The organism is Caulobacter sp. GW821-FHT12A07 (assembly GCF_058807655.1).
The window spans coordinates 57672-167010 of record NZ_JBXAQX010000010.1; the positions used below are offsets into that span (position 1 = coordinate 57672).

Genomic DNA, 109339 nt, shown 5'->3' on the forward strand with positions numbered 1-109339 from the left:
CCGAAAGCGTCATCGGCCTGCACTTCTTCTCGCCGGCCAACGTCATGCGCCTGCTCGAGATCGTGCGCGGCGAGAAGACCGACAAGTCGGTGATCGCCACCGCCATGCAGACCGGCAAGAAGATCGGCAAGGTCGCCGTCCTGGTCGGCAACTGCTTCGGTTTCGTCGGCAACCGCATGCTGGCCCAGCGCCAGCGCGAGGCCCAGAAGCTGATCCTCGAAGGCGCCATGCCCTGGGACGTCGACCGCGTGCTCTACGACTTCGGCCTGCCGATGGGGCCGTTCGCCATGAGCGACCTGGCCGGCCTCGACATCGGCTGGGACCCGGCCAAGACCAGCTCCTCGACCGTGCGCGAAGTGCTGTGCGAGATGGACCGCCGCGGCCAGAAGAACGGCAAGGGCTTCTACGACTACGATGAGAACCGCGTGGCCAAACCGTCGGCCGAAGTGGAGAAGGTGATCCTCGACTTCGCCGAGAAGCGCCAGATCCAGCGGCGCGAGATCAGCGACGAAGAGATCCTCGAACGCTGCCTCTATCCGATGGTCAACGAGGGCGCGAAGATCCTCGAAGAGGGCAAGGCCATCCGCGCCTCCGACATCGATATCGTCTGGATCAACGGCTACGGCTGGCCGGTCTATCGCGGCGGCCCGATGTTCTGGGGAGAACTGGTCGGGCTCGACAAGGTCCTGGCCAAGATGAAGGAATTCCAGGCCAAACACGGCGACGACTTCAAGCCGTCGGCCCTGCTGGAACGGCTGGTCGCCGAGGGCAAGGGCTTCAAGGACGCGTAGCCGCCGCTGCGCGGCGCCCCCTCAGTCGCTCCGCGACAGCTCCCCCAGAAGGGGAGCATCTACGCCGCAAGATCCTCCCCCTCTGGGGGAGGTGGCCCGGAGGGCCGGAGGGGGCCAGCGCAGGCGCCCGCAAAGTGCAAGGAGTCCCCATGAGCATCCCCTCCATGATCACCGCCGACTACGGCGTGATGGACGACATCCTCCGCGAGCGCGCCCTTGAGGCCCCAGGCCGCCCCGCCGTGATCATGGAGACCGGCGAGGCCGCCACTTACCGCCAGTTCGACGCCCTGGCCGACCGCGTCGCCGCCGCCCTGCAGCGCGACGGCGTCCAGCCCGGCGAGGCCGTCGCCGTCTGCGCCCTGTCGTCGATCCCCTATGCGGCCGTGTTCCTCGGCGGCCTGCGGGCCGGGGTGGCGGTCGCGCCGCTGGCGCCGTCCTCCACGCCGCAGGCCATCGCCGGCATGGTCGCCGACTGCGGGGCCAGGCTGTTCTTCGTCGACGCCGGCGTGGCCGAGGCCCAGACACCCGCCCCGATCGCTGCCCGCACCATCGCCCTGGACGGCTCGGCCGCCGGCGAGGCCTTCGAGGCCTGGCTGGCGCCTGAAGGCGCCGCGCCGGCGCCGGTCGAGATCGGCCCCGAGCATCCGTTCAACATCATCTATTCCAGCGGCACCACCGGCGCGCCCAAGGGCATCGTCCAGTCGCACGGCATGCGCTGGAAGCACGTCTTCCGCGGCGACGCCGTCGGCTATGGGGCGGACGCGGTCACCCTGCTGTCGACCCCGCTCTATTCCAACACCACCCTGGTCTGCTTCTTCCCCACCCTGGCCGGCGGCGGGACCGTGGTGCTGATGAGGAAGTTCGACGCCGGCCGCTTCCTGGAGCTCGCCCAGCAGCACCGCATGACCCACGCCATGCTGGTGCCGGTGCAGTACCGCCGCCTGCTGGCCCATCCGGACTTCGACGCCTTCGACCTGTCGACCACCCGGCTGAAGTTCTGCACCAGCGCCCCGTTCGCCCCCGAACTGAAGGCCGAGGTCCTGCGCCGCTGGCCCGGCGGCCTCGTCGAATATTTCGGCATGACCGAGGGCGGCGGCACCTGCATCCTCATGGCCCACGAGCACCCGGACAAGCTGCACACGGTGGGTCGTCCCGCCCCCGGCCACGACATCCGCCTGATCGACGAGGACGGCGTGCAGGTCGGTCCCGGCGTGGTCGGCGAGATCGTCGGCCGCTCGGCCGGCATGATGAACGGCTATCACGGCCAGCCCGGCAAGACGGCGGAAGCCACCTGGACCAGCCCCGAAGGCCTGTCCTTCATCCGCACCGGCGACGTCGGCCGCTTCGACGACGAGGGCTTCCTCACCCTGATGGATCGCAAGAAGGACATGATCATCAGCGGCGGCTTCAACATCTATCCCAGCGACCTGGAGGCGGTGATCGCCACCCACCCCGACGTGCTGGAGGCCGCCGTGGTCGGCGTGCCGTCCGAGGCCTGGGGCGAGACCCCGATCGCCTTCGTCGCCCTGCGGCCCGGCGCCGCGGCCGACGCGCAGACCGTCCGCGCCTTCGCCAACGAGCGCCTGGGCAAGACCCAGCGCCTGACCGACCTCGTCCTCGTCGACGCCCTGCCCCGCAGCCACATCGGCAAGGTGCTCAAGCGCGAACTGCGGGACGGGTGGAACGCCAAGACCCCTCTCTCATAGAGAGAGGGATCACGGTGCAAAACCCGCAAAAGCCGGAATCTACACCGCGACGGCGCGCCGCATCGGGCGGCCCCGAGTCACTCGATACCTTCAGTTAACCATGATGGCGTCGTCGGGGCGCCTTTGTTGCGGAAGCGTCGATCGCATGTCCTCTCTCACAGCCGCCGTTCTGGCGTCGCAGCCGAAAGTCCAGGGTCCCGCTTCCGACGCGCCGATCGATTTCGACGCCGTCTCCCGCGCCCTGGTCCCGGCCGACGACCTGAACGGGCGGCTGGCCCAGCGCTTCTCCCGTCCCACCGCCGTGCGCGCCGCCGCCGACCGCGCCGCCGCCACCGCCGACCTGCTGGCCGCCCAGGGCGCCCGCCCCGGCGGGGTCTGCATCGTCTCGGCCCTGGCCGGCCGCGAAACCCTCGAAGGCGTCGCCGCCGCCGGCCTGACGCCGTGGCTGGTCGACGTCGATCCGTTCACCTGGATGGTCGACACCGCCCACCTGCGCGAGCGCCTGACCGAAGCCCCCTGCCCGCTCGAGGCCATCGTCACCACCTGCGCCTTCGGCCGAGCCCCCGACCTCGCCGCGCTGGCCGCCTTCCAGGCCGAGACCGGCCTGCCGATCGTGGTCGACGCCACCTTCGGCTACGACGTGATCATGGACGCCCCGGTCCCGGTGGTCGTCGGCCTGCCGGGCGGCCAGGGCGTGTTCGTCGCCGCCGAGGACGCCGACCTGATCGCCCGCCTGTCGGCCCCCGCCTTCGAAGGCGAGGCCGGCCTCGACGGCTGGACCCTCAAGCGCCAGCAGCTGGCCACCAACGCCCAGCGCCTGCGCATGCTGCTGCTCGGCTCGCCGATCCAGTTCCAGCCCGGCTGGGGCCTGTCGTGGGTGTCCAGCGCCTGCGTGGTCAGCGTCGCCGAGGGCTGCGCCCCGGCCGTCGCCGCCCTGCTGGCCGTCGAGGGCCGCTTCGTCACCTGCGTGGGCGTGCGCGATCCCGAAGCTCCCGCCGACGCCGTTCCCGTCGTTGACCACCTGGCCGGCAAGATGCTCGGCCTGCCCTTCGCCGCCGACCTCGACATCGCCGACCTCGACGACCTGGCCGAAGCGGTTCGGCGAGCGGTGGCTCAGGTTTGAGAAGACCCCCTCCGGCCCTCCGGGCCACCTCCCCCAGAGGGGGAGGATCTACGCAGCAGATGCTCCCCCTCTGGGGGAGCTGTCGCGGAGCGACTGAGGGGGCTGCCCGCAGGGCGAAGCAACAGAAAGGCCGGAGACTTTCGTCCCCGGCCCAGGGAGATCGACGGAGGAAGTCGATCGCCAGTTCCCCGAGGCGGGGATCTCAAAACTTCTTGCGCAGGCTCAGCTTGTAGGTCCGCCCCAGCGGGTCGCCGGTGAACGGGTCGTAGCCGAGGTCGAGCCTCGCGTAGGACGGGTCCTTGTCGAACAGGTTGGTGATCGCGATGCTCGCGGTAGCATCCCGCGGCAGGAGCACGCGATAGGCCAGGTCGGTCAGCACCTGGGCGTCGATGGTCTTGCCGTTGGCCACCGTCACGGCCGCCCCGGTCGTGTCCTTGTAGGCTCCGGTGGCGAACGGCGCGGTGCGCTGGTCGGTGTACTCGCCGATGTAGTGCACCGTCAGGCGCAGGTTGTGCGGCCCCCGGCTCCATTCGGCGAAGACGTCGCCCTTCCACTGCGGGATCGGCACGACGGTGGTCTGGTAGTTCAGCAGACCCACCGCGTCGAAGGCCTTTTCGACCACCACGCCCTCGACGCTGGTCGCCCCCACCTCGTACTTCTGAATGTAAGTCGCGCTGCCGCCGACGGCCAGCTCCCCGCCCAGCACGCCCTGGAAGGCGTAATCGGCCGAGAAGTCGAAGCCCGAATTCTCGATCGGCGCGCCGTTGATGTAGAAGGTCTTCAGCCGCGCGATGCTGGTGGTCGGCGTGCCGCACGCGCCGTTGAAGGTGAAGCGCGCCTGCAAGGCCGCGTAGGCGCTGTTCCCGCAGTTGTTGGTCCCCGCCGCCCCGTTCGGATAAAGCGCGCTGGTGATGCCGGCCACCGGCTCGGCCACGATCGGGTTTTTGAAGTCGAACCGGAAGTAGTCGACGCTGGCCTTGAAGGCGCCGGCCTTGAACAGCAGGCCGAAATTGTAGGTGTTTGCCTTCTCGGGCTTCAGGTCCGGATTGCCGAAGATGTCGACCGCCCGGAAGACGCCCAGGATCCCCTGCAGCGAGGTCACCGAGGTCGTGGTGGTCAGCGGATCCGGCGGCCCGCGGAAGGTCGAGCCGGCCGAGGCCCGCACCGCCATCCACGGCGTCGCCTGCCAGCGCACAGAGGCCTTGGGGTTGAAGGTCGAACCGACCCCACCGCCGTAGTCCTCATAACGCGCCGCCAGCTGGGCCTGCACCGTCTGCGTGATCGGCAGGCTGAGCTCGCCGAAGGTCGCCACCACGTCGCTCTGATTGTCGGCCGGCGTGTTGACGCCCAGGAACATGAACGGCCCGTTCCGCGCCGAGCCCGTGCAGGTGGTCACGCCATAGTCCGGCGTGTTGACGCACGGATTGATCAGGGCGTTGGAGATGTCGTTGAAGGTCGAGGTGAAATAGGTCCGGCGGTACTGCACCCCGGCCGCCCAGGCGATGTCGCCGCCCGGCAGGGTGATGGCCGTCTTGCCGTTCAGCACCGCCTCGGCCACGAACAATCGCGAGGTCTGCTTGGTCGACAGCTTCTTGAAGAACCAGTCGGTCAGTTCCTTGCTGTTGGCCAGGCTGGAGACGTAGCCGGGATTGGCGACGCCGGTGATGGCGTTGCCCGGGATCGCGCTGGCGAAGGGGTTGTAATACTGGCACCCGCCGACGCCCGGCGTGCCCTGGATCCCCGCCGTGTTCGGGTCGGTGTCGCAGTTGGGCCCGCCCAGCCCGCGCAGCGCCAGGGCGAAGCGGTTGACCAGGGTGTCGTAGCCCGTGCGGATGCCGACCTCCTGGGAATAGGTCAGCGCCGCCTCCCAGCCGATCCCGTTGTCGAACTCGCCCTTCAGGTCGGCCGAGACGCGATAGGCGTCGAACGAGCGCGAGCCGATCGACGGGCCGTAGCCGAACTTGGGATTGCCGCCGATGCCGTAGGGCCGGTTGGCGGCGTTGATGGCCCCGAAGGCGAACACCGTCGCCGTCGGCACGGTGATCTGGGCGCCGGTGCCCAGGCCCGTCAGGGTCACGGTCGGGTTGGCGGCGATGAAGGCGGCCAGGCCCGGATTGGTCGCCGGCACGTAGTAGCGCCCGATCAGGCCGGCCGAGGCCGCCACCTCGGCGGTCGGCACGGCCAGGGCGGCGTAGGACGGCGAGGTGTTCCAGTCGGGCACGTCGGTATGCGACCACAGGGCCTCGACGTGCAGCTTGGTGGTGTCGGAAAGCCTGGCGTTGATCTCGCCATAGACCTGCACGGCGTTGGACTTTTCCACCAGGTTGTCGAACGGCGTGTAGTGCCAGTAGCAGACCGGCGTCAGGCCGCTGAAGCCGGGAAAGCCGCCCAGGCTGGCGCAGGCCGGATCGCGCATGCCGTTGGTCGGGCTGGCCGCCGGGATGAAGGTCGAGGGATTTCCCGCCGCCGACCAGCCGGCCTCCGGATTGTCGAGATAGCCGCGATTGGCCCAGTCGCGCTCGGCGACACTGAGCTTGGAGCGGTGCTGCCAGCCGGCGCTCAGCAGCATGTCGCCGTTCTCCCACCGCTTGCCGTAGGTCAGGCTGAGGCCGTAGTCGCCGTCCGAGCCGTCGATGGCGCGGTAGTCGGCGGCCATCTCCAGCCCGTCGACGTTCTTCTTGGTGATGAAGTTGACCACCCCGGCGATGGCGTCCGAGCCATAGGTCGCCGCCGCCCCGTCCTTCAGCACCTCCACCCGGCCGATGGCGGCGGCGGGAATGATGTTGGTGTCGACGATGCCCGCCCCGGCCGCGGCCAGCGGATTGATCGCCAGGCGCCGGCCGTTCAGCAAGACGAGCGTGCGCTGCGAGCCCAGCCCCCGCAGGTTCACCGAGCCCGAGCCTTCCGAGCCCTGGGCGCGGCTGTCGAACTGGTTGGTGTCGCCCAGCACCCCGTTCGACACCGACAGGGCCTTGATCATCTCGACGGTCGAGGGCGAGCCGCGCTTCTGCAGTTCCTCGGCCCCGATCACGTCCACCGGCAGGGCCGCGTCCTCGGGCGTGCCGCGGATGAACGAGCCGGTGACCACCACCTCCTCGACCTGCGTCGCCTCCTGCCCCCACGCCGCGCCCGCCGTCGCGGCGAGCGCCATCGCCAGCGCGCCGGCCGAGCCCGCGCGCAGATAGGTCTTCCTGGTCATCTTCCCTCTCCCGGTCTGTCTCTTCTTTTTCGGAGCGCTTGGGCGAGGACGGATCTCTCTCTAGGGGTCGACGGTATCCTCCACGCGCCAACGCCTCGGACGGCCGCCCGCCGTCGCGAAATCGCGCGTTTCGAAAATGGAAGATGCGAACTTAGACGCCGACACCTTGGGATCCCCCTCTCGCCGGATACTTTGTACGCAAAGCTTTCTTGGCCGCTCGACCGCAGGACGAGCGGGCTCGACATCGAGAGTCGAACGACTGTTTCGATGATTGAGTATGTTTTCCCAAGCGTCAACCGCCGTAATTTTCCGGCAAGCTGAGCCGCCTTGAATTCCGGGTATCGAGATGCGGCGACCACCCCGGGCGTCCGCCGCGCAGGCGCCAAGCCGGGACGAGGTCATCTACGTAGTGACCGCAATCGCGGACAATTCCCGTCGCACAGCGGCGAGACGGGCTTTTTTCCTGTGAGTTGTCGCCCTAATTGAGCGAACGACGGTCCTGTCTATCCGTTATGGGTCGGTCGTCCGACAGTGTGGGGTGAAATCTCGATGAGTTCCGACGCGATCGCGGATCGCCGGCCGACGGCTGCGCGCCTCTCCGCCCTGGCGGGCGCGAGCCTGGCCGCCCTGCTGCTGGCCGGCTGCAACACCGCCGCCCCGCGCACGCCCGACACCCGCCTGCCGACGGCCTTCGAGGCCCCGGCCGGCGCGCCCCTGCCCGCCGCCGCCCTCGACCAGTGGTGGACCCAGTTCGGCGATCCCCAGCTCGACGCCCTGATCGCCACCGCCCTTGAGCGCAGCCCCGACGCCCGCAGCGCCGCTGCCGTGCTGGAAGAGGCCCGCGCCGTCCGCAAGAGCAACATCCGCCAGCTCTACATCCCGTCGGGCCAGGTGAAGGGCGCGGCCAGCCGCAAGCACACCGAGATCCTCGACCAGAGCGGCGGGACCAGCTTCACCCTCGGCGGCGACACCGACAGCTACAGCGCCAATTTCGACGTCTCGTGGGAGCTCGACTATCTGGGCCGTCGCAAGGCCGGCCTGCAGGTGGTGAACAACGACCTGGCCGCCGCCCGCTTCGCCTATGAGGGCGCCCGCGCGGCCCTGGCCGCCAACGTCGCCCAGTCCTATTTCGAGGCCAAGGGCCTGGCCGTGCAACTGGCCGACGCCCGCGAGAGCGCCCGCATCAGCCAGTCGCTGGGCGAGCTGGCGACCAGGAAGGCCAGGCTTGGCCTGTCGGCCGGTTCGGAAGCCGACAGCGCCGCCGCCACCCTGGCTCAATCCGAGGCCCAGGCGGCCGACTACGAAGCCCAGCTCCAGGCCGCCCGCCGCAGCCTGCTGATCCTGGTCGGACGCGGGATCGCCCCGCTGGCCAGCCTGAACGTCGAGGCCGCCCTCGACGCCCCGCCGCCGGTTCCGGCCACCGTGCCGGGCGCCCTGCTGGAGCGCCGTCCCGACGTGCGCGAGGCCCAGGCCCGCCTGGCCTCGGCCGCCGGCAATCTCAAGGTCAACCAGCTGGCCCTGTTCCCGACCTTCAACCTGACCCCGGGTCTGGGCTGGGCCAAGAGCGTCTCGCCGGCCTTCGACTTCACCGGCAGCGGCGCCAGCGGCGGCACGACCTCGACCACCACCGGCTCCTGGACCCTCGGCGGCGGCCTCACCATCCCGCTGCTCAACATCCCCCAGCTGCTGGCCGACATCGACGCCCAGGACGCCCGCACCGAGCAGGCCGCCGTCGCCTACGAGAAGGCCGTGCAGACGGCCTATGGCGAGGCCGAGAACGCCATCACCCAGCTGGCCGCCGACAACCGCCGCGTCGCCCTCTTGAAGGCCGGCGAGGCCCGCGCCGCCAGCGCCTACGCCGCCAGCCGCAAGGGCTACGGCCTGGGGCTCGTCGACCAGACGACCAACCTGCAGAACGAGCAGACCTGGCGCAGCGCCCGCAGCGCCCTGACCGGCGCCCAGACCCAGGCCCTGCAACGCGCCGTCCAGACCTACAAGGCGCTCGGCGGCGGCTGGTCGCCGAACGCCCCCGCCCCGCTTCCGCCCCGGGCGTCCGCCCAGGCAGCCGACACCGCCTCCGAACGCGCTCCGCGATGAGAACCCCGCCCATGACGATGAAAACCGCCCGCGCGCTCGCCCTGCTGACCGCGTCCGCCCTGGTCCTGACGGCTTGCGGCGGCAAGGACGAGAAGAAGGCCGCGCCCGCCAGCCAGGCCCGCGCCGTCAGCGTCGGCGAGGTCCAGACCCGCCCCCTGGGCGGCGGGATCGAGGCCTCGGGCGTGCTGATCGCCCGCGACGAGGCCGCCGTCGGCTCCGAGCTCTCCGGCTACCGCGTCGCCCGCATCTACGCCGACGAAGGCGACTGGGTGCGCGCCGGCCAGCCGCTGGTGCAGCTCGACGCCACCCTGCTGAGCGCCCAGATCGGCCAGCAGGCCGCCGTCGCCGCCCAGGCCCAGGCCGAAGCCGCCCGCGTCTCGGGCCTCGACGGCCAGGGCGTGCTCAGCCAGGAGCAGATCGAAAGCCGCCGCTACAACGCCAAGGCCCAGGCCGCGGCGCTGGCCGAACTCCAGACCCGCCAGAGCCGCCTGACCATCGTCGCCCCGGTCGGCGGCCGGGTCATCGAACGCGGCGTCAAGCCGGGCGAGATCGCCGGCAGCGGCACGACGGCCTGGTTCCGCATCGTCCGCGACGGCCTCGTCGAACTGGAAGCCGACGTCAACGAAAGCGACCTGGCGGGCCTGTCGGTCGGCCAGCCGGCCACCGTCACCCTGCCGGGCGGCGCGCAGGTCTCGGGCGCGATCCGCCTGATCAGCCCGCGCGTCAATTCCGACACCCGCCTGGGCAAGGTGCGCATCCGCCTGCCCGTGCGCGAGGACCTGCGCGCCGGCGGCTTCGGCAAGGCGATCTTCGGCGCCTCGGGCGCGGCGGTCGTCGCCGTGCCCGAAGCGGCCATCCGCTACGACGCCTCGGGCCTGTCGGTGGTCGTCATCGACGCCCAGAACCGCGCCAAGCAGGTTCCGGTCCGCACCGGCCGCCGCGGCGGCGGCTGGGTCGAGCTGGTCCAGGGCCCCGCCCCCGGCGCGCGCGTCGTCATCGGCTCGGGCGCCTTCATCGGCGACGGCGACGTCGTCAAGCCGATCCCGGTGGCCGCCAACGGGCAGAAGGCCGCCAACTGATGGCCGACCTCCGCATCTCAGCCTGGTCGATCAGGAACCCGATCCCGGTCGCGGTCGTCTTCATCGCCCTGATCATCGCCGGCGTCGGGGCCTACCTGTCGCTGCCGGTCAAGCAGTTCCCGAACGTCACCTTCCCGGCCGTGACCGTCTCGGTCACCCAGAGCGGCGCGGCCCCGGGCGAACTGGAGACCCAGGTCACCCGCGTCGTCGAGGACGCGGTCTCGGGCATCTCCAACGTCAAGACGATCCGCTCCTCGGTGACGCAGGGCGCCTCGACCACCACCATCGAGTTCGAGCTCGGCGAAGACCTGCAGAAGGTCACCGACGAGGTCCGCTCCAAGGTCGATCAGGCCCGCGCCAGCCTGCCCAAGGAGGTCGACGAGCCGATCGTCCAGCGGCTCGAGATCGACAGCGCCCCGATCATCACCTACGCGGTCTCGGCCCCGTCGATGAGCACGGCCGACCTGTCGTGGTTCGTCGACGACACCATCACCCGCGCCCTCCAGGGCGAAAAGGGCGTGGCCCAGGTGGCCCGCGTCGGCGGCGCCGAGCGCGAGATCAACGTCGTCCTCGATCCGGCCCGCATGGCCGCCTTCGGCGTGACCGCGCCCCAGCTCAACCAGGCCCTGGCCAATTTCAGCCTCGACGCCCCCGGCGGCCGGGCCAGCGTCGGCGGTCGCGAGCAGACCCTGCGGGTGCTCGGCGCGGCCAACACCCTGGAGCAGCTGCAGCAGATCACCATCCCGGTCGGCTCGCGCTACGTGAAGCTGACCGACGTCGCCGACGTCGGCCAGGGCGCCGGCGAGGAACGCGGCTTCGCCCGCCTCGACGGCAAGCCCGTCGTCGCCTTCCAGGTGATGAAGACCCGCGAGTCCAGCGACGTCGAGGTCGAGGACCGCGTCAAGCAGGCCGTCGAGACCCTGGGCCAGAAGAACCAGGGCGTCGCCTTCACCAAGATCTACTCCACCGTCGACGAGACCCGCGCCAGCTTCGAGGCCACCAAGCACACCCTGCTGGAAGGCATGCTGCTGGCCTCGCTGGTGGTGTTCCTGTTCCTGCGCGAGTGGCGCGCCACCCTGATCACCGCCATCGCCATGCCGGTGTCGCTGATCCCGACCTTCGCCTTCATGGGCATGGTCGGCTTCTCGCTGAACGTCGTCACCCTGCTGGCCCTGACCCTGGTCATCGGCATCCTCGTCGACGACGCCATCGTCGAGATCGAGAACATCGAAAAACGCGTCGCCAAGGGCCAGCGGCCCTATCACGCGGCGATGGAGGGGGCCGACGCCATCGGCCTGGCGGTCGTGGCCACCACCTTCACCATCGTCGCGGTGTTCGTGCCGGTGTCGTACATGCCCGGCATCCCCGGCCAGTTCTTCAAGGAATTCGGCCTGACGGTCGCCGTCGCGGTGCTGTTCTCGCTGGTCGTGGCCCGCCTGCTGACGCCGCTGCTGGCCGCCTACTTCCTCAAGCCCGTCCTGCGCCCGCACGAGCGCAAGCCGTTCGAGGGCCTCTATCGCAAGAGCCTCGACTGGGCGCTCGACCACCGGATCATCGCCTTCATCATCGGCGGCGTCCTGACCCTGGGCTCGATCGCCGGCGCCGGCTTCCTGGCCTCGATCGGCGTCCTGGCCGTCGGCTTCCAGCCGGCCGGCAACGCCAACTACTACTACATCAAGCTGCAAGGCCCGCCCGGCGCGACCATCGCCGACATGGACCGCACGGCCCAGGCGGCGACGAAGATGTTCGCGGCCCGGCCCGAGACCGCCCACGTCTTCGTCCAGGTCGGCTCCAACATCGCCAGCGGCTTCAGCGGCCAGAGCGGCGCCGACGTCCGCGACGGCACCGTCACCGTGGTGCTCAAGGGCGACCGCAAGCTGACCGTGACGGAGATCAAGCAGGAGATCCGCGCCGGCCTGCGCGACATCCCCGACGCCCGCGTCAACCTCCAGGGCGACTGGGGCTCGTCCGACATCCAGAACATCATCACCTCGGACGACGGCGCGGCCCTCGACAAGGCCGCTCTCCAGATCGAGCGCGAGATGCGCGGCCTGAAGACCGTCGCCGACCCGCGTCCGTCCTCGCCGCCCAGCGGTCCGGAGATCGTCATCCGGCCCCGCGCCGACGAGGCCGCGCGCCTCGGCGTCTCGGTCACCGACATCGCCTCCATCGCCCGCGTGGCCACGGTGGGCGACATCGACGCCAACGTCGCCAAGATGACCCAGGGCGAGCGCCGGATCCCGATCCGCATCCGCCTGCCGGAAGGCGCGCGGTCGGATCTGGCGGCCATCGGCGCCTTGCAGGTGCCCACCGCCGCCGGCGGGATCACCCGCCTCGACAGCGTCGCCGACATCAGCTTCCAGGCCGGTCCCGCCAAGATCGACCGCTTCGGCCGCAAGCGGCAGCTGACCATCGAGGCAGACCTCAACGGCGGCGCCCAGCTGGGTCAGGCCCTGGCCGAGATCAACGCCCTACCGACCATGAAGAACATGCCCGCCGGCGTGGCCCCAGCCTCGGCCGGCGACCAGGAGGCCTTCACCGAGCTCTTCACGGGCTTCGCGGTGGCCTTGCTGTCGGCCGTGGGCCTGGTGTTCGGCGTGCTGGTGCTGCTGTTCCGCAGCTTCTTCAAGCCGATCACCATCCTCTCGGCGCTGCCGCTGGCGATCAGCGGCGCCCTGGTGGCGCTGGTGGTCTGCGGCCAGCCGCTGTCGATGCCCTCGCTGATCGGCTTCCTGATGCTGATGGGCCTGGCGGCCAAGAACTCGATCCTGCTGGTCGAGTACGCCATCGAACAGGAGCGGGCCGGCATGAGCCAGCGCGAGGCCCTGATCGACGCCTGCCACGAACGGGCCCGCCCGATCGTCATGACCACCCTGGCCATGATGGCCGGCATGCTGCCCACCGCCCTGGGCCTCGGCCAAGGCTCGGAGTTCCGCCAGCCCATGGCCGTGGCCGTGATCGGCGGCCTGATCACCTCGACCATCCTGTCGCTGGTGCTGGTGCCGGTGGTCTACGAGGTCATCGACGACTTCGAACGCTGGATCACCCCCAAGATGGCCCGCTGGACCACGCCGCGGGAAGCCTCGGGCGAGGCCGCGACGCCGGTGGATCGGCTCTGATCAAAAGGGGCCGGAGAAGACCCCCTCCGGCCCTCCGGGCCACCTCCCCCAGAGGGGGAGGATCTCGTTCGACGCTGCGCCAGGAAGATGCTCCCCCTCTGGGGGAGCTGTCGCGGAGCGACTGAGGGGGTCTCACCCCGCCTCCGCGACCGCCGTCGTCTCCGGCCCCACCATCCCGCCGCAGGCCGCGCAGATCACCACCGCCTCCAGCCGCTGGCCGCACGGAACATGCGTCAGCACCTCCGGCGGACCTTCCGGCCCCGCCAGCCAGCGGTCGCCCCAGGCCATCAGCGCCACGATCAGCGGAAAGAGCTCGCGCCCCACCCCGGTCAGCCGATACTCCCAGCGCTCGGGCCGTTCCTGGTAGCGGACCTTCTCCAGCACCCCCAGCGAAACGAGCCGACCCAGGCGGTCCGACAGGATGTTGCTGGCCACGTTCAACTCGGCCTGGAAATCGCCGAACCGGCGCAGGCCATAGAACGCCGCCGCCGCCAGGTACGAGGTCCAGCGGTCGCCGAGCACGGCCACGGCCCGCTCCACCGCCGGGTCGCCCCGGCCCTCCCCTTCGGCGATCGAGCGGCGCTGGGCGCGCGGCGGCGGGGCGGGATCGAAACCCGCGCCCGGTCCCGGCGCCACCGTCACCGCGCGCGCGCTCACCACCCCGCCGCAGGCCTTGCAGGCCATCTCGGTCTTCAGCACGCAGCCGCAGGGCTTGTGGATCACCCGCTGGGCCGGCTCGCCGCTGCGCCTTTCCTCCCAGCGCAGGATCATCAGGGCCGCGTCGAACAGCCCCCGGCCCTTCTCGGTCAGATGGTAGCCATGCCGCGCCGGCCGTTCCTGGTAGAGCCGCTTCTCCAGCACCCCGGCCGCCTCCAGCCGCGCCAGGCGGTCGGTCAGCAGCGAGCGGGCCATGCCGGTCTGCGCCACGAAGCCGTCGAACCGGTTCACGCCCCGGAACGCCGCGTACAGCACCAGCAGCGTCCAGCGGTCACCGATCAGATTCAGAGCCCGCGCCGCCGAACTCGCGCGCACCGTGCGAAAACTGTTGTTTTCAGGCGACATCGTTCTGTCGTGATGGCGTTCGCCCATCCCTGTCAATTGCCTCGCCGCACCGTCGCTTTTATAACGAGACTAACAAGAGCGGGGGACGGGAAACTCGCCTGCCGGTGCGGAGAAGTGCGATGGCCTACATCCTGGGGGGATGGCAGAGCGACTTTTCCGCCAACTGGTCGCGCCAGGGTTGGGGCCTGGCCGACGCTTTCAGCGAGGCGGTGGCGCAGGGACTTGCCGCCACCGACCTCGCGCCTTCCGACATCGACACCGGCCACGTCGGCAACTTCGCCGGCGAGCTGTTCGCGGGCCAGGGCCTGCTGGGCGGCTTCTTCGGCCTGGTCCATCCCGACCTCGACGGCCTGCCGACCATGCGCCACGAGGCCGCCTGCGCCTCGGGCAGCGTCGCCATCCTGTCGGCCGCCGCCGAGCTCGAGGCCGGCCGCTACGACCTGGCCTGCGTGGTCGGCATCGAGCAGATGCGCAACGTCTCCGGCCAGACCGCCGCCGAGCACCTGGGCGCGGCCGCCTGGGCCGGCCACGAGCACCAGGACGCCCGCTTCCTGTGGCCAGCCGCCTTCTCCGACCTGGCCGAGGTCTACGACCAGCGCTTCGGCCTGCGTTACGAACACCTGATGGCGATCTCGGAAAACAACTTCGCCAACGCCCGTCGCAATCCCAACGCCCAGACCCGCGACTGGCGCTTTCCGCCCGAGGCCTTCACCGCCGACGACGTCGCCAACCCGATCGTCGAGGGCCGCACCCGCAAGCAGGACTGCGGCCAGGTGACCGACGGGACGGCGGTGATCTTCCTGGCCTCGCCCGAACGCGCCCGGTCCTATGCCGAAGCCCGCGGGATCCCGCTCGACAGCCTGCCCCGCATCAAGGGCTGGGGCCATCGCTCCGCGCCCATCCCGCTCGACCGCAAGCTGGCCAAGAGCCAGGAGGGCGGTCACGTCTTCCCGCAGGTGCGCCGCGCCATCGACGACGCCCGCGCCCGGGCCGGGATCGGCCACCTGTCGGAGATCCACGCCGTCGAGACCCACGACTGCTTCGCCATCACCGAATACATGGCCATCGACCATCTGGGCCTCACCGCGCCGGGCGAAGCCTGGAAGGCGATCGAGGCCGGCGACATCGCCATGGGTGGACGCCTGCCGGTCAATCCGTCCGGCGGACTGATCGGCGCCGGCCATCCGGTCGGGGCCACGGGGGTGCGCATGGCGCTGGACGCCTTCAAGCAGACCACGGGAACGGCCGGCGACGGCCAGGTCGAGGGCGCCCACACGGTCCAGACCCTCAATATCGGCGGCTCGACCACCACCACGGTCAGCCTGGTGATCGGAACCTGAGATGCTGCAGATCCTGCTCGTCGACGCCGCCGTCTCGGCGCTGGCCTTCCTGGTCCTGTGGGGCGTCTCGCTCAAGATCCGCGACGTCAGCTTCATCGACGCCTGGTGGGGCGTCGGCATGGCCCTGGTCGCCTGGACCGCCTTCCTGCAAGGCCCGCCCACCCCGCGCGGCCTGCTGCTGACCGCGCTCTGCACCGTCTGGGCCGCGCGCCTGGGCGGCTATCTCTTCTGGCGCTGGCGCAAGCACGGGGCCGACCGCCGCTACGTCGCCATGCTGGGCCACGCCGAGAAGGCCCGCGGCTGGAGCTTCGCCAAGGCCTCGCTGCTGCTCGTTTTCGCCCTGCAATACGTCATGCAGTACGTCGTCGCCCTGCCCGTCCAGCTGGGCCAGGTGGCCGGACCGCTCGGCCCGCTGGCCGCGATCGGCGCGGCCCTGTCCGCGTTCGGTATCGCCTTCGAGACGATCGGCGACGCCCAGCTCGTGCGCTTCAAGGCCGATCCGGCCAACGCCGGCAAGGTGATGGACCAAGGTCTGTGGCGCTACACCCGCCACCCCAACTATTTCGGCGACGCCTGCGTCTGGTGGGGCCTCTTCCTGATCGCCGCCGAAGCCCTGCCCTGGGGCCTGGCCTCGATCGTCGGCCCGATCCTGCTGACCATCACCCTCACCCGCTGGAGCGGCGTGCCGACGACGGAGGGGCGACTGAAGAAGACCCGGCCGGACTACGCCGCGTACGTGGCGCGGACCTCGGGGTTCGTGCCGTGGTTTCCTCAGAAAACCCCTCTCCCATAGGGAGAGGGAGGGGCCCATGGCGAAGCCATGGGAGGGTGAGGGGTTAGGAACCCTGGCCGCTTCCACCCAAACTTCCCGTCATTCCCGCCCTTGTGGCGGGAAACCCTGGTTCCGCTCGCATGTGAGGCGCAAGCGGATCGCCTGCGATCCGCCCCACTCGCCCTTGCGCCCGACAGAGGGGTTCCCGCCACAAGGGCGGGAATGACGGGAGGTTGGGGGACGCGGAACTAGCCGCGCAGTTCTTCGCGCCCCGCCCAGACGCTGTGCGTCCCGCTGCTGATCTTGTGCGGCAACGCCACCCGGCACACCGGCTCCATGCTCCGCGCATCGACAATCAAACACTCCGACGTGCCGGCAGTCTCGTCGATGACGAAGCTCACCAGCCAGCCGTCGTCCTCCTCCACCGCCCCCGGCCGCGCCGCGAACGGCGCCTCGCTGGCGTAGCGGCCTTCCGGCAGCTTCAGTTCGAGGCTCTCGCCGGTGACAAGGTCGTGCTTGACGAAGCCGTCGAACAGGAACCACCCCGGCTTGGCCGTCGTCGAATAGGCGTAGCGATAGGGCTTGCCCGCCCAGGCCTGGTTGAACATGCCAAACTCCAGCACCCGGTCGTCCAGCCGCTGCTCGACCGTCTGCCCGGTCGCCAGGTTGAACCGCCAGCGATGGAGCTTGGGCCGGAAGCTGTGTTCGTCCAGATAGGCCATCAGGTGGGCGTACTGCTCGGGCGCGCCGGCCAGGGGCCTGGGCGTCGGGTTCTCCTGGAAATAGCCGTCGACCACCACCTCGTCGCCCTCTTCGTAGGCGTTGAGGAAGTGCAGCACATAGGTCGGCGCGGCCTCGAACCAGCGCGACTCGCCGCCCTGGCGCGGCACCAAAGCAAAGCGCGACGGCACGCCCTTGTGCAGCCGCACGGCGTGGATCCCCCGCTCCAGCAGCCCCGCGTCCCAGAACACCGGCAGGTCGTTGAAGATCGCCCAGTTGGCGCTGAACGCCATGTCGTGCGGCAGGCGCGGCCCCGGCAGCGGCACGGGCTGGTACAGCGTCCGCCGCCCCGTCCGATCGACCACCCCGTAATGCATGTAGGGCGCGTGCTTGGAGTAGTTGAAGAACAACAGCTCCCCGGTCGCCGGATCGACCTTGGTGTGGGCCGAGACCCCGTCGATCGGCGCCCAGGGCGCGGGGCCGAGGGTCTCCAGCGTCAGGGGGTCCAGCCGATAGGCCTCGCCGCATTGGTAGAAGGTGGCGATCGCCTCGCCGGCGTGGACGACGATGTCGGTGCTGGCGCTGTCCTTCAGCCCCCCATGCGCGCCGAAGCCCGGCCGCAGAGACGTGCCCGGACCGTCGGCCAGGCCTCCCCACAGGCTCTGGCCCGCCTCCTGCTCGGCCTCGAAACCGCGCGTGCGCACGAACCGGTTGCGATACCGCGCCTTGCCGCCCTGGAAGTCGATCTGGTGCACCATGCCGTCGCCGTCGAACGGGTGGTAGCGGCCCAGCGGGTCGTGCACCGGGTTCTCGGTGTTGCGCAGATAGACCCCGTCCAGCTCGGCCGGGATCGCGCCCTCCAGCACCACCAGGTCCTCGGCGTCGAGCTCCTCGTGCTGAGGCGTCCAGGCGCCGGTCATGTACGGATGGTCGGTAGGCCGCAGCGATGTGCGGACCGATGGTTGGCGCGCGACTTTCATGCCGTCCTCCCCAGGCTGGCCCAGGAAGCTTAGACCCTAAGTCTCGTTATGCAAGCTTCATCATTCGACGGCCGACTTGCTGCATCGCAAACAAAAGAAAGGCCCGCGTGCCGGAGCGCGCGGGCCATTTCCTAGGACGCCTGCAAAAGGCGCTTAAGCCGCCGAAATCAGAGGACGGCGCGGTTCTTGTAGGCCGAAACGGCCAGAGCGATCAGGCTCAGCATGGAATATCCAGTCATCTTCGTCGCCAGGGCCGAATTGCCCCGACGCCCGCCATATATGCTGACAACGTTGTCATTTCAAGGCTGAATGCTGCGACGCAACAACGCATCCTCCCGCGTGAAGCGGGGGAGACGGACCACGAAGTTGTGGAAGGGGCGAGACTGGGCGCTGTGCTCGATCCCCTTCCTCCGTAAAATCCCCGCGAAAGCGGAACAACTGATCCCTCTCCCCTTGCGGGAGAGGGTGGCCTGCGAAGCAGGTCGGGTGAGGGGTCTCTCAGAAATCAAACGCTGCGTGCGGCGGTCAGGCCGGGTGATGCGTCTCAAGTTTGAGAGACCCCTCATCCGACGGCCTTCGGCCGCCACCTTCTCCCGCAAGGGGAGAAGGATCGCGGACGGGGACAGACGAAGCTGGATCCCCGGCGACCGCGTCAAAGACCCCAACCAATCCAGCCGCTTACAACTTTCTCACCGCCCTGGATCAGACGCGCTCAGAACCGCCGCATAATCACTGGGTCTCGCCGCACCGAAGGAGCGCGCGGCCAGCGACCATGCGGCGGCGGGATGCGATCGAGCGGGACTGGGGCGGATTGGGAAGATCCGTCGTGTCCGGGACCTGGCGCTGGCCAGGCCCGCCCGCCGTCGGCTTGGGCGAGGATTACAGAGCACCCCTCTCCTCGTCGCCGTCCAAACGGGAAACCCGGCGGATGGTCCTGGTAAGGCGTTAAGAGCGCCGCCGCCCGGGAAGCCGGCAGTCCAACGACCGCGCGGAGCGTCTAGGCTTCGTCGAAACGGTATCTGTCTACACACCTCCGGGCGTCGCCCGGGCGCTCCGTTCCCCTTCATCAGCTCAGCGGTTCACCGCGTGAGATCGAGAAGTCATGCGCTCAAGGAACCTCCCCCTGTGGGGGAGGCGGCCGAAGGCCGGTGGGGGGCCGTTTTCAGCTTTCGAGGCCGTGGTCGATAGCCCACCAACTCCCCCCTCCGATCGCTACGCGATCGCCTCCCCCAGAGGGGGAGGTTCCTCGCGAGCGACCCCACCTTCTCCCGCAAGGGGAGAAGGGCCCCTACTCCCCCCTCGCCTCCTCGCCCAGGAACCGCACCTTGGCTCCCTTCTCCACCGCAGCCCCCAGTTGCTGCGCGTCCCAGTTGGTCAGGCGCACGCAGCCGTGCGAGGCGCGCTTGTTGACCAGTTTCGGATCGGGCGTGCCGTGAATGCCGTAGGTGTCCCTGGTCAGGTCGATCCAGGTCGAGCCGACCGGATTGTTCGGCCCGGCCTTGATGGTCAGCTTGCCCTTGGGCTTGCCAAAGGTCAGGCGCGAGGGGTCGTAGGTGTAGGTCGGGCGCGGCGCCACGGTGCGCACCGCCCACTCGCCGCTGGGGGCCGGACGCTCGGTGCTGCCCACCGTGGCCGGATAGACCGCCAGCAGGTTGTCCTGACCGTCATAGGCCCGCACCTGGCCGACGCCCTTGTCGATGTCGATCCGCGTCACCTTGGCCGGCAGCTCGCGCGGACCCAGGGCCGCCACGGCGATGCGTGTCCCGGCCTTGCCGAAGTCGGCGCCGGGATTGAGGGCCTGCAGCAGCGCCTCGTCCATGTGGAAGCGCTCGGCCAGGGCCTCCAGCGGGCTGGTGTAGGAAAGCGCCGGCAGCCTGGCCATCGCCTCGTAGTCGTCCTTGGGGATCATCTTGGCGTACGGCCCGTCGGCGTCCTCCTGGGTGATCACGTAGTCGGTCAGCACCTGGCCGCCGTCGGCCTCGATCAGCGCCTTCCACAGGTCGGGCGTCACCTCGCCGTCGACGCTCAGGCCCTGCGCCTGCTGGAAGGCCTCGATGGCCAGCCTCAGGTTCGTGCCGGTGACCCCGTCGATGGACCCCGGCGAGAAGCGGGCGCGGTCGAGCAGCACCTGCACCCGCACCAGGGAAGGCGCGATCATCGACGGATCGGCCGGCGGCGCGGTCTGCGGGCCGGCCGCCTCGACGGCCTGGGCCAGGGGCGAGCGGTCGGCCGAAGCGACCTTCGACGACTGTGGGGCCTGAGCCGCCGCGGGCGGCGGCGGCGCCTCGGCCTTCCGCTCCCCGCGCGAGCAGGCCGCCGCCAGGACGCATCCGGCCAGCAGGGCCGCGAGACGAAGGGTCGAAGGCATCGCATACTCCACGCACGAGGAACGTCTTGCAGGTCTCAAGCCTTGAGCCATGGCGAAGTTCCGGAGGCGGTGCGCTTGGCGGCTCGATGGCGAAGGGGGACGAGGGAACGGCGGCGCGGCCGGCGGCTGGGCTCGATCCTGCTCGTCCTGCTGCTGGCGGGCTGCGTCGGGACGGGCGCCTGGCTGCTCTGGCCGAGCAACGCCCCGCCGGCCCCGGAGACCCCGACCGGCGACGGCGCCGACGAGCCGGTCGCGGCCGCCCCGCAGTACGTGCCGTCCAACGATCCGCCGGCCGCGCCCCTGGCGCCCCTGCCGCTGGACGAGACCTGCGAGGGCTCCGCCCCGCCCGGCGCGGCCCAGGCCAACGCCGACAGCCTCAACACCCTCTCCTGGGCGCCGTTCGGCCGGCAGGAGGTCGGCTGGACCATCTACGCCCCGCGCATCGGCGCCGAGCTGGCCACCGCCTGCGGCCCCGGCACGACCCGCTTCGCCGGCGCCCTGGCCGGCTGGCAGGCGGCCCATCGCCTGGCGCCCACCGGCGTGCTCGATGCGGCCACCTTCGACGTCATGAAGACCCGCTGGACCCTGGCCCGCCCCTTCGCGGCCATCAACGCCCGCGGCGAATGCCCCAACGCGCCCGCACAGTCAGGCCTCTCGGCCGCCCGTTCCGACGAGGTCTATGGGAGCAAGCCGGCCTATCTGCGGCCCGGCGCGCTGGACGCCTATCGCCGGCTGGTCGAGGCTGCCCGCAAGGACGGCGTGGTCTCGGCCCGCGACCCGCGCGTGCTGACCATCTTCTCCAGCTTCCGCGACCCGGCCGCCGACGCCGCCCGCTGCGCCCGCGACAACAACTGCCAGGGCGTCAGCCGCACCATCTGCTCGGCCCACCGCACGGGCCTCGCCGTCGACCTCTTCGTCGCCGCCGCCCCGGGCTACGGCCCCGACTCCAGCGCCGACGACAACCGCCGCTTCATGGCCCGGTCGGACGTCTATCGCTGGCTGGTGGTCAACGCCGGCCGCTTCGGCTTCGTCAACTACGTGTTCGAGCCCTGGCACTGGGAATGGACGGGCGAGCCGCCCCTGCCCGGCGTGCCGATCTCAAGCCTGCCTCAAGAAGGATCACAACCTCTCGATCAGGGGGCGCCTGCGCCTCAACCCGGCCAGAAAGCCTCCCCAAGTAAGACGCATGAAGTTCGCTGACGCTCACATGCCCGGCCGGCGCGAGATCTTGGCCGGCCTCTTCGCCCTCCCCGCCAGTTCGGTCCTGGCGGCGCCGCGCGTGGCCGCGCCGCCGCGCCCGCCGATCGTCACCGTGCTGGGCGACTCGATCACCGCCGGCCTGGGCGTGCGTCCCGGCGAGGCGATGCCGGCCCGCTTGCAGGCGGCCCTGGCGGCGCGGGGCGTCAGCGTCCAGGTGCGCGCCGCCGGCCGCAACGGCGACACCAGCGCCGGCGGTCTCTCCCGCCTCGAAGGGGCGTTGGGCGCCGACACCACCCTCTGCGTCGTGGCCCTGGGCGGCAACGACCTGCTGCAAGGCCTGCGCCCCGAGGCGACGCGGGCCAATCTCCGCGCCATCCTCACCCGCCTGCGCGAGCGGCGCATCCCCGCCGTCCTGGCCGGCGTCAACGCCCCGGCCCTGCTCGGCGCCGACTACGCCCGCCGCTTCAACGCCGTCTACACCGATCTCGCCCGCGACTTCGCCGTCCCCCTGCTGCCCAACCTCCTGGCCGGCATCGGCGGCTCGCGCCGCTACATGCAAAACGACGGCATCCACCCCAATGCCGAGGGCGCGCGGGTGATCGCGGCCAACCTCGCGCCGGTCGTGGCCCAGGCCCTGGCGCGGGGGACGGTGGTGGCGATCAAATAATCCCTCTCCCCTTGCGGGAGAGGGTGGCCTCCCGAAGGGAGGTCGGGTGAGGGGTCAAAAATCCTGTCCGTCGCGACTAGCGGATCGACCGGGCGCGGCGTCCGAAGTTTGAGAGACCCCTCATCCGTCGGCTATCGCCGACACCTTCTCCCGCAAGGGGAGAAGGACCTCAAAGGAAGAACTCCACCGCCACCAGCACCACCCCGGCGATCCAGGCCGTCTCCACGACCATCAGCGCCACGGGCCTCCAGCCGGCGGTCATCACGTCCTTGAACGAGGTCTTCATGCCCAGGCCCGCGATCGCCGTGACCAGGCACCAGCGGCTGATCTCGGCCGCGCCGTCGACCGCGATCTTCGGCAGCCAGCCCAGGCTGTTCACCACCACCAGGGCCGCGAAGGCCACCAGGAACAGCGGCAGCTGCGGCCTGGCCCCCGCCCCGCCGCCCGGCAGCATCCGCGCCGCCAGGAAGGCGATGGCGAACACCACCGGCAGCAGCATCGAGACGCGCAGCAGCTTCACATAGGTCGCCACGTCGCCGGTGTGGGGCGAGATCATGTAGCCGGCCCCGACCACCTGGGCGACGTCGTGGATCGTGCCGCCCAGGAACACCCCGGCCTTGGTCTGGTCCAGATGCAGGGCCGCCGTCAGCAGCGGATAGGTGATCATCGCGATGGTCGACAGGGTGGTGACCACCACCACGGTCAGGATCGTGTCGCGCTCGCCGTCCTTGTCGCGCGGCAAGACGGACGCGATGGCCAGGGCCGCCGAGGCGCCGCAGATGCCCACCGCCCCGCCCGACAGCACGCCGAAGCCCTGCCGCAACCCCATCCGCTTCGACAGGAACGCCCCCAGCAGGATCGTCGAGACCACCGCCACGATCACCGTCACGATCGGGGTCAGGCCCAGGCTCAGGATCTGCCCCGCCGTGATCCGGGCGCCCAGCAGGGCGACGCCGAACCGCAGTATGGCCTTGGACGAGAACTCGATGCCCGGAACGCAGCGCCCTTCCTGGTGCAGAAAGTGGAACGTCATGCCCAGCAGCAGCGAGAACAGCATCACCGGCGCGCCGTAGTGCTGGGCCAGCCAGGTCGAGGCCAGGGCGATGGTCCCGGCCACCAGCACGCCGGGATAGAGCTTGATCAACGCCGCCTGGCCGGGGAACCGCGCCTTGGCGGCGGTCGCGGGCTCGGGGCGCGACAGGCCCTCCATGCCTTCCAGCGATTGGAACAGCGCCCGCGCGGCGGCCGCGTCGGTGTCGAGATCGGAATTCATCGCCAGGCCCTTTGACGAGTCGCCATGCCGACGACGCCTTTCGTCTGGGCTCTGATGGCCGGGATGGCAAGATCACCCTCCAGCCCTTCTCCCCTTGCGGGAGAAGGTGTCGCCGAAAGGCGACGGATGAGGGGTCTCTCAAACGGCTGTCGCCTCGCCCAGCCTATCCGCCGTACGCGCTTTGAGTTTGGAGAGACCCCTCACCCGACCTCCCTCCGGGAGGCCACCCTCTCCCGCAAGGGGAGAGGGATCAGCTGCGCTTCACCGCCACCAGCGCCGAGATATAGGCCTCCATCAACCGCACCAGTTCGTCCTCCAGGGCCTGCGGATCCAGCGCCAGGCCCGGCTCGGCCGCCGCCGCGCGCAGCAGGCCGACGGCGGCGTGGGTCAGGACGAAGGCCGACTCCGGGGTCAGGTCGATCTGCAGCCGGGCCTTGCCGGCGATCGAGGCCAGGAAGGCCTGGTGATGCTGCTCCAGCACCGCGTCGCCACGATGGAACATGGCCCCCAGCAGCGCCTGGCGCGTGGCCGGCGAGCCCTCGAAGCCGTTCATCAGCGCCCGCACGATCGGCCGCACGCTGCCCAGGTCCGGCCGATCGATCAGGGTCTGGGCGATCGCGTCGCGCACCGCGCTGGTCCGCCGCTGGGCCAGGGCCGCCAGTATGTCCTGCTTGTCGGCGAAGTACTGATAGACCGTGCCGACGCTCACCCCCGCCCGTTCGGCCACGTGATTGGTGGTCAGGCGCTCGGGTCCGCCGCTCTCCAGAAGCTGAAAGGCCGCGTCGAGAATGGCGTCCACCGTGGCCTGGGCGCGCCCCTGGCTCGGCGCTCTGCGTTGCTTTTCAGCCACTTGCGGACCCTCTTCACGCGCTCACCCTGCCTGAAGACAAGGCGAGTAGGAACATGAGCAATGCTTACATACGCTTGAGGCCGAGAACAGGTTCGCCTTCGCCGGCGGACCGGAAGGAGCCCTGATGATCCGCCCCATCGAAGACGTCCGCGCCCGCGTCGCCTCGCAGAAGACCCGCCTGCCGGGCTTCTACGGCCAGATCGATTTCGACCGCACGCCCGAGCGCTTCACCGAGGATCCGAGCTTCGCCGTCGCCCGCGACCGCAACCCGCTGGGCGTCAGCGTCACCCAGGACGACCTCGACCGCGTCCGCGCCTACACCATGCTGGGCGACATCGTCGCCGACGCCTACGCCGCCCTGATCCCGCAGTACGGCTTTCGCCGGCTGATCGACATGCTGACCACCGCCTGCGACCAGGGGATCGAGGCCGTGCCCGAGGCGCCGCCGGAACTGGCCGCCTTCGTCGCCGAAATGGCGGCTGCGCCCGACTGGATCGACATGGACCTGGTGCGCGAGGGCCAGCGGCTGGAGCGCAACGCCGCCGCGTTCCTCGCCCCCTTCGCCATCCGCGGGGCGTTCGTGGCGACCTTCCTCAACAAGTACTCGGCCCTGCCCATGGCCCTGACCGGAACCCTGGGGGCCGAGACCGCCGCCAAGCGGGTCAACGAGACGGCCGCCTTCTTCGCCACCACCATCCTGCCCGGCGCGCTGGAGCCGCACGGCGAGGGCTTCAAGGCCGCCGCCATGGTGCGGCTGATGCACTCGATGGTGCGCTTCAACGCCCTGCGCTCGGGCCGCTGGGACTCGGAGGTCTACGGCGTGCCGATCCCGCAGGTCGACCAGATGCCGGCCGGCCTGATCCCGGTGTTCCTGATGTCGTTCCAGATGCTGCGCAAGGGCCGCCGCCACTTCACGCCGGCCGAGCGGGCCAAGGTCGAGCTCAGCCGCTATCGCTGCTTCCTGCTGGGCCTGCCGGAAGACCTGCTGGCCGATACGCCCGAGGGCGTGGTGCGGATGATGACAGCCCGCGACAGCACCCTGCGCCGGGGCTTCGACGACGAGACTTGCGGCGCGCTGATCCGCGCCACCCTGGGCGCCTACCTGCCGCCCGACGAAAGCCCGGCCAACCGCCTGCACGACCGCATCGAGCGCCGCTTCGCCAAGGCCTTCTTCCTGCGCCACTTCCTGCGCGGCGACCGCAAGCGCGCGGCGAGCATGGGGATCGAGGTGGGACCGGCCGACGAGGTCGTTTTCGTCATCGTGGCCCTGCTGGTCACCCTGCAGATGAAGGCCTTCGAGTTGGCGGATCATGTGCCGGGGGTGAGGGAATTGGCCGACGCGGCCCTGGTGCGGCGGATGCGCAGCCTGCTCAAGCGCTACGGCCACGCCGAGTTCACCACCGATGCGGCCAACTACCGGCCGACCAATGCGAGGGCGGCGGCGGCCTGACCGCTACGCGGCCCCCTCAGTCGCTCCGCGACAGCTCCCCCAAAGGGGGAGCATCTGCTCGGACTAGATCCTCGCCCTCTGGGGGAGGTGGCCCGAAGGGCCGGAGGGGGCTCGCCGTCGGGCGAGCTAGTCCGCGTCGTCGAAGTCGCCTTCGCCCGCCGTCTCCTCGTCGCCGGTCAGGGCCGTGTCCAGGCTGTCGATGATCTCGTCCATCTGCTCGGAGGTGATCGAGACGTAGATGGCGTCGCCGCCGACGGCCGAGACCAGCAGGCGGTAGCCGTCTTCGGTTTCCTGCAGGGAGAAGGTTTCCAGGGGCTGCAGCTTGGCCATCGAGGCGTCTTTCGTCGGGAGAGATCGGGAGCCCGCCGATGTAGGCTCGCACCCGCCTCAGTTCAACGGACGTCTTTCAAGGTTCCCCGCCGCAGCAGGGCGATGTGGCAGGCGATCAGCACCTCCCGCTCGACCCACGGGAAATCGGCGCGGGCGATCAGCAGGGAAACGAGGCCGTGCAGACCCGCCCACAGGGTCTGGGTCATGCGCTGGACGTCGTCGTCGTGGGTCAGGCCCGCGTCGCGCATTTCGCCCACGATCTCGGCGAAGCGCTGGAAGGCGCCGATCCCGGCCATCATCGGCCGGTCGCCGACCCGCTCCTTGTAGGACCCGTCCAGGCCCTTCTCGACCATGAAGGCCACGCGATAGGCGTCGGGCTCCTCCAGGCCGAAATCGACATAGACCCGCAACGCCCGCTCGAAGCATTCGGCCGTGGGCTTGAAGCTGGCCCGCGCCTCCTCCATCCGCGACACCAGGGTGGCGAAGGCCCGCACGCACAGTTCGGCGGTGATGTCGTCCTTGGTGGCGAAATAGGCGTAGAGGGCCGGCTGCGAGACGCCGGTGGCCTCGGCGATCTGGCGGGTCGAGACCGCGTGCAGGCCCTTCTCGCTGAACAGCCGCAGGGCCGCGTCCAGGATCTCCTCGCGTCGTTCGGCGCCCTGTCCCTTGGGTTTGCGGGGGGAACGGATCTTCGGCGCGGTCATCGTCCCTCCTTTCCGCAGCGGGGCCGGCTTGACAACCCACAATAATCGATCAGTGATTACTTATCACCGATCGATGATAGGGGCGAGGGCATGGACGGGGCGCGTGCTGGATATGGAGGCGTCGTCCTGCTCACGGCGCTGGCGACCGCCTCGGCCCTCGCCCTGGCGGCCTGCGGCGGCAAGGCGGCCGCACCCGAAGCCGCCCCGCCCCCGGCGGTCGAGGCCGTCAGCGTCGGCGCGCCCGGCGCGGCGTCGGACCTGACCGCCTCCGGAACCCTGGAACGCCGCCGCGAGATGGCGCTGTCGTTCCGCATCCCCGGCGTCCTGACCCGCATGGCGGTCGAGGCCGGCGACAGCATCGCCGCCGGCCAGACCCTGGCCAGCATCGATCCGGCCGGGGTCGACGCCCGCCAGACCCAGGCCGGCGCCGACCTGGAACGCGTCCGCCGCGACGCCGATCGGGCCCGCAAGCTCTACGCCTCCGGCTTCGTCGCCAAGGCCCGGCTGGACGACGCCGAAAGCGCGCTGAAGGCGGCCCAGGCGGCCAACGCCGGCGCGGCCTTCGACCGGCGCTGGGCGCGGCTGGTCTCGCCGGTCTCGGGCGTCGTCCTGGCCCGCACGGCCCAGGCCGGCGAGGTGGTGGCGGCCGGCCAGACGGTGCTGACCGTCGCCGATCTCTCCAGCCCGCTGGTCCTGCGCCTTCCCCTGCCCGCCCGCGACGCCGCGCGAGTCAGGGTCGGCTCCAGCGCCGCCATCACCGCCGACGCCCTGCCCGGCCAGACCCTCAACGGTGTGGTCACCCGCCTGGGCCAGGCCGCCGACGCCCGCACCGGCGCGGTCACGGTCGAGATCGAGGTCCAGGCCCGCCCCGAACTGAAGAGCGGCCAGATCGCCTCGGCCCGCCTCAGCGCGCCGGCCGCCGACGCCTCGGCCCGCGCCGAATTCGCCCGCATCCCGGCCGAGGCCCTGCTGGAGGCCTCGGGCGACAAGGCCGCCGTGCTGCGCCTCGACGGAACCACCGCCCGCCGCACGCCCGTGCGCTTCGGCGGCTTCGACGGCGACGACGCCCTGGTCGCCGGCCTGCCTCCCGGCAGCCGGGTGATCACCGCCGGCGCCGGCTTCGTCTCCGACGGCGAAAAGGTCAGCGTGGTGGATCCGCGCGCCCTGGCGGCCCCGACCCGCAAGGTCGCCGCCCCCCAGAGCGCTGCACGATGAACCTCAACCTCGCCGCCTTCGCCGTCCGGCGCTGGCAGTTCACCATCGTGGTCTTCGGCCTGCTGGTGATGCTGGGCGTCAACGCCCTGATGACCGTGCCCCGGTCGGAGGACCCGCACTTCCCGATCCCCATCGTGCTGATCCGCGCCGTGCTGCCCGGGGCCGAGCCGGCCGAGATGGAGCAGCTGGTCGCCGACCCGATCGAGACGGCGGTCTATGGCCTGGACAGCATCGACAAGGTCGAGAGCACCAGCCTCGACGGCGCGGCCGTGGTCCGGGTGTTCTTCACCTGGGACGTCGATCCCGAGCGCAAGTTCGACCAGGTGGTGCGCGAGGTGAACGCCATCCGCGGCAGCCTGCCCGCCGGCCTGCAACGGCTGGACATCGAGCGGGTGCGCACCACCGAGGTGGCCATCGTCCAGGTGGCCCTGGTCAGCGACAGCCTGCCGATGCGCCGGCTTGAGAAGGTCGCCGATCGGCTGTCCGAACGGCTCGACCGCGTCTCCGGCGTGCGCCAGACCCGCTACTACGGCGCCCCGGCCTCGGAGGTGCGGGTGTCGCTGGATCTGGCGCGGCTGGCCGCCCTGAAGCTTCCAGCGTCGAGCGTCGCCGACGCCCTGAAGTCGGCCGGGATCGAGGCCCCGATCGGCGCGGTCCAGGCCGGCGGGCGGCGCTTCAACGTCAAGTCCGGCGGCGCCTTCCGCTCGCTGGACACCGTCAGGAACACGCCCGTCCGCTCGCTCGGCGGCCAGGTCGTGCGGGTGCGCGACGTCGCCGACGTCGCCTGGGCCCAGGAGGAGCCGACGCACCTGACCCGCTTCGACGGCAAGCGCGCGGTCTTCGTCGCCGTCACCCAGAAGGACGGCCAGGACGTCGGCCGCATCACCAAATCCGTCGAAAAAGTGCTGAACGACTACGAGAAGGTGCTGCCGGCCGGGGTGAAGCTGGAGCGCGGCTTCGTCCAGGCCCACAATGTCGACCACCGCCTGAAGAACCTGTTCCGCGACTTCGCTGTCGCCCTCGTTTTGGTGCTGATCACCCTGCTGCCGCTGGGGCCGCGCGCGGGCCTGGTGGTGATGGTGTCGATCCCGCTGTCCCTGCTGATCGGCCTGTCGCTGATCCAGGCCTTCGGCTTCACCCTCAACCAGCTGACCATCGCCGGCTTCGTGCTGGCCCTGGGCCTGCTGGTCGACGACAGCATCGTCATCACCGAGAACATCGCCCGCCGGATCCGTGAGGGCGAGGAACGGACCTCCGCGGCGATCAACGGCTCGGGCCAGATCGCCCTGGCGGTGATCGGCTGCACCGCCACCCTGATGCTGGCATTCCTGCCGCTGATGGCCCTGCCGGCCGGCTCGGGGGCCTATATCCGTTCGCTGCCGGTGACGGTGCTGTGCACGGTGGGCGCGTCGCTCTTCGTGTCGCTGACCATCATCCCGTTCCTGGCCAGCCGGGTGCTCGACAAGCATTCCGATCCCGAGGGCAACCGCCTGCTGCAAGCCGTCAACGGCGTGATCCACACCGTCTATCGGCCCGTGCTGCACCGGGCTCTGGCCCGGCCCTGGCTGGCGCTGGCCATCATGCTGGCCCTCTGCGCCACCGCCGTGCCGATGCTGAAGGCAGCCGGCTCCAGCCTGTTCCCGGCCGCCGAGACGCCGCAGTTCGTGGTGCGGGTGTTCACCCCCGACGGCTCGTCCCTGGCCCGCACCGACGCGGCGCTGCGCTATGTCGACCAGCGCCTCTCGCGCGAGCCCGACATCGTCTGGCGCGCCGCCAACCTCGGGCGCGGCAATCCGCAGGTGTTCTACAACCAGTCCCAACGCGAGAGCGCGGTGACCTATGGCGAGATGTTCGCCAGCCTGAAGGCCTGGGAGCCGGGCAAGAGCGAGCAGTTGCTCGACCGCCTGCGCGCCGACTTCGCCCGCTATCCCGGCGCGCGGATCAGCGTCGAGGTGTTCGAGAACGGCCCGCCGATCGAGGCCCCGGTCGCCGTGCGGGTCACCGGCCGCGATCTTGGCGTGCTGAAGGCCCTGGCCGCCCGCGCCGAGGCGATCCTCAAGAGCACGCCCGGCACGCGCGACGTCGGCAACCCGGTGCGCCTGGACCGCACCGACCTCGACCTCGGCGTCGACGAAGCCAAGGCCGCGGCCCTGGGCGTGCCGGCCGGCGCGGCCCGCCGCGTGGCGCGGCTGGCGCTTTCCGGCGAGGAGACCGCCCGCTTCCGCGACGCCGACGGCGACGACTACGCGGTCAAGGTGCGCCTGCCGATGGAGGCCGTCGACGGCGCCGACCGCAACGCCCTCTCGGCCCTGTCGAGCGTCTATGTGCCCACCGCCGACGGCGAGGCGGCGCCCCTGTCGGCCATCGCCGCGCCGAACCTGAAGTCCAGCCCCGCCCGCATCGACCGCTTCGACCGCGAGCGCACGGTGACGGTCACCGCCTTCGTCCGCACCGGCTACCTGACCGACAATGTGACCAAGGACGTGCTGGCACGCCTGCAGAAGGCGCTGCCCATGCCGCCGGGCTACGCCCTGAGCCTGGGCGGCCAGGCCGAGGCGCAGTCGGAAAGCTTCGCCGGCTTGGGCGCTGCGGTCATGGTGGCGGTGTTCGGGATCCTGGCGGTGCTGGTTCTGGAGTTCCGCAAGTTCAAGACCGCCCTGGTCGTGGCCGGCATCATCCCGTTCGGGGTGTTCGGCGCGGCGGCGGCCCTGTGGCTGACCGGCAATTCGCTGTCGTTCACCGCCACCATCGGCCTGATCGCCCTCATCGGCATCGAGATCAAGAACTCGATCCTGCTGGTCGACTTCACCGAACAGCTGCGCCGCGACGGCATGAGCCTGCACGACGCCATCGAGAAGGCCGGCGAGGTACGCTTCCTGCCGGTGCTGCTGACCTCGGCCACGGCGATCGGCGGGCTCATGCCCCTGGCGCTCGAACGCTCGGGCCTCTATTCGCCCCTGGCCATCGCCATCATCGGCGGGCTGGTGACCTCGACCGTGCTGTCGCGGGTGGCGACGCCGGTGATGTACTGGCTGACGGCGCGGGGTGAGGAACGCTGATCCTTCTCCCAGAAGGAGAGGGTCTCCTTGCGCAAAATGGCTTGCTACCGGTGTCATGTTTCGTGCTAGCCGTTGCGGCAAGCTCGCCAGAAGCGCCGGAGGAAGACCAAGATGGATCGTCGCAGCCTGCTGCTGACCGCCGGAGCGGCGGCCGCCGCCAGCGCCCTGCCCGCCCACGCCAAGCCCTCCAGCCCCGCCCGCTCGCCGATCGTGACCACCGCCGCCGGCAAGGTGCGCGGCGCGACCACCGCCGACGGCGTCCACGTGTTCAAGGGCCTGCGCTACGGCGCCGACACCGGCGGGGCCAACCGCTTTTTCCCGCCCCGCAAGCCCCAGCCCTGGACCGGCGTCGCCGACGCCCTGGCCTATGGCGCGGCCTCGATGCAGACCGGCAAGGGCGAAGAAGGGGAGACCCTCTCCGAGGACTGCCTGTTCCTCAACGTGTGGACCCCCGCCAAGGCTGGCAAGGCGGGCCTGGCCGACGGCGGCAAGCGGCCGGTGATGTTCTACATCCACGGCGGCGCCTACAACGGCGGCTCGGGCGGCAGCCCCTGGTACGAGGGGACCAAGCTGGCCAAGCGCGGCGACGTCGTGGTGGTCACCGTCAACCACCGCCTCAACGCCTTCGGCTATCTCTATCTGGCCCGCCTGTTCGACGACCCCGGCGTCGCCGACAGCGGCAATGTCGGCCAGCTCGACCTCGTTCTGGCCCTGCAATGGGTGCGGGACAACATCGCGCAGTTCGGCGGTGATCCCGACCGGGTGATGCTGTTCGGCCAGTCCGGCGGCGGCGCGAAGATCGCCACCCTGCTGGCCATGCCGGCCGCCAAGGGCCTGTTCCATCGCGCCGTCACCATGAGCGGCCAGCAGGTCACCGCCGGCGGCCCGTTCAACGCCACCAAGCGGGCCAAGCTGTTCCTGGAGAAGCTGGGGATCAGCGACCTGGCGGCCCTGCGCGCCCTGCCCGCCGACCAGCTGCTGAACGGCCTGAAGGCCGTCGATCCGGTCGCCGGCTCCGGCGGCGTCTATATGGGCCCGGTGCTCGACGAGCGGTCGCTGACCCGCCACCCGTTCTTCCCCGACGCCTCGCCGCTGGGCCTCGACGTGCCGCTGATCTGCGGCAACACCCATGACGAGACGCGCGGTTTCGCCGGCTGGGACCGCAAGGTGTTCGACATGACCTGGGAGCAGGTGGTCGAGAAGCTGCCCGGCCAGTTCAACGCCCGCATCGACATCGACCCGGCCACGGTGGTGGCGGCCTATCGCAAGATGTACCCGGCCTATTCGCCGTCGGACGTCTATTTCGCCGCCTCGACCGCCGGCCGCTCGTGGAAGGCGGCGATCCTGCAGGCCGAGGCCCGCGCCGTCACCGCTGCGCCGGCCTGGGTCTACCAGGTCGACTGGAAGTCGCCCAAGGACGGCGGCGTCTGGGGCGCGCCCCACACGATCGACATCGGTCTCGTCTTCGGCACGCTGGACGCCAAGGGCTCGATCGTCGGAACCGGCCCGCGCAGCGAGGCGATGTCCAACACGATGATGGACGCCTTCGTCGCCTTCGCCCGCAACGGCGATCCCAACTGCGCGACCATCCCGAAGTGGGAGCCCTACACCCTGCCCCGCCGCCAGACCCTGGTGTTCGACGAGACGACGCGCATGGCCGACGACCCGCGCGGCGGCGAGCGCGAGCTGTTCAACAAGGTCCCGTTCACGCAGTTCGGGACGTAACGTCCCTCTCCCCTTGCGGGAGAGGGTGGCCTCCCGGAGGGAGGTCGGGTGAGGGGTCTCTCAAACCTCAAAGCCGCGTGCAGCGGTGAGGCCGGGCGAGGTGTCTCATGTTTGAGAGACCCCTCATCCGTCGGCTTCGCCGACACCTTCTCCCACAAGGGGAGAAGGATCAGGCCGCGACCTCGCCCTCTTCGTCGCCGTCCTCGTCGTCGAACTCGTCCTCGTCGGGACCGAGCGACTCGTCGCGCAGGAGCTCGATCTGGTCGGCGACGTCGGCGATGGTCTCGTCGTCGATCCCGGCGGCTTCCAGGGCCGCGGCCAGGTGGCCGATGACGAGGTCGAGCTCGTCGTCCTCGAGGCTGTTGGCGCCCAGCCAGACGAAGGCCAGGTCCTGGTCGCCGCGCGCTTCGGCCGCGTCGGGATCGAGGGCGGCGGCCACGAAGGCGCGGGCGCCGGGCGCGATCTCGCCGCCGAACAGGTCCTTCAGGCGCTCGTCGGCCTGGGCGCGGGCGAAGAAGTCGGAGATCACAGACTGAGCGGCGGCCTCGCCGCCGATGCGTTCATAGGCCGTCATGCCGTCCTCGCGGGGATTGGGGAACGGCGAAAACGTTAACACGGGCTACGAAGGCCGTGCGTGAACCCTGGGCGATGGTTTCGTGACAACCTGGCCGTGAGCGACCGAAACGAAAAACGCCCCGCCTTTCGGCGGGGCGTCTGTCTCTTACTTCGCGCCGTTTATTTCGCCTTGTCCATCAGGCCGGCGAAGCGCTCGAAGATGTAGAGGCTGTCGGTCGGGCCGGGCGAGGCTTCCGGGTGGTGCTGGACGCTGAACACCGGCTTGTCCTTCAGGGCGATGCCGGCGTTGGTGCCGTCGAACAGCGAGACGTGGGTCTCCTGCACCGGCTCGGGCAGGCTTTCGCTGTCCACGGTGAAGCCGTGGTTCATCGACACGATCTCGACCTTGCCCGTGGTCAGGTCCTTGACCGGGTGGTTGGCGCCGTGGTGGCCCTGTTCCATCTTCACGGTCTTGGCGCCCAGGGCCAGGGCCAGCATCTGGTGGCCAAGGCAGATGCCGAACACCGGCTTGCCGCTGGCGACGAGCTTCTGGATTTCCGGCACGGCGTATTCGCCGGTCGCGGCCGGGTCGCCCGGGCCGTTGGACAGCAGCACGCCGTCGGGATTGCGGGCCAGGATGTCCTCGGCCGAGGTGGTGGCCGGAACGACGGTGGCGCGGGCGCCGACATGGGCCAGGGCGCGCAGGATGTTGCGCTTCACGCCGTAGTCGATGACGACCACTTCGTACTTGGGCTTGTCGAGCTTGGCGTAACCCGCCGGCCAAGACCACAGGCCCTCGTCCCAGGTGAAGGTCTGGGTGGTGGAGGCGTCCTTGGCCAGATCCAGGCCGACCACGCCCGACCAGTCACGGGCCTTGGCCTTCAGGGCCTCCAGGTCGAACTTGCCTTCGGGCGAGTGGGCGATCACGCCGTGCGGCATGCCGGTCTCGCGGATCTTGCGGGTCAGGGCGCGGGTGTCGACGCCGGCCAGACCGACGACGCCGCGGCGCTGCATCCAGCCGTCGAAGTCGCTGTTGGCGCGCCAGTTGGCCGGATCGGTCGGGACGTCGCGGAAGATCGCGCCGCGGGCGGCCGTCTCGGCCACGCCGGTGACCTGCTCGACGTCTTCGGCGTTCGTGCCGACATTGCCGACGTGCGGGAAGGTGAAGGCCACGATCTGGGCCATGTAGGACGGGTCGGTCAGGATTTCCTGATAGCCGGTCATGGCGGTGTTGAAGCACACCTCGCCGACCGCATCGCCGACCGCGCCGCAGCCGACGCCTTGCAGGACGGTGCCGTCAGCCAGGACCAGAACGCCAGTAACGCCGGGGAGAAGGTCTTGGGACATCTCGGAAAAGCGCCTCCAGAACGCATGGTCATTTTCGCAAAAAGGCGGGCCGGGGAGAACCCCGCCCGCCTGCGCAAACGGCGGCGTGTTTAGGGACCTTGGGAGGGGGGGTCAACCCCTTGGATCACGCGTTTCCCCGCCGCCCGCCACATTACCGTGATCGACGAAGACGCCCCCTCGCGCGCGCGGCCCTCAAGCCCTTATGGTGCGGGGCTTCAACGCATAAGAACACGGGAGGACGGCCCATGCTCGAACTGCGCCCCAATTGCGAATGCTGCGACCGCGACCTGCCGCCCCAGAGCGACCAGGCCCGTATCTGCACCTTCGAGTGCACCTTCTGCGCCGATTGCGCCGACGCCCGATTCCGGGGCGTCTGCCCCAATTGCGAGGGCGACCTGGTCGCCCGGCCAATCCGGCCCGACGGCAAGCTGCACCGCTTTCCCGCCTCGCTGCGGCGGATCAACAAGGCCCACTCGGCCTGTCCGCGGCCGCCCCCTCGCCCCGCTCCCGCACCCGCTCCGGACGGCCGGGGTGTGGCGCTTTAAGCGCACACTGGATCAATCGGTCGCATGCCTGGATCGTTCGGCGGTTCACGGTCGTTAACTCGTCAGGCCCCACAAGCTTGGGCGTAAACGAGGAGACCAGAGCCATGACCGTCGCCGTCCACGATCGCACCGTCGCCGCCCCGCGCGCGTCGAAGATCGCCTGGTCGCGCCTCCCCGGTCAGAGCCTGGCGGGTCAGGCCCTCGGCATGGTGCTAAGCGCCGGCATCGTCGCCAGCGGCGCCCTATTCGTAATCCTCAGCTTCTGAACTTAAACGGGTCCGGCCGATTGCCTTCGGGCTCTGGTCGTGCACCGTGCGGGCGCCTCTCAGTTGCGAAGGAGCCCGTTCGATGTGCGACGACGACATCCACCAAGGCCTTGTCCATGACCCCCGCGTCTCGCGCCGCACGTTCGGCCTGATGACCGCCGCCGTCGTGGGGGCCGCCGCAGGCTCGGCCCAGGCCAACATCGCCCTGACCGCCTCGGAGGACGTGACCATCAAGACGCCCGACGGCGAGGCCGATGCGGCGCTGTTCTATCCCGCCCGCAAGGGGTCCTGGCCGGCCGTGCTGATCTGGCCTGACGTCATGAGCTTGCGGCTGGTGTTCCGCGACATGGGCTTGCGCCTGGCCTCCGAGGGCTATGTGGTCTTGGTCCCCAACCTCTATTACCGGGCCAAGAAGGCGCCGGTGGTCGAGGGGGCGTTCAACTTCGCCAACCCGGACGACCGCGCCAAGCTGACCCCGCTGCGGGCCACCGTCACGCCCGAGGGCACGGACCGCGACGCCCTGGCCTATGTGGCCTTCCTCGACGCCCATAAGGCCACCGACAAGGGTAAGAAGATCGGGGTGCAGGGCTACTGCATGGGCGGCCCGCTGGCCTTCCGCACGGCGGCCGCCGCGCCGGGCCGCATCGCCGCCGTCGCCAGCTTCCACGGCGGGGGCCTGGTCACCGACCAGCCGGCCAGCCCGCACCTGCTGATCCCCAAGACCCACGCCGAATATCTGATCGAGATCGCCGACAACGACGACCAGAAGGAGCCGGAGACCAAGGACAAGCTGAAGGCCGCCTTCGCCGCCGCCAAGCGCCCGGCCAAGGTCGAGGTCTTCGCCGGCGCCGCCCACGGTTGGACGGTCAAGGGCAGTCAGGTCTACAACGAAACCGCCGCCGAAACGGCCTGGGCCAACCTGCTGGACCTCTACAAGCGAACCCTGGGGTGATGTCGATCCTGGGGTGATGTATCAGGGGGCATGAGCCTCATCACCACGGTCGGCGTCGACGCCGACGACACCCTCTGGCACTGCGAGACGCTGTTTCGCCTCTCCCATCAGCGGTTCGTCGAACTGCTGGCGGAATTCGGCGACGAGGAGCGGATCAACGCCCAGCTGGCCGTGACCGAGAAGAAGAACCTCCGGGTCTACGGCTACGGGGCCAAGGGCTTCACCCTGTCGATGATCGAGACCGCGCTGGACCTGACGGACGGCGCGGTTTCCACCCGGGTGATCCGCGAGATCCTGGCCGTCGGCCGCGAGATGCTGACCGAGCCGGTCGAGCCCCTGCCCGGCGTCGAAAAGGCCCTGGCCGAGCTTTCCAAGCGCTACCGGCTGATCCTGATCACCAAGGGCGACCTCCTGCACCAAGAGCAGAAGCTGGCAGCCTCGGGCCTGGGCGACCTGTTCGCCGCCGTCGAGATCGTCTCGGAGAAGGACGCCGGCACCTATCGCCGGGTGTTCGAGCGCTACGGCACGGGCGCCGAGCAGGCCCTGATGGCCGGCAACTCGATGCGGTCCGACATCCTGCCGGCGCTCGAGGCCGGAGCCTGGGGGGCGCTGATCCCCTACCCGCTGGTCTGGGCGCATGAGGCGGCCGAAGCGCCGGTCGGGCATGAACGCTACGTCGAGCTGGCTTCGATAGCCGAACTGCCGGCCTTCGTGGATCACGTATCCAGATCGTGACCTTCTCCCACCGTCCAACCCGTCTCCCATAGGGAGAAGGAGGGGCCCGCGCCGCAGGCGTGGGAGGATGAGGGGTTTCGGCGGTCGAGGGTGTAACCCCTCACCCTCCCACCGCTTCGCGGCGGGCCCCTCCCTCTCCCTATGGGAGAGGTTTCTTTTTCTTCCCCCACCCCGCGATCGCATCCCGGGCCGGCTTCTCGAAATACATCAGCGACGCATAGCTCACCGGGATCAGCGCCAGCCCCCAGGCCAGGCACCACAGGCGCATGACGTCGCCGGTCAGGTGCAGCATGCCCAGGCCCACCCAGTTCAGGGCGATCTTCAGCACGATCGGGTGGAGCATGTAGATCGAGTAGGATAGCTGCCCCCACGGTGCCAACCAGCGCACGACGGGGCCGGCCTTCACAGGCGCGTTGTCGGCCGCCACGCCCAGCAGGCCGACGGCATAGCAGGCGAACAGCAGGATCCCGCGGTCCAGCTGTACGGCCGCGCCGGCCACGAAGGCGACGCACGATCCGAAGAACCACCACCGCGCCCCCGGCAGCCGGCCCAGCGGTCCACGGATCCCATAGGCGATCATGCCGATCATGAAGCCCGGCGCGGCGCGGGCGATCCCGAAGTCGGCGGTCCACATGTGGAAGGGCTGGCTGGCGGCGGGCACGAACAGCGGCACGGCGAACAGCGCCGCCAGGATCGCCGTCGTAGCCAGGGTCAGCCAGGCCGTCCCCCGTCCCGCCAGCCACAGCAGGGCCGGCAGGATCAGGTACATCGCCCACTCGGCGCTGATCGACCAGCTGACGAAGTTGAAGGTCTGGGCCCGGCAGATGCCGAAGGCCTGCAGGTTCAGCAGGTTGGGCACGACGCAGGCCGGGTCGTAGCGGCTGGGGTCGCGATCGTTGACCAGGCCCAACACCCCGGCGACGGCGATGACGACGAACACGCCCAGGGTCAGCCAGTGCAGCGGCATCAGCCGCGCCACCCGCTTCTGCAGGAACCAGCGGAAGTCCGAGACCGTGCGGATGCGGCCGGTATAGACGGCGCTGATCACATAGCCCGAGATGACGAAGAACAGGTCGACGAGCAGGCTGAAGCTCTTGACCGTGTCGTCCACCGCCTGCCAGCGGCCGTCGATATTGATGAACCGATTGAAGTGGAAGACGACGATCAGCACCGCCCCCAGCGCCCGCAGGGCGTCCAGGTGCAGCATGTCGTCGGAATCGGTCTTGAGCGGCGGAAACGGTTTCACGCCGCAGTGGTGAGCGCCCCCGTAACGACGGTCAAGTTCGGACGGTCAAGCTCGGCCGGCTGGGAGCTTGCGACGGATCACGCCCACCACGCTGTAGGCATAGGCCGCCGACACCCCGCAGAAGTCGGCGATCAGGTCGCCGAACGACATGTCGCGGCCCACGAAGTGCTGCACCACCTCGATCAGCGCGCCGAAAGCCACCAGCACCGCCCCGATCCGCCAGAGCCGGCTCTTGGGCATGGCCAGGCACCCCAGCACGGCCAGGACGTAGAAGACGATGAAGTGCTTGGCCTTGTCCCACGGGATCAGTCCGACGCTGTCGTCGCCCGGCGTGACCGCCTTCCAGAAGGCGTAGGCGGCGGCCGCCGCGAACACGGCGAAGGCCAGCCAGTTGATCTTGCGCTTGAAGCTGCGGGACATCAGGGCTCCTGGAGAGACGCGAGCCCTGCCCTAGCCGCTCACCTGGGGCTTGAAAATGGCGGCGGGCGGCCTTCACGGCTTTCATTCGAAAGCTGCACGGAAACTGCTTATCCCGACGGGTCTTCCCAACCCGCGTCGATCAGGATCGCCAGCCGCTCGGCTTCGGAGAAATCCGACGCCATCCGTCCCAGGACCGGCATGCACCGGTGGATCGCGACCACGGCGAGCGCGCTGCTGACCACATCGGGATCATCGGCCGTGCGCAGGGTGTCGAGCGCGGACGAGAACAGCGTCGTCCAGGCCTGCGCATAACCAGACGCCAGCCAGTCGGAAAGCGGCGGATTGCGATCATGGCCGCGCGACTGCTCGATGGTCGCCGCCAGGGCGTAGGCGTTCCAGCCGCCCGCCTTGCCGGCCGCCGCCAGCCGGGCCAGGTGCGGCACGGCGGCGTAGGAGGCCAGGTCGACATCGCCCTGGTGGTGAAGCTCTTCCCAGAGCTCGGACCAGGCAGCTTCTACATTCAGGCCGTCCTCGATCGCCCGAAGCGCCTTTCGAGGATCGCAGGGCAGCCGATAGCCGCCAAGCAGGCCTCCCCATCGCTCGTCCGAGAAATCCATGCTCGCCCCCACGAAAAAGCCCCCGGCCTGGGCCGGGGGCTGATCGAACCCTAGAAGGTCTCCGCGAACTTTAGAAGGTCAGCGCGCGGGCTTCCTTCACGTGCGGCAGGGCCTGGATCTTGGCCAGCAGCTCTTCGCTCGGGGCCTGGTCGACGCCCACGAGGGCGATGGCGTCCTCGTCGGCCGAGACGCGGCCCAGGTTGAAGGTGGCGATGTTGACGCCCGCTTCGCCCAGCAGCATGCCCAGCGCGCCGATGAAGCCCGGCTTGTCCAGGTTGTTGATGTAGAGCATGGCCGGCGAGAAGCCCGCGTCCAGCTCCATGCCCTTGACCTCGACGACGCGCGGGGCGCCGGCGATCACCGTGCCGGCGAAGACGCGCTTGCCCTTCTCGGTGGTGATGGTCACGCGCAGCAGCGAGTCGTAGGTCGGGCTCTTTTCCTGGCGGCTCTCGGAGACGGTGATGCCGCGCTCCTTGGCCACGGCCGGAGCCGAAACCATGTTGATCTCGGCCAGCATCGGCTTCAGCACGCCGGCGAGAGCCGCCGAGGTCAGCGGCTTGACGTTCAGGGCGGCGACTTCACCTTCGAAGGCGATGTCGATGGCCTTGATGCCGAAGTCGACCATCTGGCCGGCCAGGGCGCCGATCTTCTCGGCCAGGGCCACGAACGGCTTCAGCTTCGGGGCTTCCTCGGCGCTGACCGAGGGGCTGTTCAGGGCGTTGGTCACGGCGCCGGTCAGCAGGTAGTCGCTGACCTGCTCGGCGACCTGCAGGGCCACGTTCTCCTGGGCTTCCGAGGTCGAGGCGCCCAGGTGCGGGGTGGCCACCACCTTGTCCGAACCGAACAGCGGGTTTTCCTTGGCCGGCTCGGTGACGAACACGTCGAAGGCCGCGCCGCCCACGTGGCCGTCGTCCAGCAGCTTGCGCAGGGCGACTTCGTCGACCAGGCCGCCGCGGGCGCAGTTGACGATCAGCACGCCCTTCTTGGTCTTGGCCAGGTTCTCGGCCGACAGGATGTTGCGGGTCTTGTCGGTCAGCGGGGTGTGCAGGGTGATGACGTCGGCGCGGGCCAGCAGGTCTTCCAGCTCGACCTTCTCGACGCCCATCTCGATGGCGCGCTCGGGCGACAGGAAGGGGTCGTAGGCGACGACCTTCATCTTCAGGCCCAGGGCGCGGTCGGCGACGATGCCGCCGATGTTGCCGGCGCCGATCAGGCCCAGGGTCTTGGCGTACAGCTCCACGCCCATGAAGCGGTTCTTCTCCCACTTGCCGGCCTGGGTGCTGGCGTCGGCGGCCGGCAGTTGGCGGGCCAGGGCGAACATCATGGCGATGGCGTGCTCGGCCGTGGTGATCGAGTTGCCGAACGGGGTGTTCATCACCACCACGCCCTTGGCGGTGGCGGCCGGGATGTCGACGTTGTCGACGCCGATGCCGGCGCGGGCGATGACCTGCAGCTTGTTCGCGGCGGCGATGACGTCCTTGTCGAGCTTGGCGCCCGAGCGGATGGCGATGCCGTCATAGTCGCCGATGACGGCGATCAGCTCATCCTTCGAGAGACCGACCTTGATGTCGAAATCGACGCCGCGGTTCTTGAAGATGTCGACGGCGGCCGGGGAAAGCTTGTCGGCGATGAGGACGCGAGGAGCCATGTTGCGTGTTCCTTGATCGGTGGCGGCCGGTCGGGCCGCGATGTCTGTCTTGAAAGCCGCGCTCAGCGAAGCCAGCGCAGCATGTGCGGGAAGGGAGGGACGCCGCGTTCGGCCGCCAGGCGGGGCTCGACGCAGAGGCCGTAGTACTGGAGCAGCGGCACGCCGATGGCGCCGCCCGACGCGAAGGTCTCGGCCAGCCAGGCCGCCTCGCCCTTGTAGCCTTCCGGATGGAAGACCACGGCGGGATCCAGACCCAGATGGGTCAGGGCCGCCCAGGACCAGGCCAGCGTGGCCATTTCCTCGCCGTCGGTGGGCTCGAGCCGTTCGGCCTGGCGGCTTTCGGGCTCGGTGACGGCGATGTGGCCGGCCTCGTGCAGGATGTCGCCGGGATGGGCCAGGCGCCGCTCGTCGATCACCAACCCGCCGAACCGAATGTCCAGTCCCGGCAGGAAGGTGTCGTCGGGCAGCTCGCCCGCCCTCACGTCGATGCCGAGGTCGATGACGAAATCGGCCAGGCGCTGCGTGAGGGGGTCGGCGAACACCAGCGTCAGGCCGCTTGCAGGACCGCCGCCTTGGTTTCCGAGAAGGCCCAGTCGAGCCACGGGGTCAGGGCTTCGAGGTCCGAGGCCTCGACCGTGGCGCCGCACCAGATGCGCAGGCCGGCCGGAGCGTCGCGATAGCCGCCGATGTCGAGGGCCGCGCCCTCCTTCTCGAGCAGGCTGGCCAGCTTCTTGGCGAAGTCGGCCTGGGCGTCGGCCGGCAGGGCGGCGATCTCGGCGTCGACCACCTTCAGGCACACCGAGGTGTTGGAGCGGATTTCCGGCGAAGCGGCCAGGAAGTCGACCCAGGCGGTCTTCTCGACCCAGTCGGCCAGCACCTTGAGGTTCTGGTCGGCGCGGCCCTGCATGGCCTGCAGGCCGCCGATCGAGGCGCCCCATTGCAGGGCGTCCAGGGCGTCTTCCACGCACAGCATCGACGGAGTGTTGATCGTCGCGCCCTCGAACAGGTCGAGCGTGACCTTCCCGTTCTTGGTCATGCGGAACAGCTTCGGCATCGGCCAGGCCGGGACGTAGCTTTCCAGGCGGGCCACGGCGCGCGGCGACAGGATCAGGATCCCGTGCGCGCCCTCGCCGCCCAGCGCCTTCTGCCAGGAGAAGGTCACGACATCGAGCTTGGTCCAGTCCAGGTCCTGGGCGAAGGCGGCGCTGGTGGCGTCGCAGATGGTGATGCCTTCACGGTCGTCCGAGATGAAGTCGGCGTTGGGCACGCGCACGCCCGAGGTCGTGCCGTTCCAGGTGAAGACAAGATCCTTGGCCGGATCGACCTTGGCGGTGTCGGGCAGCTCGCCGTACGGGGCGCTCAGCACCTCGACGTCGGGCAGCTTCAGTTGCTTGGTGACGTCCGTGACCCAGTCCTTGCCGAAGGACTCGAAGGCCAGGAGTTGCACGGGGCGGGCGCCCAGCATCGACCACATCGCCATTTCGACGGCGCCGGTGTCCGAACCGGGGACGATGCCGATCAGGAAGTCGGCGGGCACTTCGAGCACGTCGCGCGTCTGGTCGATGGCGGCCTTCAGGCGCGCCTTGCCCAGCTTGGAGCGGTGCGAGCGGCCCAGGACCGCGTTCCTCAGATTTTCGGGGGACCAGCCGGGGCGCTTGGCGCAGGGGCCGGAAGAGAACTCGGGGCGAGCCGGACGGATTGCCGGCTTGGCGAGGGTAGTCATGGCGATGTCTCCCATCCTTACAGATGGACTGCGCCCCGTTGGGGGGGCGTGGCCCGCCGGCGAAAAACCCCGTTTTCGGTCGGAAGGCAAGAGCCATTTTCTGGAATTTTATTCCGCTGGGCGCGACCGATCGTCCGCGCTCGGCAATTATTTTGCGGAACGGGCCTTGCGGCGCCAGGCCAGGATCGTGCCCAGCAGGATGCAGGCCAGCACCCCGATCGTGTTGATGTTGTTGACCATCTTGTAGAGGTTGTCGTGCGCCTTCTCGGCCACGAGGTAATAGGCGTGCAGGCTGAACTGCACCGCCTGCAGAAGCATCGCCACGCCCAGCCAGGCGCTGACGAAACGCATGGCCAGCAGCAGGAAGACCACCGCCAGGGCCGCATCGTCGATCAGCAGAATCACCGGCTGGATCGCCGGCGGCAGCAGCAGGTGGATGGCCGAAACGCCGACGCTGCCGATCACCACCGCCAGGGCGGCCAGCCGTTCGGCCTTACCGCCCTTCGCCCACGCGAGCGCCGCCAGCGCGATGATCGCGCCCCATATGACGACGGCGATGAGGTTTCCAAACATGCGCAAGGCCCCTAACGCAAATTAGGGGCCTTGCTAAGTTAAAGTCTTGCAACTTCGCCGTCAGGCGACGCCGCGCAGGTCCGTCGACTTCTGACCGGTGGTCGTGACGTTGTCTTCCTTGACTTCCACACCCGCGAGTTTGGTGCGGATACCCACGCGGAGTTTCACTTCGCTGAGCTCGTTGTGCATGCCGACCATGGCGCTGCGGGCTTCTCCCAGCGCAGCCAGGGCCTCGACCAGCTTCGCGCTGGCCTTGTCGCCGACGACGGCCGACAGACCAAGGTCCTTACGGGCCTTCAGCATGTCCGACATCAGTTCGGCGGCGTTCACCATCGCCGCATCGACGGCGTTTTCGGTCGCAAACAACTTGTTGGCGACACGTTGAGCAACAAACACTTTTTCCACGTACCCGACTCCTCCAGAGAACCGAGTCAAAAGGTAAACGAATCATTAATGTCGCCGCAATCGAAAATGCGCCCTAGCGTTGTTTTGTCGCGACTGCACCTGGGGCTGGAAGCGAAGCGTTAGGAACCTGCCGGCAAAATGCACGTGCTTGACCTGCCGGAAGGCCCATGGACGACACGAGGCACATCTCCGAAACTTCGGCTCACGCGCCTTTACAGGCGCGGATCGCCGGCGTTGCGCTGGGCACGACGATCGCCGCCCTGACCGCCGCATGCCTGTGCTTCATGCTCCAGCAGTGGAGCGTCGCCCGCCAGGAAGCCCGCGAGAACCATCGCGTCCTGGCCGAGATGGTCGCCGCCGGCGCCGCCTCCTCGCTCGCCGACCATAACGCCGCCGGCGCCAGCCGCGCCCTCGACGCGGTCATCAAGGCCCCGCACGTGGCCGGCGCCCGCCTCACCGACACCTCGGGCCAGATCGTGGCCCGCATCGGCGTCGAGAACGAAGACAACGTCGAGACCCTGACCCGTCCGGTGACCCTGTCGGGCCGCAAGGTCGGCGAACTGTCGCTGGTGGCGCGCCAGCCGAGCCTGGTCGAGATCCTGGCCCGCGACCTCGCCCTGACCGGCGCCCTGTTCTTTGGGGCCGCGGGCCTGGCCATCCTTCTGGCCAACAGCCTGGCCCGGCGGATGACCAAGCCGATGCAGCGGCTGTCTGACGCCATGCACGACATGGCCCAGGGGGGCCGCTACAGCCCCGTCCAGCAGGCCAGCGACGACGACGTCTTCCACAGCCTGACCGACAGCTTCAACCACCTGGTGGCCCGCCTCGAGGCCAATGACCACGACCTGCGCTCGGCCATGGGCGAACTGGTCAAGGCGCGCGACGACGCCAACGCCGCCAACGTGCTGAAGTCGCACTTCCTGGCCAATATGAGCCACGAGATCCGCACGCCCCTGAACGGCGTGCTGGCCATGACCGAAGTGATGGCCATGGACGACCTTTCCTCCAAGCAGCGCGAGCGCCTGTCGGTGATCCGCGAGTCGGGCGGCCTGCTGCTGGCCGTGCTCAACGACGTGCTCGACCTGTCGAAGATCGAGGCCGGTCGCCTGGAGTTGGTCGAGCGCGACTTCGACCTTTCCGCCCTCGCCTCCTCGCTGCGCGAGACCTTCGTCGACCAGGCCCGCGACAAGGGGCTGGACTTCGGCGTCATGGTCGCCCCCGAGGCCCTGGGCGGCTGGCACGGCGACGTGGATCGCCTGCGCCAGATCCTCAACAACCTGGTGTCCAACGCCCTGAAGTTCACGCTGGAAGGCGCGGTCTCGGTCCGCTTCGCCTCGGCCGAGGACGGCTCGGGCCTGCGCATCGACGTCACCGACACCGGCATCGGCATCGCCACCGACATCCTGCCGCGCCTGTTCGACAAGTTCGTCCAGGCCGACAGCTCGACCACCCGCCGCTTCGGCGGTTCGGGCCTGGGCCTGTCGATCTGCCGCGAGCTGGCCGCCGTCATGGGCGGAGGCATCCACGTCCAGAGCCGCGAAGGCCAGGGCTCGACCTTCACCGTCGTCGTGGCCATGCCGCGCGGCGAGGGCGAGATCGCCCAGGCCGCACCGGTCGACGAGCCGTCCGACGCCGCCGCCGGCCGCCGCCTGCGCGTGCTGGCCGCCGACGACAACCTGACCAACCAGAAGGTCATCGCCGCCGTCCTCGCCCCGCTGGGCGCCGAGGTGGCGCTGGTCGCCGACGGCGCGGCCTGCGTCGAGGCCTGGCGCGCCGGCGGTCACGACGTGATCCTGATGGACATCCACATGCCGGTGATGGACGGCGTCGAAGCCGCCCGCACCATCCGTTCGCTGGAAGCCGCCGAGGGCCGCGCCCGCACCCCGATCGTGGCGGTCACCGCCAACGCCCTGGTCCACCAGGTCGAGGGCTATCTGGCCGCTGGCATGGACGGCCACGTGGCCAAGCCGATCGAGGTCACCAAGCTCTACGCCGCCATCGAGGACGCCGTGGCCGCCGCGGCCCGCATGGCGGCCGCCGCCTGACCTCCCCCTCGTCCTGAGCTTGTCCAGGGACGTCTTCAGGTAGATGAACCCAACATAACGACGGGCTCAGAACCGCTTCAGGCGGGACGTGGTTTCTTCTCCTCAACGCCGCCGACAAGGACGGCGGATCAGATTGAGAAGGAACCGAACCGATGAAGAAGATCATTCTCCCGATCGTTGCGGTCTCGGCCCTGGCGGCCGCCACCCTCCCCGCCGCGGCCATGGCCCAGCCCATCAACCAGCGCCAGGCGCAGCTGGAGCAGCGCATCGACCGCGGCGTGCGCAACGGCGACCTGAACCGCCAGGAAGCCCGCCGCCTGAACGGCGAACTGCGCGAAGTGGCCCGCCTCGAATACCGCTACCGCGCCGGCGGCCTGAACGGCTGGGAACGCGCCGACCTCGACCGTCGCCTGGACCGCATCAGCGCCCAGATCCGCTACGAGCGTCATGACCGCGACTACGGCCAAGGCTACGGCCGCGGCGACCGCAACGACCACCGCGGTCGCTGGTAGTCTCGACTAGAAGGTCGGCTCCACCCGGAGCCGGCTTTCCACCACCGTAAGGCCGCGGCCGCGCAGGATCACGCGCGCGCCGCGGCTTTCGCATGAGAGGTCCCCGCCCCGGCCCGGATAGGCCTGGTGAAACTCCAGCGCCGTCTTGCCCAGCTTGTCGCCATAGAGCGGCATCAGGATGCAGTGGGCCGAACCCGTGGTCGGATCCTCGGGAATGCCCGCCGCCGGCGCGAAGAAGCGGCTGACCACCGCATAGGGCCGGCCCGCATCGGCCAGGGCGACGGCGATGACCTGGCCCTTGCCGTCGGTCGCCTCGCTTTCGAGACGATTGAGGGCGGCGAAATCCGGCTCCAGCCGCCGCACGGCCGCCTCGTCCTCCAGCACCGCCACCAGATAGGCGCCGGCCCAGGCCTCGACCACCGGCGCGCCCAGTGCGTCGGCCAGACCCTCTGGGATCCCGACCCGGTGCGGCGGATTGGCCGGAAAATCCATCTCCAGCCGTTCGCCGTCGCGCCGCACCCGCAGCTCGCCCGACAGGGTGTCGAAGGCCAGCACCTCGACGTCCGCGCCCAGTTCGGCGAACAGGGCGTGGGCGGACGCCAGCGTGGCGTGGCCGCACAGCGGGGCCTCCCTGGCCGGGGTGAACCAGCGCAGGCCATAGCGGGCCGGATCGGCGGTCTTCAGCAGGAAGGCCGTCTCGGCCTGGTTGTTCTCGGCCGCCAGGGCCTGCATCCAGGCGTCGCTCGGCCAGCGATCGAACGGCTCGACCACGCAGGCCGGGTTGCCCTTGAAGGGGGCGGACGCGAAGGCGTCGATGGTCCATTGGCGCATGGGGCTTCTCCCGAAAATCAGGCGGCGACGTCTTCGGCCGGCAGGAACGGCGTGATCGCCGCCAGGGCGCGGGCGACGTAAGCATCCTTCTCGCCCACCGGCGCGACGTAGCGGATGGCCTCCTCGGCCTCGGCCAGGCCCGCCAGCCGCGCGATAGTCCAGGCGGCCAGGTACTGCGAGGCCAGGCAGCCGCCGGCGGTGGCGACATTGCCGTGGGCCACGAACGGCGCGTCCAGCACCTGGACCCCGGCCTCGACCACCCAGGGCTTGGTCGTAAGATCGGTGCAGGCCGGCAGGTCGCCGACGAGGCCGAGCTTGGCCAGCAGCAGGGTCCCCGAGCACTGCGCGCCGATCAGCTGGCGTGAGGGATCCAGCTTCAGCCGCGACAGCAGGTCTGCATCGGCGGCGATCTCGCGGGTCTTCGAGCCGCTACCGATCAGCACGGCGTCTGCCTCGGCGGCGAACTCGAGGGGCTGCTGGCGCTGCACCGTCACCCCGTTCAGCGAGGTGACCTCCGGCGTCGGCGCGGTGATGTAAGCCGCCCAGCCCTTGGGCTTCATGCGGTTGAGGATCGCCGCGGCGATGAACGAGTCCAGCTCGTTGAACCCATCGAACGTCAGAACCGCGATCCGCACCGGAGCCTCCTCTTGCGTGAGGCTCAAGCGGTAACGGGCAATGATCCATGAAGCAAAAGGAGTATTGTCATCATGACAATACTCCTTCGCAGGTCGCCATGCGGTTGGCATAGCCTTGCTCGTTCACCGGCGATCGAGAAGGACGACGATGCCGAAGGCCAAGAAGAAGCTGCTGCCCAAGGACTTCGACGCCCTGCTGAAGGCAGGCGATCTCGCCGCGCAGCAGGCGGTGTTCGAGACCTGCGAACTCGACGCCCGGGGCGGCTACGGCAAGCAGACCGCCCTGGGCTTCCACAGTTGCTCCGACGATCTGGCGCGCTGGCTGGTCGGCCAGGGCGCCGACATCGAGGCCAAGGACAGCTACGGCCGCACGCCTCTGCACAACCGCGCCTCCAGCCTGTTCGGCAATGTCGAGACCCTGCTGGCGCTGGGCGCCGACGTGCACGTCCTCGACAACGACGGCGCCACGCCGCTGCACCACGCCGCCCAGTTCGCCAATCTCGACGCCGTGCGCCGGCTGCTCGAACGCGGCGCACGGGCTGACGCGCTCGACACCGCCGGGCTGACGCCCCTGGTCGCGGGCCTGCAGCGGTGCAGCAACGCCCAGATCGCGGCGATGGCCGGGGTCGCCGAGCTGCTGCTGGCGGCCGAGCCGCCGCGCAAGCAGGGCCTGGGCGATCTCTTCAGACGCTTCACGGGCAAGTCCGGCGACCGCGCCAACGTCACGCCGCGGATGCAGGCCTTCGTCCAGCGCATCGGCGAGAATTTCGAGTTCCACCGCCAGGGCTTCAATCCCGACTTTCTGGAAGAGACCAGCGCCGGGCTCGACCGGCTCTATGCGCTGTTCGAGGTTCCGCCCGTCCCGCGCCGGGTCATGCACGACGAGCGCGCGCCGATCGTCGCCAGATCGGCCAACTGGCAGGACCAGCACCAGGAACTGTGGGAACTGCTGGTTCCCTCCCGCGGCGCGGCCTCCACCGTGCAGGGCGAGGTGATCCGCATCACGGGCAAGGTCGCCAACGAGATCGACGGCAATGGCGCCGCCAACTGGGACGCCGACTACCGCAAAATGCTGCGCGCCTTCCTGGCGCACATCGGTTCCGGCGAGCCCCTGCCCACCGCCGATCGCGAACGGGCCGCGCGGCTGGCCGCCGAGATCAAGACCACCGAAGGCGCCGGCGCGGACCTTTGCGAACTGGCCGTCCGCTGGGTCGCGCTCAACCCGACGCCCGCGCCCCTGCCGGCGCCGGACTACACGCGGTGACGCCCGCCTAGCTCTCGACCGTCTTCGGCAGGCCGGCGCGGTAGACGAAATTGCGCAGCCGCACCTCGCCCGGCCCCGCCGCGTAGATCCCGACCTTCAGGCTGATGAAGCCGCCGAACACGTTGTGGTGCAGGCCCGAGACCTCCATCCGCGTGCCGTGGCGGGTCCAGGTCGCGCCGTCATCGTAGGAATACCAGTACGTCACGACGTGCTCGTCGTTGCGCACCTTCAGGCGGACGCTGCGGGTCTCGTGCTTGATCCGCGCCCAGGCCAGTTCCTCGGAGTACTGGAAGGTCTTCAGCGCCGTCGGGGTGACGCCCAGGCCGACGAAGGCCTTGTGATTGTAGAACAGCAGGATCCCCGCCTCGGCGTCCCCGATCAGGTCCAGCGAGATCTCGGCCTCGTACGAACGGTCGCCGACGATGCAGGTCAGGGGCGCGCTGTCGATCGGCGAGGTTCCAGAACCCTTCAGGCGCAGGCCCTTGGCCTCGAAGGTCGTCCGCTCGCCCTCGCCGGGCTTGGGGTCGTGAAAGGCCCACTGCAGGCCGAAGCGGTCGGCCGAGAAGTCGTCCGACAGGTTGAAGCCCGACGGCCCGGCCTTGCCGCCGCGCGGCTTCTTGATCGGCTTGGAGAGGTCGCCGCCCAGCGGCTTGAACCAGCCGTCGGCGGTCCATTCGATCGGCTCCAGCAGGGTCTGGCGGCCCAGCGTGCGAAAGCCGTTCTCGTAGGCGTGATAGACCATCCACCAGTCGCCGGCCGGGCCTTCGACCAGGCTGGCGTGGCCGCGCGACCACCAGGGCTCGGCCTCGCTGCGGGTGCGCACCAGCGGATTGTGCGGGCAGTGCTCCCAGGGGCCGTTCACCGAGCGCGAGCGGGCGGCGATGACCATGTGGCCGGTCACCGGCCCGGCCGTGCCGCCGACGGCGGTGATCAGGTAGAACCAGCCGTTGTGACGCAGCAGCTTGGGGCCTTCGGGCGCGAAGTTCTCGACGATCCAGTCGTCGGGATAGCGCCAGGGATCGTAGGCCTTTTCCAGCTGACCGTCGGTAGCCAAACCATCGTCGGTCAGGCGGATCCTGCGCACGCCGTTGACGAACAGGTAGCGCTTGCCGTCCTCGCCCACGACGTGGCCGGGATCGATGCAGCCGCTGATCTTCAGGTCGACCGGATCGCTCCACGGCCCCTCGATGCTGTCGGCCCAGATGGCGAAGATCGACCAGCCCTGCCCGGTCGGATCGGCCGGGATGTAGATGAAGTAGCGGCCGTCGTGCTTGACCAGGTCCACCGCCCAGATCGTGCCCAGCGGCTTGCGCAGCGCCGGGCCGACCGGGGTCCAGTTCACCAGATCCGTCGACTTCCAGATCACCAGGCCCGGATAGGCCAGGAACGACGAGAACGTCATGTAGTAGACGTCGCCGTCCTTGAGGATCGTCGGATCCGGATGATCGCCGGCGATGATCGGGTTCAGGTAGGTCCCGTCGCCCAGGTCGGCCGTGCGGCGACCGTCCGGACCCTTGCCCCAGGTCGGGACCGTAGCCTTGACGCTCGATTGGGCGACCGGCTTGGCCTCGGCGGCTTGCGCGGCCAGGGCGGGCGCGGCGGCGACGCCCGCCAGGAGGCCTTTGAACAGGGTGCGGCGCGGCAGGGCCATGGGGTCGCTCACGAAAATGATAGCGCTATCAAATTCCGTAGAGCGACGCGGCGGCGGCGTCCAGAGCCTCAGCCCTCGACGCTGATCTCCGGCCAGCGGGCCTTGGCCGAGCCGGTGGTGCGGGCCCAGCCGCCGGCGCCCTTCACCCGCAGCGGATTGGGCCGCAGGCGCATGGCGAAGAGGTCGTCCAGGCCGAACGGGGCCCAGACGCGCAAGGTCTCGTCAGCCTCCAGCCGCACGCCGACGCAGAAGGCCGTAGCCACGAACCGCTCCAGGGCCTCGGCGCTGGAGCGCAGGGCCGGATAGGGCTCGTCGGCGCCGAACTTCTTCTCGAACCAGAGATGGACCCGGGCCTGGTTGCGCACCTCGACCAGTTCGCGCAGCGGCGGCTCGAAGGCGGCGGCGACGCGCTGGATCACCACGTCCTCGGCCTCGTACGAGGTGTCGCGATCATCGTGATAGGCGACGTCGTAGTCCTTGATGCCGTAGTCCAGCGGCCGGCCGGTCAGGCTGTTGAACACCGGCTGGTAGACCGCGCCGGAGAAGATCATCCAGTCGGGCAAATCAAGGTCGCGGACGGTGCGCAGCACCTGCATCGTCGTCGGCGTGGCGCGGACGATCTCGATCAGGCGGGTTTCCAGGGTCTCAGGGGTCAAGGCCCACGCCTCCATCGTTCGTCACCAGCAGCCGGGATGGCGGCGCGCAGAACGCCTGCGGGACGCCGTCCATCGGACGCTTGCCCTTGTAGATCTTGTAGACGCCGACCACCCGGCAGCCCTTCAGGCCGACGAAGACGCTTTCCTCGACCGCCAGAAAGCTGAACGGGATGTCGCGCTTGCCGATGTCGGGACAGACAGCGCGGACGGACTGGACGGCGTCGTGCGTGTTGTCGTCGGTGTAGAGCGTGCTCGCGTCGGGCGGCGACTTGATGCCGGGCGTGAACTCGCACACCGTGTCCGAGCCCGGAAAGTGTCGGGCCAGCCGCTCGCCTGGCGCGCCGGCGATCTCGATGCGGCTCACGCCGCCGTCCCGCACGCCGCCATGCGTGACGTAGACATAGGCCACGACGAGCACCGCCGCGGCGGCGATCCAGAAAAGCTTCGCGCCTTTCGGGCTCGACTTCATCCCCGCACCGGCCAGGCGTGGTCGAGCGGACCATGGCCCTTGCCGAGGCCGGGCGCGCGCAGCATGGCTTCGTGGACGTAGTTCCAGGCCCGGGCGACAGCTTGCGTCAAAGGCAGGCCCTGCGACAGGCCGGTGGCGATGGCGCTGGCCAGGGTGCAGCCGGTGCCGTGGGTGTGGCGGGTGTCGATCCGCTCGCCCTCGAAGCTGGTCTCGCCCTGGCGGGTGATCAGCAGGTCCACGACCCGCTCACCGGGCACGTGTCCGCCCTTCATCAGAACGGCGTGGGCGCCGAGTTCCAGCAGGGCCTCGCCGGCCCGGCGCTGGTCGTCGATGGTCTCGACCGGCAGGCCGGTCAGGGCCGAAGCCTCCGGCGCGTTGGGGGTCAGCAGCGTGGCGCGGGGGATCATCAGCGCCTTGACCGCGTCGATCGCCCGGTCGGCCAGCAGCGGAGCGCCGCCCTTGGCGATCATCACCGGATCGACGACGGCCGGCACGTGGGGGGCGCTGGCCAGCACCCGGGCCACGGTCTCGACCACGCCGACATCGCCCAGCATGCCGGTCTTGAAGGCGTCGGCGCCGATGTCGTCGAGCACGGCGCGGGCCTGGGCTTCGATTACATCCAGCGGGATCGGATGCACCCCGGTGACGCCCAGGGTGTTCTGCACGGTGATGGCGGTGATCGCCGTGGCCGCGTAGCCGCCCAGGGCGGTGACGGTCTTGATGTCGGCCTGGACGCCCGCCCCGCCGCCGGAATCGGATCCGGCCAGGATGAGTACGCGGCCCAGGAAGGGTCCGGCGGGAATGGCGGAATCGGGGGAAGGCGCTTGGGTCACGCGCCTGTCCTACCCCGCTTTGAAGTCGGTTTGAACGGGGATCAGGCGACGCCGAAGGCGCCCAGGAAAGACGTCAGGCGACGCCGAAGGCGCCCGGGAAAGACGTTAGGCGACGCCGAAGGCGGCGGTCAGGCGGTCGAACTGGGCCTGGACGGGGCGCGGGGCCTCGTCGACGGCGGCGGCCTCGACATACATGCGGCGGTCCAGGTGGCGGACCCGCTCGTACAGGCGCTCGGAGCGCTGCAGCAGGTTCACCAGGCCGAAGGGCAGATCCTCGATCGCGGCGGCCTGCTCGCTGGTCTCGACGGCGAGACGGTAGTTCTCGGCGCAGGCGGCCTCGGGGGCCATCTCGCCTTCCTTGACCGCGCGCTGCACCAGCAGCCACGAGGCCACCTGCATCAGACGCGTGGTCAGGCGCATGCTTTCGCTGGCGTAGGCCAGGGCGGCGTTGCGCGACAGGATCTTGCTGTCATGACGGCCGGCCCCGTCGAGATAGGCCGCGGTCTCCTCGACCAGCAGCATGCCCTCGTCGAAGGTGCGGTCGAACAGTTCGGAGCGCGCGAAGTCCTGGATGACTCCCGCCCGCCAGGGGGCCGTGGACGCGTTCGGATCGGTCATGTCTACTCAATGCCTCTAAGGCCGCGAGGACGTCTCGCTTGAGGAGGCGGACTGCAACCCCCGTGCCAAGTCTTAACGTCCCGTTTCGCGACCGCCCCGACTCACTGTGACCGACGGACGCGCCTTAAGGGTCCACGGGTAGCGTAAACCATTCGTTAGTCGAGGCGACCAAACAGCGCATCGGCCGCGGCGCGCCCGGCTTTCTTCTTGCTGAGCTGGGCTTTGGTGCGGGCGATTTCGGCCTCGAGGGCCTCGATCCGCTCTTCCAGTTCGATGACGCCGTAGGTCTCGAGATCCTCGTGCGCGGCGCTGTTGAGCGCATCGCCACGGAACGCGCGCGGCTCGACCGGCTCTTCCATCATCGGCCATCCTCCCTTTCCGATCGGCCATCAGACGCCTACCTAGGGCGCGACGCAAGCGCGACGGAGCCGCCAGCATGTCCCAGACCATGACCGCGATCGAGATCGAAGGCGGCAAGGGGGCGGCCGACGCCCTGCGCCCGGCCCAGGTGGAACGTCCCGTTCCGGGGCCGGGCGAGATCCTGATCCGGGTGCGCGCGGCGGGCGTCAATCGTCCGGACCTGTTGCAGCGCCTGGGGTTCTATCCGCCGCCGCCCGGCGCGCCGACGACGCTGGGCCTGGAGGTCGCCGGCGAGGTCGAGGTCGCCGCCGGACGCTGGAAGGTCGGCGACAAGGTCTGCGCCCTGCTGGGCGGCGGGGGCTATGCGCAATACGCCGTGGTCGACGCCCGCCAGGCCCTGCCCGTGCCCGAAGGCTTTGATTTCGTTCACGCCGCGGCCCTGCCCGAAACCGTCTTCACCGTCTTCGCCAATGTGTTCGAACACGGCGCGCTGAAGCCTGGCGAGACCATTTTGATTCATGGTGGGACGTCCGGGATCGGGACAACGGCGATCGCCATGGCCAAGGCGGCCGGCGCGATCGTCATCGCCACCGGTCGCGGGACCGACAAGAAGGCCAAGGCGCTCGAACTCGGCGCCGATCTGGCGGTCGACGCGAAAACCGAGGACTTCGCCGAGATCGCCAAGGCCGCCGGCGGGGTCGACGTGGTGCTCGACATGGTCGGGGCCGCCTATTTCGACAAGAACCTCGACGCCCTGAAGACCGGCGGCCGCATCGTCTACATCGCCGCCCTGGCCGGCGGGGTGCTGGAGGTCCCGGTGATGAAGGTGATGCAGAAACGCGCCGTGATCACCGGCTCGACCCTGCGCCCCCGCCCCGCCGACGAAAAGGCCCGCCTGGCCGCCGAGATCGAGCGGGTGGTTTGGCCATGGATCGCGGCCGGCAAGCTCAAACCCATCGTCGACGCGACCTTCCCCCTGGCCGAGGCGGCCAAGGCCCATGCGCACCTGGAGGCGGGCGAGCACGTGGGCAAGGTGGTGCTGACCACCTGAGCCTTCTCCCGGTTTTCCTTCTCCCCTTGCGGGAGAAGGTGGCGACCGTTCGCGAGGAACCTCCCCCTGTGGGGGAGGCGATCGCGTAGCGATCGGTGGGGGGAGTTGGTGCGGGATCGGCCGACGCCTCAAAAGCTGAAAACGTCCCCCCACCGGCCTTCGGCCGCCTCCCCCATAGGGGGAGGTTCCTGGACGCACGACCTCTCGATCTCACGCGCGATTGCGCTGAGCTGATGAAGGAGAGCGGAGCGCCCGGGCGACGCCCGGAGGTGTTGTTGTGTGTACCGTTTCGGCGAAGCCTAGACGCTCCGCGCGGTCGTTAGACTGCCGGCTTCCCGGGCGGCGGCGCTCTTAACGCCTTACCAGGACCGCCTTCGAGGTTTCCCTTTCAAGCGGCGACGAGGAGAGGGGTGCTCTGTAATCCTCGCCCAAGCAGACGACGGGCGGGCCTGGCCAGCGCCAGGTCCCCGGACGCGACGGATCTTCCCAATCCGCCCCAGTCCCGCTCGATCGCATCCCGCCGCCGCATGGTCGCTGGCCGCGCGCCCCTTCGGTGCGGCGAGACGGGGTTATTATGCGGGTGGTTTGAGCGCGTCTGATCCAGGGCGCTGAGAAAGTTGCAAGCAGCTGGATTGGTTGGGGTCTTTGGAGCGGTCGCCGGGGATCCAGCTTCATCTATCCCCGTCCGCGATCCTTCTCCCCTTGCGGGAGAAGGTGGCGGCCGAAGGCCGTCGGATGAGGGGTCTCTCAAACTTGAGACGCATCACCCGGCCTGACCGCCGCACGCAGCGTTTGATTTCTGAGAGACCCCTCACCCGACCTCGCTCCGCGAGGCCACCCTCTCCCGCAAGGGGAGAGGGATCAGTTGTTCCGCTTTCGCGGGGATTTTATGGAGGAGAGAGCGGTCAGGCACGGAGCCCAGTCTCGCCCCCTCCACCACTTCGTGGTCCCCCTCCCCCGTTGCACGGGAGAGGAGCAAGCAGCTGAGAGACCCCTCACCCGACCCTGCTCCGCAGGGCCACCCTCTCCCGCAAGGGGAGAGGGATCAGGCGGCTCCCCTGCTAGTTCGGCGGCGGAGGCGGCGCGGTGCGGGGCACGCGTTTGACCAGGCGCACCGTGTCGACCAGCTGGAGGCGCCCGCCCGGCAGCTCCTTCATCTTCAGGTCGGCGCTGTTGAGGTTGATGGTCTTGTAATAGGCGCCTTCGCGTGGCGCGGCGATGCAGGCCCGGTCGCCATTGCAGCCGACGACGATGGTGATGCGCGGGAACATGCCGCGCTCGTCCTTGCGCACCGCGATTTCCAGGTTGCCCTCGGTGAAGTCCACGACGTCGGGACGCAGGACGGCGAAGGTGTCGCCGCCGTAGTCCTCGATGTTGGCGCCGTCCAGCTGCACCGTCGCGTTGATCGTCCAGAACTGCGAGCGGGAACGGTCGATGCGGTCGTTCAGGTCGACGATGAAGGGCGCGGCGACGGCGAACAGGATCAGGTAGACGGCGAACGCGCCGCCGGCGTTGAAGGTTATGCCCGCCAGGACCCCCGTCGCCCGCACGGGCGACTTGGGAAACAGCCGGTAGATCAGAATGCTCGGCAGCAGAGGCAGCAGAAACCACATGCAAAGAGCGACAATCGAGAGTATCACGACCACGACATGCACTCCGATCGGGCTGGAGATGGAATCATGGGATGCAAAGCCAAATCCCTGATCGTACTTTGCGCCACGACCATCCTTTTGGCCACCCCGGTCAATTCCATAGCGGACAGCAACACACAATCTTGCGGCGCCGAGTTTTTCAACACGTCGAACCAGTTCCTATACTATTTCGATCGCGGAAAATTCGATGACGCCTTCCGCTTCGTTCGATCCGAATATCGGCCGATGCGTAACCTGTCAGAATTCAAAAAGTACTTTTCCGACCGCCGCAAGAAAGTAGGCGGGAACCCCATCTATGTTGAATACAGCGAAAACGCGTTGAAGTATAAAAAATCAACCGCAGAGAGATTGAAGAACAATTTTCAACGGAAAGTAACAAAAAGCTCACTCTATAAACTCAACGGTCGCGCAACCTGCGCCATCACCTACGAAGTCGAATACCCAACCGCTTTCGCCAGCGAATACATATACATAACCAAGGCCGGCGACACGCTGAAGGTGCTGCGCTTCGACGACGGAGCCTGGTGAGGGCGCCCCGCCCTCGCCCTCAGTTCCAGGCGCCGGCCTTCAGGGCCTTTTCGAAGGTGGCGGCGTAGCCGGCGATCTGGGCGGCCTTGTCGTTGCCGTTGATGACGTAGCGCGCCAGGCCGTAGGCCTTCTGGGTGGCCGAGCCGGCGGCCTTGTCGATGTAGCGGCCCAGGCCCTTGGCCGTGAACCAGCCCTCCTCCATGCCCAAGGCCATGATCGCGGCGGCGAGATCCGGACGCTTGGCCAGGGTCGGCTGCTGGTCGATCGGCTCGTCCAGCTCCTTGGCGGCGCGGACGTAGTTGTTCTTCCAGGTCAGCTGCACGTAGCCCCGGCCGTGATAGCGCACGCCGTCGCCGGGCGCGGTGTTGCCGTTGGCCTTGGCGCGCTTGGGATTGATGCCCTCGACGTCGTAGAGCCGGCGGAAATAGGCGTCGCCGCCCTGCTCGTCGATCGGCTGCATGGTCTGGGCGGTCTCGTGATAGGCGGTGGCCAGGCCGTAGGCCGTCCAGGCCGCGCCCCAGCCGTGGGCGCCGAGCGCGGTGAGGACGGCGTTGCAGCCGGCCACTTCCGTCTGACTCAGGGTCGGCCCCAGCATCTTGGAGCCGCGGATGGAATCGAAGAAAGCGTCACTGTCCTTCAGAGCCATGGCGCGCCTCCCGCTTTCGCCTTTTCGGCGAGGTTAGCAGAATGCACGCATCGCGATCAATGCGGCGCGTGACAGCCTTGTCGCGAGCCGCATCGATCCCCGTTCCCTTTCCGGGAGAACCGGATTATAGCTCTCGTTGAACAACCCCGCCCGGCCGAAAGGTCGGGCGCCGTCATTTCTGGAGGACCGCATGTCCGACATTCTGATGCCCAAGGCGACCGCCGTCTGGCTCGTGGACAACACCTCGCTGAGCTTCGAGCAGATCGCCGACTTCTGCGGCCTGCACCCGCTGGAAGTTCGCGGCATCGCCGACGGCGAAGTGGCGCGCGACATCCGCGGCGCCGATCCGATCGGCAACGGCCAGCTGACCCGCGAAGAGCTCGACAAGGCCCAGCGCGCCCCGCAGTACCGCATGAAGGCCCAGGTGAGCCGTCACGCCGAGCTGCTGAAGCCGCAGAAGAAGGCCCCGCGCTACACCCCGGTGTCGCGTCGCCAGGACCGTCCGGACGCCATCGCCTGGTTCATCCGCCACCACCCGGAAGTGACCGACGCCCAGATCTCGAAGATCCTCGGCACGACCAAGGCCACCATCGAGCAGGTGCGCAACCGCACCCACTGGAACGCGGCCAACATCAAGCCGGTCGATCCGGTGACCCTGGGCCTGGTCGGCCAGCTGGAACTCGACGCCCTCGTCAAGAAGGCGGCCGAGAAGAAGGCCAAGGACGACGCCAAGAAGGGCATCGTCGCCGAGGACCCGACCCTGCGTCCGGCGGCCGAAACGGCCTACATCTCCGAGGAAGAGCAGGAAGAGCGCGACATCCGCGCCGCCCGCGCCGAACCGAAGGCCGAGGACGTGTTCGGCTCGTTCAAGGGCAATGTCGACGACGAAGACGACGAGGACTGATCCTCTTCCCTCTGCATAGAGGGGTCCGGACAGCAAAAAGGCCCATCCGACGCTCGGATGGGCCTTTTCCTTGCCTCAAAGGCTAGTGGAGCCTCGCTCGAAGTCCCTCTATCTCCTCCTTGAGCCTGAGCTTCTGCCGCTTCAGCTCTCGAAGCCTGGTGGCGTCGCTACCCGGTCGACTGGTCTCCTCCTGGATCGTGCGGTCGAGGTTCTCGTGACGGGACCCCAGCTCGCGGATACGGGATTCGATGGCCATGGGCTCGGCCTCCTTTTGGGCTGTTGACCGAGGGAGTGAACACCCGCTGGTCCGGACTGTCAGATCACATATGATTGCAATCGGCGGCGCTTGACGTGGCGACGCTTCCTCCCGTGACGGACGAAAATTCACCATGACGGACGCCGCCGCCCCTCCCCCGAAGCCGCGCCTGGTGATCGGAATCTCCGGCGCTTCGGGCGCGCTCTACGGCCTGCGCGCCCTGGCCGCCTGCCGCGACCTGGGGGTCGAGAGCCACCTCGTGATGAGCAAGTCGGCGGCCCTGACCCTGGCCCAGGAGACCGGTCTTTCGGTCGCGCAGGCCGCCGAGACGGCCGACGTCGTGCACCGGATCGGCGACGTCGGGGCCTCGATCGCCTCGGGCTCCTACCGCACCCTGGGCATGATCGTCGCGCCCTGCTCGGTGCGGACGATGAGCGAGATCGCCACCGGCGTAACCTCCTCCCTGCTGACCCGCGCCGCCGACGTCACCCTGAAGGAGCGCCGGCCGCTGGTGCTGATGGTGCGCGAGAGCCCGCTGCACCTGGGCCACCTGCGCACCCTGACGCGTCTTGCCGAAATGGGCGCGGTGATCGCCCCGCCGGTGCCGGCCTTCTATGCGAAACCCGTCTCGATCGAGGAGATGGTCGACCAGTCGGTGGGCCGGGCGCTCGACCTCTTCGGCCTGACCTGGGGGCCGGTGAAGCGCTGGGGCGAGGATCTTCCGCCGATCGGATCTACCGTCAACGAAACGGACGAAAATTAACGGCCATGCGGTTCTGGGACTGGGCGCTTTCCGTCTATGCGCGACAGCCTGTCGCAGTCGCCTGCCTGCACCTGCAGGACGCGCACGGCCAGAACGTGCCGTTCCTGCTGTGGGCGGCCTGGACGGCGCTGGAGGGGCGGCCCGCCGACCTGGCGCGCGCCGCGGCCCTGGTCCGCGCCTGGGACGCCGAGATCGGCGCGCCCCTGCGCGGCGTGCGCCGGGCGCTGAAGCCTTCGCGTCCCGACGTGGCCGATCCAGCCCGGGAGACCTTCCGCGACCAGGTCAAGGCGGCCGAACTGGCCGGCGAGAAGCTGCTGATGGAGAGCCTGGAGGCGATCTGCGGCCCGGTGGGCGCCACGGCCGACGTCTACGGCGCCCTGCTGGCGGCGGCCCGGGCCTCCGGCGAGCCGCCGCAGGACGCGGCTTTGGCGCGGTTGGCCGATGCTCTGGCTTGAAATGGCAGCTCGGCGCGCTCCAGCCTTTACCGCCCGTCAGGCTTTGCTATCTATCACCGCCTTCGGACCAGTGCTCAGAGTGGGGGAACGTCCATGAACGATGACGATCCTTCGGAAGAAACCTCCATCGCCATCGAGCGCCGCCTGGCGATCCTGCGCGAGGAGCACCAGGACCTGTCGGACGCCGTCGCGGCCCTGGAAGAACGCCCCCAGCCCGACATGCTGCAGATCGCCCGCCTCAAGCGCCGCAAGCTGGCCCTCAAGGACGAGATCGTCCGCCTGGAAGACCAGGTGACGCCGGACATCATCGCCTGACGAGCGAACCTCCCCCTCTGGGGGAGGCGATCGCGCAGCGATCGGTGGGGGGCGTGACTGCGAAGCCCGCCAAGGCCTGCGGCAGCTGAAAACTTCCCCCCGCCGGCCTTCGGCCGCCTCCCCCAGAGGGGGAGGTTCCTAACGGGCTACTCCAGATCCCCCGGCCCGAACGCCTCGGGCAGCAGGCTCCAGAACGGCGTGCGCTTCGTGGCCGCTCCGCCCTGCACCGAGACGATCTCGCAGGTCTTGGCCGCGAACTCGCCGATGCGCTGGCGGCAGGCGCCGCAGGGCTGGACGACGGCGTCGGAGCCGGCGGCGATGTAGACGCGCTCGATGCGGCGGCCGCCGGCCGTGACCATGGCCCCGATCGCCGTCTGCTCGGCGCAGGTGCCCGACGGATAGGCGGCGTTCTCGACATTGACGCCGAAATGCACCCCGCCCAGGTCGTCGACGACCGCGCTGGCGACGGTGAAGTTCGAATAGCGGGCGTAGGACCGCTCAAGATAGGCCGGCAGCGCGGCGGCGATGGCCGCTTCGTCGGAAGCCTGGATTTCAGAAAAAGATTTCGCGGCGCTCATGCCATCCCTCGGATCCCGGCAGGATCGCGCCGGGAACCGAGGCAATCAGTCGCGGCCCGCTTATGCAAGCGCAAAGAGGCGGGCTGCGGTCAGGTTTCGCCGGGCGCCAGGGCGACGATCGACAGGGCGTGCACGGGACCCGCCATCTCCTCGGCCAGGGCCTGGAAAATCAGCCGTTGGCGGGCCACGCGGCCCTTGCCCACGAAGGCCTCGGCCTCGATCGTCAGGTTGAAGTGGCTCTCGCCGCCCTCGCGGTGGCCGGCATGGCCCTGGTGGCGAGCGCTGTCGTCCACGACCTCCAGCCGGGTGGGCGAAAAAGCGGTGGTCAACTTGGCTTCGATGGCGTCTGAGACGGCGCCCATGGTGATCTCCGGCATGTCAATCCTTGAACGGAAATAGCCTGGGCTTACTCTAAGCGCCATGAGCCGTGCGTTCGAATACCGCCCCAAGTTTTTCGACATCCGCGTCCGCCCGCCCAAGCCGGGCGAGGAGGAGGGTCCGCGCGCCGACGACGTCAACCGGCTGAAGCCGGGTCAGCGTCGGTGCGAGCATGCCGACTGCCTGCGTCCGGCCGAGGCCAAGGCGCCCAAGAGCCGCGACCTGCCGGGCCAGTACTACCATTTCTGTCAGCCGCACGCGGCCGAGTACAACAAGAACTGGAACTTCTACGCCGGCATGAACGAGGGCCAGATTCGCGCCGAGCAGGAGCGCGAGAAGGTCACCGGCGGCCGGCCGACCTGGAGCATGAAGGCCGACGCCGGCTCGCGCGAGGCCGCCGCCGCCGCCGCCCGCGACGCCCGCAACATGGCCGACCCGTTCGGCCTGTTCCGCGCCCAGCAGCGAAAGGCCGAATCGGCCGCCGCCGGTCGCGCCGTCGGCAAGTTGGAGCGCCAGGCCCTGGCCGACATGGATCTGGACGTCGACGCCGACGCCGCGGCCATCCGCGCGCGCTACAAGGACCTGCTCAAGCGCTGCCACCCCGACATGAACGGCGGCGACCGCAGCGCCGAGCACAAGCTCCAGCGGGTGATCAAGGCCTACAAGACCCTGCAGAAGTCCGGGATGGCGAAGTAGCGACGACTCAGGGCGCGAGGCGGCGGTAGCCCTTCTCGCTCCAGCCTTCGTAGAAGTCGCCCGGCTCGCCCTCCTCGGTCGCGATGGCGTCCAGCGGCTCGCGCGTGCCGTCCGGGTAGACCAGCGACCAGCCGCCGTCCGTCGCGCGCGCCAGGACCACCTCGACGCGGCGGGCCTCGCCGATCGGTCCGACGAGGCAGCTCATGCGCAGGCGAGTCGCCGACAGCCAGGCTACCGGCCGGCAGGACACGCCCTTCGAGGCCGTGGGAACCAGGTCCGCGCCGTCGGCCCGATAGACGGTCACGCCGCCGCCGTCGTCGCTCTCATTGCCGAACACCAGCCAGGCGCCGTCGGGCGAGCCTGAAGGGGTTCCGACGTCCGCGACGCGAGGGCGACCGTCGGCGCCGATCAGCAGCGACAGGAGCTCGCCCTCCCCGTGGGTGAAGGTGAGATGGGGCAGCCGTTCGCCGCCGATGGCCACGACGCCCGCCATGCGCCAGCGCGCGCACTGGTCGAAGCCGTCGCAGAAGCCGCTGTCGGAGAAGCTGGCCACGTCACCGCGGGGGCCGCGCATGAACAGGACATCGCCCTCGCGGCGGGCCAGATCGGGGAAACGGGCCAGGACACTGGCCTCTTCGGGACGCCCCTGGTCGAGATTCTCGCGCAACAGCCGGGCGTAGGCGCGATCGTCTTCGGCTTGAGACACCGTGACGTCCGGCGAGGCGGCGGCGGAGCGGGCGGCTTCGGCGCGGTCGCGGCGGAGCGTCAGTCCGCCGGCGACGGCGAGGGTGGCCGCCATGACGGCGGCCGTGACGATCCAGGGAAAGGCGCGCTTGAAGGCCATGGCCGAGCTTTAGGCCCGGCCGGCCAGTCGCGCGAGTCTCAAAGCGGACTCGCGCTTAAATTCAGCGAATGCGGATGCGGATCGGCACGTCGATGAACGAACCGGCGCGGCTCTTGCCGTCCGGGCCCAGCAGGTCGACCTGGATCTGCGAGGCCATCTGCAGGGCGGCGTCGCCGACGCCCAGATCGTTGGGGCTCTCGGCCTGGACGCTGCAAGCCGTCAGGCCGCCGTTGTTCTTGACCATGCAGCTGAGCAGGGCCACCGCTTCGCGCGGTTGCGCCACCTGGACGACACGGGCCTGCGGCTCGGCCGAGGCGGACGGAGCGGCGGCGGTCACGGCGGCGGCGAGAACGAACGAAGCGATCACTGTATCATCCCTATTATCTTGCGGAGGGCCCTGGGGGTTTCCCGGGAGCCTCCGGTGTCATTTTGGGTCAGGCGGCGTTCGCCTGCTTGAGCCGTTGCAACCCCTGGGCCGCCAGGTCGGTCAGCGACCGCAGGCCCAGTTCGGCGAAGACGTCGAACGCGACCGCAAGAGCGGTGGCCGCCCGGTCCAGGCGACCGTCGTCGCGGCCGGTGATCTCGACCCGGGCTTCATAGAGACGGGCCAGGTTCATCTGGGCCACGGCCCAGCCGGCCGGATCGCGCGCGCCCGGATGGGCGGAAAGCTCGGCCTTGAAGGCCATCTCGGCGGCGTCGAGCACGGCCAGGTCCGCCGTCAGCTCGGCGCAGCGGGCGAGACTCAGGGCGCGGTTGTTGGCGACGGCGGCGCGCAGGGACAGAGCCGGCTGCACCTTCACGATGTGGGTGGCGCGATCGTAGCAAGTGACGGCCTGCTCGAAGCAGCGGTCCGAGGTGGTGGCCTCGCCCATCATCTGTAGGGCCTCGCCCAGGCCGGCCTGGGCGCGGGCCCAGTCCAGCGGGCTGTGGCCGGGGTCGAGCGGTTCCAGCGCCTGGGTGGCGGCCTCGACGCCGTCGGCGATCAGCGACAGTTCGCCATCGAAATCGCCCAGTCGGGTCAGGGCCTCGGCGCGCAGCAGTTCCAGGCGCGACCAGGTCAGAGGTTCGAAATCGGGATCGAGGGCGGCGACGGCGACGCGGGCCTCGGCCAGGGCGACCTCGACCAGCGAGCGGTCCTTCAGGCGGACGGCGCAGGCCAGCAGCAGGTCGATGCGGGCGGCGCGCTGGTCGGCCAGTTGCAGGCGACCGCCGCCGGCCTTGGCGCCGCGATCGCTCGCCAGCACGTCCAGCGGGGCCTCGAAGGCCTGGGCGCAGGCCAGGGCGCGGTCGATATTGTTGTCGGACAGGGCCATGCGGCCGTCGACGGCGGCCATCAGGGCCGCGGCCAGCGGCGCGTGCGGGCCGTGGGCCGACTTGGCCAAGGAAAGCGTGGCGCCGGCGGCCGCGTGCAGGCCCTCGTCGCCGAACAGTTCAGCGCCCAGCATGGCCAGCACCGCCTGCTCGCAGCGGGCGGCGGCGGTCAGCTCGGGCTTGCGCTCGGTCTCGCCCAGCCGGGCGGCGGCCTCGGCCTGGGCCGCGCCTTTACGTAAAGCAGCGGCGTCGCCGGTGCGGCGGGCCACTTCGCGCCAGACCACGGCGGCTTCCAGCAGGCGCACCGCGCGGTCCTTGCAGCCGATGCGGCCGGCGGCCACGTCGGCGGCGCGGGCCTCGTTGGTCAGCAGGCGCAGGTCCATCAGTTCCAGCAGCGCGGTGTCGCCGCCGGTCAGCCCTTCGCGATGGGCGGCGGCATGGGAGACGCGGCCCTGGCCGTCGACGCCCAGCAAACGCTTCAGGTCCCGTCCAACGAATTCGAACATCGCTCGCGCACTCCGCACCCGGATCGTCCCACCTCGGCACGCCCGAGATGGATTTAACGCGATATCAGCAAAACCGGAGCCAACGCTCTTAACAAGGGGTTAACAGGTGTGAATCCGCCGTTAACCACGAATATTTAGATCACATTAACTTTGATCGCCGCGACGGCCTGGAAATCTGGGTTTTTGACCCATTCTGGCACGCTTTTTGCTTGATCCATCCACAACCGGCGGGTGGTGCGATTGCACGAATTATAACTTCGTTCACCGAAGTGAAAATGACGTTAACCCTAAGATTTAGGGTCTTGTTTACACTTTGTTCAGGGTCGTTACCGCGTGGAGTGGCGAATTCCGACGCAAGGCGCTAGGAAACCGCCATGACCAGCCCCTCCGTGACCCTCTGGACCGCCGCCCTCTGCAAGCAGGACCCCGGCTATGGCGGCTGGGCGTTCGTCCGTCGGCAGGATGGCGAGTCGGGCGCGGCGGCGATCAAGGGCGCGGCCGGCGGCGAGCGCCGCACCAGCCTGGCGAAGATGAGTCTCACGGCGCTGATCGAGGCGCTGACCAGCCTGTCGGACCTGCCGGCCGATGCGGCCGTGACCCTGCGCTTCGCCGATCCCGCCCTGGCCGGCGAACTGGTGGCCAGCGACGGCGCCTATGCCACCGCCGAACCCGAAGCCTGGGCCGCCGCCCGCGCCCTGGTCGCCGCTCGGCCGGTGCTGAACCTCGTCCCGCTGGCGGCCAGCGCCCCGGCGAGCGGGTTCCTGACGGCCTGGGCCGAGTTCGGGCTCGACACGTCCAAGAGCCGCGGCAGCTTCAAGGCCGCGATCCCCAAGCCGAACTTGCTGAAGTTTCCCGCCTAATTCCTTCTCCCCTTGCGGGAGAAGGTGGCGGCCGAAGGCCGACGGATGAGGGGTCTCTCAAAAGAAAACCGCCTCACCCAGCCAGACCGCCTTTGCGGCTTGAATTTCTGAGAGACCCCTCACCCGACCTCCCTCCGGGAGGCCACCCTCTCCCGCAAGGGGAGAGGGATCAGGCGCTGAGCCCCTTCACCACCAGCGTCGCGGTCGCCGCGTTGCAGGCGAAGGGGATGTCGGCCAGGGTCGCCAGGCGGATCAGGGCCTTGACGTCGACGTCGTGCGGCTGGGGCGACAGCGGGTCGACGAAGAAGATCAGAATGTCGAGCCGGCCCTCGGCGATCATCGCGCCCAGCTGCTGATCGCCGCCCAGGGGGCCGCTCTTGAGGCGGGTCAGCTGCAGCTGCGGCAGGGCCTGCAGGATGCGGCCGCCGGTGGTGCCGGTGCCGTAGAGCACGTGCTTTTCCAGGAACGCCGCGTGGGCCAGGGCCCAGTCGACCAGCTCGGCCTTCTTGTCGTCGTGGGCCACGAGGCCGATGGCGAACTGGCGGGTCATGCGGGACGGCTCCGGTTGAAGGCGTCCCTCCTATAGCGGCTGGCGAGGTCGCCGCCAGCCACCCCTTCCCCTTCGGCGGGCCACTTCCCTTTTCACGCGCAATGCCGCTAGGATACATATTGAAACGATATCTCAAATAATGAGATCGCGTGCAGCGCGCGGTCCACGGGAGCAGACGCCATGACCCTCGACCGTCGCGCCTTCGCCGCCGGCCTGACCGCCCTGCCGCTGCTGTCGGCCGCGCCTCGCGCCCTCGCTGCGCCTCCCGGCGCCCGCCCCGGCCCGTTCCTGCTGGGCGCCGACATCACCTGGATCCCGCAGGACGAGGCCGACGGCGCGACCTTCTACGCCAATGGCCAGAAGCGCGACATCCTGGCGATCCTGGGCGACGCCGGCTTCAACGCCATCAAGATCCGCATCTTCGTCAATCCCGAGAACGGCTACTCCAAGGGCCGCCAGACCGATCCCTGGGCGGGCCTTGGCCAGACCGTGGCGATGGCCAGGCGGATCAAGGCCGCCGGCATGCACCTGACGATCAGCTTCCACTACAGCGACAACTGGGCCGACCCGCAGAAGCAGGTGAAACCCGCCGCCTGGACCGGTCTGCCGTTTGACGCGCTGGTCAAGGCGGTCGGCGACCACACCCGCACGGTGCTGAGCGCCCTGACCAAGGCCGGCGCCAGGCCCGACATGGTGGTGATCGGCAACGAGATCACCTTCGGCATGCTGTGGCCCGACGGCCGCGTGCCCCTGCCCGTCCCGACCGGCAACCCGGCCACCGACGCGGTGCACCTGAACGTTCCCGACGCCGGCGGTTTCGACAAGCTGGCCAAACTGCTCAGCGCGGGCCTGGACGCCTCGCGCGAGACGGTTCCGGGCGTGAAGACCAGCCTGCACAACCATCTGGGCCGGCACTGGACGATCGTCAGCCACTGGACCGACAGCCTGCTCTCGCGCGGCGTGCGCTTCGACGCCGTCGGCTTCTCCTGCTACCAGCAGGCGGCCGAGGGCGACTGGGCCAACACCTTCGCGCGGTTCGGCGAGCGCTACCGCGACCACGGCTTCTACGTGGCGGAGTATTCCAGCCGGAAGCGCTACGTGAACGACCTCGTCTTCGACGCCCCCGGCCAACGCGGCTGGGGCACGTTCATCTGGGAGCCGACCCGGCACCAGGAGGCGATCTTCGACCAGGACGGCCACAACGCCGGCGAAGGCCCGCGCCCCAACCTGCTGTCGCAGGGCATCAACGCCGCCGAGGCCCCCGGCGCGCAGATCGCCGGCGCCCCGCCCTCGCCGCCCGAAAAGACCGAGCACGGCGGCCGCTACGACGCCAACGCCTTCATGGAGCTCTACCGGCAGATGGCGCGGGACTACGGGGTGAAGAAGGCCTGACGGCGATCGCTTGACCCGAGAGAGTTTTACGAGCGTAATCCGCAAGAGACGCTCTCGGGGGGATGTCGTGAAGCACGTACGGGCGGCCTTGCTGATCCTCGGCCTAGCCTGGGCCGGTCCAGCCCTGGCGACAAGCTATTACGAGCCGCAGCCGCCGAGCCTGGCCCAGCTGCGCAGCCCCGCCGGCGTCGCCGAGTATCGAAACGCCGCCGCCGTGGCCCTCGTGCGTCCGGCGCCCGCCTGGACGCCGCCCTGCCTGCTGGTGCGCCTGGCCGCCTGGCTGCGCGGCGACGCCCCGGGCTGGCTGGACGGCGACGTCTGCACCGCCTTCGAGCGCAGCCGGCGCTACGACCTCGACCTGGTCGAAACCTTCAAGGGCCAGCCGCAAACGCGCTTCCCGGCTCTGCTGGGCGGCGCCTATCCGGTGGATCCGACCTTCCTGCACAGCCGACGCCTGGACCTTTGGAAAGCCGTCTGGGGCCAGGACCACCGCAGGGCCCAGCGTCGTCATGCCGGCTTCCTGTTCCTGCACCGCGGAAGCCTCGCCGACCGGCGAACGGACATCGAAGGCCCCATGGAGCGCCCGCGCTATGCCGACGGCGCCGAACCGCCGATGCTCGACCCCGGGCTCGACTACCTGGTCTTTCTCGACGGCGAGCGGCGCATCACGCACTGGGAGCCGGTGGTGCGCGGGCAGGCCGACCAGGACCTGCTGGTCCGGCGGCTGCGCCGGCTGCGAAGCGGCCAGGGCGAGGACCAGGTGCGCCTGACGGCCGCGCCGGCCGACGTCTTCGCCCGCTTTTCGGACGCGGCCGTCTACGAGGTCTCGCCCGTCGCCGTCGGATCGACCCCCGCCTGCCGCCCGCGCATGGTGGGCGACCACAAGATCGCGTCCATGGACCTTGCCCTCGACGTCTTCGGCTCGGAAATGCTGGGGCCGGTCCTGCCCTGCCTTCCGGGCCAGCCGCCCAGGCGCTATCTGGCGCTGAAGGCCGTGCCCAGCGACTGGTCGCCGTTCGGCTGGAGCGAGCGCGGCGCGGACGCCCGCCTGCTGCCGATCATCGACGGCAAGGTGCGCCCCGGCGACCTCGTCACCCAGCTGCGCCTGGCGCCGGATGATCCGATCCCGGTCGAGCAGGTGCTGGCCTGGATCGGCACGGGCATCGGCGAAACGGACCGCTGGTTGGGCCGGCGCGACGAAGACCCGCCGCTGAAGGTCACTGGCCCCAGTTGATGACGAAGGTCGTCCGGCGGGAAAAGCGCAGATGATTGCTGCGGGCGATGGCGGCGGCGGTCGCCTCCGGCGACGCCTTGAAGCCGTCGGGTCGGCAGCTGCGCAGCCGGCGGTCGGCGCTCACGATGCAGCTCAGTGACACCGGCTGCGTCGGACCGAGCGGCAGGCTCAAGGCGTCGCCGACAAACTCCGGTTCGTAATCCTCGCTCTCGTGCGAGGACGGTCGCCGGGACCCGTCTCCGGGCCGGATGATGATGTTCACCCGGCCGGACAACGGCGGCAGGGCGGACACATAGGCCCGCTCGGCCAAGGCCACGGCGGCCGCGCCGTAACCGTCGATCGACGGCGCCTCGGCGAGCGCGCGACAGCGGGTCAGGGGTCCCGCCCCCTTCAACGACGCCTCGCAGCTGACCAGCGCCATGCCGATCGGCTCGGCCAGCGCTGGCCGTGCGGCCTCGATGGTCGCGCGCGGCGGCGGCGTCACAGAACGCTCGACAACCTCGGCGCCGCCGTCCGGAACGCGGAATTCGAGATAGAGATAGACCACGTCGCCGGGCTGGGCCGGCGAGCGCAGGCGCGCCGCCCGCGAGGCCTTCAGCACGGCGTCGGCGAACCCGTAGTCTGTGGGCGCTTCGCCGACGACGGCGCACTCGCCCACCACGCCGGCCTCATGGACGGTGCAGCGCAGCCGCGCCCAGCCTTCGACCGACGTACGCTGCGCCCGATCAGGATAGTAGCGGCCTTCGGGCACGAAGAACTCGGCGTCCGTGGAAAGCCGCTCGGCCAGAGCCGGCGATGCGACGACGACGGCCAGCGCCGCCAGACCAGGACCCCAGAACCGCATCGCCCCTCCCCGCGCGCCCGCATAGGGCGAGCCGCGAGAAAACCTCTACCACACAGGAACCCGCGGAAAAGGCCGGCGACTCAGCCAGGCCTCAGCCCCGTTCCTTGGTCCGCTCGAAGCGCACCTTCGGGTAGCGCTCCGCCACGTAGTTGATCTCCCAGCCGCTCTTGCCCAGGAACACCGGCTGGTCGTCGATGTCGCGGCCCATGGCCGTCTTGTGCTTGTTCTCGAAGTCCTCGACGTCGGCGCGTTCGCCGACCAGCCAGCGAGCTTCGGCATAGGGGCTGTTCTCGAAGATCACGTCCAGCTGGTACTCGTTGGCCAGGCGGTCGGCCATGACCTCGAACTGCAGCTGACCGACGGCGCCAACGATGAAGTCGGAGCCGATCATCGGCCGGAACAGCTGGGTGACGCCTTCCTCGGCCAGGCCTTCGAGCGCCTTCTTCAGGTGCTTGGCCTTCAGCGGATCCTTGACCCGCACGCGGCGCAGGATTTCCGGGGCGAAGTTGGGCAGGCCGGCGAAGCGCAGCGACCCGGTCTCCGACAGGCTGTCGCCCACCCGCAAGACGCCATGGTTCGGAATCCCAATGACGTCGCCGGCGAAGGCGTCTTCCGCCAGTTCACGGTCGCTGGCGAAGAACATGATCGGCGCGTTGACGCTCATGGCCTTGCCGGTGTTCTGGGCCTTCAGCTTCATGCCGCGCGTGAAGCGGCCGCTGGTCAGGCGCAGGAAGGCGATCCGGTCGCGGTGATTGGGGTCCATGTTGGCCTGGACCTTGAACACGAAGCCCGAGACCTCGCCGTCGCCCGGGGCGACATGGGTCTCGGCCCCGGCCTTGCTGGCCTTGGCCGGCTTGGGCGCGGGGGCGTAGGCGCCGATGCCGGCCAGCAGTTGGTCGACGCCGAAGTGGCGCAGGGCCGAGCCGAAGAACACCGGCGTCATGTGGCCTTCGAGGAACGACTGCACGTCGAACGGCTTGCCGGCCTCGGTGACCAGCATGGCGTTCTCTTCCAGCTCGGCGCGCTCGTCGGGCTCGAGGTACTGGACGATGGCGTTGCCGTTGAAGGCGACGGCGTCGGGGTGGCCCTCCTCGTCGGTCGAGCTCTTCTTGGCGTAGGGCAGGAACTGCTGGCTGCGCAGGTCGAGCATGCCCTTGAAGCGCCCGCCCGAACCGGCCGGCCAGTAGAGCGGCGCGGGGTCGAGGGCCAGCTTGGACGAGACCTCGTCGAGCAGCTCGAACGGGTCCTGGGCCTCGCGGTCCATCTTGTTGATGAAGGTGATGATCGGGATGTCGCGCAGGCGGCACACCTCGAACAGCTTCAGGGTCTGGGGCTCGATGCCCTTGGCGGCGTCCAGCACCATGACCGCGGCGTCGGCGGCGGTGAGGGTGCGGTAGGTGTCTTCCGAGAAGTCCTCGTGGCCCGGGGTGTCCAGCAAGTTGAACATCAGGCCGTCGTGGTCGAACGTCATCACCGACGCCGAGACCGAGATCCCGCGCTCACGTTCGATCTTCATCCAGTCCGACTGGGTGCGCCGCGCCTGGCCGCGCGCCCTCACCGCGCCGGCCGCGCGGATCGCCCCGCCGGCCAGCAGCAGGTTTTCCGTCAGCGTCGTCTTGCCGGCGTCGGGGTGGCTGATGATGGCGAAGGTGCGCCGACGGGCGGCTTCAGCGGCGGGAGAGGTGCTCATCCGGCGGAACTACCGCCCCCGCGCGTCCTTGTCACCTTTTCCGGGGCGGGAACCGGAAGCCGCCGGCTCAGCCGGCGGGCTTGGCCCCGGCCTTGGCCCCGGTCTGGGACGCCCCCTTCGACGCGCCGCCGCCGGGGGTCCTGGCCGGCGGCTTGGTCGAGGCCGGGGCGGGCGTCGGGGCCGCGGCCTGGACGGGCGGCGGCGGCCGGTCGGCCTTGCCCTCCAGCTCCTTGAGCATGTTGGCCGCCATCTTCGCCGCGCCGCCGCCGTGCGGGTTTGCCGCGATCGGCGTCAGCATGTCGCGCGCCACGCCGTACTGGCCCGCGCGCGTGAACAGGCTGGCGGCGTTCATCCGGATCGTCGGGCTCTGAGGAGCGATCTCGGCGGCGCGGAAGACGACGTTCAGCGTGTTCTGCGACGGATCGCGATCGAAGGACCGCGCCTCGGCGTAGCCGTAGAGCGTCAGATAGTTGTCGCCGTCGATCTTGTGGGCCCGTCCCAGATACTTGGCCGCCTCGGCGTAGATCGCCTTGGCGTCGTCGTAGTCGGCGTTGCGGGCGGCGGCCAGTCGGCTGTAGGCCATGACCTGCAGGGCCTCCAGGTCGGTCGGCCGCTCGTCCAGCAGGGTCTTGAGGATCTTCTCGCCGGCCGCGCGGTCGCCCAGGTCGCATTCGGCGCGGGCCAGCACCAGGCGGCTGTAGAACTCGCCGGGACGCTTGGCGGCCAGTTCTCGCACCTTCTTCAGCAGCACCGCGCCCTGCTCGTCGCTGACGCCGCGCTTCAGAAGCTGGGCCTCGAGGATCAGATCGTCGGCGCCCGCCGGCATGCGGGTGAAAGCGATCTGCGGCGGCGGCGGCGGCGTGCGGGTGATCGCCACCCCCATCAGCGGCTTGCGCATGTAGGTCCGCAGGTTGCGCTCCAGCGTCTTGGAGTCCTCGCCGAAGACCTTGGTCCAGCTCTCCATCGGGTCGCCGCCCGCGCGAATGGCGGCGAGATAGTCCTGCAGCTTGGTCCAGCGCTGCTTGTCGGTCCAGACGTAGTGGGTCAGCAGCCAGGCCTGGGCGTAGAAGGTGGCCATGTCGTCGGAGCGCAGCTCGCCGGGCTCCTTGCTCAGCATGTCCTCCATCGGCAGCCAGCGCTCGTTGTAGAGCGAATAGCCCCGGCCGGCGTTGGCGCTGCCGACCAGCACCTTCTTGGGCTGGAGGTCGGCGGTCATGTAGTACTCGGCCAGCCCCTCGATCATCCAGCCGGGATAGCCGTTGGGGAAGTACTGCATCATGAAGTGGTGCACGTACTCGTGCAGCACCACGTCGTCGCTGCCGTTGGACGCGCTGCCGCGCTCGGCCCGGATGGCGATGGCGAAGATGTCGTCCAGCGCGTTGAAATAGACGCCGCCCAGCTGATCGTCGGCGTCGGGATAGGCGCGGCGCAGCTGGTTGATGTTGCTCACCAGATAGACCGGCAGCTTGCGCGGGGTCTCGGCGGTCGTGCGGTTCTGCAGCACGCGCAGGACGCCGTCGAAGTCCTCCAGCATGGTCACGTAGCTGCGCAGCGTGGGCTCGCCGCGATCGGAATAGACGATGAAATGCGCGCTCTCGGCCCGCAGCCAGCGGCCGGGCGCATCGGCGCTCGGCGCCGGCTTGGCGGCGACCGCCGCCGCGGCCTGATCCTGCGCCCGCGCCACGGCCGGCGCCGCGCCAAGGCCAATAGCCAGTGCACCCGCCACGCCGGCGAGCAAGAACTCACGGAAAGCCACTGTAGTCCCCCAACCGCAACCCCACGTGGATATGGAGGAGAAGGCCGGCGCCTGACAAGTCGTCTCCAGCGCGCGAACGGCCGCCGACGCAAAAAACCCTGTGCACGCTATGGGATTGGAGTCATGCTGCTCACGTCGCCGACGTTCGGCCCCCGAGAGCCGTCGGGGCGACGGAGGAACCGACATGGCCCTGGCCGAAGACCCTCGCCGCCATATCCGTCAGCGCTCCCTGGGGCAAAGCACGCTTTGCCTCGGCACGGTCGTGGCGGGACTGGTGGTTCTCGCCCTCGCCCTGAACCTGCTGGCCGGCCTGCTGATCTAGCAGGTCCAGCCGCGCCTCAGGCGGCCAGCCGACGCCAGACCTGGCGATCGGCTTCCAGATTGGTCAGTTGGCCAGCCTTCTGACGCTGGTGCAGCGCGCCCATGACCTCGATGCCGATCTGGGCGTAGCGCACCTGCACCTGCTCGATCAGGCAGCCCCGGGCCGGGGCGATGAACAGGGCCGCGTTGATCTCCGGCGCCTTGGCGATCACCAGGGCGGCCAGGCGCTTGGCCTTCTCCACCTGCTTGTGATGCAGCAGCGGCTCCTGGGCGTAGAGCTCCTTGCCCAGCTCGGCGACGAAGTTCAGCGACAGGGCCGCGAAACGGTCGCGCGTCATCGGCGGCGACAGTTCGGCGGCGTCCAGGCTGAGCACGACGTCGTTCATCAAAAAGAGCATGGGCGGTTTGCGGGGGCTGCTAGGAGACCTGCGACATCCTGCCGCGCCGGACTTTCGGTCTGGTTTAGCGGCAAGGTTAATGCTGTGGATCGTTGCAGAGAACTTTGCTCCCCCAAATCCGGCGTCGAGGGGCCGCCGTCAGGCCTCGACCGGCTCGGTCAGGAAGTGGCGACCTTCGCGGTCCTCGATCTCCACCACCCAGACGTCCGGATCGATGCGCGCGGCGCGCTCGGCATAGGCGTCGAGGTCGGGCTCGAAGTCCGAGCGGATCGGCTGCATCCATACCCGCTCGCCGTCGCCGCGCGTGGCCTCGCTGTAGAGCCGCACGGTTCCAGCCCGGCGATCGACCACCTTGACCAGTACGGCGCCGGCCCGGACGTCGCCCTTGCGGGCCACCATGGCGAAGGCGCCGCCCAGTTCGGCGCGGCGGATCAATGCGCCCACCCAGAGATCCGTCGAAAGAAGCATCGCTAACCGAACCGCAACCAGAGGCGGATAAGGTCCGCCCGAACATCCTCTCTCGCAGAATACGAGAAAATGGCCACCAAGAAGACTGACCGCGCGCGCAAGCGGCGCTCGATGGCGACCGTGTTCGCCCTCGCGTCCCTGTGCGCGGCCCAGACGGCGGCCGCCACGCCCTCCGACCTTTTCTACGAACGCAGCCTGATGAGCGCCGCCGGCGCGCGCTGCGGCCTGTTCAGCCCGTCGCTGTCTGGCGCGCTGGACGCGGGCAAGGCCCAGGCCCGGGGCGCGGCCCTGCGCGCCGGCGCCAGCAGCGACCAGCTGGACGGCGTGCAGCAGCGCGCCCACGCCAAGGCCGCCTCGGTGCCCTGCAATTCCAAGGACCTGGGCACCGCCGCCGGCCGGGTGCGCAAGGCCTTCGAAGGCTACGCCTTGCTGCAGCGGATGAACTATCCGGGCGACCGCGCCACCTGGATAGCCGACCGCGCCAGCTCGGCGACCATCCCGTTCTGGCGGCTGTCGCAGCCCTCGAGCTTCGGCGGCGACCGGCTGGTTTTCGGCCTGGCCGGCCGCAACATCGAGCTGCTGGCCGTGGCGACCTTCGCCGATGGCGCGCGCCCCTACGCCGCGCGGCTGGTGATGCGCGACCCGACCCGCACCCAGGGACCGTACCTGAAGGCCCGCAACGGCGGCGGCCTGGCCGACAACGCCGCCCCGCGCGTCGCCAGCCGGGTGTTCGGGGCCGAGACCCGCGATCCCGTGCCCGCCCCCACCCTGTTGCCGACCAGCGCCAAGACCGGCATGAGCTTCCGCTTCCCGCGCGAGGCCGGCGACGTCATCGCCCGGCTCGACCCGCGCGAGGCGATCACCATCGAGTTCGTGATCCAGGGCCGCGACGGCGGCGAGACCGTGCGCCGGGCCTATGTGGAAGTCGGCGACTTCGCCGCCGGCCGGGCCTTCCTGCGCGTCAGCTGACAGATTTGGGACCGCGCCGTTTGGCGCGGCGGCGACCGGGGGCCATATTGGCTCCATGCAGCGTGTCCGCGTCATCGACCTGGAGACCGCCGGAAACGGCCCCCACGACGTCTGCGAGATCGGCTGGCAGGACGTGGTCCAGGACGCCGACGGCCCGTGGCGCGTCGACGACGGGGCTCGCGGGTCGCAGTTGATCAATCCGGGCCGCCCGATCTCGCCCGAGACCATGGCCGTGCACCACATCCTCGACGCCGACGTCGCCGGCGCGCCGTTCTGGAAGGACGCCGCGCCGGACGCGCTGCGGCCCGAAGGCGGCGTCGCGGCCCTCGCCGCGCACCGGGCCTCGTTCGAGCAACGCTACTGCACGCCGAAGCTGGCGGGGACCACGCCGTGGATCTGCACCTGGAAATGCGCCCTGCGCCTGTGGCCGCACCTTCAGAGCTTCTCCAACCAGATGCTGCGCTACCAGCGCATGCCGCAGGGCCTGGTCCACGAGCTGGGCCTGCCCGCCCACCGCGCCCTGCCCGACGCCTATGTCACCGCCCACCACCTGCGCGACATGCTGAACGCCGCCTCGCTGGAGCAGCTGCTGGCCTGGAGCGAGCAGCCCGGCCTGCTGCCCCGCGTGCCGACCGGCGCCCATCGTGGCAAGGCCTGGGACCAGCTCGACGGCGACGCCCTGCTGACCCTGGCCAAGGACCGCGACGTCAACCTGCGCTTCAGCGCCGAGACGGAACTGCGGCGGCGGGGGGATGCGGTGGAGGTGGTTGAGGCGGAGCCCAGGCAAGGGACGCTGCTTTGAAGCCCCTCTCTCTTAGAGAGAGGGAGGGGCCCGCCGCGTAGCGGTGGGAGGGTGAGAGGTTTCACCGCTGGCCGGCGAATCCCAACGCGTTCCGACGGGCTTCCAGGTGCAGCCCTCCATTATCCGCACCTGCAAACCGCGAGGTCGAACGACCGCGCTTCATTCGGTGAGTTTGTTACCTCTCACCCTCCCACGCCTTTGGCGTGGGCCCCTCCCTCTCTCAAAGAGAGAGGGCTTCCTTGATCTACCCCGCCTCGGACGGGGCCAGGCACTCGACCGGCTTGCCGCTAGCGACGTCCTCGCCGGGCTTGAGCTCGGAGACCAGGCCGTCGGTCATGCCCTTGGTCCACCACTGCAGGCCGTCGCCGACGTAACGCGCGCCGCTGGCCGACATGGCGACGGTGAGGGTGCGGGTCTTGCCGCCGTACTCGACGACGGCGGTCTTGTCGTCGAGATAGCGGGCCTTCAGCGCCTGGCCGTCGGCGCAGGCGTAGACGATCTCCTTGACCGCCGGGGCGGCGGGGGTCGCCGGCGCGGGGCTCTGGGCCAGGCCGTCGGGCGTCGGCGCGGGCTTGGGCGCCTGCGTCTTCCTCTCGCAGGCGGCCAAGGCCAGCACGGCCAGGCCGGCGACGAACAGCGGGCGGATCATCGGCAAGCTCCCCGAAAGCGAAGGTTCCACGCCCCTATAACGTCGGCTGGCCGACCTTCGTTGCCGATCACTCGCCGTCGCGGTCGGCCTTCAGCCGGGCGCTCTCGGCCCTCAGCGGCTTGGCGACCGGGCAGACCTCCTGGACGAAGTCGTTCAATGTGTTGACCAGGCTGTCGCGCGCCAGGCTGTAGTGCACGAACTGGCCGCGCTTCTCGCTGCTGACCAGGCCCGCGGCCTCCAGAATCGACAGGTGCTGCGACACCGCCGGCTTGGAGATCGAAAAGCGCGAGGCGATCTCGCCCGCCGTCAGGTCGGCATGGGCCAGATAGGCCAGGATCTTGCGCCGGACCGTCGACGACAGGGCTTCGAAAACACGCTGCATGAAAGGGTATTTAAGCGCTTCGCTAATCCCTTGCAAATTAGCAGTGAGGTATTTAAGGAATAGCTTACTCAAATAAGGACCGCGGCGATGTCCGATCGAACACCATCCACCGTCCCGCGTGCGAAAACCGGCCCCAGCCCAGCCACGATCGCGTTCAGCCTGAGCGCCGGTTCCATTGTCGGCTCAGCCCTATCGAGCCTCAACCTCATGACGATCAGCTTTACGGGAGGGCGGTTGGGCGAGGGGCTATTCATGCTGATCTTCTCCCTCCCCCTCACCTCCTTCTTCTGGATCAGCGGCCTCCTGCTTATCGGAGCACCGTCATGGGCGTTGCTCCACGGGATAGGACTGACCCGACGATGGGCGGGCGGCGTGCTGGGAGGAACGATCACGCCTCTTTGCATGCAGCCTCTCATTGGCCCCGAAAATATCCTGGACCCCAACCACGGGATGGCCTGGCCCGATCCCGCGACCAATCTGGCGACGTTCGGAGCTATAGGCGCGATCGTCGGCTGGCTCATCGTCCATCTGGCCTATCGTCCCGCGCGGATCGCACGATGAGCGACCATCAAGACGCCCCTCACGCCACACCGGGCCTGCCGGAAACCAGTTCCTTCCAGGTGGTCGTCGCCCTGCTGGCCGGCTCGTCCGTAGGCGCCGCGCTCCATGCCGGCTGGGCGCAGGTCGAGAGCCTGCTCATCGGCGACATGACGCTGGTCGTGGCCAGCCCGGTCCTGCTGATCTTCGCCTTCTTCTGGGCCTTGGGCCTGCTGGTCTTCGGCCTTCCGGTCGGCGTCGCGCTGCATCGGCGCGGCGCGCGATCGCGGCGGGCGGAAGCGATCGCCGGCGCGATCCTGGTCGCGGCCGTCGTGGGTCTCTTCCGCCTCCTGGTCATGCTGTACGCGCCCAGCGGCCCGATCACCGCTCGCCACATCGCGGACGCCATCCAGGGCGTGCTCCTGATGGGCCTGGCCGGCGCCGTCGTCGGCTGGGTCGTGGTCCGCGTCGCCTACGGAAAGGACGCCCCGCGATGAGCGAACATCACGACGATCCCTACGCCGTCCATTCCATCGCGCCGGACGCGGGCGGCGACGCGGCGAGCGGCCGCGTGGTCTGGGCGCCGGCGACCTCGCTCTGGCAGGGCGCGATGCTGGCCGGGACTCTGGCCGCGCCGTTCTTCTTCAGCTGGAGCGCCCTGGCCGTCTTCGTGCTGACCACCGGCGCCACCCTGCTGGTCGGCCATTCGGTGGGTTTCCACCGGCGGCTGATCCACGGCAGCTTCGATAGCCCGCGCTGGCTGGACTATCCGATGATGTGGCTGGGCACGCTGGTGGGCATGAGCGGGCCGCTGGGCATGATCGCCGCCCACGACCTGCGCGACTGGGGCCAGCGGCAGGCCGCCTGCCACCCCTACCTCTCCAACCGCGCCGGCTTCTGGACCGACTACGCCTGGAACCTGCACGGTCGGCTGGTGCTGGACGCACCGCCGCGCCAGGAGATCCCGCCCCGCATCGCCGACGACAGCTTCTACCGCTTCCTGGAGCGCACCTGGATGTTGCAGCAGGTCCCGGTCGCGCTCGTGCTATTCGCCCTGGGCGGCTGGCCGTGGCTGCTGTGGGGCGTGGCGGCGCGGGTCTGCGTGTCGGTGACCGGCCACTGGTACGTCGGGCGCCTGGCCCATCGCACGGGCCCGCAGAGCTGGCTGGTCGAGACCTCGGGCGTCCAGGCCCACGACGTGCCCTGGGCGGCGATCCCGACCATGGGCGAGGCCTGGCACAACAACCACCACGCCTGGCCCGGCTCGGCCCGCATCGGCCTCTATCCCGGCCAGGCCGACTGGGGCTTCGCTCTGATCCGCCTGCTGGAGCGGCTGGGATTGGCGTGGAACGTGCGGACGCCGGAGACCCTGCCAGACCGGCCGGAGCTGGCGCGGGCGTAGGCCCCTACTCCTCCCCCGAGCAACGGGGGAGGTGGCGCGCTGCGGATACGCAGCGTGACGGAGGGGGCGACCGCCAGCACTGAGCCCAGTCTCGCCCCCTCCACCGCTTCGCGGTCCCCCTCCCCCACAAGTGGGGGAGGAGCAAGCACTTACCGCCCCGCCGCGACGATCGCCTTCCACACTGCCAGGGCCTGGCTCATCTCGCGCACGTCGTGCACGCGGACGGCCTCGACGCCGCAGTCGGCGCCGTGCAGGTGGACGGCGAGCGAGCCGCCCAGGCGGTCGCGGGCGTCCTGGGCGCGGGGGTCGATGGCGGCGATGAAGCGCTTGCGGCTGGCGCCCAGCAGCACGCGGTAGCCCAGGGCCACGAAGCGCGGCAGGGCCGACAGCAAAGCCAGGTTATGCGCCGGCGTCTTGCCGAAGCCGATGCCGGGATCGAGCCAGATCTTCTCGCGCTCGACGCCGGCGGCCATGGCGGTGAGCGCCCGGGCCAGCAGGAAGGCCTCGACCTCGGCGACGACGTCGTCATAGCACGGCTCGTCCTGCATCGTGCCCGGCTCGCCGCGCATGTGCATGAGGATCACCTCGCAGCCCAGCTCGGCCGCGACCTCCGGGGCGTCGGGCGCGAAGCGCAGGGCGGCCACGTCGTTCCAGATGTCGGCCCCGGCGGCGACGGCGGCGCGGGCGACGCCCGGCTTCATGGTGTCGATCGAGATGGCGGCGTCGCTCTCGGCCCGGATGGCGCGGATCAGCGGGACGACGCGGGCGATCTCCTCGGCCTCGGACACCGGGTCCGCGCCAGGCCGGGTGCTCTCGCCGCCGATGTCGAGGATGGTCGCGCCGTCGTCGATCAGCCGGCGGGCGTGGGACAGGGCGGCGGCGGGATCGAAGAACCGGCCGCCGTCCGAGAAGCTGTCGGGCGTGACGTTGACCACGCCCATGACGCGCGGGACGGCATGGATCATGGCCCGGGATGTACCCCCAGGGGCGCCTCGCGTCACCAGCCGATGAAGGTGGTGAAGTCGTCGATCATCGAGGTCCAGACGCCGAAGTCGTCTTCGAGCACGGCCGTGCTGCGGCCGGCGTTGATGTTGACGTCGTACTGGACGTAGGGGTCGCCTTCGTCGTCGATATAGGCCTTCAGGTAGCGGTTCTGGCGGTTCCACTCGTTGATCTTGGCCGCCGACATCGGCTGCTTGAGGTCAAAGCTGGCGGCGAACTGCAGGGCCTTGCAGCGCGGCTTGGCGGTGCAGTCGTAGAAATAGACCGTGAAGTTCACGCCGCCGGCGGCGCTCTTGATCATCGGGTCGCCGGTCTCGTCCTTGGTCAGCTCGGCCTTGTAGCCGGCGTCCTGCAGCCACTTGGCGACCTCGGGGCCGGTCATGCCGTCGGCGTGGATGTCGCCCGGCGCCGCCAAAGCCGCCCCAGGGATGAGGAGAGGGGTGGTCGCGACCAGGGCTCCGGCCATCAGGCCCAGCATCGACGTCTTCATGCGCGTTCCCTTGCGTTTCAACTCCGAAGGGAAGCTGTACCACCCCCTCGCCCGGGAAGACCAGAACGGGGCCGCAAGGAAGCCGTGGACGACCGGTGGATCAAAACAAAAGCCGGACCCGACGAGCGGATCCGGCTTTCGCGGTCTTACAAAGGCTGGTTCGCGCCTTAGGCGGTGACGCCCGTGGGCGAGACCGGCACCGAGGCGACGGGACCCGTCGGCTTCTTCTCCTCGGTCTCCTCGCGGATCGGCGTGACGCCCTTTGTGACGCCGATGATCTCGTCGCCGCTCAGGGTCTCGAACTCCAGCAGGGCCTTGGCGACCGAGTGCAGGTCTTCCAGCTTCTCGGTCAGGATCCGGCGGGCGTCGTCCTCGCCGCCCTTCACCAGGCGACGGACCTCGGCGTCGATCTTGACCATGGTGTCGGGCGAGACGTTCTGGGTGCGCGCCACCGAGTGGCCCAAGAACACCTCTTCCTGGTTGTCGCCATAGGCCACGGTGCCCAGGTCGTCGGAGAAGCCCCAGCGGGTGACCATGTTGCGGGCCAGGTTGGTGGCCGCGCTGATGTCACTAGACGCGCCCGAGGTGATCTTCTCCTTGCCGAAGATCAGCTCTTCCGCCACGCGGCCGGCCATCATGATGGCCAGACGCGAGGTCATCATGTCGTAGCTCATCGAGTAGCGGTCGCCTTCCGGCAGCTGCATGACCATGCCCAGGGCGCGGCCGCGCGGCACGATGGTGGCCTTGTGGACCGGGTCGGCGACCGGGACGTTCAGGGCCACCAGGGCGTGGCCGCCCTCGTGATAGGCCGTCAGCTTCTTTTCGTCTTCGCTCATGGCCATCGAGCGGCGCTCGGCGCCCATCATGACCTTGTCCTTGGCGTGCTCGAAGTCGTGCATGGTGACCATGCGGCGGTTCTTGCGCGCGGCGGTCAGGGCGCCTTCGTTGACCAGGTTGGCCAGGTCCGCGCCCGAGAAGCCGGGGGTGCCGCGGGCCAGGGTCTTGACGTCGACGTCGGCGGCCAGCGGCACGTTCTTCATGTGCACGCGCAGGATCTTCTCGCGGCCGGCGACGTCCGGGTTCGGCACCACGACCTGGCGGTCGAAGCGGCCCGGACGCAGCAGGGCCGGGTCCAGAACGTCGGGACGGTTGGTGGCGGCGATCAGGATGATGCCTTCGTTGGCCTCGAAGCCGTCCATCTCGACCAGCAGCTGGTTGAGGGTCTGCTCGCGCTCGTCGTTGCCGCCGCCCAGGCCGGCGCCGCGGTGGCGACCGACGGCGTCGATTTCGTCGATGAAGATGATGCAGGGGGCGTTCTTCTTGGCCTGCTCGAACATATCGCGCACGCGGCTGGCGCCGACGCCGACGAACATCTCGACGAAGTCCGAACCGGAGATGGTGAAGAACGGCACGCCGGCTTCACCGGCCACGGCGCGGGCGATCAGGGTTTTACCCGTACCCGGAGGGCCGACCAGCAGGGCGCCCTTGGGGATCTTGCCGCCCAGGCGCTGGAACTTGGCCGGGTCCTTCAGGAAGTCGACGACCTCCTGCAGCTCTTCCTTGGCCTCGTCCACGCCGGCGACGTCGTCGAACAGCACGCGGTTCTTGTTCTCGGTCAGCAGGCGGGCCTTGGACTTGCCGAAGCCCATGGCGCCCTTGGTGCCGCCCTGCATCTGGCGCATGAAGAAGATCCACACGCCGATCAGCAGCAGGATCGGCAGCATGTTCAGGAACAGGCCGAGCACGTTGAACTTGTTCGGGTCCTGGATCTGGATGTCGGCGTTGCGCGCCTCCAGCCGCTTGATCAGGTCCTCGTTGTTCGACGGCGCGTTGACGACATAGACCGTCTTGCCGTCGGCGGCCGTGACCTTGACCTGCTGACCATTGATCTCGGCCTTCTTGACCTGACCGTTATCGATGTTCTTCAGCAGCTGCGAATAGCTGGCGCCGCCTTCGCGGTGCACCGGGTTGCCCTGTCGCATCACGGTCCAAGCCATGATCAGGACGAACACGATGGCCAGCCAGATGCCCACGTTCCTCAGATTCATACGCGTCGTCTTCCCAAAGCTATCGCTCGTCGACCCAAGATAGGACGACTGACGGCGTTTCGCCACGCGCGCGATATCAGGTCGCGGGTTCTTGATCGATGAAGCCGCACGCGGCTTCGAACCTTTCCCGGATCAGCACGCTCGCACCGAACGCGCTATCCCTTGCAAGGATCGGGCTAGAGGCCTGTCCGGAAGCGTCGAGCGCCGCCGGCAGCACCGGTCGGACGGCGGCCGGAAAATTCTTCAGAACTAGGCGCTCGGAGGCCGGCAATCGGGCCGAAAGACCGCCGAGCGCGCGGATCGTCACCGGCTCGCGCGCCGTGACGAGGTAGCGACCGTCCCAGACGGCGGTCTCGCCGGCGGCCAGGGAAAGGCTCGTTAGCCCCCCTCGCCGGGCCTCGCCAGCCTCGCGGACGAAGAGGACGCCATCCCCGTCGGCGACGATGCGGGCGCCGGCCAGGGTGGCGGTGAAGGTCTCGCCCCGCGCCAGCCGCTCGACCAGCCGCGCTAGGCGATCGCCGCGCGGCGGCGTGGTGGAGCCGGCGGCGCACAGGCAGGCGGCGGCGACCTGGGCGGCGCAGGCGCCGCGCGGCAAGCGCAGGGCGTGCTCGCCCTCGACGGCGACCGGAGCCGGAAGGTCCTCGGCAAGAATGGGCGGCTCGCCCGCCGCCTCGTCAGCCAGGGCCGCGCGGGCCCGGGCGCGGGCGAAGCGGGGATCGGCGTTGGCGGGATCCTCCAGCCAGGTCTCGCCGCGCTCGGCCAGGAAGGCGCGCAGGGCCTGGCGACGGACGTCGAGCAGCGGTCGCAGCAGGAAGACGCCCCGCCCCTCCGGCCAGACCGGCGACGGCGCCCAGAGGCGCGGATCGGGAGTGGTCGAGCCCTCGGCCCGCATGCGGGCGGCCTCGGCCCGGTCGTCGGCGGTGTGGCCCAGCAGCAGGACGCTGGCTCCGGCCTCGCGGGCGGCTTGGCCGAGCAGGGCGTGGCGGGCGGCGCGGGCGGCGGCGGGCAGGCCCGTCGAGGGCTTGTCGCCGGTCCAGTGCAGGGCGCGGGCGTCGGCTCCAAGCGCCTGGGCCTTGGCCAGGGCGTCGGCGGTCCAGGCGACGCTGGCGGGATTGAGGCCGTGGTCGACGGTCAGGGCCAGGACCGGCCGACCATGCAAGGCGGCCCAGTCGAGCGTCAGCCGCAGCAGGGCCAGGCTGTCGCTGCCGCCCGAAAAGCCGACGGCCAGGGGCGTGGTCGCCCCCGGCCGCAGACGCCGCTCCAGGACGGCGGCGAAGACGTTGGAAAGGTCGCGCTCGCCGGTCAGGCCGCGCACTTGGCCTGGACGCGGGTGCTCTTGGCCTTGCTGACCACGTCGGCCGGAGCCTTCGGATAGCGCTTGGTCAGTTCGTCCAGCGTACGGCAGGCGTCGGCCGGCTTCTTCAGGGCGATCAGCGAGCGCGACAGCTTCAGCACGGCGTTGGGCGCCCAGCTGGTCTGCGGCCAGCCGCGCACCGCGCCCAGATAGGAGCCGGCCGCGTCGCCATAGGCCTCGCGCACGAACTGGGTCTCGCCCAGCCAGTAGCGGGCCTCGGGCGCCTTGGCGTCGTCGGGATAGCTGGCCACGAAGCCGCCGAAGGCGTTCTCGGCGCCGGTGTAGTCGCCGTCCAGCAGCAGCTGGCGGGCCTGCTTGAAGGCGGTCGCCGGATCGGCCGGGGGCGGCGGAGGCGGCGGCGGGATCTGGGCCGCGGCGGCCGTGGCGGCGGCGGTCTCCAGCGTGGTGATCTTGCCTTCCAGCGCGGCCAGGCGCTGCTCCAGCTGGTCGGCGCGGGCCTTCTGACCGTCCGAGGCGCGGCGGGCCACGTCGATGTCGTGGGTCAGGGTCTCGTTCTGGCCGTTCATCCGCTGGATGGTCTGCTCCAGGTCGGTGATGCGGTCGTTGAGCGCGGCGATCTGGGCGTCGGTCTCGGCGGTCTGCACGACCACCGGCTTGCCGGTGTCGCGCCCCTGGAAGACGATCGCCCGCAGTTCGCGAACGACCTTCTCCATCTTCTCGATGCGCTTGGCAGAACGGTCGTCCAGCGGATCGGGCATCGGCGTCTGGGCCAGGGCCGGCGCGGCGGCGGCGAGCAGCAGGGCGGAGGCGAGGAGCGCGGATTTCAGCTTCATGTCGACGATTATGCCCTGGTTGCGGACAAAAGTGCGGCCGGATTAGTGGGGCCAGACGGAAAGAAGGCCCTCCCCCGGCGTGCGGAGAAGGGCCTTCGATCGGTCAGCCGAGAGGCTTAGCGCGCGCCGTCGGTGATGGCGGTGCGGCCGTTACGGTTCTTGGCCCAGGCGTTTTCGTCCGTACCCGGATCCAGCGGACGCTCCTTGCCGAACGAGATCGTCTCGATGCGCGAGGCGGCGACGCCCTGGCCGATCAGGAACTCGCGGATGGCGTTGGCGCGACGAGCGCCCAGAGCCAGGTTGTATTCGCGGGTGCCGCGTTCGTCGGCGTTGCCTTCGATGCGGACGCGGACCGACTGATAGCGGTTCAGCCACTGGGCCTGACCGGCCAGGACCGGCTGGGCGTCGGCGCGGACCGAGTATTCGTCGGTGTCGAAATAGACGCGGTCGCCGACATTGACGACGAAGTCCTGGATGGTGCCCGGCAGCGGACCTTGCGGGGTCGGATCCGGAACCGGAGCCGGCGGGGTGTAGGGCTGCTGCGGCGCCTGCGGCTGGGCCGGCGGCGTCGGCTCGACCGGACCCGTCGGCTTCGGCCGCGAGGTACAGGCGGCCAGCGAGGCCACGGCCAGGCCGATCAGCGCCAGTCGGGCGGCGCCCTTGGTGTCGAAGCTCATCCAGTATCTCCTCAAGTCTAGGTACGGCCTGGGTTCAAAACTCTTACCGGCGCTGCTCTTGCTCCGCCCCGCAAAAACGTTCCCTGGACCTCACAATGGCGTCAGTGTGATGCCGTTCCACCTCGTTTCACCTATCGGGTGAATGGCGGATGAACAGCCACGCTCCAACGCGTCGGGCCTGTGGAAAGTTGCGAAACCTTCGCGTTTCTCAGCTCCGAAGGGGTGAAATCAGTCCAGAAGCGGCGACCAGGCGGGATCGGACGCCGCGCCCGGATAGGCGGCCGGACGCAGGATTCGGCCGGTGATGTCGACGGTCCAGAGACGCGGATTGCCGGCGCTGCCCTCGCGGAAGAACATCAGCACCCGGCCGTTCGGCGCCCAGGTCGGGCCCTCGTCCAGATAGCTGGTGGTCAGCAGGCGCTCGCCGCCGCCGTCCACGGCCATGACGCCGATGTGGAACTGGCCGCCGGTCTGCTTGGTGAAGGCGATGTAGTCGCCGCGCGGGCTCCAGACGGGCGTCGTGTAGCGGCCGCCGCCGTAGGAGATGCGGCGCACGCCCGAGCCGTCGGCGTTCATCACATAGAGCTGGGCCTGGCCGCCGCGGTCGGAGTTGAAGACGATCTTCGTGCCGTCCGGCGAGAACGACGGCGAGGTGTCGATGGCCGGGTCGGTGGTGATGCGGGTCGACTGGCGGGTGCGCAGGTCGAGCACGTAGATGTCGCTGTTGCCGCCCTTCTCGACCGAGAAGGCCACCTTCTTGCCGTCGGGCGAGAAGCGCGGGGCGAACACCATGCCGGGGAAGCGGCCGACCGTCTCCTGGCGGTTGGTCTGCAGGTTCAGCAGGTAGATGCTCGACCCCGTCGGCCGCAGGGCCATGTAGGTCAGTTCCTGGCTGGTGGCCGAGAAGCGCGGGGTCATCACGATCGACGAGCCGTCGGTGATGTACTGCGGGTTGGCGCCGTCCTGGTCCATGATGCCCAGGCGCTTGACGCGGGCGAGCTTGGGGCCGCTCTCGGCGACGAAGGCCACGCGGGTGTCGAAATAGCCCTTCTCGCCGGTCAGGCGCTCATAGACCGCGTCGCTGATCTTGTGGGCCACGCGGCGCCAGTTCTCGGCCGTCGAGGTGAATTGCAGGCCGAGAAGCTGCTGCTGGCTGAAGGTGTCCCACAGGCGGAAGTCGACGCGCAGCGAGCCGTCGGCGCCGACCGTCACCTGGCCGTTGATCAGGGCCTGGGCGCCGGTGGCCTGCCAGTCGGGAAAGCGCGGCTGGACGTTCACGTCGGCCAGCTTGTCGGTCACGCCGCCGACGTTCAGCGGCTGGAACAGGCCCGAGCGCTCGAGATTGCCGCTGATGACCTGGGCGATGTCGGCCCCGCGCTGGGCGCCGGCGAAGGCCGGGATGGCCACCGGCATCGGCTTGACCGCGCCCTTGTCGATGTCGATCTCGATCTGGGCGGCGGCGACGCCCGGCAGGGCGGCGGTCGCGGCGAAGCCGGCCAGGGCCAGGCTCATGGCCAGGAGCGGCGTGGCGAGGCGATGCTTGCGCTTGGTCATCGTCGGGCTTCCTTCCATCTCGTCTCTTCGGCGTCGTTCGACGTCTAACGCGCGGCGCAGGCGTCGCGCGCCTTGAAGTTCAGGTTGAGCTGCGTGTTGTAGTACTGCGGCGCCAGGCCTTCGAACGGCGCCGACTGGTAGACGGCCCGGATCGCCCGCTCGGCCTCGGTGCGCACGATGGCGTCGCTCGAGTTCTCGGCCCCGTTGGCGGTCACCTGACCCGAGACGCGGCCGTTCGGCGTCAGCTTGAAGACCAGCTTCACCTGCATGGCGCCGCCGCCCACGACCTCGCAGTTGGGGTTCCAGCGCCGCTGGATCTCGTCCTTCATGCCGTTGAGGGCCGCCGACTGCAGGGCGGTCATCTCGCCGGCGCCCGGACGGGCCTGGGCGGCGGTCTCGGGACGGTTGGTCTGGCCCTGCTGGGCCGACGAGGTCGGCTTGCCGGCCGGTTTGGCCGTTTTCGACAGGGTCTTTTCCAGCGACGAGAAGAAGTCGGGCTCGGCCTTGGCCGGGGTCGGCTTCTGCGGCGTCGGCTTGGGCTGCGGCTGGGGCGGCTTGGGCGCGGGGCTGGGAACCGGCTTGGGCGGCGTCGGCTGCGGCTTCGGCGTTGGCGCCGGCTGCGGCTTGGGCGGCGCGGGCTGGGGCGTCGGCGCGGGCGTCGGAGCCGGCGGCTCGGGCGTGGCGTCGGGCGCGGGCTCGACGGTCTCGGCCAGTTGCTCGACAGGGTCCTCGATGGCCGGGCGCACGTTGGTGGGGCCCTCGGTGACGATGGTCACGGGCACGCTCTCGCCGATGACGATCGGCTTGGAGGTCTTCCACGGCCAGCCGATCATCACCGCCGCCACGACCAGGCCGTGGAGGACGACGGAGCCGATCAGCGCCGGCGACAGGTTGTTGCGTTCCTCGCGCATCAGCCTCGGATAGTCCTCATTGCGCCGGACGCAGGTCGCCGGCGCCGACCGGCTGGGCGTCCTGCGGCGCGGCGCCCGAGTCCGGTCCGCCGGTGTCGGTGAGCAGGTTGATCTTGGTGAAGCCGGCCTTCGACAGGGCGGCCATCACCTGGGCGACCACCTCGTAGGGGGCCTTGCCGTCGGCGCGGACATAGATCGGCTTGTCGGTGGCGTCGCCGGCCTTGGCCGTGACCACGCTGGCGAAGTCGGCGAACGGGGCCTGGTCCTCGCCGATGAACACCGCGCCGTCATGGCGGACCGACACGGTGATCGGCTCCTGCTCGTTCTTCAGCGCGCCGGCCTCGGTCTTGGGCAGCTCCAGCTCGACGCCCGAGGTCAGCAGCGGGGCGCTGATCATGAAGATGATCAGCAGCACCAGCATCACGTCGACCAGCGGGGTGACGTTGATCTCGGACAGGGCCCCCTTGCCGCGCCGGCGGCGACGGCGGCCCCGGCCGCCGCCCGAGGTGGCGAAGGCGTCGTTCGAAGACATCGCCATGGATCAGACCCGCTCGCTCAGGCGACGCTGGATGGCGGTGGACAGGTCGTCGGCGAAGTTCTCCAGGCGGCCGGCGTACTTGCCCGCGTCGGTCGAGAACTTGTTGTAGGCGATGTAGGCCGGGATGGCGGCGATCAGGCCGATGGCCGTGGCGAACAGGGCTTCGGCGATCGACGGGGCCACGACGGTCAGCGAGGTGTTCTTGGCCGCGGCGATGCTCTGGAAGGCGTGCATGATGCCCCAGACCGTGCCGAACAGGCCGACGAACGGCGAGGCGGTGGCGACGATGGCGAGGCTCCCCAGGCCCTCTTCGGCCTTGGCGCTCTCACGGGCGATCTGGGTGTCGAGCACGCGGTCGATGCGCTGGCTCAGCAGGGCCACCTGGCCCTCGCTCTGCACGCCTTTGGCTTTCGCTTCACGCCATTCCTTCAGCGCCGCCTGCAGCATGCGCGGCAGGGCGTGGCGCGGGTTCGATCCGGCCTCGCCGGCGACGTCCTCCAGCGAGCGGCCCGAACCGACCTGCTCCTCGAAGCGATCGGCGGCGCGGTTGAGGGCGGAAAAGCGGAACAGCTTGTCGAGAATGACGGCCCACGAACCCAGCGAGGCCAGGATCAGCCCGATCATCACCAGCTTGACCACCCAGTCGGCGTTCATGAACAGCGTGATGAAGGAGAAGCTTTGCGCGCTGGCGGCGGCGTCCATGCGGTATCCTGCGTCAGTCTAGAAGTGATTGGTCAGCGCCTTACTGCATGAAGCGGCGCAATGTTGAAACTATGACGTCGCTACAGACGGCCCATTTTTCGACGATCGGCGATCTGCATTTGCAGGGCGGGCGCCGTCAGCCTTCTTCTGGCGCGAGCCAGGGGGTCACCTTGGCGCTCATCTCGGCGGAGGGCTTGCGGGGGCGGCCGTCCAGCGTGATGCAGACGGCCTCGACATTGGCGGCGCAGACCAGGTCCTCCCCCCGCGTGATCCATTGCCGAGCCAGAAGGCGCACGCCCTTGATCCGGTTCCACACCGTGTGCACCACCAGGGCGTCGTCGACCCTCGCCGCGCGCTTGAAGTCGATCTCCATGCGGGTGATGGCGAAGGCCGTGTCGATGGCCGCCAGCTCGGTGTGCGACACCCCGATCATCCGGAAGAAGTCGCTGCGCCCGCGCTCGAAGTAGCGCAGGTAGTTGGCGTGATAGACGATCCCCGAGAAGTCGGTGTCCTCGTAGTAGATCCTGACGGGCAGCTGGTGCTCGGTCCCGACGAAGACGCCGGCGGTGGGGATCGGTTCCTGGCTCATCAGGGTCTCTTTTCAGCCGTTTCGGTCGGCGGCGCGAGGCAGGTTTCGCATTATTCGCGCGCCTCCTCCACCGGACCACCCTCGACGGCCTCGCGGGCGTGGGCGATCAGCAGGTCGCGCTCCGCGCCCAGACCCCACTTGATCAGCCGCGGCAGAAAGATCGCCACGACGCCGAACAGCGCCAGGAAGATCAGCCCCATGAGCGGCCCGCCCGGCGGAACGCCGTCGTCGAGATCGAGAACGGCGCGAACCTCGCCCGGCGCGCCAAGCACCGCGATCAGCACCCAGCCGATGCGGAAGACCCGCGTGGCCTGCCTGCCCATCTGGCCGGCAGCCCGGGTCTGGCAGGTCACGAGACTGCCGTCGCCGTCCGCGACCCAGTCCAGCCGGAGCGGCGTCGCCGCGCCCTCCTGGTAACGCGTGCTATAGATCTTGGCGTGGGCCGGGCCGACGACGCCGCTCACGCCCGCCCGCGCGGCCTTGCCCGGGCGGTCGAGGCTCTCGGCCAGCCGCTCGGAAACGGCCATCGGCGACAGAGGCGTGCGGAAGCGCCAGACGGATGACCCGTCCCTCATTCCGCGATCTCCTCCACCGGCCCGCCCTTCAGCGCCTGCTGGGCGTGGGCGATCAGGAGCAGGCGCTCGTCGCGGTAGGCGTAGTTGGAAAAGACCACCGCATAGAGACCCCAGCCGCCCAGGAACAGGCACCACAGCACGAACAGGATCACATGGACGGCGGTCAGGCCGCCGGCCGCCGCCGCCATCGGGCCGAACACCAACCAGGCCGACAGGGCGGCTATCATCGCGATACCGATAGCCAGCACCTGAGGGAAACGTTTGCTCGGCGACCGCACCCGGCAGGTCAGCAGCGTTCCATCACCATCAGCGACCCAATCGATGCGCAGCGGAATCGGCGCGTATCCCTGGCGCTCGCAGTGATAGATCCTGGCCCAGTCCAGGCCGACCTGACCAAGCACCGTTCCGATCAAGGTCTCTTCCGGACCGCCGACGCTGGCCGCCAGACGCTCCCGCACGACCTGCGGCGGGAACGGCGCGCGGAAACGCCAGGCGACGCTGTCGGTCGCCTTGGCCCTATTCATCCCCGAACAGCCCGCCCTGCGTCGCCGACGGCGGGGCGGCGGGCGGGGTCAGGCCCAGGTGCAGATAGGCCTTGCCGCAGGCCATGCGGCCGCGCGGGGTGCGCTGGATGAAGCCCTGCTGCATCAGGTAGGGCTCGATGACGTCTTCGACCGCGTCGCGGGCCTCGGCGATGGCGTAGGCGATGGTCTCAACGCCCACCGGACCGCCGCCATAGTGCTCGATCATGGCCCGCAGGTAGCGGCGGTCGAGACTGTCGAGGCCGCTCTCGTCGACTTCCAGCCTCGCCAGCGCCATGGCCGCGGCCTTGCGGTCGATGATCTCGGCGCCGTCGGCGGTGGCGAAGTCGCGCACGCGGCGCAGCAGGCGGCCGGCGACGCGGGGCGTGCCGCGGGCGCGCTTGGCGATCTCGTCGGCGCCGTCTTCGGACAGCGGCGCGCCCATCTTGCGGGCGGCGTGCAGCAGCACGTGGCGCAGCTCGCGCGGGGTGTAGAACTCCAGCCGCACCGGAATGCCGAAACGGTCGCGCAGGGGCGTGGCCAGCATGCCCGCCCGGGTCGTGGCCGCAACCAGGGTGAACGGCGCCAGGTCGATGCGGATCGAGCGGGCCGACGGCCCCTCCCCGATCACCAGGTCGAGCACGTGGTCCTCCATCGCCGGATAGAGGATCTCCTCGACGTTGGACGACAGCCGATGGATCTCGTCGATGAACAGGACGTCGTTGGGCTCGAGATTGGTCAGGATGGCCGCCAGGTCGCCGGGCTTGTTCAGCACCGGGCCGGAGGTGGCGCGGAAGTTCACGCCCAGCTCGCGGGCGACGATCTGGGCCAGGGTGGTCTTGCCCAGGCCGGGCGGGCCAAACAGCAGCACGTGGTCGAGCGACTCGCCCCGGCCCTTGGCCGCCTCGATGAAAATCCGCAGATTGGCCTTGGCCTGCTCCTGGCCGACGAACTCGGCCAGGGTCTGGGGTCGCATGGCGCGGTCGGAAGCGCCGGGGATCTGCTCGCCGTGCTGGGCTTCGCCGGAGATGATGCGGGTCATTGGGCGCAGACCCCCTCAGTCGCTCCGCGACACCTCCCCCAGAGGGGGAGCATCTTGGCGGCGGCGCCAAACGAGATCCTCCCCCTCTGGGGGAGGTGGCCCGGAGGGCCGGAGGGGGTAGCGCAGGCGCTCATCGCCCCAGCTCCTGCAAGCCCGCCTTGATCAGCGCCTGCACGGACGCCTCTTCGCCCAGCTTCGCCGCGGCGGCCTCGACCACGCGGCGGGCGTTCACCTCGGCGACGCCCAGACCCATCAGGGCGGCGACGGCGTCGCCGGTGGCGGCGGGCTTGGCGGGGGCCGACGGCGCGGCGGCGGTCGACGGCGCGGCCACCAACACCGGCCCGTCGGTGATCGGCTTGCCCTTCAGCTCGGTGACGATGCGCAGGGCGAGCTTGGGACCCACGCCGTTGGCGCGGCCGACGGCGGCCTTGTCTTCACGGGCGACCGCCGAGGCCAGTTCGGCCGGCGACAGCACGTCGAGCACGGCCATGGCGGCCTTGGGCCCCACGCCCTGGATCGCCTGCAGCAGCACGAAGGCGCGGCGGTCGTCGCGGGTGAGGAAGCCGTAGAGCCGCAGGCCCTGGCTTTCGCTCCACTGGCTCTCGATGTGGAGCAGCGTCTCCTCGCCCAGGGCGGGCAGGCGCTGGAGGGCGCGCTGGCCGCAGCGGACGAGATAGCCGACGCCCATGACGTCGATCAGGGCCTCTTCCTCGCCGACCTCGGCGACGGCGCCGCGCAGGCGTCCGATCATGCGACTCTCCTCGCCGTGCGGGCGTGGGCGTGGGCGATGGCGACGGCGAGCGCGTCGGCGGCGTCGGCCGTCGGCGAGCCGGCGGTCGGCAGCAGACGGGCGATCATGAAGGCGACCTGGGCCTTGTCGGCCGCGCCGGTGCCCACCACCGCCTTCTTGACCACGGGCGCGGAATATTCGGCGACCAGCAGCCCGGCGCGGGCGGGAGCGATCATCGAGGCGGCGCGGGCGTGGCCCAGCTTCAGCGTCGACTGGGCGTTGGTGTTGACGAAGGTCTCTTCCACCGCCGCCTCGTCGGGGGCGTGCTGATCGATCACCGCGCAGACGCCCTCGAACAGGGTCAGCAGCCGGTCGGAGAAGGCGGCCTTCTCGTCGGGAACGATGACGCCATGGGCGATGTGGGTGATGCGCGAGCCGGCCACGCCGATCACGCCCCAGCCGGTTCGGCGGAGGCCCGGATCGAGGCCGAGGATGCGCAAGGGGCGATTCGCGTTCATCATGTGTTCTCGCAGTGTCGCCGGTTCCTGTCGCCAGGAAAAGCCGCGTCATCCTTAAGCACGGGTTAACGCCAGGCCCCGGTTTTCGCGCATGTGGCTTGCGCGCGGACGCGAAGCCCGCTCCTGTTCCGGCCACGTTTTACGACACTTGAAGGTCGGACCATGCGCCTGAAGGCCCTTTTCGCCACCACCGCGGCCCTCGCCGCCCTTCCCGTCCTGGCCAACGCCCAGCCGACGCCGGGCCCGCAGGTCACGCCGCGCCCCGACCAGAGCGCCTTCCGGGCGCTCTACAAGGAGCTGGTCGAGATCGACACCACCCTCTCCAAGGGCAGCTGCACGGCGGCCGCCGAGGCGATGGGCGCGCGCCTGAAGGCGGCCGGCTACGCCGACGCCGACGTGCAGGTGGTGGTCGAGCCCAAGCATCCGCGCGAGGGCAGCCTGGTGGCGGTGCTGCGCGGAACCGATCCCAAGTCCAAGCCGATCCTGCTGCTGGCCCACATCGACGTGGTCGAGGCCAAGCGCGAGGACTGGACGCGCGATCCGTTCACCCTGGTCGAGGAGAATGGCTACTTCTACGGACGCGGCACGTCGGACGACAAGGCCCAGGCCGCCATCTGGGCCGACACCCTGGTCCGCCTCAAGCAGAGCGGCTTCAAGCCCAGGCGCGACATCAAGATGGCCCTGACCTGCGGCGAGGAGAGCGAGGGCTATAACGGCATCGAGGACCTGGTGAAGAACCACCGCCCCCTCGTCGACGCCGAGTTCGCACTGAACGAGGGCGCCGACGGCATGCTGGACGAGACCGGCAAGGCCGTGGTGCTCGAGGTCCAGGCCGGCGAGAAGGTCTATCAGGACTTCACCCTGACCGTGACCAACCCCGGCGGTCACTCCAGCCGGCCCGGCCCGGCCAACGCCATCTACCAGCTGTCGGCGGCGCTCGACCGCATCGGCGCCTATCAGTTCCCGACCCGCTTCAACGACGCCACGCGCGGCTACTTCACCCAGATGCAGGGGCGCGTCCCGGCCGAGCAGGCCGCGGCGATGAAGGCCCTGGTGGCCGACGTCGCCGATCCCGAGGCCCTGAAGGTGATCACCAAGGACGCCGGCTGGAACTCGATGCTGCGCACCACGTGCGTCGCCACCATGGTCAGCGCCGGCCACGCGCCCAACGCCCTGCCCCAGCGGGCCACGGCCAACGTCAACTGCCGCATCCTGCCCGGCACGCCGGTCGACGAGGTGAAGGCCAAGCTGACCGAACTGGCCGCCGATCCGGCCGTCGCCGTCACCCTGGCCCACGAGGCCAAGCCCGCCTCGCCGCCCCCGGCCCTGACCCCGGCCATCATGGGCCCGATCCAGAAGGAAGCCGCCAAGCTGTGGCCCGGCGTGCCGATCGTGCCGATCCTGCTGACCGGCGCCACCGACGGCGTGCACACCAACGCCGCCGGCATCCCGACCTACGGCGTCAGCGGCCTGTTCGGAAACTCGGACGGCGACGGCGTGCATGGCCTGAACGAGCGCATGCGCGTGAAGTCGCTCTATGACGGCCGGGACTTCCTCTACGCGCTGGTCAAGGACTACGCGGGCGGGAAGTAGGCCCTTCCCACATCCGTAAAACCCCCGCGAAAGCGGGGGCCCAGGTGTTTTATCGTCGAGCGCCACGCGTTTCAGAAAAAGCCTGGGTCCCCGCTTTCGCGGGGATTCTACGGGGGAGGCTTGGCCCCCTTAACGCATCGGCGCGGCCTTGAAGGCCTCGATCCCCTCGGCCCGCGCCGACAGCGCCGCCAGTTTCGGGCAGGCGAGCGGATCGGCGGCGTCGGGCAGGAGGTCGCGCGCGAAGCTCCAGGCCACGGCGGCGGTGACGTCGGCCTGCATCGGCCGCGCGCCCAGCAGCCAGCCATCCACGAGCATCTCGGCCTCCAGCAGGCGCCAGGCGTGGGCCAGTTGCCCGCGCACCCGGTCGATCCACGGCGCGTGCTGCTTGTCGGCCGGACGCAGATTGAACTCGTAGACCAGCTGCACGGTCTTCTCGCAGGCGGCCAGCGCCAGGCCGACGATGCGCAGCGACCGGACCTGCTCGGCCAGGCCTCGCGCCTCCAGGCTCCGCTCCACCGGCGCCAGGCGCTCCAGATGCTGCAGGATCAGGGTGGAGTCCATCAGCACCGCCCCCTCGTCCGTGACCAGGGTCGGCGCCTTGACCACCGGATTGACCGCCGCGAAGGCGTCGTAGTCGCGGAACACCGACACCGAGGCGTGCGCATAGGGCAGGCCCAGCAGCTCCAGCGACACGGCTGTCCGCCGCACATAGGGCGAATCCAGCATTCCGATCAGGCGCATCCGGCGGTCTCCAAGGCGATCAGCGCAGATTGCCGCCGACAGGTCCGAAAAGGCATGGCAAGTCATCGGCCAAAGCGCGATCCTGCCGATGACTTCAAGGCGATGGAGCGATTTCCCGATGAGCGCAGCGCTGGACGCCAAGGACCTGGCCATCCTTGAGGCCCTGCAGGCCGACGGCAGGGCCTCGCTGTCCGACCTCGGCCGCCGGATCGGCCTGTCGCAGCCGGCCATGTCCGAACGGGTCCGGCGGCTGGAGGAGCGCGGCGTCATCACCGGCTACGGCGCGCGCATCGACCCGCAGGCCCTGGGCCTGGTGATGAGCGCCTTCATCCGGCTGAAGACTACGCACGAGCACATCCGCGCCTGCCTCGAGCAGTTCGCGCGCCTGCCGCAGATCGTCGAGGTCCACCGCGTCACCGGCGACGACTGCTTCGTGCTCAAGGCGCTGGTCGCCGCGCCGGGCGACCTGGCCGTGATCGTCGATTCCATCGGCCGCTTCGGGCCGGTGACCACTTCGGTGGTGCTGAAGAGCGAACCGCCGCGACCTCTGGACAGGGCGCTGATCGCCAGCGCCAGGCCCTAGGCCCCCGCCATCTCCACCCAGCCGAACAGGGCCTTGAGGATCAGGGCCCGCACGGCCGGGGCGTCCACCGAGACGCAGACCTCGGCGTTGGGTTCGCCGTCGACGCGTTCGATGCGGCCCTGGCGGTCGCCGTCGAGCACCACGCGCAGGCGGGCGGGTTCGAAGGCGAAGGCTTCGGGGGCGACCAGGCTGGCGGCGGCGACGGCGTCGTGGGGGTGGCAGCCTTCCGCGCCCCAGGCCTTCTGGTGGAAGGCGATGTAGGGGCCGGCCGCGCGGGTCAGGCGCGCCGAAAGAGGACTGCCGCAGCAGCGCGCGCCGCTGTCGAGTTCGGCGGCGGTGATCGTCACCAGGCTGGTGACGTCCAGCGGCACCAGGCGCGGCTTGACGCCGGCCTCCAGGATCCGGGCCAGGGCCTCCGGATCGCTCCAGCTGTTGAAGTCGGCGCCGCCGGCGGCCTTGCCCTGCACGGAAAAGGCCCCGGCCATGATCGTCGGCGACCAGTTCCGGAAGGCGGCCGGATCGTCCAGCAGGCCCAGGGCCAGGTTGGTCAGCGGCCCCAGGAACAGGCCCTTCACCCGCCGGCGCGCCAGGAAGGCCAGCAGGCTGACCCCGTGGCCGCGATCCAGCTCGGGCAGTTTCCAGCGCTGGGAGAAGCCGGCGCCGTTCAGGCCGTCGGGGCCGTGGGCCGGCCGCATCCGCTCGACCCGCCGCCGGGCCAGGCCCGCGCCGGCGCCGATATAGACCTCGGCCGGACAGCCCGCGAGGCGCAGCACCCCGCGCGCATTGGCGGCGGCCTGGTCGACATAGGTGTTGCCGAAGACGGCAGAGACCGTGCCCACCTCGACGACATCACGGGCCCGCGCCAGCAGCGCCAGGGCCAGGGCGTCGTCCACGCCGCAGTCGGTGTCGATGTGCAGACGAAGCGCCATGCCGGGATCATAGCGCATGCACGTGACGCGGGAAGGCGTCGGCGAGCGCCGTTCGGCACTTTCGCGGCAGGACTTCCACCGCCGCCGTCACCCAAGGCCCTTCCGCCTCCAACGGGGGGGAGAGGCGGAAGGAACCCCGGCTCGCCCGCCTCCTGGCGGGGGACGGATCCGGCGGGCGCGCGGCTGGACGATCCGGAGGACAGACCGTCGCCATGCGCATAGTTACGAAGGCGATCGCGGGCCGGATGCGCGTCGCGCGGAAAACCTAGCCCAGCCCGTTGACCATCGCGCGCAGGCGGCGGGCGACGTCCTGGGGGCGGTCGGCGATCTGGTCGAACAGGGCCTGGACCTCGGCCTCCTCGAAGCCGGCGGCGCGCAGGGTGCGCCAGGCGCCGAGCAGCACGCTCAAGGCCACTTCCTGGCGGTCGGGAATGGTGACGGCGGCGGACATGGCGGAGGCCTCCTGGACAGCGGGGACGGCCACAATGTTCATTTTTTGTTCTCAATGGCAAGCCCCGGCGCCGAAGGGACGGCGCCGGGGCTGTGCATCTGGCCTTAACGGCAGACGGTGCGTTCGTAGACCGAACCGCTGCGACGATCGTATTCGCGGGTGGTCCAGCAGTCGTCGCGACGGTAGCGCGGGCCGTCGTCATAGCCGTAGCCGTAGTAGCGCGGCGGCGGGGGCGGCGGATAATCGTAGCCATAGCCGTAGGCCGGGCGGCGATAGCGCGGGCGGTCGTTGTTGATCGACGAGCCGATCGCCAGGCCGACGATGCCGCCGATCACGGCGGCGGCGGCCACGTCGCCGCTGTCGCGGCCGTGGTTGCGGTGGCGGCGCCAGTCGTCGGCCGAGGCCTGGGTGCTGGCGGCGATCATGGTCAGGGCGGCGAGGCCGGCTGCCACGCCTCCGACGGTCTTGAGCGGCTTGAAAGCCATGTTGGCCTCCTTCGAAAAAGCTTGTCCCAAGCCTGGGCCCGCGCGCCTGAACCTCACCTGAACGCGGCTGTCAGACAGACGCAGCCGCACGAGGTGGGCCATTTCGTCGCAGGCCCGTCCTGCGGCCAGCCGCGCCGGAACGCCTTTTTTGTTCACCTTTCCGCGCGATCATGGCTTCCGAACGCGGCCAGAAGGCCGTCGACGCGACGAAGGCGGACGAAAGCGATGTCGAACAACAACACGGCCTACACCCCCGGCGAAGCCCTGCAGGTTCTGTCGTTCGAAGTGGGCGCCCAGACCTACTGCGTGCCGGTCGGCACGGTTCGCGAGATCCGCGGCGTCACGCCCCCCACCCCGCTGCCCGACGCCCCGCCGCACGTGCGCGGCGTCATCAACCTGCGCGGCCAGGTGATGCCGGTCATCGACCTGTCGGCCCGCCTCGGCAAGGGTCCGGCCCAGGACGGCCCGCGCCAGGTGATCATCGTCGTCGAGAACGGCCGCGACGTCGCCGGCCTGCTGGTCGACGCGGTGTGCGACAGCTTCATCGTCGAAGCCAGCCAGATCAGCCCGCCGCCGTCGGTCGGCGACGAGGCCTCGGCCCTGGTTTCGGCCGTGATCACCACCGACACCACCATGGTGGTGCTGCTGACCGTCGACGCCATCCTGCCCGAGCGCCCGATCGCCATCGCGGCGTAGGCGACACTTCAAACAAATGTTTCGATAGCCTCTTCCGCTCGCCCCTCCGCCGGGGCTAGGGTCTCCGCAACCATAAGGCGGGAGACGAGCGGATGAAGGCGGCGGTGCTGCGCGAGGTGGGCAAGCCCCTCGTCATCGAGGACGTGGCCATCGGCAAGCCGGGCCCGCGCGAGGTGCTGATCCGCACCAAGGCTGCGGGCGTCTGCCACTCCGACCTGCACTTCGTCGAAGGCTCCTACCCCCATCCCCTGCCCGCCGTGCTGGGCCACGAGAGCGCCGGGATCGTCGAGGCGGTCGGCGACGAGGTGCGCACGGTCAAGGTCGGCGACCACGTCATCACCTGCCTGTCGGTCTATTGCGGCCACTGCGAGGTCTGCCTCACCGGCCACATGAGCCTGTGCACCAGCTCGGAGACCAAGCGGCCCAAGGGCGGCGAGCCGCGCCTCTTCAAGGAAGACCTGAACGGGGGCCGCGGCCCGATGGCCCAGTTCCTCAACCTGTCGTCCTTCGCCGAGCTGATGCTGGTGCACGAGCATGCGTGCGTCGCCATCCGCAAGGACATGCCGTTCGACCGCGCCGCCCTGATCGGCTGCTCGGTGACAACCGGCATCGGGGCGGTGATCCACACGTCCAAGGTCCAGCCGGGCGAGACCGTGGCCGTGATCGGCTGCGGCGGGGTGGGCCTGGCGACGATCAACGGCGCGGCCATCGCCGGCGCCGGCCGCATCATCGCCATCGACCGCCAGCCCTCGAAGCTGGCCCTGGCCCGCACTTTTGGGGCGACCGACGTGATCGACGCCAACGACGGCGACGTGGTCAAGCAGGTGCAGGAGCTGACCGGCGGCGGCGTGCACCACAGCTTCGAGGCCATCGGCCTGAAGGTCACCGCCGAGCAGTCGTTCAGGATGCTGCGCCGGGGGGGCACGGCCAACATCATCGGCATGATCCCGGTCGGCACCATGATCGAGCTGCACGGCCCCGACTTCCTCGGCGAGAAGAAGATCCAGGGCAGCTACATGGGCTCCAACCGCTTCCCGGTCGACATGCCGCGCTTCGTCGACTTCTACATGAACGGCAAGCTGAAGCTGGACGAACTGATCGCCCGCCGGATCAAGCTGGAAGACGTCAACGACGCCTTCGAGGAGCTCAAGCGCGGCGAGCTGGCGCGATCGGTGATCGTGTTCGATTGATCATGGCAAACCCTCTCTCTGAGAGAGAGGGAGGGGCCCATGGCGGAGCCATGGGAGGGTGAGAGGTTTCACCCTGTCCGATTGAAGCGCGACGATCGGGACTCTCAGTCCGCAGGGTCAGCTTGAGGCGTTAGGGCATAGGGGTTTCGAGGTTTCCCGGCCAGCGGTGAAACCTCTCACCCTCCCACCGCTTCGCGGCGGGCCCCTCCCTCTCTCTAAGAGAGAGGGTTTTTCAAGCCCGCCGCCCCTTGCGCGTCACCAGCCAGATGCCGGCGCAGACCAGGGCCAGGGCGGCGGCGTTCTTCCAGGCCAGCACAGGCTCGTGCAGGAACAGCGCCGACAGCAGCACCCCGAACACCGGGATCAGGAAGTTGAACACCGCCAGCATGCCCACCGGGTTGTGCTTGAGCAGCAGGCTCCACAGGGCGAAGGCGGCCGCCGACAGGCCGGCCATGTAGGCCAGCAGAGCCAGCGAGCGGATGTCGAAGCCCTCCAGCCGGCCGCCGAACACGAAACCGATGACCAGCAGCACCGCCCCGCCGACGCCCAGCTGCCAGCCGGTCATGACCATGGCGTCCATCTTCTGCGAGATCGACTTGCCCCAGATCGAGGCGGCGGCCAGCACGAAGGCGGCGATGACCACGAAGCCCTCGCCCAGCAGGGTGAACTCGAAGTCGAAGCCCTTTCCGCCCAGGTTCACCGCCAGCACGCCCATGAAGCCGAGCAGGCAGCCCAGGGCCTTGCGCGGGGTCAGGCGGTCGTTGCGGAACAGGAAGTGGGCCAGGATCACGCCGAAGAAGGCGCCGGTCGAGTTCATGATCGACGACTTCACGCCGGTCGCGTGGGCCAGGCCGATATAGAAGAACACGTACTGCAGGGTGGTCTGGCCGACGCCGAGCATGGCGACTTTGGCGATCTGGTCGCGCGGCGGGATCAGCGCCTTGCGCGACAGGGCCGCCAGCACCAACAGGATCGATCCCGCCGCCACGAACCGCCAGCCGGCGAACAGCATCTGGGTCGCCGTGTCGGTCTTGGCCACGTGCAGCAGGGCGTAGCCGGCCTTCACCGCCGGAAAGGCGCTGCCCCACAGCAGGCAGCACAGCACCGCCATGCCGATGACGAAACGCTTGTCGCGGTAAAGGTCGGTGCGGGGGGACGTCACGGAACGGGCCTTGTCGAAAAAAGCATCGCCGCCCCACGGGAAGCGGGACGGCGATCGGATGCTGTGGCGCGCTTCTAGGCTTCTCATCCCCCGGCTTCAACCGCTCGCTGGTTGTCACGAGACCGCCAAGCGGCGCGTGCTATCGGCGGTGTTCCGCCAACGGGAGAGCCGCCTTGTCCGTCATCGATCGTCGCGGCCTGCTGATGGGGGCCGCCGCCGCCCTGCCCGCGGCCCTGGCCTCGTCGCTTGCCCGCGCCGCCGCCATCGACGCCGACGTCCGCAAGGGCACGATCGAGGATGTCCAGCACGTGGTGATCCTGATGCAGGAGAACCGCAGCTTCGATCACTATTTCGGAACGATGGGTGGGGTGCGGGGCTTTGGCGACCGCTTCCCGGTTCCGGTGCGCGACGCCAAGGGCCGCAAGGACGGCTCGGTCTTCCTGCAGGCCTATGGCCAAGGCGGCGGCCCGGACGTCATCGCGCCCTTCGCGCTGAACACCACCCAGACCTTCGCCCACATGCGCGTCGAGGGCACGCCGCACAGCTGGGCCGACGCCCAGGACGCCTGGGACGAGGGCCGCATGGACCGCTGGCCGGTCGCCAAGCATCCCCATTCCATGGGCTTCTACACGCGGGCCGACATCCCCTTCCAGCATGCGCTGGCCGGCGCCTTCACCCTTTGCGACGCCTATCACTGCTCGACCCAGACGGGGACCAACACCAACCGCCTGTTCCTGTGGACCGGAACCAACGACGGCCTGGGCAAGGCCGGCGGCCCGTCGATCTCCAACTCGCACGACGACTTCGCCGACAAGGGCGGGGCGGCTGAATCCTACGGCTGGACCACCTATCCCGAGCGCCTGCTCGAGGCGGGGGTCAGCTGGCGCATCTACCAGGACATGGCCGACAACTTCACCGACAACCCGCTGGCCGGGTTCAAGGCCTATCGCGACGCCCGCGCCGGCGCGCCGGGTTCGGACACGCGGCTGAAGGACCTGGCCCTGACCACCTGGCATCTCGACGGCCTGCGCAAGGACGTCCTGGCCCGCCAGCTGCCCTCGGTGTCGTGGATCATCGCCCCGGCCGCCGATTCCGAGCATCCCGGGCCGTCCAGCCCGGCCCAGGGCGCGCACTACCTCGCCCGGGTGATCGACACCCTGACCATCGACCCGGAGGCCTGGGCCAGGACGGTGCTGCTGGTGATGTTCGACGAGAACGACGGCTTCTTCGACCACATGCCGCCGCCGGCCCCGCCGTCCAGGACCGCGAACGGCGCCCTGCTGGGCGGCTCGACGGTCGACACGGCCGGCGAATACCACCTGGTGCGCAACCCGACCGAGGCCAAGGCCGAGCGCGACCACCTGATGGGCCGGCCCTACGGTCTTGGGCCGCGCGTGCCGATGTACGTGATCTCGCCGTGGAGCCGGGGCGGCTTCGTCAACAGCCAGGTCTTCGACCACGGCTCGGTGATCCGCTTCCTGGAGGCGCGGTTCGGCGTGGCCGAGCCCAACATCTCGCCCTGGCGGCGGGCGGTGTGCGGCGACCTGACCTCGTGCTTCGACTTCAAGACACCCAACACGCGACCGCAGGCGCCGCTGCCGGAGACGGCGCGGACGGCCCGGCTGGCCGCCACCCTGAAGAAGACGACCACCCCGCCGACGCCGACGACGCCCTTGGCGCCGATCCAGGAGCCGGGCTTCCGGCCCTCCCGCGCCCTGCCCTACCGGCTGGAGGTCGAGATCGCGATCCGCGACGGCGCCGCCGGCCTGGTGTTGAGCAATCCCGGCGCGGCCGGGGCCGTGCTGCACGTCTATGACCGCCTGCGCCTGGACCAGCCCCCGCGCCGCTACACCCTGGGCGCCGGCGGACGGCTGGAGGACGCCTGGCCGGCGGGCCCCTACGACCTGTGGCTGCTGGGGCCGAACGGCTTCCATCGCGGCTTCGCCGGCGATCCGGCCGACGGGCTGGCGCTGCGGATCACGCCCGCGCCCCACGGCCGCTCGGTCGCGGCGACCCTGACCAACGCCGGCCCCGAACCCCGCACGGTCACCGTCGAGGCGACCAGCATCGTCCCGACCAAGCCCTGGCGCGTCACGCTGGCGGCGGGCGAGACCCAGACGCGCGACTGGCGCACCGATTCCGAATGGTACGATCTGTCGGCCCGCTGCGACGAGTCGCCGGCGTGGTTCCGGCGCGCGGCCGGACGGGCGGAGACGGGGCGGGACTCGATCAGCGATCCGCTGATGGGCCGGGCGGCGCGGCTCTGAAGGACCCCTCTCTCATGGAGAGAGGGAGGGCCCCGCCGCGCAGCGGTGGGAGGGTGAGAGGTTTCACCCTTGGCCGATAAATCCCAAGGCGTCCCATAAACTTCGAAGAGAAGGGGCGCGCCCAGCGACCGCGCCTCTTCCGGTGAGTTTGTTACCTCTCACCCTCCCACGCCTTTGGCGTGGGCCCCTCCCTCTCTCAAAGAGAGAGGGTTTCTGTCAGCGCAGCCGGCCGTCGCCGCCGGCCTTCAGCTCGGCCAGGGCCAGGCGGCCGTTGTCCTTGCCGGAGGTCGGGACCACGGCCTGGGCGTAATTGCCGTCGGCGCGGCCGGCCTGGGCCAGCAGGGTGTCCAGGCGCGCGCGCTTGGCCTTGAAGGCCGCCAGCTCGCTGCCCGACAGCACCGTGCCCTGGGGCACCTTGGCGCCGATCGGGTTGATGCGCTGGCCGTTCAGCCAGACTTCGTAGTGAAGGTGCGGGCCGGTCGCCAGGCCCGTGGAGCCGACATAGGCCACGACTTGGCCCTGCTGCACATGGACGCCCGGGCGGATGCCCTTGGCGTAGCGCGAGATGTGGCCGTAGCCGGTGTCCCACTGGCCCGAGTGGCGGATGCGCAGCCAGTTGCCGTAGCCCGACCAGCGGCGAGCCTCCAGCACCACGCCGTCGCCGGCCGCCAGGATCGGCGTGCCGGTGCCAGCGCCGAAGTCGATGCCCTTGTGGCCGCGGTTGTAGCCCAACACCGGGTGGCGGCGCATGCCGAAGGTCGAGGTGATGCGGGCCCCGTCGACCGGGGTGCGCAGCAGGAAGCCTTTGATGTTCTTGCCGGTCTCGTCGAAGAACTGGGTCTTGCCGCCGCGCTCGAAGGCGTAGAAGCGCTGGCCCTTGACCTCGGCGTATTCCAGGTCGCCGGCCTCGATGGTGCGGCCGCTCTCGGTGACCTTGCGGTCGAACACCAGGCAGAACGGGTCGCCGTCCTTGATGTCGCGCGAGAAGTCGATCTTGTGCGAGAACAGCTTGGCGGCCTGGCTGACCACGGCCGGGCTGCCGCCGACGGCCGCCACGCTCTCGTAGAACGAGCCGTTCATGGCCCCACACGAGACCTTGGTCTCGTCGCGGACCTCTTCCTCGATCTCGCGCAGCTTCAGGGCGCCGTCGAAGGTGCGCGACACGGTGACGGTCGAGGACGGGCTGGTGCGCATCGACAGGCCGACCAGGCGGGCCGGGCCGCGGTCGTTGTCGCGGCGGCGGGCGATGGCGGCCTCGAAGGCCATGCCGGCCTTGATGTTGACGGTATCCATGGCGCTTTGCAGCGTGCTGACCACCTGCTGGGCCTCGTCGGCGCCGACGCCGGCGCGCTCGACGGCGCCCTGCAGGGTCTCGCCGGGCTTGACCTTGACGGGAACGGTCTCGGGACGGTCGAAGCCGGGCTGGGCCTCGGCCTGGGCGAAGGCGACGTGCTGCAACGCCACCATGGCGGCCGCATCGAGCGGCGCATGGGCGGCGACCACGGTCGAGGGCTGGTCCCCCGCCGTCAGCTTCCAGCCCAGGGCCAGGGCGGCCAGGCCGGCGACGGCGGTGAAAAGCCGCGGCGCGAGACGCATGGTCGGGCGTCGCGGATCAAATTCCTGCATCGGTCCCCCGTTCGGTACAGATGCCGCGTTTGTACGAAAACGACACGGCCGGGAAGCCCCCCAGCAATCGTCGCGCCGGAACATGACGGCCCGCGCGCCTCCGGGCAAGGACTATCCGGTGCTTCGGACGTTTTGTCACGGACATGGTTAATCCCTTGAAACACAAAGAAAAACGCCCGCTGCAAGCAGCGGGCGCCTTCTGTCGAATCTCGGGTTTCGCGCGGGCGAAATTTAGGCGGCGTTGACCTGCTCGTTCGGGTCGCGCAGCACGTAGCCGCGGCCCCAGACGGTTTCGATGTGGTGCTTGCCTTGAGCGGAGGCCGCCAGCTTCTTGCGCAGCTTGCAGATGAAGACGTCGATGATCTTCAGTTCCGGCTCGTCCATGCCGCCGTACAGGTGGTTCAGGAACATCTCCTTGGTCAGGGTCGTGCCCTTGCGCAGGGAGAGCAGCTCCAGCATCTGGTATTCCTTGCCGGTCAGGTGAACGCGGTTGCCGTTCACTTCCACCGTCTTGGCGTCCAGGTTGACGATGATGTCACCGGTCTTGATGACCGACTGGGCGTGACCCTTCGAACGACGGACCACCGCATGGATGCGGGCGATCATCTCGTCCTTGTGGAAGGGCTTGGTCATGTAGTCGTCGGCGCCGCCGGCGAAGGTCTTCACCTTGGTGTCGATCTCGGCCGTGCCCGACAGGATCATGATCGGCGTGTTGACCTTGGCCACGCGCAGGGTGCGCAGCACGTCGATGCCGCTCATGTCCGGCAGGTTCAGGTCGAGCAGGATCAGGTCGTAGTCGTAGATCTTGCCCAGATCGACGCCTTCTTCGCCCAGGTCGGTCGTGTAGACGTTGAAGCCTTCCGACTTCAGCATCAGCTCGATCGTCTGCGCGGTGGCGCTGTCGTCCTCAATCAGCAGTACCCGCATGGAACCCTCCCCGCCAATCGGCGGCGCTTAATTCGACAGTGGCGGGCATGCCGCCGATGAAACCCGTCCCCCAGTCTGGCGGACAGTTAATTTAAGACTGGTTAATGGTGAACGCGTCGTCTGGCGAAATGGTTAATATGATTTGCGAATCGGGTGCAAGCGGTCGGAAATCCGTTGCGCACATTGGTCGCAGCCCCGTTTCAAGCGCTGCCGCAAGCCCTTAAAATCGCAGCAAACCCAAGGGTTAACAGGGCCTCGCGCATTACGGCCGCGTTAACAGGGTGCAAGCTCACGTTCTTACTTGCGGCGAGATTGCGGCGTTCTGTCGCGAGAATTCCGGGGATGTTTTTTCGCCTCGCGCGTGCGCGGCCAAGCGTGGCCAGGGGCGATCCGCGTCACCCGGTCGCGGCGGCGTCTTCCTCGGCCAGCCAGCCGGCGGCGCGCAGACGGGCCACCGAGGCCCGCGCGATGGGCGCGGCCTCGCCGTCGGCCAGCCTCAAACGCAGGTTTCGGCCGTCGCGCTCGACACCGACCACCGCCCGCCGGGCCACCCACCACGAGCGATGCACCTGCAGGCCGTCGAGCCCGGAGAGATTCGCCAGCACCCGCGCCATGGGCCCGGCCTCGAGTCGCGAGCCGGTCTCGGTGCGCACCCGGACATAGTGATCCTCCATCTTCAGATAGAGCACCGTCGCGGCGGGGATGGGCGCGAGCGGCGGCGGCGCAATTGGCCCGTCGACGACCAGCGGCGCGGCGGCGGCGCGCTGGGCCGCGAGCCTGGCCCGCAGGATCGTGAAGCCCACGGCCAGCGGCCCGGAGAAGGCCAGGCACTGGCCGTACCAGTCCAGCGGCGACAGCTTGTTCAGGAACGGCCACAGCCCGGTCGCCGCCGGCGCGACCACCGCCGCCTGCAAGGCGCTGCCGACCAGGATCGCCGCGGCCACCAGGATCGGGGCCGGGATCCTCGCCCGTTCGGCGGCCACGGCCGCCAGCCGGATCAGCAGGCCGAAGATCAGGGTCCCGGCCCAGAAACAGCCGATCCAATAGATCGCGCGCACGAGGAAGGGGCCGTTGAAGTAGCTGCCGAAGGGCCCGACCATGCCCAGGAACGCCCCCATCGCCGTGGCGACGGAGAGGTCGATCGCCCACTCGCGGGCGGTTCCGAGCAGGGGGCACGGGCCGGTCATGCCCGATCTATAGCGCCGTTCGCCGCTTCGCGAACCCGTTCGCCCGTTCGCGCATGAGGCGTGGCGGCGCAAGGGCCGGGGCCGCATCGGAGGGTCATCGCCAACCGGAGCCTTCCATGTCGCCCCGCATATCGCCCTTGCGCCTTCTCCCCCTGCTCGCAGCCCTGGCCATCGCCGGCGGAGCACAGGCCGCCGAGCCTCACATCGGCTTCATGCGCGTCGAGGCACCCGATCCGCAGGGCGCGCCGATCGAGGTCGGCATCTGGTACCCGACCGACGCGCCCGAGACCGGCCCGATCGGCGGCATGGAGAGCCTGCCCGTCGCCAAGGGCGCGCCGGCAGCCGGCGAGCGCCTGCCGCTGGTGGTGATGTCGCACGGCAATGGCGGCTGGTTCGGCGGCCACTACGACACCGCCGCCGCCCTGGTGAAGAAGGGCTTCGTGGTCGCCGCCCTGACTCACACCGGCGACAACTACCGCGACCAGAGCCGCGCCCTGGAGATGACCGAGCGCCCGCGCCAACTGTCCGTCCTCATCGGCTACATGCTGGACGCCTCGCCGATGCATGCGCGGATCGACGCCGCCAAGGTCGGGGCCTTCGGCTTCTCGTCGGGCGGGTTCACGGTGCTGGCGGCGGCCGGCGGAGAGCCGCGCCTGGCGGCGACCTTCCCCGGACACTGCATCAAGCATCCCACCAACTACGACTGCCGCCTGAGCGCCGGAAAGCCGCTGCCGGCCAGCACGCTGTCGCCGACCTGGACCCACGACGCCCGCATCAGGGCCGTGGTCTCGGCCGCGCCGGCGCTGGGCTTCACCTTCGGCCGCCAGGGCCTGAAGGGCGTGACCCAGCCTGTTCAGCTGTGGAAGGCCGGGGACGACGAGATCCTGCCCGATCCGGACTACGCCGAGGCCGTGCACCGCGCCCTGCCCCGCGCCCACGATTACCGCGTCGTTCCAGGGGCGCGACATTTCGACTTTCTGGTCCCCTGCGGTCCGCAGGCGGCCCAACGCCTGCCCAGCCCCTTGTGCGCAAGCGCTCCGGGCTTCGATCGGGCCGCTTTCCACGCCGATTTCAACGCCCGGGTTGCGACATTCTTCGCCACCCAACTGGGCGTCGGAGAACGCTGAATTTCATGTGCGATTAACCATGATGACCGAGTCTGCGCGGGTCGCTTCCAGGAGCCGTCTTGCGCAGTCTCATCGCCGCCGTCGAACGTCTTGATCCCCTGACCATCTTCGGGCGCGTCGCGGCCGTGAACGGTCTGCTGATCGAGGCCCGGGGCGGGCTGACCCGCCTGGCCGTCGGCGCGCGCGTCGAGATCGAGCGCCTGAACCTGCCGACCCTGCCGGCCGAGGTCGTCGGCTTCCGCGAAACCCGCGCCCTGCTGATGCCCTTCGGCCCCGTCGAGGGCGTCGCCCCCGGCGCCGAGATCAAGATCATGCCGGAAGGCGCCGTGGTGCGTCCGACCAAGGCGTGGCTCGGCCGCATCATCAACGCCTTCGGCGAGCCGATCGACGGTCTTGGCCCCCTGCCCCAGGGCGAGGTTCCCTATCCCCTGAAGACCCCGCCGCCGCCGGCCCACGCCCGCGGCCGGGTGGGCGAGCGCCTGGACCTGGGCGTCCGCTCGATGAACGTCTTCACCACCACCTGCCGCGGCCAGCGTCTGGGCATCTTCGCCGGCTCGGGCGTCGGCAAGTCGGTGCTGCTGTCGATGCTGGCGAAAGAGGCCACCTGCGACGCCGTCGTCGTCGGCCTGATCGGCGAACGGGGCCGCGAGGTGCGCGAGTTCATCGAGGAGACCCTCGGCGAGGAAGGCCTGCGCCGCGCCATCGTCGTGGTCGCCACCTCGGACGAGCCGGCCCTGACCCGCCGCCAGGCCGCCTACATGACCCTGGCCGTCGCCGAATTCCTGCGCGACCAGGATCAGGAGGTCCTCTGCCTGATGGACTCGGTGACCCGCTTCGCCATGGCCCAGCGCGAGATCGGCCTGGCCGCCGGCGAACCGCCGACCACCAAGGGCTATACGCCCACCGTCTTCACCGAACTGCCCAAGCTGCTCGAGCGGGCCGGCCCCGGCCCGATCCGCGCCGACGGCACGACGGCCGCGCCGATAACCGCCCTGTTCACCGTGCTGGTGGACGGCGACGACCACAACGAACCGATCGCCGACGCCGCCCGAGGCATTCTCGACGGCCACATCGTCATGGAACGCTCGATCGCCGAGCGCGGCCGCTTCCCGGCCATCAATGTCTTGAAATCGATCAGCCGGACCATGCCGGGCTGCCAGCTGCCGCACGAGCGCGACATCGTCAAATCCGCCCGCCAGGTGCTGTCGGCCTATTCCAACATGGAAGAGCTGATCAAGATCGGGGCCTACCGCGCCGGCGCCGACCCGACGGTGGACCGCGCCATCCAGCTCAATCCCGCGGTCGAGGCTTTTCTCAGCCAGAACCCCGACGAAGCCACGAGTCTTGACGATTCGTTCAACTTCCTCGGCCAGATTCTCCAAAGCGCCGCTTAGACGCTTCGTACCGAGTAACCCGACATGACCAAGTGGGCCGCCTCCCTGATCCGCATCTCGAACC

General features: G+C 69.6%; 110 protein-coding genes and 1 pseudogene (2 of these 111 only partly in view). 45 read left to right on the forward strand and 66 right to left on the reverse strand.

What is annotated here, in order from left to right:
- From AC1RRS_RS18870 to AC1RRS_RS18880, 3 genes are all read left to right on the forward strand, one after another.
- On the forward strand, positions 1-791 hold the 3' end of the coding sequence (locus AC1RRS_RS18870; RefSeq protein WP_492856439.1) for a 3-hydroxyacyl-CoA dehydrogenase NAD-binding domain-containing protein. The gene continues 1288 nt to the left of window position 1, outside the view; the window shows 791 of its 2079 coding nt (coding positions 1289-2079); its start codon lies beyond the left edge, outside the window; the stop codon is at positions 789-791.
- A gap of 149 nt (positions 792-940) precedes the next feature.
- Positions 941-2497 (forward strand): class I adenylate-forming enzyme family protein, encoded by a 1557-nt coding sequence (locus AC1RRS_RS18875; RefSeq protein ID WP_492856440.1) that lies wholly within the window; start codon positions 941-943, stop codon positions 2495-2497.
- A 145-nt stretch (positions 2498-2642) separates the two neighbouring features.
- Positions 2643-3620: a DegT/DnrJ/EryC1/StrS family aminotransferase gene (locus AC1RRS_RS18880; protein ID WP_492856441.1), complete on the forward strand. Its 978-nt coding sequence runs from the start codon at positions 2643-2645 to the stop codon at positions 3618-3620.
- 202 nt (positions 3621-3822) lie between these two features.
- On the opposite strand, the pseudogene AC1RRS_RS18885 reads toward AC1RRS_RS18880, so the two are convergent.
- Positions 3823-7161 (reverse strand): annotated as a pseudogene (locus AC1RRS_RS18885) (TonB-dependent receptor).
- 207 nt (positions 7162-7368) lie between these two features.
- Here AC1RRS_RS18885 and AC1RRS_RS18890 point away from each other — a divergent pair.
- Genes AC1RRS_RS18890 through AC1RRS_RS18900 form a run of 3 tightly spaced genes read left to right on the forward strand, consistent with a single transcriptional unit; the run spans position 7369 to position 13114 of the window.
- The gene (locus AC1RRS_RS18890) at positions 7369-8916 is read left to right on the forward strand and encodes an efflux transporter outer membrane subunit (RefSeq protein ID WP_492856442.1); all 1548 of its coding nucleotides are present in this window, start codon (positions 7369-7371) and stop codon (positions 8914-8916) included.
- 11 nt (positions 8917-8927) lie between these two features.
- The gene (locus AC1RRS_RS18895) at positions 8928-9995 is read left to right on the forward strand and encodes an efflux RND transporter periplasmic adaptor subunit (RefSeq protein ID WP_492856443.1); all 1068 of its coding nucleotides are present in this window, start codon (positions 8928-8930) and stop codon (positions 9993-9995) included.
- On the forward strand, positions 9995-13114 hold the full coding sequence (locus AC1RRS_RS18900; RefSeq protein WP_492856444.1) for an efflux RND transporter permease subunit: 3120 nt from the start codon (positions 9995-9997) through the stop codon (positions 13112-13114). The genes AC1RRS_RS18895 and AC1RRS_RS18900 overlap by 1 nt, the downstream gene beginning before the upstream one ends.
- Before the next feature lie 132 nt (positions 13115-13246).
- Here the strand turns inward: AC1RRS_RS18900 and AC1RRS_RS18905 are convergent, their stop codons facing one another.
- Positions 13247-14176 carry a winged helix-turn-helix transcriptional regulator gene (locus AC1RRS_RS18905; RefSeq protein WP_492856445.1) on the reverse strand — a complete coding sequence of 310 codons (930 nt, stop codon included), beginning with the start codon at positions 14174-14176 and terminating at the stop codon, positions 13247-13249.
- Between the two features lie 119 nt (positions 14177-14295).
- Between AC1RRS_RS18905 and AC1RRS_RS18910 the strand changes: the two genes are divergently transcribed.
- Positions 14296-15516, forward strand: a complete 1221-nt coding sequence (locus tag AC1RRS_RS18910; protein WP_492856446.1) for an acetyl-CoA acetyltransferase — start codon at positions 14296-14298, stop codon at positions 15514-15516.
- A gap of 1 nt (position 15517) precedes the next feature.
- Entirely contained in the window at positions 15518-16309 is a 792-nt protein-coding gene (locus tag AC1RRS_RS18915; RefSeq protein ID WP_492856447.1) for a DUF1295 domain-containing protein, read from the forward strand.
- Between the two features lie 227 nt (positions 16310-16536).
- Here AC1RRS_RS18915 and AC1RRS_RS18920 read toward each other — a convergent pair whose 3' ends face one another.
- On the reverse strand, positions 16537-17988 hold the full coding sequence (locus tag AC1RRS_RS18920) for a carotenoid oxygenase family protein (protein ID WP_492856448.1): 1452 nt from the start codon (positions 17986-17988) through the stop codon (positions 16537-16539).
- Positions 17989-19276: 1288 nt separating this feature from the next.
- Positions 19277-20356 (reverse strand): L,D-transpeptidase family protein, encoded by a 1080-nt coding sequence (locus tag AC1RRS_RS18925; protein WP_492856449.1) that lies wholly within the window; start codon positions 20354-20356, stop codon positions 19277-19279.
- Positions 20357-20431: 75 nt separating this feature from the next.
- Between AC1RRS_RS18925 and AC1RRS_RS18930 the strand changes: the two genes are divergently transcribed.
- On the forward strand, positions 20432-21556 hold the full coding sequence (locus AC1RRS_RS18930) for a D-alanyl-D-alanine carboxypeptidase family protein (RefSeq protein WP_492856450.1): 1125 nt from the start codon (positions 20432-20434) through the stop codon (positions 21554-21556).
- Entirely contained in the window at positions 21543-22223 is a 681-nt protein-coding gene (locus AC1RRS_RS18935) for an arylesterase (protein ID WP_492856451.1), read from the forward strand. Before AC1RRS_RS18930 ends, AC1RRS_RS18935 begins: the two co-directional genes overlap by 14 nt.
- Before the next feature lie 169 nt (positions 22224-22392).
- Here AC1RRS_RS18935 and AC1RRS_RS18940 read toward each other — a convergent pair whose 3' ends face one another.
- A complete protein-coding gene (locus AC1RRS_RS18940; RefSeq protein WP_492856453.1) occupies positions 22393-23496 on the reverse strand; it encodes a YeiH family protein in 1104 nt (367 codons plus the stop codon).
- Between the two features lie 250 nt (positions 23497-23746).
- Positions 23747-24346 carry a TetR/AcrR family transcriptional regulator gene (locus AC1RRS_RS18945; RefSeq protein WP_492856454.1) on the reverse strand — a complete coding sequence of 200 codons (600 nt, stop codon included), beginning with the start codon at positions 24344-24346 and terminating at the stop codon, positions 23747-23749.
- 124 nt (positions 24347-24470) lie between these two features.
- Between AC1RRS_RS18945 and AC1RRS_RS18950 the strand changes: the two genes are divergently transcribed.
- Positions 24471-25796, forward strand: coding sequence for an oxygenase MpaB family protein (locus tag AC1RRS_RS18950; protein ID WP_492856455.1), 1326 nt, complete (start codon positions 24471-24473; stop codon positions 25794-25796).
- A 126-nt stretch (positions 25797-25922) separates the two neighbouring features.
- Here AC1RRS_RS18950 and AC1RRS_RS18955 read toward each other — a convergent pair whose 3' ends face one another.
- On the reverse strand, positions 25923-26126 hold the full coding sequence (locus AC1RRS_RS18955; protein ID WP_110117952.1) for a hypothetical protein: 204 nt from the start codon (positions 26124-26126) through the stop codon (positions 25923-25925).
- Between the two features lie 62 nt (positions 26127-26188).
- A complete protein-coding gene (locus AC1RRS_RS18960) occupies positions 26189-26830 on the reverse strand; it encodes a TetR/AcrR family transcriptional regulator (protein WP_492856457.1) in 642 nt (213 codons plus the stop codon).
- Between the two features lie 90 nt (positions 26831-26920).
- On the opposite strand from AC1RRS_RS18960, the gene AC1RRS_RS18965 reads away from it, so the two are divergent.
- The 3 genes from AC1RRS_RS18965 to AC1RRS_RS18975 all read left to right on the forward strand — a co-directional run bounded on the left by AC1RRS_RS18965 (position 26921) and on the right by AC1RRS_RS18975 (position 32829).
- Entirely contained in the window at positions 26921-28045 is a 1125-nt protein-coding gene (locus tag AC1RRS_RS18965; RefSeq protein ID WP_492856458.1) for an efflux RND transporter periplasmic adaptor subunit, read from the forward strand.
- The gene (locus AC1RRS_RS18970; RefSeq protein WP_492856459.1) at positions 28042-31104 is read left to right on the forward strand and encodes an efflux RND transporter permease subunit; all 3063 of its coding nucleotides are present in this window, start codon (positions 28042-28044) and stop codon (positions 31102-31104) included. Before AC1RRS_RS18965 ends, AC1RRS_RS18970 begins: the two co-directional genes overlap by 4 nt.
- 111 nt (positions 31105-31215) lie before the next feature.
- The gene (locus AC1RRS_RS18975) at positions 31216-32829 is read left to right on the forward strand and encodes a carboxylesterase/lipase family protein (protein WP_492856460.1); all 1614 of its coding nucleotides are present in this window, start codon (positions 31216-31218) and stop codon (positions 32827-32829) included.
- A gap of 169 nt (positions 32830-32998) precedes the next feature.
- Here AC1RRS_RS18975 and AC1RRS_RS18980 read toward each other — a convergent pair whose 3' ends face one another.
- Positions 32999-33403, reverse strand: coding sequence for a globin domain-containing protein (locus AC1RRS_RS18980; protein ID WP_492856461.1), 405 nt, complete (start codon positions 33401-33403; stop codon positions 32999-33001).
- Between the two features lie 161 nt (positions 33404-33564).
- Positions 33565-34731, reverse strand: a complete 1167-nt coding sequence (gene carA / locus AC1RRS_RS18985) for a glutamine-hydrolyzing carbamoyl-phosphate synthase small subunit (protein WP_492856462.1) — start codon at positions 34729-34731, stop codon at positions 33565-33567.
- A gap of 245 nt (positions 34732-34976) precedes the next feature.
- Between carA and AC1RRS_RS18990 the strand changes: the two genes are divergently transcribed.
- The 4 genes from AC1RRS_RS18990 (at position 34977) to AC1RRS_RS19005 (ending at position 37229) form a co-directional block, all read left to right on the forward strand.
- The gene (locus tag AC1RRS_RS18990) at positions 34977-35276 is read left to right on the forward strand and encodes a DUF1272 domain-containing protein (RefSeq protein WP_492856464.1); all 300 of its coding nucleotides are present in this window, start codon (positions 34977-34979) and stop codon (positions 35274-35276) included.
- A 104-nt stretch (positions 35277-35380) separates the two neighbouring features.
- Positions 35381-35542 (forward strand): hypothetical protein, encoded by a 162-nt coding sequence (locus AC1RRS_RS18995; RefSeq protein WP_492856466.1) that lies wholly within the window; start codon positions 35381-35383, stop codon positions 35540-35542.
- 82 nt (positions 35543-35624) lie between these two features.
- On the forward strand, positions 35625-36494 hold the full coding sequence (locus AC1RRS_RS19000; RefSeq protein ID WP_492856467.1) for a dienelactone hydrolase family protein: 870 nt from the start codon (positions 35625-35627) through the stop codon (positions 36492-36494).
- A gap of 30 nt (positions 36495-36524) precedes the next feature.
- Positions 36525-37229, forward strand: coding sequence for an HAD family hydrolase (locus AC1RRS_RS19005; protein ID WP_487289134.1), 705 nt, complete (start codon positions 36525-36527; stop codon positions 37227-37229).
- 139 nt (positions 37230-37368) lie between these two features.
- Here AC1RRS_RS19005 and AC1RRS_RS19010 read toward each other — a convergent pair whose 3' ends face one another.
- The 8 genes from AC1RRS_RS19010 to AC1RRS_RS19045 form a co-directional block, all read right to left on the reverse strand.
- A complete protein-coding gene (locus AC1RRS_RS19010) occupies positions 37369-38475 on the reverse strand; it encodes an acyltransferase family protein (protein WP_492856469.1) in 1107 nt (368 codons plus the stop codon).
- 45 nt (positions 38476-38520) lie between these two features.
- Positions 38521-38895 (reverse strand): VanZ family protein, encoded by a 375-nt coding sequence (locus tag AC1RRS_RS19015; RefSeq protein WP_110121608.1) that lies wholly within the window; start codon positions 38893-38895, stop codon positions 38521-38523.
- Between the two features lie 107 nt (positions 38896-39002).
- On the reverse strand, positions 39003-39512 hold the full coding sequence (locus tag AC1RRS_RS19020) for a hypothetical protein (protein ID WP_492856471.1): 510 nt from the start codon (positions 39510-39512) through the stop codon (positions 39003-39005).
- Between the two features lie 70 nt (positions 39513-39582).
- Positions 39583-41160, reverse strand: a complete 1578-nt coding sequence (gene serA / locus AC1RRS_RS19025; protein ID WP_487289131.1) for a phosphoglycerate dehydrogenase — start codon at positions 41158-41160, stop codon at positions 39583-39585.
- A gap of 62 nt (positions 41161-41222) precedes the next feature.
- Positions 41223-41702 carry a hypothetical protein gene (locus AC1RRS_RS19030; RefSeq protein WP_492856473.1) on the reverse strand — a complete coding sequence of 160 codons (480 nt, stop codon included), beginning with the start codon at positions 41700-41702 and terminating at the stop codon, positions 41223-41225.
- 5 nt (positions 41703-41707) lie between these two features.
- On the reverse strand, positions 41708-42883 hold the full coding sequence (locus AC1RRS_RS19035; protein WP_110121611.1) for a phosphoserine transaminase: 1176 nt from the start codon (positions 42881-42883) through the stop codon (positions 41708-41710).
- Between the two features lie 147 nt (positions 42884-43030).
- Positions 43031-43456 carry a hypothetical protein gene (locus AC1RRS_RS19040; protein ID WP_487289129.1) on the reverse strand — a complete coding sequence of 142 codons (426 nt, stop codon included), beginning with the start codon at positions 43454-43456 and terminating at the stop codon, positions 43031-43033.
- A gap of 60 nt (positions 43457-43516) precedes the next feature.
- On the reverse strand, positions 43517-43861 hold the full coding sequence (locus AC1RRS_RS19045) for a hypothetical protein (protein ID WP_110121613.1): 345 nt from the start codon (positions 43859-43861) through the stop codon (positions 43517-43519).
- 167 nt (positions 43862-44028) lie between these two features.
- Between AC1RRS_RS19045 and AC1RRS_RS19050 the strand changes: the two genes are divergently transcribed.
- Entirely contained in the window at positions 44029-45906 is a 1878-nt protein-coding gene (locus tag AC1RRS_RS19050; RefSeq protein ID WP_492856475.1) for an ATP-binding protein, read from the forward strand.
- 152 nt (positions 45907-46058) lie between these two features.
- Entirely contained in the window at positions 46059-46418 is a 360-nt protein-coding gene (locus AC1RRS_RS19055; RefSeq protein WP_492856477.1) for a hypothetical protein, read from the forward strand.
- Positions 46419-46424: 6 nt separating this feature from the next.
- Here AC1RRS_RS19055 and AC1RRS_RS19060 read toward each other — a convergent pair whose 3' ends face one another.
- Positions 46425-47249 carry a PhzF family phenazine biosynthesis protein gene (locus tag AC1RRS_RS19060; RefSeq protein ID WP_492856478.1) on the reverse strand — a complete coding sequence of 275 codons (825 nt, stop codon included), beginning with the start codon at positions 47247-47249 and terminating at the stop codon, positions 46425-46427.
- A 17-nt stretch (positions 47250-47266) separates the two neighbouring features.
- Positions 47267-47884: a DJ-1/PfpI family protein gene (locus tag AC1RRS_RS19065; protein ID WP_492856479.1), complete on the reverse strand. Its 618-nt coding sequence runs from the start codon at positions 47882-47884 to the stop codon at positions 47267-47269.
- Positions 47885-48032: 148 nt separating this feature from the next.
- Between AC1RRS_RS19065 and AC1RRS_RS19070 the strand changes: the two genes are divergently transcribed.
- Positions 48033-49148 carry an ankyrin repeat domain-containing protein gene (locus AC1RRS_RS19070; protein WP_492856481.1) on the forward strand — a complete coding sequence of 372 codons (1116 nt, stop codon included), beginning with the start codon at positions 48033-48035 and terminating at the stop codon, positions 49146-49148.
- Between the two features lie 7 nt (positions 49149-49155).
- On the opposite strand, the gene AC1RRS_RS19075 is transcribed toward AC1RRS_RS19070, so the two are convergent.
- The 6 genes from AC1RRS_RS19075 to AC1RRS_RS19100 all read right to left on the reverse strand — a co-directional run bounded on the left by AC1RRS_RS19075 (position 49156) and on the right by AC1RRS_RS19100 (position 53737).
- Entirely contained in the window at positions 49156-50799 is a 1644-nt protein-coding gene (locus AC1RRS_RS19075; RefSeq protein WP_492856598.1) for a family 43 glycosylhydrolase, read from the reverse strand.
- A gap of 68 nt (positions 50800-50867) precedes the next feature.
- Positions 50868-51395, reverse strand: coding sequence for a nucleotidyltransferase family protein (locus tag AC1RRS_RS19080; protein ID WP_492856599.1), 528 nt, complete (start codon positions 51393-51395; stop codon positions 50868-50870).
- 49 nt (positions 51396-51444) lie between these two features.
- On the reverse strand, positions 51445-51924 hold the full coding sequence (locus AC1RRS_RS19085) for a hypothetical protein (protein WP_492856483.1): 480 nt from the start codon (positions 51922-51924) through the stop codon (positions 51445-51447).
- Positions 51921-52709: a bifunctional hydroxymethylpyrimidine kinase/phosphomethylpyrimidine kinase gene (gene thiD, locus AC1RRS_RS19090; protein WP_492856601.1), complete on the reverse strand. Its 789-nt coding sequence runs from the start codon at positions 52707-52709 to the stop codon at positions 51921-51923. The genes AC1RRS_RS19085 and thiD overlap by 4 nt, the downstream gene beginning before the upstream one ends.
- Positions 52710-52862: 153 nt before the next feature.
- Positions 52863-53375, reverse strand: coding sequence for a protease adaptor protein RcdA (rcdA, locus tag AC1RRS_RS19095; protein ID WP_487289119.1), 513 nt, complete (start codon positions 53373-53375; stop codon positions 52863-52865).
- A gap of 155 nt (positions 53376-53530) precedes the next feature.
- Positions 53531-53737, reverse strand: a complete 207-nt coding sequence (locus AC1RRS_RS19100) for a DUF1192 domain-containing protein (protein WP_487289117.1) — start codon at positions 53735-53737, stop codon at positions 53531-53533.
- Positions 53738-53811: 74 nt separating this feature from the next.
- Between AC1RRS_RS19100 and AC1RRS_RS19105 the strand changes: the two genes are divergently transcribed.
- Positions 53812-54786: an NAD(P)H-quinone oxidoreductase gene (locus tag AC1RRS_RS19105; RefSeq protein WP_492856484.1), complete on the forward strand. Its 975-nt coding sequence runs from the start codon at positions 53812-53814 to the stop codon at positions 54784-54786.
- 1061 nt (positions 54787-55847) lie between these two features.
- On the opposite strand, the gene AC1RRS_RS19110 is transcribed toward AC1RRS_RS19105, so the two are convergent.
- The gene (locus AC1RRS_RS19110) at positions 55848-56399 is read right to left on the reverse strand and encodes a hypothetical protein (protein ID WP_492856486.1); all 552 of its coding nucleotides are present in this window, start codon (positions 56397-56399) and stop codon (positions 55848-55850) included.
- 66 nt (positions 56400-56465) lie between these two features.
- Here AC1RRS_RS19110 and AC1RRS_RS19115 point away from each other — a divergent pair, with 66 nt between their 5' ends.
- Positions 56466-56966 (forward strand): hypothetical protein, encoded by a 501-nt coding sequence (locus AC1RRS_RS19115; RefSeq protein WP_492856487.1) that lies wholly within the window; start codon positions 56466-56468, stop codon positions 56964-56966.
- A 19-nt stretch (positions 56967-56985) separates the two neighbouring features.
- Here AC1RRS_RS19115 and AC1RRS_RS19120 read toward each other — a convergent pair whose 3' ends face one another.
- Positions 56986-57612, reverse strand: coding sequence for a hypothetical protein (locus tag AC1RRS_RS19120; protein WP_487289112.1), 627 nt, complete (start codon positions 57610-57612; stop codon positions 56986-56988).
- A 190-nt stretch (positions 57613-57802) separates the two neighbouring features.
- On the opposite strand from AC1RRS_RS19120, the gene AC1RRS_RS19125 reads away from it, so the two are divergent.
- On the forward strand, positions 57803-58516 hold the full coding sequence (locus tag AC1RRS_RS19125) for a DUF1013 domain-containing protein (RefSeq protein WP_110117943.1): 714 nt from the start codon (positions 57803-57805) through the stop codon (positions 58514-58516).
- Positions 58517-58598: 82 nt separating this feature from the next.
- Here the strand turns inward: AC1RRS_RS19125 and AC1RRS_RS19130 are convergent, their stop codons facing one another.
- On the reverse strand, positions 58599-58772 hold the full coding sequence (locus AC1RRS_RS19130) for a YdcH family protein (protein WP_110117944.1): 174 nt from the start codon (positions 58770-58772) through the stop codon (positions 58599-58601).
- Positions 58773-58905: 133 nt separating this feature from the next.
- Between AC1RRS_RS19130 and AC1RRS_RS19135 the strand changes: the two genes are divergently transcribed.
- From AC1RRS_RS19135 to AC1RRS_RS19145, 3 genes are all read left to right on the forward strand, one after another.
- Entirely contained in the window at positions 58906-59535 is a 630-nt protein-coding gene (locus tag AC1RRS_RS19135) for a UbiX family flavin prenyltransferase (RefSeq protein ID WP_492856489.1), read from the forward strand.
- 5 nt (positions 59536-59540) lie between these two features.
- Positions 59541-59990 (forward strand): TIGR02444 family protein, encoded by a 450-nt coding sequence (locus tag AC1RRS_RS19140; protein WP_492856490.1) that lies wholly within the window; start codon positions 59541-59543, stop codon positions 59988-59990.
- Positions 59991-60083: 93 nt separating this feature from the next.
- The gene (locus tag AC1RRS_RS19145) at positions 60084-60305 is read left to right on the forward strand and encodes a YdcH family protein (protein WP_110133432.1); all 222 of its coding nucleotides are present in this window, start codon (positions 60084-60086) and stop codon (positions 60303-60305) included.
- A 146-nt stretch (positions 60306-60451) separates the two neighbouring features.
- Here the strand turns inward: AC1RRS_RS19145 and cdd are convergent, their stop codons facing one another.
- The gene (gene cdd, locus AC1RRS_RS19150; protein ID WP_492856492.1) at positions 60452-60883 is read right to left on the reverse strand and encodes a cytidine deaminase; all 432 of its coding nucleotides are present in this window, start codon (positions 60881-60883) and stop codon (positions 60452-60454) included.
- An 89-nt stretch (positions 60884-60972) separates the two neighbouring features.
- Positions 60973-61245: a BolA family protein gene (locus tag AC1RRS_RS19155; protein ID WP_492856494.1), complete on the reverse strand. Its 273-nt coding sequence runs from the start codon at positions 61243-61245 to the stop codon at positions 60973-60975.
- A gap of 58 nt (positions 61246-61303) precedes the next feature.
- On the opposite strand from AC1RRS_RS19155, the gene AC1RRS_RS19160 reads away from it, so the two are divergent.
- Positions 61304-61957: a J domain-containing protein gene (locus AC1RRS_RS19160; RefSeq protein ID WP_487289103.1), complete on the forward strand. Its 654-nt coding sequence runs from the start codon at positions 61304-61306 to the stop codon at positions 61955-61957.
- A gap of 7 nt (positions 61958-61964) precedes the next feature.
- On the opposite strand, the gene AC1RRS_RS19165 is transcribed toward AC1RRS_RS19160, so the two are convergent.
- From AC1RRS_RS19165 to AC1RRS_RS19175, 3 genes are all read right to left on the reverse strand, one after another.
- Positions 61965-62801: a hypothetical protein gene (locus AC1RRS_RS19165; protein WP_492856495.1), complete on the reverse strand. Its 837-nt coding sequence runs from the start codon at positions 62799-62801 to the stop codon at positions 61965-61967.
- Positions 62802-62862: 61 nt separating this feature from the next.
- A complete protein-coding gene (locus AC1RRS_RS19170; protein ID WP_110121324.1) occupies positions 62863-63168 on the reverse strand; it encodes a hypothetical protein in 306 nt (101 codons plus the stop codon).
- Between the two features lie 67 nt (positions 63169-63235).
- Positions 63236-64618, reverse strand: coding sequence for a hypothetical protein (locus tag AC1RRS_RS19175; RefSeq protein WP_492856497.1), 1383 nt, complete (start codon positions 64616-64618; stop codon positions 63236-63238).
- Between the two features lie 374 nt (positions 64619-64992).
- Between AC1RRS_RS19175 and AC1RRS_RS19180 the strand changes: the two genes are divergently transcribed.
- Positions 64993-65478 carry a ribonuclease H family protein gene (locus AC1RRS_RS19180; RefSeq protein WP_492856499.1) on the forward strand — a complete coding sequence of 162 codons (486 nt, stop codon included), beginning with the start codon at positions 64993-64995 and terminating at the stop codon, positions 65476-65478.
- Positions 65479-65647: 169 nt separating this feature from the next.
- On the opposite strand, the gene AC1RRS_RS19185 is transcribed toward AC1RRS_RS19180, so the two are convergent.
- Positions 65648-66028 carry a methylglyoxal synthase gene (locus tag AC1RRS_RS19185; protein WP_492856500.1) on the reverse strand — a complete coding sequence of 127 codons (381 nt, stop codon included), beginning with the start codon at positions 66026-66028 and terminating at the stop codon, positions 65648-65650.
- Between the two features lie 180 nt (positions 66029-66208).
- On the opposite strand from AC1RRS_RS19185, the gene AC1RRS_RS19190 reads away from it, so the two are divergent.
- Both AC1RRS_RS19190 and AC1RRS_RS19195 read left to right on the forward strand, forming a co-directional pair.
- Positions 66209-67420: a glycosyl hydrolase 53 family protein gene (locus AC1RRS_RS19190; RefSeq protein ID WP_492856502.1), complete on the forward strand. Its 1212-nt coding sequence runs from the start codon at positions 66209-66211 to the stop codon at positions 67418-67420.
- Positions 67421-67487: 67 nt separating this feature from the next.
- Positions 67488-68654, forward strand: a complete 1167-nt coding sequence (locus AC1RRS_RS19195; RefSeq protein WP_492856503.1) for a hypothetical protein — start codon at positions 67488-67490, stop codon at positions 68652-68654.
- Here the strand turns inward: AC1RRS_RS19195 and AC1RRS_RS19200 are convergent.
- The 3 genes from AC1RRS_RS19200 to AC1RRS_RS19210 all read right to left on the reverse strand — a co-directional run bounded on the left by AC1RRS_RS19200 (position 68638) and on the right by AC1RRS_RS19210 (position 72944).
- Positions 68638-69498 (reverse strand): TonB family protein, encoded by an 861-nt coding sequence (locus AC1RRS_RS19200; RefSeq protein WP_492856504.1) that lies wholly within the window; start codon positions 69496-69498, stop codon positions 68638-68640. The two genes, AC1RRS_RS19195 and AC1RRS_RS19200, sit on opposite strands and share 17 nt — an antisense overlap.
- A gap of 91 nt (positions 69499-69589) precedes the next feature.
- Positions 69590-71188 (reverse strand): peptide chain release factor 3, encoded by a 1599-nt coding sequence (locus AC1RRS_RS19205; RefSeq protein WP_492856505.1) that lies wholly within the window; start codon positions 71186-71188, stop codon positions 69590-69592.
- A 67-nt stretch (positions 71189-71255) separates the two neighbouring features.
- Positions 71256-72944, reverse strand: a complete 1689-nt coding sequence (locus tag AC1RRS_RS19210) for a DUF1570 domain-containing protein (RefSeq protein ID WP_492856507.1) — start codon at positions 72942-72944, stop codon at positions 71256-71258.
- Positions 72945-73128: 184 nt separating this feature from the next.
- On the opposite strand from AC1RRS_RS19210, the gene AC1RRS_RS19215 reads away from it, so the two are divergent.
- Complete coding sequence (locus AC1RRS_RS19215) at positions 73129-73266, forward strand: hypothetical protein (RefSeq protein ID WP_492856508.1); 138 nt, start codon at positions 73129-73131, stop codon at positions 73264-73266.
- Between the two features lie 16 nt (positions 73267-73282).
- Here the strand turns inward: AC1RRS_RS19215 and AC1RRS_RS19220 are convergent, their stop codons facing one another.
- Positions 73283-73663 (reverse strand): hypothetical protein, encoded by a 381-nt coding sequence (locus tag AC1RRS_RS19220; RefSeq protein WP_487289090.1) that lies wholly within the window; start codon positions 73661-73663, stop codon positions 73283-73285.
- Between the two features lie 138 nt (positions 73664-73801).
- Entirely contained in the window at positions 73802-74131 is a 330-nt protein-coding gene (locus tag AC1RRS_RS19225) for a DUF1491 family protein (protein WP_110118447.1), read from the reverse strand.
- A gap of 69 nt (positions 74132-74200) precedes the next feature.
- On the opposite strand from AC1RRS_RS19225, the gene AC1RRS_RS19230 reads away from it, so the two are divergent.
- Positions 74201-75100 (forward strand): hypothetical protein, encoded by a 900-nt coding sequence (locus AC1RRS_RS19230; protein WP_492856510.1) that lies wholly within the window; start codon positions 74201-74203, stop codon positions 75098-75100.
- A gap of 55 nt (positions 75101-75155) precedes the next feature.
- Complete coding sequence (locus AC1RRS_RS19235; RefSeq protein ID WP_492856511.1) at positions 75156-75902, forward strand: exonuclease domain-containing protein; 747 nt, start codon at positions 75156-75158, stop codon at positions 75900-75902.
- A 244-nt stretch (positions 75903-76146) separates the two neighbouring features.
- Here the strand turns inward: AC1RRS_RS19235 and AC1RRS_RS19240 are convergent, their stop codons facing one another.
- The gene (locus AC1RRS_RS19240) at positions 76147-76551 is read right to left on the reverse strand and encodes an MliC family protein (protein WP_492856513.1); all 405 of its coding nucleotides are present in this window, start codon (positions 76549-76551) and stop codon (positions 76147-76149) included.
- A 67-nt stretch (positions 76552-76618) separates the two neighbouring features.
- Positions 76619-76933, reverse strand: a complete 315-nt coding sequence (locus tag AC1RRS_RS19245) for a metalloregulator ArsR/SmtB family transcription factor (protein WP_492856515.1) — start codon at positions 76931-76933, stop codon at positions 76619-76621.
- A 252-nt stretch (positions 76934-77185) separates the two neighbouring features.
- Here AC1RRS_RS19245 and AC1RRS_RS19250 point away from each other — a divergent pair, with 252 nt between their 5' ends.
- From AC1RRS_RS19250 to AC1RRS_RS19260, 3 genes are read left to right on the forward strand one after another with little or no spacing between them, the layout of a single operon-like run.
- Complete coding sequence (locus AC1RRS_RS19250) at positions 77186-77494, forward strand: hypothetical protein (protein WP_492856517.1); 309 nt, start codon at positions 77186-77188, stop codon at positions 77492-77494.
- The gene (locus AC1RRS_RS19255) at positions 77491-77967 is read left to right on the forward strand and encodes a hypothetical protein (protein WP_492856518.1); all 477 of its coding nucleotides are present in this window, start codon (positions 77491-77493) and stop codon (positions 77965-77967) included. Before AC1RRS_RS19250 ends, AC1RRS_RS19255 begins: the two co-directional genes overlap by 4 nt.
- Positions 77964-78872, forward strand: a complete 909-nt coding sequence (locus AC1RRS_RS19260; protein WP_492856520.1) for an acyl-CoA desaturase — start codon at positions 77964-77966, stop codon at positions 78870-78872. Before AC1RRS_RS19255 ends, AC1RRS_RS19260 begins: the two co-directional genes overlap by 4 nt.
- Before the next feature lie 149 nt (positions 78873-79021).
- Here AC1RRS_RS19260 and folP read toward each other — a convergent pair whose 3' ends face one another.
- From folP to ruvC, 16 genes are all read right to left on the reverse strand, one after another.
- Positions 79022-79837, reverse strand: coding sequence for a dihydropteroate synthase (gene folP, locus AC1RRS_RS19265; protein WP_492856521.1), 816 nt, complete (start codon positions 79835-79837; stop codon positions 79022-79024).
- 32 nt (positions 79838-79869) lie between these two features.
- Positions 79870-80364, reverse strand: coding sequence for a YbjN domain-containing protein (locus AC1RRS_RS19270; RefSeq protein ID WP_492856522.1), 495 nt, complete (start codon positions 80362-80364; stop codon positions 79870-79872).
- Between the two features lie 167 nt (positions 80365-80531).
- The gene (gene ftsH / locus AC1RRS_RS19275; protein ID WP_487289072.1) at positions 80532-82412 is read right to left on the reverse strand and encodes an ATP-dependent zinc metalloprotease FtsH; all 1881 of its coding nucleotides are present in this window, start codon (positions 82410-82412) and stop codon (positions 80532-80534) included.
- 76 nt (positions 82413-82488) lie between these two features.
- Positions 82489-83718, reverse strand: coding sequence for a tRNA lysidine(34) synthetase TilS (tilS, locus tag AC1RRS_RS19280; RefSeq protein WP_492856603.1), 1230 nt, complete (start codon positions 83716-83718; stop codon positions 82489-82491).
- Positions 83715-84560 carry a tol-pal system protein YbgF gene (ybgF, locus tag AC1RRS_RS19285; RefSeq protein ID WP_492856523.1) on the reverse strand — a complete coding sequence of 282 codons (846 nt, stop codon included), beginning with the start codon at positions 84558-84560 and terminating at the stop codon, positions 83715-83717. Before ybgF ends, tilS begins: the two co-directional genes overlap by 4 nt.
- A 116-nt stretch (positions 84561-84676) precedes the next feature.
- Positions 84677-85252, reverse strand: coding sequence for a peptidoglycan-associated lipoprotein Pal (gene pal, locus AC1RRS_RS19290; RefSeq protein WP_487289069.1), 576 nt, complete (start codon positions 85250-85252; stop codon positions 84677-84679).
- Positions 85253-85465: 213 nt separating this feature from the next.
- Positions 85466-86791: a Tol-Pal system beta propeller repeat protein TolB gene (tolB, locus tag AC1RRS_RS19295; RefSeq protein WP_487289068.1), complete on the reverse strand. Its 1326-nt coding sequence runs from the start codon at positions 86789-86791 to the stop codon at positions 85466-85468.
- A gap of 44 nt (positions 86792-86835) precedes the next feature.
- A complete protein-coding gene (locus tag AC1RRS_RS19300; protein ID WP_492856525.1) occupies positions 86836-87702 on the reverse strand; it encodes an energy transducer TonB in 867 nt (288 codons plus the stop codon).
- Between the two features lie 16 nt (positions 87703-87718).
- The gene (locus AC1RRS_RS19305) at positions 87719-88240 is read right to left on the reverse strand and encodes an ExbD/TolR family protein (RefSeq protein ID WP_487289066.1); all 522 of its coding nucleotides are present in this window, start codon (positions 88238-88240) and stop codon (positions 87719-87721) included.
- Between the two features lie 3 nt (positions 88241-88243).
- The gene (tolQ, locus tag AC1RRS_RS19310) at positions 88244-88942 is read right to left on the reverse strand and encodes a protein TolQ (protein WP_487289065.1); all 699 of its coding nucleotides are present in this window, start codon (positions 88940-88942) and stop codon (positions 88244-88246) included.
- 136 nt (positions 88943-89078) lie between these two features.
- Entirely contained in the window at positions 89079-89531 is a 453-nt protein-coding gene (locus tag AC1RRS_RS19315; RefSeq protein ID WP_492856527.1) for a YbgC/FadM family acyl-CoA thioesterase, read from the reverse strand.
- 50 nt (positions 89532-89581) lie between these two features.
- Positions 89582-90106, reverse strand: a complete 525-nt coding sequence (locus tag AC1RRS_RS19320) for a hypothetical protein (RefSeq protein ID WP_492856529.1) — start codon at positions 90104-90106, stop codon at positions 89582-89584.
- Positions 90103-90630 (reverse strand): hypothetical protein, encoded by a 528-nt coding sequence (locus tag AC1RRS_RS19325; protein ID WP_492856531.1) that lies wholly within the window; start codon positions 90628-90630, stop codon positions 90103-90105. The genes AC1RRS_RS19320 and AC1RRS_RS19325 overlap by 4 nt, the downstream gene beginning before the upstream one ends.
- Positions 90623-91669, reverse strand: coding sequence for a Holliday junction branch migration DNA helicase RuvB (gene ruvB, locus AC1RRS_RS19330; RefSeq protein ID WP_492856532.1), 1047 nt, complete (start codon positions 91667-91669; stop codon positions 90623-90625). The genes AC1RRS_RS19325 and ruvB overlap by 8 nt, the downstream gene beginning before the upstream one ends.
- Positions 91670-91799: 130 nt before the next feature.
- Entirely contained in the window at positions 91800-92420 is a 621-nt protein-coding gene (ruvA, locus tag AC1RRS_RS19335) for a Holliday junction branch migration protein RuvA (protein ID WP_492856534.1), read from the reverse strand.
- On the reverse strand, positions 92417-92932 hold the full coding sequence (gene ruvC, locus AC1RRS_RS19340; protein ID WP_199228340.1) for a crossover junction endodeoxyribonuclease RuvC: 516 nt from the start codon (positions 92930-92932) through the stop codon (positions 92417-92419). Before ruvC ends, ruvA begins: the two co-directional genes overlap by 4 nt.
- A gap of 147 nt (positions 92933-93079) precedes the next feature.
- On the opposite strand from ruvC, the gene AC1RRS_RS19345 reads away from it, so the two are divergent.
- On the forward strand, positions 93080-94510 hold the full coding sequence (locus AC1RRS_RS19345; RefSeq protein ID WP_492856535.1) for a M20/M25/M40 family metallo-hydrolase: 1431 nt from the start codon (positions 93080-93082) through the stop codon (positions 94508-94510).
- A gap of 129 nt (positions 94511-94639) precedes the next feature.
- On the opposite strand, the gene AC1RRS_RS19350 is transcribed toward AC1RRS_RS19345, so the two are convergent.
- On the reverse strand, positions 94640-95251 hold the full coding sequence (locus AC1RRS_RS19350; RefSeq protein WP_492856536.1) for a glutathione S-transferase family protein: 612 nt from the start codon (positions 95249-95251) through the stop codon (positions 94640-94642).
- Positions 95252-95369: 118 nt separating this feature from the next.
- Here AC1RRS_RS19350 and AC1RRS_RS19355 point away from each other — a divergent pair, with 118 nt between their 5' ends.
- Positions 95370-95834 (forward strand): Lrp/AsnC family transcriptional regulator, encoded by a 465-nt coding sequence (locus tag AC1RRS_RS19355; RefSeq protein WP_492856537.1) that lies wholly within the window; start codon positions 95370-95372, stop codon positions 95832-95834.
- Here the strand turns inward: AC1RRS_RS19355 and AC1RRS_RS19360 are convergent.
- The 3 genes from AC1RRS_RS19360 to AC1RRS_RS19370 all read right to left on the reverse strand — a co-directional run bounded on the left by AC1RRS_RS19360 (position 95831) and on the right by AC1RRS_RS19370 (position 97699).
- Entirely contained in the window at positions 95831-96763 is a 933-nt protein-coding gene (locus tag AC1RRS_RS19360) for a nucleoside hydrolase (protein WP_492856539.1), read from the reverse strand. The two genes, AC1RRS_RS19355 and AC1RRS_RS19360, sit on opposite strands and share 4 nt — an antisense overlap.
- Positions 96764-97028: 265 nt before the next feature.
- Entirely contained in the window at positions 97029-97214 is a 186-nt protein-coding gene (locus AC1RRS_RS19365; RefSeq protein WP_146218110.1) for a hypothetical protein, read from the reverse strand.
- 104 nt (positions 97215-97318) lie between these two features.
- Complete coding sequence (locus AC1RRS_RS19370) at positions 97319-97699, reverse strand: hypothetical protein (RefSeq protein WP_487289054.1); 381 nt, start codon at positions 97697-97699, stop codon at positions 97319-97321.
- A gap of 225 nt (positions 97700-97924) precedes the next feature.
- Between AC1RRS_RS19370 and AC1RRS_RS19375 the strand changes: the two genes are divergently transcribed.
- Both AC1RRS_RS19375 and AC1RRS_RS19380 read left to right on the forward strand, forming a co-directional pair.
- Complete coding sequence (locus tag AC1RRS_RS19375) at positions 97925-98395, forward strand: chemotaxis protein CheW (RefSeq protein WP_110118471.1); 471 nt, start codon at positions 97925-97927, stop codon at positions 98393-98395.
- 92 nt (positions 98396-98487) lie between these two features.
- Positions 98488-99585: a Zn-dependent alcohol dehydrogenase gene (locus AC1RRS_RS19380; protein ID WP_492856542.1), complete on the forward strand. Its 1098-nt coding sequence runs from the start codon at positions 98488-98490 to the stop codon at positions 99583-99585.
- A 232-nt stretch (positions 99586-99817) separates the two neighbouring features.
- On the opposite strand, the gene AC1RRS_RS19385 is transcribed toward AC1RRS_RS19380, so the two are convergent.
- Positions 99818-100696, reverse strand: a complete 879-nt coding sequence (locus tag AC1RRS_RS19385) for a DMT family transporter (RefSeq protein WP_492856604.1) — start codon at positions 100694-100696, stop codon at positions 99818-99820.
- A 224-nt stretch (positions 100697-100920) separates the two neighbouring features.
- Between AC1RRS_RS19385 and AC1RRS_RS19390 the strand changes: the two genes are divergently transcribed.
- Positions 100921-103014 carry a phosphocholine-specific phospholipase C gene (locus tag AC1RRS_RS19390; RefSeq protein ID WP_492856544.1) on the forward strand — a complete coding sequence of 698 codons (2094 nt, stop codon included), beginning with the start codon at positions 100921-100923 and terminating at the stop codon, positions 103012-103014.
- A 216-nt stretch (positions 103015-103230) separates the two neighbouring features.
- Here the strand turns inward: AC1RRS_RS19390 and AC1RRS_RS19395 are convergent, their stop codons facing one another.
- The 3 genes from AC1RRS_RS19395 to AC1RRS_RS19405 all read right to left on the reverse strand — a co-directional run bounded on the left by AC1RRS_RS19395 (position 103231) and on the right by AC1RRS_RS19405 (position 106754).
- A complete protein-coding gene (locus tag AC1RRS_RS19395) occupies positions 103231-104640 on the reverse strand; it encodes a M23 family metallopeptidase (protein WP_492856546.1) in 1410 nt (469 codons plus the stop codon).
- Between the two features lie 231 nt (positions 104641-104871).
- Entirely contained in the window at positions 104872-105567 is a 696-nt protein-coding gene (gene ctrA / locus AC1RRS_RS19400) for a response regulator transcription factor CtrA (RefSeq protein WP_109100859.1), read from the reverse strand.
- Positions 105568-105962: 395 nt separating this feature from the next.
- On the reverse strand, positions 105963-106754 hold the full coding sequence (locus AC1RRS_RS19405; protein ID WP_492856548.1) for a LytTR family DNA-binding domain-containing protein: 792 nt from the start codon (positions 106752-106754) through the stop codon (positions 105963-105965).
- Positions 106755-106891: 137 nt separating this feature from the next.
- Between AC1RRS_RS19405 and AC1RRS_RS19410 the strand changes: the two genes are divergently transcribed.
- The 3 genes in view from AC1RRS_RS19410 to AC1RRS_RS19420 are tightly spaced (at most 59 nt apart) and all read left to right on the forward strand, a layout consistent with a single transcriptional unit that may run on beyond the window.
- Entirely contained in the window at positions 106892-107881 is a 990-nt protein-coding gene (locus AC1RRS_RS19410) for an alpha/beta hydrolase family protein (protein WP_492856550.1), read from the forward strand.
- A gap of 59 nt (positions 107882-107940) precedes the next feature.
- Positions 107941-109275 (forward strand): flagellar protein export ATPase FliI, encoded by a 1335-nt coding sequence (gene fliI / locus AC1RRS_RS19415; protein ID WP_487289047.1) that lies wholly within the window; start codon positions 107941-107943, stop codon positions 109273-109275.
- A 24-nt stretch (positions 109276-109299) separates the two neighbouring features.
- Positions 109300-109339, forward strand: partial view of a flagellar export protein FliJ gene (locus AC1RRS_RS19420; RefSeq protein ID WP_110118482.1) — the 5' end (the start) only. The gene runs 380 nt beyond the window's last position; 40 of the gene's 420 nt are visible here — the first part of the coding sequence; it begins with the start codon at positions 109300-109302; its stop codon lies beyond the right edge, outside the window.

Bases quoted from the DNA above. Each gene is read 5' to 3' on its own strand.
- AC1RRS_RS18875 (WP_492856440.1), top strand. From the start codon at position 941: ATGAGCATCCCCTCCATGATCACCGCCGACTACGGCGTGATGGACGAC.
- AC1RRS_RS18880 (WP_492856441.1), top strand. From the start codon at position 2,643: ATGTCCTCTCTCACAGCCGCCGTTCTGGCGTCGCAGCCGAAAGTCCAG.
- AC1RRS_RS18890 (WP_492856442.1), top strand. From the start codon at position 7,369: ATGAGTTCCGACGCGATCGCGGATCGCCGGCCGACGGCTGCGCGCCTC.
- AC1RRS_RS18895 (WP_492856443.1), top strand. From the start codon at position 8,928: ATGACGATGAAAACCGCCCGCGCGCTCGCCCTGCTGACCGCGTCCGCC.
- AC1RRS_RS18900 (WP_492856444.1), top strand. From the start codon at position 9,995: ATGGCCGACCTCCGCATCTCAGCCTGGTCGATCAGGAACCCGATCCCG.
- AC1RRS_RS18905 (WP_492856445.1), bottom strand. From the start codon at position 14,176: ATGTCGCCTGAAAACAACAGTTTTCGCACGGTGCGCGCGAGTTCGGCG.
- AC1RRS_RS18910 (WP_492856446.1), top strand. From the start codon at position 14,296: ATGGCCTACATCCTGGGGGGATGGCAGAGCGACTTTTCCGCCAACTGG.
- AC1RRS_RS18915 (WP_492856447.1), top strand. From the start codon at position 15,518: ATGCTGCAGATCCTGCTCGTCGACGCCGCCGTCTCGGCGCTGGCCTTC.
- AC1RRS_RS18920 (WP_492856448.1), bottom strand. From the start codon at position 17,988: ATGAAAGTCGCGCGCCAACCATCGGTCCGCACATCGCTGCGGCCTACC.
- AC1RRS_RS18925 (WP_492856449.1), bottom strand. From the start codon at position 20,356: ATGCCTTCGACCCTTCGTCTCGCGGCCCTGCTGGCCGGATGCGTCCTG.
- AC1RRS_RS18935 (WP_492856451.1), top strand. From the start codon at position 21,543: ATGAAGTTCGCTGACGCTCACATGCCCGGCCGGCGCGAGATCTTGGCC.
- AC1RRS_RS18940 (WP_492856453.1), bottom strand. From the start codon at position 23,496: ATGAATTCCGATCTCGACACCGACGCGGCCGCCGCGCGGGCGCTGTTC.
- AC1RRS_RS18950 (WP_492856455.1), top strand. From the start codon at position 24,471: ATGATCCGCCCCATCGAAGACGTCCGCGCCCGCGTCGCCTCGCAGAAG.
- AC1RRS_RS18955 (WP_110117952.1), bottom strand. From the start codon at position 26,126: ATGGCCAAGCTGCAGCCCCTGGAAACCTTCTCCCTGCAGGAAACCGAA.
- AC1RRS_RS18960 (WP_492856457.1), bottom strand. From the start codon at position 26,830: ATGACCGCGCCGAAGATCCGTTCCCCCCGCAAACCCAAGGGACAGGGC.
- AC1RRS_RS18965 (WP_492856458.1), top strand. From the start codon at position 26,921: ATGGACGGGGCGCGTGCTGGATATGGAGGCGTCGTCCTGCTCACGGCG.
- AC1RRS_RS18970 (WP_492856459.1), top strand. From the start codon at position 28,042: ATGAACCTCAACCTCGCCGCCTTCGCCGTCCGGCGCTGGCAGTTCACC.
- AC1RRS_RS18975 (WP_492856460.1), top strand. From the start codon at position 31,216: ATGGATCGTCGCAGCCTGCTGCTGACCGCCGGAGCGGCGGCCGCCGCC.
- AC1RRS_RS18980 (WP_492856461.1), bottom strand. From the start codon at position 33,403: ATGACGGCCTATGAACGCATCGGCGGCGAGGCCGCCGCTCAGTCTGTG.
- carA (WP_492856462.1), bottom strand. From the start codon at position 34,731: ATGTCCCAAGACCTTCTCCCCGGCGTTACTGGCGTTCTGGTCCTGGCT.
- AC1RRS_RS18990 (WP_492856464.1), top strand. From the start codon at position 34,977: ATGCTCGAACTGCGCCCCAATTGCGAATGCTGCGACCGCGACCTGCCG.
- AC1RRS_RS18995 (WP_492856466.1), top strand. From the start codon at position 35,381: ATGACCGTCGCCGTCCACGATCGCACCGTCGCCGCCCCGCGCGCGTCG.
- AC1RRS_RS19000 (WP_492856467.1), top strand. From the start codon at position 35,625: ATGTGCGACGACGACATCCACCAAGGCCTTGTCCATGACCCCCGCGTC.
- AC1RRS_RS19005 (WP_487289134.1), top strand. From the start codon at position 36,525: ATGAGCCTCATCACCACGGTCGGCGTCGACGCCGACGACACCCTCTGG.
- AC1RRS_RS19015 (WP_110121608.1), bottom strand. From the start codon at position 38,895: ATGTCCCGCAGCTTCAAGCGCAAGATCAACTGGCTGGCCTTCGCCGTG.
- AC1RRS_RS19020 (WP_492856471.1), bottom strand. From the start codon at position 39,512: ATGGATTTCTCGGACGAGCGATGGGGAGGCCTGCTTGGCGGCTATCGG.
- serA (WP_487289131.1), bottom strand. From the start codon at position 41,160: ATGGCTCCTCGCGTCCTCATCGCCGACAAGCTTTCCCCGGCCGCCGTC.
- AC1RRS_RS19035 (WP_110121611.1), bottom strand. From the start codon at position 42,883: ATGACTACCCTCGCCAAGCCGGCAATCCGTCCGGCTCGCCCCGAGTTC.
- AC1RRS_RS19040 (WP_487289129.1), bottom strand. From the start codon at position 43,456: ATGTTTGGAAACCTCATCGCCGTCGTCATATGGGGCGCGATCATCGCG.
- AC1RRS_RS19050 (WP_492856475.1), top strand. From the start codon at position 44,029: ATGGACGACACGAGGCACATCTCCGAAACTTCGGCTCACGCGCCTTTA.
- AC1RRS_RS19055 (WP_492856477.1), top strand. From the start codon at position 46,059: ATGAAGAAGATCATTCTCCCGATCGTTGCGGTCTCGGCCCTGGCGGCC.
- AC1RRS_RS19060 (WP_492856478.1), bottom strand. From the start codon at position 47,249: ATGCGCCAATGGACCATCGACGCCTTCGCGTCCGCCCCCTTCAAGGGC.
- AC1RRS_RS19070 (WP_492856481.1), top strand. From the start codon at position 48,033: ATGCCGAAGGCCAAGAAGAAGCTGCTGCCCAAGGACTTCGACGCCCTG.
- AC1RRS_RS19075 (WP_492856598.1), bottom strand. From the start codon at position 50,799: ATGGCCCTGCCGCGCCGCACCCTGTTCAAAGGCCTCCTGGCGGGCGTC.
- AC1RRS_RS19080 (WP_492856599.1), bottom strand. From the start codon at position 51,395: ATGCAGGTGCTGCGCACCGTCCGCGACCTTGATTTGCCCGACTGGATG.
- AC1RRS_RS19085 (WP_492856483.1), bottom strand. From the start codon at position 51,924: ATGAAGTCGAGCCCGAAAGGCGCGAAGCTTTTCTGGATCGCCGCCGCG.
- rcdA (WP_487289119.1), bottom strand. From the start codon at position 53,375: ATGACCGATCCGAACGCGTCCACGGCCCCCTGGCGGGCGGGAGTCATC.
- AC1RRS_RS19100 (WP_487289117.1), bottom strand. From the start codon at position 53,737: ATGATGGAAGAGCCGGTCGAGCCGCGCGCGTTCCGTGGCGATGCGCTC.
- AC1RRS_RS19105 (WP_492856484.1), top strand. From the start codon at position 53,812: ATGTCCCAGACCATGACCGCGATCGAGATCGAAGGCGGCAAGGGGGCG.
- AC1RRS_RS19110 (WP_492856486.1), bottom strand. From the start codon at position 56,399: ATGTGGTTTCTGCTGCCTCTGCTGCCGAGCATTCTGATCTACCGGCTG.
- AC1RRS_RS19115 (WP_492856487.1), top strand. From the start codon at position 56,466: ATGGGATGCAAAGCCAAATCCCTGATCGTACTTTGCGCCACGACCATC.
- AC1RRS_RS19120 (WP_487289112.1), bottom strand. From the start codon at position 57,612: ATGGCTCTGAAGGACAGTGACGCTTTCTTCGATTCCATCCGCGGCTCC.
- AC1RRS_RS19125 (WP_110117943.1), top strand. From the start codon at position 57,803: ATGTCCGACATTCTGATGCCCAAGGCGACCGCCGTCTGGCTCGTGGAC.
- AC1RRS_RS19130 (WP_110117944.1), bottom strand. From the start codon at position 58,772: ATGGCCATCGAATCCCGTATCCGCGAGCTGGGGTCCCGTCACGAGAAC.
- AC1RRS_RS19135 (WP_492856489.1), top strand. From the start codon at position 58,906: ATGACGGACGCCGCCGCCCCTCCCCCGAAGCCGCGCCTGGTGATCGGA.
- AC1RRS_RS19140 (WP_492856490.1), top strand. From the start codon at position 59,541: ATGCGGTTCTGGGACTGGGCGCTTTCCGTCTATGCGCGACAGCCTGTC.
- AC1RRS_RS19145 (WP_110133432.1), top strand. From the start codon at position 60,084: ATGAACGATGACGATCCTTCGGAAGAAACCTCCATCGCCATCGAGCGC.
- cdd (WP_492856492.1), bottom strand. From the start codon at position 60,883: ATGAGCGCCGCGAAATCTTTTTCTGAAATCCAGGCTTCCGACGAAGCG.
- AC1RRS_RS19155 (WP_492856494.1), bottom strand. From the start codon at position 61,245: ATGGGCGCCGTCTCAGACGCCATCGAAGCCAAGTTGACCACCGCTTTT.
- AC1RRS_RS19160 (WP_487289103.1), top strand. From the start codon at position 61,304: ATGAGCCGTGCGTTCGAATACCGCCCCAAGTTTTTCGACATCCGCGTC.
- AC1RRS_RS19165 (WP_492856495.1), bottom strand. From the start codon at position 62,801: ATGGCCTTCAAGCGCGCCTTTCCCTGGATCGTCACGGCCGCCGTCATG.
- AC1RRS_RS19175 (WP_492856497.1), bottom strand. From the start codon at position 64,618: ATGTTCGAATTCGTTGGACGGGACCTGAAGCGTTTGCTGGGCGTCGAC.
- AC1RRS_RS19180 (WP_492856499.1), top strand. From the start codon at position 64,993: ATGACCAGCCCCTCCGTGACCCTCTGGACCGCCGCCCTCTGCAAGCAG.
- AC1RRS_RS19185 (WP_492856500.1), bottom strand. From the start codon at position 66,028: ATGACCCGCCAGTTCGCCATCGGCCTCGTGGCCCACGACGACAAGAAG.
- AC1RRS_RS19190 (WP_492856502.1), top strand. From the start codon at position 66,209: ATGACCCTCGACCGTCGCGCCTTCGCCGCCGGCCTGACCGCCCTGCCG.
- AC1RRS_RS19200 (WP_492856504.1), bottom strand. From the start codon at position 69,498: ATGCGGTTCTGGGGTCCTGGTCTGGCGGCGCTGGCCGTCGTCGTCGCA.
- AC1RRS_RS19205 (WP_492856505.1), bottom strand. From the start codon at position 71,188: ATGAGCACCTCTCCCGCCGCTGAAGCCGCCCGTCGGCGCACCTTCGCC.
- AC1RRS_RS19215 (WP_492856508.1), top strand. From the start codon at position 73,129: ATGGCCCTGGCCGAAGACCCTCGCCGCCATATCCGTCAGCGCTCCCTG.
- AC1RRS_RS19220 (WP_487289090.1), bottom strand. From the start codon at position 73,663: ATGCTCTTTTTGATGAACGACGTCGTGCTCAGCCTGGACGCCGCCGAA.
- AC1RRS_RS19225 (WP_110118447.1), bottom strand. From the start codon at position 74,131: ATGCTTCTTTCGACGGATCTCTGGGTGGGCGCATTGATCCGCCGCGCC.
- AC1RRS_RS19230 (WP_492856510.1), top strand. From the start codon at position 74,201: ATGGCCACCAAGAAGACTGACCGCGCGCGCAAGCGGCGCTCGATGGCG.
- AC1RRS_RS19235 (WP_492856511.1), top strand. From the start codon at position 75,156: ATGCAGCGTGTCCGCGTCATCGACCTGGAGACCGCCGGAAACGGCCCC.
- AC1RRS_RS19240 (WP_492856513.1), bottom strand. From the start codon at position 76,551: ATGATCCGCCCGCTGTTCGTCGCCGGCCTGGCCGTGCTGGCCTTGGCC.
- AC1RRS_RS19245 (WP_492856515.1), bottom strand. From the start codon at position 76,933: ATGCAGCGTGTTTTCGAAGCCCTGTCGTCGACGGTCCGGCGCAAGATC.
- AC1RRS_RS19250 (WP_492856517.1), top strand. From the start codon at position 77,186: ATGCTGATCTTCTCCCTCCCCCTCACCTCCTTCTTCTGGATCAGCGGC.
- AC1RRS_RS19255 (WP_492856518.1), top strand. From the start codon at position 77,491: ATGAGCGACCATCAAGACGCCCCTCACGCCACACCGGGCCTGCCGGAA.
- AC1RRS_RS19260 (WP_492856520.1), top strand. From the start codon at position 77,964: ATGAGCGAACATCACGACGATCCCTACGCCGTCCATTCCATCGCGCCG.
- folP (WP_492856521.1), bottom strand. From the start codon at position 79,837: ATGATCCATGCCGTCCCGCGCGTCATGGGCGTGGTCAACGTCACGCCC.
- AC1RRS_RS19270 (WP_492856522.1), bottom strand. From the start codon at position 80,364: ATGAAGACGTCGATGCTGGGCCTGATGGCCGGAGCCCTGGTCGCGACC.
- ftsH (WP_487289072.1), bottom strand. From the start codon at position 82,412: ATGAATCTGAGGAACGTGGGCATCTGGCTGGCCATCGTGTTCGTCCTG.
- ybgF (WP_492856523.1), bottom strand. From the start codon at position 84,560: ATGAAGCTGAAATCCGCGCTCCTCGCCTCCGCCCTGCTGCTCGCCGCC.
- tolB (WP_487289068.1), bottom strand. From the start codon at position 86,791: ATGACCAAGCGCAAGCATCGCCTCGCCACGCCGCTCCTGGCCATGAGC.
- AC1RRS_RS19300 (WP_492856525.1), bottom strand. From the start codon at position 87,702: ATGCGCGAGGAACGCAACAACCTGTCGCCGGCGCTGATCGGCTCCGTC.
- AC1RRS_RS19305 (WP_487289066.1), bottom strand. From the start codon at position 88,240: ATGGCGATGTCTTCGAACGACGCCTTCGCCACCTCGGGCGGCGGCCGG.
- tolQ (WP_487289065.1), bottom strand. From the start codon at position 88,942: ATGGACGCCGCCGCCAGCGCGCAAAGCTTCTCCTTCATCACGCTGTTC.
- AC1RRS_RS19315 (WP_492856527.1), bottom strand. From the start codon at position 89,531: ATGAGCCAGGAACCGATCCCCACCGCCGGCGTCTTCGTCGGGACCGAG.
- AC1RRS_RS19320 (WP_492856529.1), bottom strand. From the start codon at position 90,106: ATGAGGGACGGGTCATCCGTCTGGCGCTTCCGCACGCCTCTGTCGCCG.
- AC1RRS_RS19325 (WP_492856531.1), bottom strand. From the start codon at position 90,630: ATGAATAGGGCCAAGGCGACCGACAGCGTCGCCTGGCGTTTCCGCGCG.
- ruvB (WP_492856532.1), bottom strand. From the start codon at position 91,669: ATGACCCGCATCATCTCCGGCGAAGCCCAGCACGGCGAGCAGATCCCC.
- ruvA (WP_492856534.1), bottom strand. From the start codon at position 92,420: ATGATCGGACGCCTGCGCGGCGCCGTCGCCGAGGTCGGCGAGGAAGAG.
- AC1RRS_RS19345 (WP_492856535.1), top strand. From the start codon at position 93,080: ATGCGCCTGAAGGCCCTTTTCGCCACCACCGCGGCCCTCGCCGCCCTT.
- AC1RRS_RS19350 (WP_492856536.1), bottom strand. From the start codon at position 95,251: ATGCGCCTGATCGGAATGCTGGATTCGCCCTATGTGCGGCGGACAGCC.
- AC1RRS_RS19355 (WP_492856537.1), top strand. From the start codon at position 95,370: ATGAGCGCAGCGCTGGACGCCAAGGACCTGGCCATCCTTGAGGCCCTG.
- AC1RRS_RS19360 (WP_492856539.1), bottom strand. From the start codon at position 96,763: ATGGCGCTTCGTCTGCACATCGACACCGACTGCGGCGTGGACGACGCC.
- AC1RRS_RS19365 (WP_146218110.1), bottom strand. From the start codon at position 97,214: ATGTCCGCCGCCGTCACCATTCCCGACCGCCAGGAAGTGGCCTTGAGC.
- AC1RRS_RS19370 (WP_487289054.1), bottom strand. From the start codon at position 97,699: ATGGCTTTCAAGCCGCTCAAGACCGTCGGAGGCGTGGCAGCCGGCCTC.
- AC1RRS_RS19375 (WP_110118471.1), top strand. From the start codon at position 97,925: ATGTCGAACAACAACACGGCCTACACCCCCGGCGAAGCCCTGCAGGTT.
- AC1RRS_RS19380 (WP_492856542.1), top strand. From the start codon at position 98,488: ATGAAGGCGGCGGTGCTGCGCGAGGTGGGCAAGCCCCTCGTCATCGAG.
- AC1RRS_RS19385 (WP_492856604.1), bottom strand. From the start codon at position 100,696: ATGGCGGTGCTGTGCTGCCTGCTGTGGGGCAGCGCCTTTCCGGCGGTG.
- AC1RRS_RS19395 (WP_492856546.1), bottom strand. From the start codon at position 104,640: ATGCAGGAATTTGATCCGCGACGCCCGACCATGCGTCTCGCGCCGCGG.
- ctrA (WP_109100859.1), bottom strand. From the start codon at position 105,567: ATGCGGGTACTGCTGATTGAGGACGACAGCGCCACCGCGCAGACGATC.
- AC1RRS_RS19405 (WP_492856548.1), bottom strand. From the start codon at position 106,754: ATGACCGGCCCGTGCCCCCTGCTCGGAACCGCCCGCGAGTGGGCGATC.